Below are 113,548 nucleotides of genomic sequence, written 5' to 3' on the forward strand. Positions count from 1 at the left end.
TCACGCAGCAGCGCTGAGTCCTCCGCGATGACCACTGTCAGCGGGACGCGGTCGCCGTCCATGGAATCTCCATTCGCAGTTCGGTCGGTCCGCCGGCCGGGCTGGCCAGCAGCAGTTTGCCACCCGTCGCGGCGACACGGTCCACCATTCCCTGCAGCCCGGTGCCGCGAGCCGGGTCGGCTCCGCCGTGTCCGTTGTCCTTCACCGTGACCACCAGGGTGTCGCCGACACGGGAGCCGGTGATGTCCACGCGGTCGGCACCGCTGTGCTTGACCGCGTTGCTGAGCGCCTCACTCACCGTGAAGTACACAGTGGACTCGATGAGGGGAGAAGGACGTTCGGGCAGCACGACGTTCGTCACCACGGTGAGGGGACAGCGGGCGGCGAGTTCGTCGAGTGCGGCGCCGATGCCCCCTCGGTGAGGACCTGCGGATGAATGCCTCGGACGAGTTCGCGCAGTTCGGTGAGGGCTTGCTTGGCGTCCCGTTGCGCGTCGGCCACCAGCCTGCTCGCGGCCTCGAGATCCCGGTTGTCCTCCAACTCCACCTGGGCGAGTCCCAAGGTCATCGACAGCGCCACGAGGCGTTGCTGGGCGCCGTCGTGGAGATCCCGTTCGATGCGTTTGCGTTCCACCTCGAACGCGTCGAGCAGCCGGGCGCGTGACCGACTGAGTTCGACGAGTCGGGCGCCCAGTTGGGCGCGGGTCGACGTGGACACCGAGCGCACGAGAGCCCTGCGGGCCGCCGCGGCGGCGACCCAGAGGTAGGAGACGGGGACGAGCAACAGCACACCGGCCACGGGCAGCAGCGGCCAGAAAGGCAAGGACCGCAGGGGCGGACCGCCGACGACCAGCTGATCACCGAAGATCAGCACGAGGACCGGTGTGGAGATCAGCGTGCCGACGGTCAGCAGCAGCCCCAGGGACACGATCGCTTCCACGGGCCACACCAGGAAGACGACCAACAACAGGTACCCGAACTCGCGCCAGGTTTCCCGTTTCCGAAGCGTCGGCCACGGTCGGGACCACGTCCACGGTCGCCGCGGGCGACTTTCCAATCCCGATCGGGCGCGATCGCGTGCGGCGAACACCGGACCGAGCGTGACGAGGGCCATGAGCGGCCAGACTCCGATGACCACCGGAAGCAGGAGCACCGTCACGAAGAGCCCGAGGAGCACCACCGGCAACCAGGAGAGACCAACGGCGCTGCCGACGAGGAGGTAACGGAGGGAAGTCCAAGGCGCTCGGGAGAACAACAGTTTCCGCGGGGGGAGAGGACAGCGTTTCCCAGCCGATCTCCGCAACGCTCACCCCGTGGATGGTAGGGACGGCGACTTCCGTCGCGCCAGCGCGACCGGCGACGGTAGAGCTCGCTATACCCCGAGAACTCCTCCGGAGACGACTGTGTGGCCCCGGAAGGCGTGATTCGCTTCCTTCATAGCGGACCACGTGTTGCGGGTGCTGTCGCTGTGTCGCGCCTACGGCGAACGGGCGAACCCCGTGCGGGCGCTGACCGACGTCAGTTTCGACGTGGCCCGCGGCTCCTTCGTCGTCGTGATGGGGCCGTCGGGTTCGGGCAAGTCAACCCTGCTGCGCTGTGCTTCCGGCCTCGATCGCCCCACCTCGGGGGCCGTACTATTCGGGGACACCGACCTGACCGGGTTGTCCGAGGTGGAGCTCACCGAGTTACGACGCAGGCGTATCGGATTCGTCTTCCAGGAGTACAACCTGCTGCCCGCGCTCACGGTGGAACAGAACATCGCGTTGCCTCGCCACCTCGCCGGTGACGAGCCGCGCAAGGAAGAGCTCGACACCGTGCTGTCGTGGGTGTCCCTGCGGGAACTCCGTCATCGCAGACCCTCCGAGCTGTCGGGCGGTCAGCGGCAACGCGCGGCGATCGCTCGTGCGTTGGTGACCGAACCCGACATCGTGTTCGCCGACGAGCCGACGGGTGCGTTGGACTCCGGGTCCTCCGACGACGTGCTGCGGTTGCTGCGCTGGATGGCCGACGAACGTGAACGCGGCATCGTGATGGTGACCCACGACCCGGTGGCGGCCGCGTTCGGCGACCGCGTGCTCTTCCTCGCGGACGGGAGGTTGGTCGACGTGGTGGAGACACCCACCGCCGAACTGGCCGCCGAGCGGATGGCGCGCTTGGAGTTCCGAGAGGCCTGACATGCTCGTGCTGGCAGTGCGGACCTTGCGTGATCGTGCTTCCGCGTTCGTCGGGGCGTTCGTCGCCGCGGTCCTCGGCACGGCGATGCTGACCGCGGCGGTGGCGGTCATGACGTCGGCCGCCTCGGCTCCGGTGACGGGCGAGGCCAGGGAGGCCCTCGACGGGGTTTCCTCCGTGATCGGCTTCATGGCTGCACTTGCCGCCTTCCTCTCCGTCTTCATCGTGTCGAGTACGTTCGCCTTCGCCGTGGCCTCACGAGCGCGGGAGTTGGCTCTGCTGCGCATGGTCGGCGCCACGCCGAAGCAGGTGCGGCGGCTCGTCAGGACGGAGTCCCTGCTTGTCGGAGTGCTCGCCGCCGTTCTCGGATGTCTGCTGGGCTTACCGCTCGGTCTCGGGCTGGCCGGGTTCCTGGTGCTGGTCGGGGTCGCCCCGGTCGGGTTCACGCTCAGCTTCTCGGGGCCGACGTGGTATGTCGCGGTGCCGATCTCCTTTGTCGTCGGGGTGCTCGTCACCTGGCTCGGAGCGGGCTCGGCCGCCAAGCGGGCGAGCCTTGCGAACCCGTCCGACGCGCTTCGGGAAGCCGACGTCGACGAGCGGGTGATGACCCGCAAACGGTGGGTCCTGGGGTCGGTGTTCCTGGTGCTCGGGATCGCCGGGGTCGCCGTCCTGCCCGTTCTGGCCGGTGACGTGCAGATCCCGATCGCGGTGTTTTTGGCCCAGCCGTTCGTCGTCGCGGCGGTCCTGTTCTCGCCGCTGTTCATCGGCGGGCTCAGCTCGTGGTTCGTGCGGGACCGCTCCGCGACCGGGACGGTCGCCAGGGCCAACCTGCGGGCCGGGGCCCGCCGTACCACTTCCACGGCGGCTCCGATCACGCTCGCCGTCGGGATCTGCGGCTCGTTGCTCGGGGTGTCGCTGGTGATGGCCGCCGCGGGAGAGACGAGCCTTCGGCAGAGCTACGTCAGTGATCTCGTGGTCGAAGGCGGCGGGGCGACCGCCGACGAGATCCGGCGGGTTCCCGGCGTGGAGGAGGCGACCACGATCGGGCACACCAGGGTCAGGGCCGTGGTCGCGGATGGGGCCTGGGACCAACCGGTGGAGGCCACCGTGGTGGAACCCGAGACCATGCTGTCCGCCTTGCGGTTGGACGAGTTCGACGGCTCTCCGGATCGATTGCACGGCCCGTCGGTGGCGCTCGGTCGGAACCTGGCGTGGTCCATGGGGTGGGAACTGGGCGGCGAGTACTCCGTTCGAATGCCGGACGGCTCGGAGCAACGGGTTCGGGTCGTCGGACTCTACCGGGACAGCGCGTTGATCCAGTCGATGCTGTTGCCGAACGACTTCGTCGCGGCGGAGACCTCCTCCGTGCACGTGTCGGCGATCGAGGAGAGCGACCGGGTGTGGGCCGCGGTGGGACAGCGGTGGCCCGATGCGTCGGTGACGTCCACCGAGGAGTGGCTGGAACCGCTGGTCGGAGAGCGGAACGGCGGCATGCGGTCGGGAGTCTGGCTGCTCAGCGGGTTCGCCCTGGTCTACACCCTGCTCGCCATCGCGAACACCACGGCGATGACCTTCCGCTCCCGGAGCCGGGAGTTCACGTCGTTGCGGCTCGTTGGAGCTCGGGTCGACCAAGTGCGGGAATTGGTGCGCAGTGAGTCGATCGCCCTCGGCGCGGCGGGCGCGCTGGTGGGTGGGCTGATCGCGCTCGCCACGTCGCTCGCGGTCTGGTTCGCGTTGCGCGCGAGTGTCCCGGACACCCCGTTCGTCCTGCCGATCTTCGAGGTTCTCGTCCTGTCCGGGGCGTGTGTCGTAATGGTGATCGCGGCTTCTCGTGCGGCCATGCCTCGATCCGAGGGCGGGCGAGTGGGTCGGTCGCGGGGGTAATCGGTTTCCCGACCCCGGTGGTCGGAGGAGGATCGCCTCATGGACGCCTCGCACCACCCCGCGCCGGAGCTGCGGCCCCAGCGATCGTTGCCGACCTTGCGAACCGAACGGCTGACCTTGCGGCCCGTGGCTGTCTCCGACCTCGACGCGATGCACGCCTATCTCGGCCTGGAGGAGGTGTGCCGGTACCTGCTGCACGAGCCGCTGTCGCGGGAGGAGGTGGAGGCCAGGCTGGTCGAGTGCCGGAAGCGGTCGACGTTGGAGCAGCCGGGTGACTTCGTCCGGCTGGCGGTGGTCCGGGACGCCGACGCCGTCGTGGTAGGGGATGTCATGCTCGACATCACCTCGGTCGAGACCGCCACCGTGGAAATCGGATGGGTCTTCTCACCGGAGGTGGCCGGTCGGGGCTATGCCACCGAGGCCGCCCGTGCCCTGCTCGGGTACGCGTTCGGAACGCTGAACGCCCACCGCGCCGTCGCGCGGCTGCATCCGGACAACGCGGCGTCGGCGCGACTGTGCGAGCGGTTGGGAATGCGGCACGAGGCCTTGCACCGCGCCGACCTGTGGGTCAAGGGGCACTGGGAGGACACCAGCGTCTACGCGGTCCTGCGTCGGGAGTGGCACGCGACGACCGCGCCGCCGGCCTCCGCTCCCGGTCGACGCTGATATTTTCCCCGGCCCGGCAACGTCCCACCGGGGGAAAGCCCGGTTTCGACCGGCGAAGCTCGGGGTAGGGGGGAGGGTGTTACCTGTAACGTCGACCGGGGCGGCAATGCCGCCGTCGTCGTGAGTCCCCGTGAGGAGGACGTGAACCCGATCAGGCGTGTCGGGGTTCGCGTCGAGGGCGTGGTGCAGGGCGTGGGGTTCCGGCCGTTCGTCCACGGACTGGCCGAACGACTCGGGGTGAGTGGACACGTCTCCAACGACGCCGCCGGGGTCGTGATCGAGGCCGAGGGCCCCCGCGAGGCGGTGGCCGGATTCCTCAAGGCACTTCGGACGGACGCCCCGCCGTTGGCGGCCGTGGAAGGCGTTTCCGTCGTCGACCTGTCCCCGCGCGACGAGCCGGGTTTCCGCATCCTCGACAGCGACGCCTCGGGGCCACGCCGGACACTGATCTCCGCCGACTCCGCCACGTGCGAGGCCTGCCTGGCCGAGTTGTTCGATCCTCGCGACCGGCGCTACCGCTACCCGTTCGTCAACTGCACCGACTGCGGACCGCGGTACACCATCGTGCGTGACGTCCCCTACGACCGCCCCAACACGACGATGGCCGGTTTCCCGATGTGCGAGGCCTGCGCTCGGGAGTACCACGATCCCACCGACCGGCGGTTCCACGCGCAACCGGTGTGCTGCCCCGACTGCGGGCCACGGTTGCGGATCGTCGACGGCCGGGGAAGACCGCTGGGACAGGACCCGATAGCGCGGGCCGCCGAGTTGCTGCGGGCCGGGATGATCGTGGCGGTCAAGGGACTCGGCGGCTACCACCTCGCCGTCGACGCCGGGCATTCCCGCGCCGCGGCGGTGCTGCGAGCCCGCAAGCGGCGTGAGGACAAACCCTTCGCCGTCATGGTGCCGACCCTCGACGAGGTCCGCCGACTGTGTCATGTGGACGAGACCGCGGAACGGGTGCTGACCGGCCGGCGTCGTCCGATCGTGCTGCTCGACCGCCGCGACGACGGGGCCGTGTCCGACGCGGTGGCGCCCGGTGAGCGCAGGCTCGGCGTCATGCTGCCCTACACCCCGCTGCACCACCTCCTGACGCGGGAGTTCGGCACGCCGCTCGTACTCACCAGCGGGAACGTCTCCGACGAACCCATCACGTTCGCCGACGACGACGCGCTGAGCCGGCTGTCGGGCATCGCGGACGCCTTCCTCGTCCACGACCGTCCCATCCAGGTACGCGCCGACGACTCCGTGGTGAGCGTCTGGCGCGACAAGGTCGTTCCCGTGCGGCGTTCCCGTGGGTACGCGCCGGAGCCCGTCACGTGCGCCCACGAGTTCCCGCGCCCGGTGTTGGCCTGCGGGGCGGAGTTGAAGAACACGGTGTGTCTCGCCTCGGGACGCCGGGCGGTGCTCTCGCAGCACATCGGGGACCTGAAGAACCCCGAGACCCTGCGGACGTTCACGGAGACGATCGAGCACCTGTCCCGGCTGTTCGGCATCGAACCCGCCGTGGTGGCGCACGACCTGCACCCCGACTACGCCTCCACGCGGTACGCGGAGGACACCGACCTGGAGCTGGTCGGGGTGCAGCACCATCACGCTCACGTGGCGGCGTGCCTCGCCGAGGGCGGCACGGACGGTCCGGCGATCGGGGTGGCGTTCGACGGCACCGGTTACGGGCTCGACGGCACCGTGTGGGGCGGTGAGTTCCTCCTCGCCACCTGCGCGGGGTTCGACCGGGTCGGGCACCTCGCGACCGTGCCGATGCCCGGTGGTGAGGCGGCGGTCCGGCAGCCGTGGCGGATGGCCGCGGCGTACCTGCGCTCCGTCGCCGACGCGGACGAGCTCGCCGTGGCGCGCCGTCAGGGGTCGGACTGGGAGCGGGTGCGACGTCTGCTCGACTCGAAGGTCGCCACGCCGGTCACGTCCAGCGCGGGACGGCTGTTCGACGCCGTCGCGGCGATCCTCGGCGTGCGCGACGTCGTCACCTACGAGGGGCAGGCGGCGATCGAGCTGGAACAGCGAGCCGAAAGACATCACACCGACGGCTATCCCGCAGACGTCGTCGACGACGGCTCCGCGCTCGTCGTCGACGGGCCCGGACTCGTGCACGCCGTCGTGGACGACCTGCGTCGCGGCACCGACGCCGGGCTCGTGGCGAGCCGCTTCCACACCGGTCTGGCTCGCGCGATCGAACGCACGTGCTCCGAGATCGCCGACCGCACCGGGGTGCGCCTCGTCGCGCTCTCCGGCGGGGTGTTCGCCAACCGGCTGCTGCTCGATCGCACCGTCGACGTCCTGGAGGCGGCGGGGTTCACCGTGCTCACCCACTCCCGCGTTCCCTGCAACGACGGGGGGATCAGCTTCGGCCAGGCCGTGGTGGCGGGGGCGCGGGACCGGGCGAGGAGCTAGGCTCCGCGCCCCCGCTCCCCGCCTCACCCCGACGTCGTGAGTCCGCCCACGCTCACGAGGTGGCCGACGGCACGGCGGCCGACGGCACGGACGGCACGCCGAGTTCGGAGCGCAGCCACGAGAACCACCGATCCAGTCCCTCGCCCGACACCGCCGAGGTCACCAGGAGCTCCGCCGAGGGATTCACCCGACGCAGGTGGCGGGCGAAGTGGTTCACCTCGAACGTCAGGTACGGAACGAGGTCGGCTTTGGTCAGCACCACGAGGTCGGCTGCCCGGAACATGTGCGGATACTTGAGCGGCTTGTCCTCGCCCTCGGTGGTGGACGCGAGCACCACCCGGCGTCGCTCGCCGAGATCGAACAGCGCGGGACACACCAGGTTGCCCACGTTCTCCACCACCACGAGCGATCCGTGTGGCGGGTCCAGTTCCCGCAGCGCGCGGGACACCATGTCGGCGTCGAGGTGGCAGCCCGCCCCCGTGTTGATCTGCACGACCCGGCAGCCGACGTCCCGGAGCCGGTCGGCGTCGAGCGAACCGGCCTGATCGCCCTCCAGCGCGCCGACGAACACGTCGGAGGTGAGTTCGCGCACCGTGGTCTCCAGCAGGGTCGTCTTGCCGGAGCCCGGCGCGCTCATCAGGTTGACGGCGAAGCAGCCGCGTGAGGCGAGCCAGGCGCGGTTGTCCTCGGCGAGCTCGTCGTTTTTGGCCAGCACGTCCCGCTCGATCGCCACGGTGTCGCTCGCCCCCGTCGCCGGGGTCTCGTCACACCCGCATGTCCCGCACATCGCGTGCCACCTCCACGTCGCGAATCCGAAGTTGTTGTCCCGATCTGACGTCCACGTCCACCGACCCGCACGGGCAGGTGTCGAGGAACGACGACAGCGGCACGTCCGTGCCGCAGAGTGTGCACCGGCCCAGACCCGGTACGGTCTCGACCACCAGCTCGGCGCCCTCCACGGGAGTGCCCCGTGTGACCGCGTCGAAGCAGAAGCGCATCGCGTCCGCCTCGACCCCGGACAGGGCGCCGATCTCCAGCCGCACCGACAGCACCCGCGCGCCACCGGTGTGTTCGACGACCGCGTCCACGACGCTCTGGGCGATCGACAGCTCGTGCATGGTCAGCAGATGCGGGGCAGTGGGTCGCCGACGAGGAGGTCGGCGATGCGCGTGCCCCCGAAGGCCGTGTTGAGCAGCACCGTGCCCGCCGGGTCGGGGCCGACCTTGCCGATCACGGTGGCCTCGGCGCCCTGCGGGTGTTCCCGCAACGCCGCCACCGCCTCGTCGGCGTACGCGCCGTCGACCACCGCGACGAACCGGCCCTCGCACGCCACGTAGAGCGGGTCGATGCCCAGCAGCTCGCAGGCGCCCCGTACCTCGTCACGCACGGGTACGGCGCTTTCGTCCACCACCACGGAGACCTCGGCGGCGCGGGCGATCTCGTTCAACACCGTCGCGACCCCGCCCCGTGTCGCGTCCCGCATGGCGCGCACACCGGGAACGGTCAGCAGCCGCGCGCACAGGTCCGCCAGCGGCGCGGTGTCGGAGACGAGGTCGGCCTCGATCTCCAACTCCCCTCGGGCCAGCATCACGGTGACCCCGTGCTCCCCAACGGGGCCCGACACCAGGACGACGTCTCCGGGGCGGACGGTATGGACGCCCAGGGCGCGGTCCGGCGGCAGCAGCCCCACACCGGTGGTGTTGATGTAACAGCCGTCGCCGCTGCCCTTGCCGACCACTTTCGTGTCGCCGGTCACGAGCGTGACTCCCACGGCGTCGGCGCATTCCCGCATCGAGGCCACGATGCGCCGCAGGTCGGCGACGGGGAAGCCTTCCTCCAGGATGAACCCGCACGACAGGTAGGCCGGCTGCGCCCCGGCCACGGCCAGGTCGTTGACGGTGCCGTTGACGGCGAGATCCCCGATGTTGCCGCCGGGGAAGAACAGCGGTGACACGACGTACGAGTCGGTGGTCATGGCCAGCCGGGTGCCGCCGAGCACCAGATCGGCGGCGTCGCCGAGCGGTTCGAGCAGCGCGTTGCGGAACGCGTCGACGAAGACCGCCTCCACGAGCGTGTGCGTCGCCTTGCCACCCGCGCCGTGGGCCGCCGTGATGCGCTCCTCCCTGACACGCGGTTTGCGGCGCCGGGCGCGCTCGATGCGTTCCAGCACCTCGTCCTCGGTCCTCACGCCGTGCTCACCTCCTTGACGCGTTGCCGGGTGAACCGGCCGAAGTTGTAGTAGGCGGCGCACGCGCCCTCCGGGGAGACCATGCAGGTGCCGATGGGCGTCTCCGGCGTGCACGCGGTGCCGAATACCTTGCACTCCCAGGGCTTCAGCACGCCTTTGAGTACCTCGCCGCACTGGCACGACTTCGGGTCGGCCACGCGGACGCCCGGCAGCGAGAACCGTTGTTCCGCGTCGAAGGCCGCGTACTCCTCCCGCAACCGCAACGCGGAGTGGGAGATGAAGCCGAGTCCGCGCCACTCGAAGTAGGGGCGCAGTCGCATCGTGCGGGCGACGGCGTCGAGCGCCACGGAGTTGCCCTGCCAGGGCACCACGCGGGCGTACTGGTTCTCGACCTCGCGGCGGCCCTCCTTCAATTGCCGCAGCAGCAGGTACACCGACTGGAGGATGTCGAGCGGCTCGAATCCCGCCACCACGATCGGTTTGCCGTAGTCGCGGGGGATGAACTCGTACGGGCGACATCCGATCACGGTCGACACGTGTCCGGGACCGAGGAAACCGTCGAGCCGCAGGTCGGGGGAGTCGAGGATCGCCTTGATGCCGGGGATGATCGTGACGTGGTTGCAGAACACCGAGAAGTTCTCGATGCCCTCCCGCTCGGCCCGCAACAACGTCATGGCGGTGGACGGCGCGGTGGTCTCGAACCCGATCGCCATGAACACCACCTGCTTGTCGGGGTTTTGCTTGGCAATGCGGAGTGAGTCCAGTGGCGAGTACACCATCCGGATGTCGGTGCCCTCGGAGTTGGAGTCGAAGAACGTGCCGTTCGATCCCGGCACCCGCATCATGTCCCCGAACGAGGTCATGATGACGTCGGGAAGGCTCGCGATGTGGATGGCGTCGTCGATCCGGCCCATCGGGATCACGCACACCGGGCAGCCGGGGCCGTGCACGAGCGAGATCTGCTCCGGCAGGTAGTCGGCGATGCCGTGCTTGTAGATGGTGTGGGTGTGACCGCCGCACACCTCCATGAACTTGTACTCCCGGCCCGGCTCGCACAACTCCGCTATGCGGGCCGCCAGGGCCTTCGCCGTGTCCGAGTCGCGGTACTCGTCGACAAAGCGCATCGTCGCCGCCCTTACTCGATCATCGATTGACTCAATGCGTCCATCTCGTCGGTGTAGGCACTGCCGAGTTCCTCCAAATAGCGCAGCACCGCCGCGGCTTCCTCTTCGTCGATCTTGGACAGTGCGAAACCCACGTGGATGAGGACCCAGTCACCGGGGGAGGGAGGATCGTCCGAGAGCAGCCCGATGTTGATCGTCCTGCGTACCCCGCTGACGTGCACTCTGGCGAGGTCGGGGCGATCGGGCAGGACCTCGACGATCTCACCGGGAATGCCGAGACACATCGACACCACCCCTTTCCACCGCGTCGGCGGCCAGGCGCCGTACCAGCCGGGCCGCCTCGTCCACGGCGGCGGCCACCGGTTCGCTCAACCCCATTCCCTCCGCCACCGTGAGCGGTTCGCAGCCCACGACGTAGACACGGCCGGGAGTACCACCGAGCCTGCGCAGCAGGGCGAGCACGGCCGCCGGGTGCATGCCGTGGGCGTCGAGGACGGGGCCTTCGTCGCTGTGTTCGGAGGGCGGCAGCGAGGTGGCGGGGTCGGCGTCGAGCACGTAGACGGTCCCCGGTTCCCCGCCCCTGCGCATGGCGTCGACGAAGATGGTGGTCTCGTAGTTCCCGTCGAGCAGCTCGTAGGCCAGGTGTACGCCCCTGACGCCGTAGTCGGCGACGACGGCCTGTGGTGGCAGATCACGTGTGGACAGTCGCGAGACCACCTCGACGCCGAAACCGTCGTCGCCGTGGAAGACGTTGCCGATGCCGGCGATGAGCACCCTGCTGGTCACGGTTCCACCTCCCCGGTCCAGGGCTCGACCTCGTCGGTGGTGAAGTACCGATAGCGTCCCTGCGCGAGCTGCCATTCCTCGGCGGGATCGCCGTCGACCGTGACCGCGAGGAAGATCGTGCCGTCGACGTCCTCCACCACGCTGCGCACGGTGGCCACTCGACCGTCGACGAACATGTCCTGCGCGTCCGTGACCCGGCGGGTGCCGTTGCGCGGTCGCAGCACCACCTTGCTTCCCGTGCCGATCTCGGTGTCGCCGACGTGCACGACGCGGACGCGGCCGTGCATCGACTCCCGTGGTTGGTGGGGCAGGTTCTCGACGCGGTCGATGATGCGGCGGGCCCGTTCGTCGGTGGCCCGAGCCTCGCGCTTCTCGGCCTCGGTGAGGGTGAGCGTGCGCAGGGTCAGCATCTCGTCGATCTCGCACGCGTCGAAGAAGTCGCCGTGGCTGCTGGGGTCCACTTTCGGATGGTCGTACAGGATGATCGGCGACGACAGCATCACGTCGTCGCTGCCCACGGGACCGACGAGCACCGGCCACGTGTGCTCGTTGACGCAGCCCTTCGCGTACTCCTTCGCCTCCTCCGGCGGGTCGAGCAGGGACAGGAACCGGCCGCCCCGCAGGGTGAGGATCGTGTGGGCCGCGATGAGCGAGTGCCGCAGCGCCTCATCCCTGGTGTACCCCGAGCAGTCCACGGTGGCCGTGTTGACCACCGTCACGTGCAGTCGCACCAGTCCCGGCAGTCGCTCGGCCCGGCACCGGAGTTCGGCCGTCAACGGCTGCTTGCGCCGCACCACCCGGCCGCCGTCGACCGCCGTGATCAGTTCTCCGCCACGGACGATCACCGGCAGGCGGTGTTCGGATTCGAGCAGGTCGCGGACGGGCAGCGTCACGTCGCGTTCGCACTCCACCGCCTCGTCCCACGGCAGCAGTTCGTCCTCGCCGACGATCAGGGCGTCGACCTCCCGGTAGCCGCCGGGTGCGTCTTCCCGCTCGATCTCCACCGTGCGGCGTTGCGCCTGGAGGAACCGCAGGCACACGTGCAGTTCGGCCTCGGGGGAGATCTCGGCGAGACACTCCGTGCGGCACGAGGTGTGCTCGCCCGTGCCCATGGCCGCGTACGACGGCGGCACGAGCACCCCGAACTGCCAGCGAACGTGGTTCTTCCGCGCCGAGGCTCGGTACGGGTAGAGCACGTAACCCTCGTAGAGCACGGCGTCGGCGACGGCACGGACTCCCTCCAGCGCTGTTCCGTCGGTCATTGCGCCCCCTCCGCCGCGAGTTCGGCGAGTACGTGGTAGATCGTCGTCTGGGCTTCCTGCACGCGGTGTACCGACGACGACGGCACCCGGAAGAGGAAGTCGATCGAGTCCAGTTCGGCCATCCGACCGCCTTCGCCGCCCGTGATGCCGATCGTGAGCATCCCGATGCGGTGCGCCTCGTCGAACGCGGCGAGGAGGTTGGCCGAGTTGCCGCTGGTGGACAGCCCCACGGCCAGGTCCTCGGGACGGCCGAGCGCGGCGATCTGCCGGGAGAACACCAGGTCGAACCCCACGTCGTTGCTCAACGCGGTGACCACGGCGGCCTCCGCGGTGAGGGCGAAGGCGGGCAGTGGCGGGGTTCCCGGCGGCGGATCGAGGAACTGGGTGGCAAGGTCGGCCGCGTCGGTGGAACTGCCGCCGTTGCCGAAGGAGAACAACCGGCCGCCACGGGCGAACCGCTCGGCCATCGCCGCCCCGCACGCCGCGAGCAGTTCGCCCTGCTCGCGATGGACGCGCCGCCGCAGCTCCATGATCTCCCGCACCTTGTCCTCGGTCGAGCGGCGGACCTCGGCCAGGACGGCGTCCACGGAGCGCGCACCGCTCGCCGCGGTGTCGTCGTAGAGGAACGGGTACAGCGAACTCATCGCGTCGGTCATCGGGGCACCCCGATCGCTTCCTTGGCGTGTACGAGCAGTTCCGCACCCGGACGCAGGCACGCGGGATCGACCAGCGCCACGCTGATCTCCTCGTGGCCGGACCCCGTGTCCACCAGGGCCAGGTCGTCGTCGAGCAGCCGCACCACACGGACGACGACGGCGGTGTCGGAGCAGGTCACGCACACCTCGTCGGTGCAGGTGAGACGGTCGTCCGCGGGCGTGGTCACGACACGGCCTCCGGGGTCAGCACGCCGGGGTGTTCGAGGAACACGTGCACCAGCTCCCACAGGACGTGGTAGATGGTCACGTGCGCCTCCTTGACGATCCGGGGATCGTCGGAGTCGGCTCGGAGCACGTGGTCGACGGCCGCGCTACGCGCCACGGCCCCGCCGTCGCCACCCACGAGCGCGACGGTGAGCAGGCCGAGTTCGTGGGCTTGTTCGAAACCGCGGACCACGTTGGCGCACTCGCCGTCCACCGACAGCCCGAGCGCGATGTCACCCTCGCGGGCCAGGTGCCGCAGTTGGTGGGCGAACACCTCCTTAAATCCCACCCTGGCGGCGATGCCGGTCATGGTGGCGATGTCGGCGGTCAACGCCAGCGCGGGCAGCGCCCGCTTGCCCACGATCACGGGGTGGACGAACTCCACGGAGATGTGTTGCGCGTCGGTCGAACCGCCGCCGTTGCCGAACACGATGAGCGTGCCGCCGCGGTGGAACCGCGCGGCCATCGCGTGGCAGGCGCGGGCCACGGGCTCGGCCTCGTGCAGCAACGTTTCCATTGGGCGTCGACGACGTTCCAGGGCGGCGTCGACGACGGTGTGGGGGACATGGCGGTCAGGCAATGGTCGTCCGGGCCTTCGTTTGCGATCACTGTGGACGGTCCGCGTGCGGCGAACCGGGGACGTGACCAGAAGTTACGGTCCGGGCACGAGTGGCACAAATCGATGTTCGGAACCAAGAACACGCTGTCCTACAAGGCAAAACCAGTGTTGCTACCCGGCTTCGGCTCCGTCCAAACATGTCCACTCCGGACGAGCTCGACGGCGTGCGATCTCCGCCTTCCCAGCCCACTGTGAACTCATGAGCACACAGGCCAGTGCCACCGGCGTCGACGAGGTGCACATCCTCTGGACCTCCGAGGGGATGAGCTGCGACGGCGACACCGTGTCCGTCACCGCAGCGTCCCTGCCCAGCATTGAGGACGTGGTGCTCCGGGCGGTGCCCGGCATTCCCAAGGTGCACCTGCACAACAAGGTGCTCGCCTACGAGACCGGAGACGACTTCCTCAAGCCGTTTTTCCAGGCCGCGAACGGTGAACTCGACGCGCCGTTCATCCTCGTCGTGGAGGGGTCCATCCCCAACGAGAACGTCCACGCCGAAGGCGGTTTCTGGTCGGCGATGGGAAACGACCCGGAGACCGGCCAGCCCAAGACCCTCAACCGGTGGATCGACGAACTCGCCCCGAAAGCGTGGGCAGTCGTCGCGATCGGCACCTGCGCCACCTATGGCGGGATTCACGCGATGGCGGGAAACCCGACCGGGTGCATGGGGCTCGTCGACTACCTCGGCGAGGACTTCCGGTCGGCGGGTGGACTGCCCGTGATCAACGTTCCGGGCTGCCCGGTGCAGCCGGACAACTTCATGGAGACCCTGCTGTGGGTGCTCCACCAGGCGGCGGGGCTCGCGCCCACCATCCCGCTGGACGACCAGCTTCGCCCGCAGTGGTTGTTCGGCAAGACCGTGCACGAGGGGTGCGACCGCGCGGCCTACTACGAGCAGGCCGACTTCGCCCACGACTACAACTCGCCGAAGTGCCAGGTCAAGATCGGCTGCTGGGGTCCGGTCGTGAACTGCAACGTCACCAAGCGCGGCTGGATGGACGGCGTCGGTGGCTGTCCCAACGTGGGCGGGGTGTGCATCGGCTGCACCATGCCCGGATTCCCCGACAAATTCATGCCGTTCATGGACGAACCACCGGGTGGCTCGTTGTCGTCGGCGCTGCTGCGCGTCTACGGCCCGTTCGTGCGCACTATGCGCGGCATCACCAACGCCAGCGCGAACACCGAGCCGAAGTGGCGACACCCCGGCGACAAGCTCACCACCGGTTACCGGCCCCGTTACCCCCGAGCCTGACACCACCAGGAGCGACTCACCCATGTCCCAGACGCAGCGCGAGGTCTCCGCCACAACCCAGCGGGAACTGGTCGAGGTCAACTTCGACCCGATCACGCGGATCATCGGAAACCTCGGCATCTACACGAAGGTGGACTTCACCAACAACGAGGTCGTCGAGTGTCGGAGCACCTCGTCGCTGTTCCGCGGCTACAGCGTGTTCATGAAGGGCAAGGACCCACGCGACTCGCACTTCATCACCAGCCGTATCTGCGGCATCTGCGGCGACAACCACGCCGTGTGCTCGATCTACGCCCAGAACATGGCCTACGGGGTGAAGCCGCCGCCGCTGGCGGACATGATCATCAATCTCGGCGAGGCGGCCGAGTTCATGTTCGACCACACGATCTTCCAGGACAACATGGTCTTCGTCGACTTCTGCGAACGCATGGTCGCCGAGACCAACCCGAGTCTGCTCAGACGCGCCGAGACGACCGAGGCCCCCCGCGGTGAGGTGCACGGTTACCGGACCATCGCCGACATCATGCGTGCCTTCAACCCGTTCGAGGGTGAGGTCTACAAGCGGGCCCTGGAGGTCAGCCGGATCACGCGCGAGATGTGCTGCCTCATGGAGGGCAGGCACGTCCACCCGTCCACGCTCTACCCCGGCGGGGTGGGGACGGTGGCCACCCCGCAGGTGTTCACCGACTACCTGTCGCGTCTGCTGCGCTGCCTGGACTTCGTCAAGCAGGCCGTGTCCATGAACGACGACGTCTTCGACTTCTTCTACGACGCGCTGCCGGGCTACGAGGAGGTCGGCCGCCGGCGCATCCTGCTGGGCTGTTGGGGCTGTTTCCAGGACCCGTACTCGGTGGACTACCGCTACGAGAACATGGCCAACTGGGGCCGTGACATGTACGTCACGCCCGGCATCGTGGTGGACGGGGAGCTGCTCACCAACAACCTCGTGGACATCAACCTCGGCATGCGCATCCTGCTCGGCAGCTCCTACTACGACGACTGGGTGAACGAGCAGACCTTCGTGAAGCGGGACCCGCTCGGCAACCCGGTCGATCAGCGACACCCGTGGAACCAGACCACGCTGCCCGTCCCTCAGGCCCGTGACCTGGAGAACGGCAACTACAGCTGGGTGATGAGCCCGCGCTGGTTCGATCCGGGCAGCGGCGAACACCTGGCCCTCGACACCGGTGGCGGCCCGCTGGCAAGGCTGTGGTCGACGGCGTTGAACGGTCTGGTGGACACGCCGTACGTGAAGGCGACCGGCGGGGCGGTGCGGATCGACCTCCCGGCCACCCCGCAGTCCCCGGAACTGCGGTTGGAGTGGCGGCCCCCGCGGTACGCCAACACGCTCGAACGCGACCGGGCGCGCATGTACTTCGTGGCCTACGCCGCGGGCATGGCCCTGCACTTCGTCGAGCAGGCGCTGGAGGAGGTCCGCTCGGGCAACACGAAGGTGTTCGAGAACTTCGACGTGCCCGACGAGGCCATCGGGGTCGGCTTCCACGAGGCCGTGCGCGGCGTGCTGTCGCACCACCTCGTCATCCGCGACGGCAAGATCGCCAACTACCACCCCTATCCGCCGACGCCGTGGAACGCCAGTCCCCGCGACGTCTACGGCACGCCGGGGCCGTACGAGGACGCGGTGCAGGGCACGCCGATCTTCGAGGAGAACGGCAGGGAGAACTTCAAGGGCATCGACATCATGCGCACGGTGCGCAGCTTCGACCCCTGCCTGCCGTGCGGCGTGCACATGTACCTCGGGGAGGGGCAGGTGCTCAAGAAGGTCGCCTCGCCCACGTTCGGCGCGGCGCATCCGGGGCAGTGATCGGCGATGACCGCACGTGGGATGTGGGACGTCGAGCGGGTCCGCCGGACGCTCGCGGAACTCGACGGTCGGCTCGCGGAACTGTCCGAGCGGGCCGATGCCGTGGCGCTCGACGCGGTCCGGACCCTCGTCGACGTCTACGGCGAGGCGCTGGCGCGCGTCACCGCCCTCATCGAAAAGGCCGCGCCGGAGGTGTCCGACGCGCTGGCCGACGACGAACTCGTCGGGCACCTCCTGCTGGTGCACGACCTGCATCCGCACGAGCCCGAGACCCGCATCCGGCGAGCACTCGCCGACCTGAGGCCCCGCATCGTCGCCGAGTTGACCGACTACGCCGACGACGGCGTCACGGTGGCGATCGAGGGCGTGGCTCGGAGCGGCGTCTCGGACGCCACCGAGACCGTGGAGGCCGTCGTGCGGGCCGTGGCGCCCGAGGTGACGGACGTGCGCGTGCGGCACCGGAGCGAGCCCGCGTTCGTCCCGCTCACGGCGGTGCGGGCGCGATGACCGAGCCGCTGCCCCTCGGCCGGCTCCGGGCACTGGCCCGGACGGCGGCCGTCGCCGAGAAGCCTCGCGGGGAAGGGCACCGGTGCGACCTGTGCGGCGAGGCCCTGCCCGCCGGGCACCGGCATCTGCTGGAGCTGTCCGTGCGGCGGCTGGCGTGCGCGTGCCGGGCGTGTGCGTTGCTGTTCGATCGCGGGACCACGGACACCGGCCGCTACCGCACCGTGCCGGAGTTGCGGGAACGACTCGCCGACGACCCGTTCGACGACGTCGGATGGGCGGCCCTCGGGGTGCCCGTGCGATTGGCCTTCCTCGTGCCCCACGACGACGGCGTGACGGCCCACTACCCGAGTCCACTCGGCGTGGTGGGCACGGACGTGGAGCGGGAGGCATGGGAACACCTGGTCCGCCGACGGCCCGAGCTGGCACGCCTCGTCCCGGAGGTGACGGCGTTGCTCGTGCACCGCGCCGCGGGCGAGCACTGGCTCGTCGGCATCGACGAGTGCTATCGGCTCACCGCGCGGGTACGCGGTAACTGGACCGGAATGACAGGAGGTGACGAGGTATGGCGCGAGATCGATCGCTTCTTCGCCGAATTGCGGAGCGGCGTCGCTCCGGGCTGATTCTCGGCAAGCCCGACGTGAGGGTCGACCTGCCCTCGCACACGCGTGGGGTGAAGCAGGGAAACAGCAGGGGCAACTACGCCAAGCAGCCGGGCCACCTGCCCGACGGAAGATCGACGGCCGCGAGGTCCACGGGCATCCGCCCGCGTGCCCGGAATCCCATCCTGCCCGGAATGCCGAACCTCTCGCCGCCGTGACCGACATGACCGACACGACAGGTATGACAGGCACGGCGCTGTCCGCCCCCGAGTTGTCGTGGGCGATCACCGGCGTGGACACCGCGCCGCTGGACGCCGTTCCCACCCTGCGGTTCCGACTGTGCGTCGGCTGCCGGGGAGTCGAATCGGTGCGGTCGCTGACGCTGGCGGTGTCCGTCCGCATCGTCGCGACCCTGCGCGACTACACCGCGGAGGAGCGCGCGCGGCTGCGTGGCGTGTTCGGGACCCCCGACCAGTGGGCGTCCGGTATCGGCGAGCTGGTGTGGGCGCGACCGGTGGTGCACGTGCCCGGCTTCACCGACCACACCGAGGTGGAGGTGCCCGTTCCCTGCGGCCAGGACGTGGAACTGGCGTCGGTGAGCTACCTCTCGGCGTTGTCCGGCGGTGACGTGCCGTTGCGGTTCCAGTTCAGCGGCACGGTGTTCCACAGCCGGGGTGGCCGGCTCGAAGCGGCGCGCCTGCCGTGGGACAGCGAGGTGAAGTACCGGTTGCCGGTCGAGTGCTGGCAGCGGATGCGCGAGACGTACTTCGGCTCTTATCGCTGGGTGAGGGTGGCGGAGTCGGTGTACCGGCGGTTGGACGACTACCGCGTACGCCACGCGTACCGCTCCCCGGAGGAAGCGATCGAGTCCCTGTTGAAACTGTCCGGGAGGGTGTGATGACACGTGAAGTGATGAAGAGGCGTCCCGGAGCCCGCCAGCTCGTGGTGCGGGTGCTGGCGGGAGCGTTCGGCGCCGTGGTGCTGGGCGTGCTGGCACGGGAGCTGCCCGCCCTGGTGCGCTACGCCAAGATCCGGTCGATGTAGCCCGGCCGGCGCGCGGTCTTCAGCGTTCGAGGAGTTGGCCGTTCCGTAGCTCCCAGTTCCGGTTCGTGTCGACGGCTCCCGCCAATCGCCGGTCGTGGGTCACGAGGATCAGGGTGCCGGTGTAGGCCGACAGCGCCGACTCCAGTTGCTCGATCGCCGGCAGGTCGAGGTGGTTGGTCGGCTCGTCCAGGATCAGGAAGTTCACGTCCTTGGCCTGGAGCACCGCCAAGGCCGCCCTGGTGCGTTCGCCGGGGGAGAGGCTGCTCGCCGGGCGGGGCACGTGTGCCGCGCCGAGCCCGTACTTCGCCAGCAGGGTCCGGGCCTCCTCGGGGACGAGGCCCGCCTCGGCGCAGAAGGCGTCGAGAAGCGTCTTCTCGCCGTAGAACAGGCGCCGGGCCTGGTCCACCTCGCCCACCATCACCCCGGAGCCGAGCATAGCCTCACCGCGGGTCGGCCGGGTCCGGCCGAGCAGGGTCGACAACAGGGTGGTCTTGCCCGCCCCGTTGGCCCCGCGAATCGACACTCGATCCGCCCAGCTGATCTCCAGGTTCACCGGTCCGAGGGTGAACTCGCCGCGGTCGACCACCACGTCGCGCATCCGGGCGACGACCGCTCCGGCGCGGGGAGCGTGCGCGATCTTCATGCGTAGCTCCCACTCCTTGCGCGGCTCCTTCACTTCTTCCAGACGTTCGATCTGGCGTTCGATCTGCCGGATCCTGGACGCCTGCTGCTCGCTCGACTCCGCGCGGTGCTTCTTACCGATCTTGTCGGAGTCGGACGACTTGCGGCGGGCGTTTCGGACTCCCTTCTCCATCCACTGGCGATGGGTCTGTACGCGCGCCTGGAGCGCGGACACCTTCGCGGCGTACTCCTCGTACTTCTCGCGTGCCCGCCGCCGCAGGATCGCGCGCTCTTCGAGGAAGGCCTGGTATCCCCCGCGATAGACTCGGACCTCCTGTTGTACCGGATCGAGTTCGACAACCTGGGTCACCGTCCGGGCGAGAAACTCGCGGTCGTGGCTGACCACGACGCTGCCGACCCGCAGGCCCTTGACGAACTCCTCCAGCTTTTCGAGCCCCTCCAGGTCGAGGTCGTTGGTGGGTTCGTCGAGCAGGAAGATGTCGTAACGGCTGAGCAGCAACGAGGCGAGGCCCACCCGCGCGGCTTGGCCGCCGGACAGGCTCGTCATCGGCTGCTCGGGACTGATGCCGGGTGCGGTGCTGCCGAGCACCTGGGTCGCGCGGTCGTCGAAGTCGGCGCCGCCGAGGGCGAGCCAGGTGTCGAGGGCGGCCGCGTAGCCGTCCTCCGCGCCGGATTCGCCGTTGGTCAGCGCCTCGGTCATCACGGTGAGTCGGCGTTGTGCCTCGGCCACGCCGGTGCGTCGAGCCAGGTAGTCCCGGACCAGCTCACCGGGACGACGTTCGGGTTCCTGAGGCAGGTAGCCGATGTTGGCGTCGGCCGGGTGACACCGAACCAGGCCGGACTGCGGCGCGAGGTCTCCGCAGAGGATGCGCAGCAACGTGGACTTCCCCGCTCCGTTCGCCCCGACCAATCCGACGACGTCGGTTTCGGAGACGACGAGGTCGAGCTCGGAGAACAGCACCCGATCGCCGTGAGCTGCTGAAATTTGCTTCGCGACCAGTTCGGCACCCATAGTCGCTGCATCCTAGTGGTGGGGCCGTCTCGCCTGGTGAAGTAAACGGTGCGCGGTGCGGACGTTCCACAAGTGAGGTTCGAATTCTTCGAACCGGCCTCCCCGCCACGGAGGTGGGAAGGCCGCTTTCGCCGCCGGGGGCGGATATGCCACAGAGACTGTCCACTAGGGATCGAATGAGCGTGGAAACCGCCCGTGAACTGCGATGATGTCGGAAAGCCGCGTTCGTTCTCATCGGAATGCGGCGGCGAGGTCCGTTGGTCCTTCGGGGTGACTGCGGCGCGAGGTCAAGCCCACTGAGACGAGGAGCACAGTCTATTGGTTCTCCCGTTCCGGTGCTAGCGTGTCGAAGCCTCGCGGTTTTTGCGCCGGTGGTCGAAATTGTGATCCCGGGGCCGTTGGTTTGTCGGAGAGGATTGCGATTGTCTGGTTCACATCATGCGGCGTCGTCGTCCCGCTCGGCGGTATTTCGATGATCATGCGTGTCGTCGATTGATTTCTTTGTTTCGATGCGGTCGATTCGTTGGAATTCCGGCGTGCGACATTGGCCGTCCATCGCGGGCCTGTGGGATATGTTGAGGGTAGATCATGTGGCATGATTCCGCGCGCCATGAACTGTGCTCGCTGGAGGCTGAGAGCTTCCGGATGCTGCAGGGATTTCTCGGAGCTCGGGACAAACTCGTCGACGCGGTGTCCGACATCGCGACCCGGCCGAGCATCAGTGACGAATTGTTGCGGTCGATTCGTACGCTCGCCGGTGCGCCCGACGAAATCCTGCGGGAGGACCCGGAGCGACTGAGTCGGATCAACGTTTTCTACCCGTCGAACAACCTGATCTACTCCTATGTTCTGTACGTATTGGTGCCGAGTCTCTACACGGACACCATTACGATTCGACCATCATCTCGGGTGCGACGTGAAACCGCGCGTGTGCACGAAATTCTGAGTCCGTACGCCGCCGGAGAAGTACGGCTTTGGGAATGTTCGCAGCGCGAGTTCGTCGACGACAGTGCGAGCGTCGATCTCGTCGTGTTCACGGGGACGGCTTCCAATGCCGCCTCGGTGCGCGCCGCGTTGTGCCCCGGCCCCAAGGTACTGACCTTCGCCTCCTCGCCCACACCTTTCGTGATCGGTCCCGAGGCCGATGTGGAAAGCGCCGCCCGTGCCCTCGTCGCGGCACGGCTGTTCAACGGCGGCCAGGACTGCCTGTGCCCGGACGCCGTGTTCGTCCATACCGAGGTGCGAGAGGACCTGCTCGCCTGCCTGCGGACGATGCTCGATCGCCGTCGTAGCCTCGACAGCGCGACGAGTTGGCGGATGGTCGACGGCGTGGTCTACGAGGACGCCTTGGAATCGGCCTGCTCGTTCATCGAACTCAACCGGGACGCGGTCGTCTACGGCGGCAAGTGCGACGTCGACGCACGAATGATCGAGCCGACCGTGCTGATGTTCGACTGGGAGCCGGACTTCACGCCGGTCGAGATGTTCGCCCCGGTTTTCTGCCTGGTCGAGTACGAGGACCCCGCGCAGGTCCGGACGTGGTTGAACCGGCCGGACCAGCAACGACAGGGCAGCTACGTCTCGGTGTTCGGGGAGCCGCAACTGATCGACCGTCGTATCGGCACCATTGTGGTCGTTCCCGAGGCGGCGCCACTGGATGTGGAGGACGGAAACCGACCCTTCGGCGGTTACGGCGTCGAGGCCGGAGCCGTGCAGTGCGGTGACGAAGTCCTGGGGAGACCGCTGTTGATCTCCGCCGAAGCAGCACGCGGTGGCCGACGGTGAGCCCCCGAACCGAGAACCACGTCGTGGCGGTGGTCGACCGATCGCCGTCCGGACCGAGTGACGCCTCGCGCGACCCGCTCGCCCGCACCGTCGCCGAGGTCGCCGACGAGCTCGGGCGGCGGGAAGGCGAACGAGTCGTTCTGGACGCGACCGGGGTCTGCGGCACGGCCCTGGGGGAGTTCGTCGACCGCGTGCGGTCGGGCCGGTCACTGCGGCCGCTGCACTCGCTTCGCCTGGAGCCCGCCCGCCTGCTGGCGGTGCTCGCCCAGCGGGAGGACGTCCCGGCGACGATCCTGGCGGCCGCTCGTCCGGAGCAGGTTCGCCGCGTTGCCGAGAGCTGGAGCCGTCATGGTTCGCCGGTCTCGGTGATCACGGTCAGTGGTGGTCCGGAGCGGTTCGTGGTCGACGGCGTCCGCCTGTCGCCCGGTGACGACGGGGGCGAGGCATGAAGGCGGTGTGGCGGCAGCTCGCCGGGATGTTCGCGGACGCAGGAGTGACGCACGTCTTCGGCCTTCCCGCGGACGAACCCGAACTGCTCGACGCCGCGAGGGCCGAACCGAGGCTCAGCGCCGTCGTCGTGAGGGACCAGCGTGCCGCGGCCCTGGCGGCCATCGGCCACGCCCAGGTGTCGGGTGGGCCCGCCGTCCTGGCGTTGACTCCCGGCCCCGCGTTCACCAACTCACTGACCGGGCTGCTCGAGGCGTCGAGCCTGGGTGTGCCGATGATCGTGGTCACCAGCTCGACGAACCCGGCCGAAGCCGCTCGTGGTGGGTTCCAGGTGACCCCTCAGGAGCAGCTGGTGAGCCCGCTGGTGTCCTGGTACCACAAGCTCGGCGAGCCCACCCAGGTCGGTTGGGCGGTGCGACGCGCCCTTCACCTGAGCCTCAACCAGCGACCGGGCGTCACCGTGATCGAAGTCGATCACCATCTCGCTGCCGCCGAGGACGTCGAGCGGGTGTCCCCGCCGGAGCCCCTGACGTGCGTCCCCGACGACCACACGATCCGGCGGGCGGTCGCCCTGCTGTCCCGCTCCGAGCGGCCTCTCATCCTGGCCGGTGGCGGGAGCCGGGGTGCCGGGGAGCAGATCGTCGCCTGTGCGCGACGCTGGGGAGCCATGGTGCTCACCACGGCCGCCGGTCGTGGGGTCATCGACGAGACGCACCCGGCCTCGCTGGGCAACGCCGGCCTCTACGCCTCCCGCGAGACGGCCGACGTCGTCGCGCGGGCGGACGCGCTCCTCGTCGTGGGCAGCGCCCTCGAGGAGACGGTCCGCATGGGATGGCCACGGCTCCGTTGCCTGCCGGTGGTGCAGATCGATCGCGATCCCTCGGCGTTCGGTCGAGCCGTCCGGCCCGAGGTCGCCGTGTGGGGCGACGCGGGGAAGACCCTCCGGCTATTGCTCGACCACGGTGGAGTCGGGGAACGCCCCTACTGGGCGTCGTGCGAGATCCCGCCGAGGCGGGAGTCGCTGGCCGCCACGACCCTGCGCACGATCTGGTCGACGCTCGGGCGGGACGCCGTGTTGGTGCAGGAGAACGGGCTGCACGACATGTGGAGCTTCGACCGTTCCGCGATCGCCGTGCGCCAAGGCACGCCGGTGGTCACCCCGGGTGAGCAGACCACGATGGGCTTCGGAGTCCCCGCGGCCATCGGCGCCGCGACGGCCGCGCCGGGGCGGGACCTTCTCGTGGTGTGTGGTGACTCCGCCTGTGAAATCTCGATCACCGCGCTGCCCACCCTGCTGCACGTCCACCCCAGCCCGGTCGTTGTGATGTTGTCGAACCGCGGCTGGGGTTGGCCACGCGCGGGCCGCGAGGAGAAGCAACGGGACCTCACCGTGGTGCATGATCCGCTTCCGATTCGCGACATCGCTCGGTCGCTGGGGATGACCGTCGTCACGGTCCGCGCCGAAGGCGACCTCGATGAGGTCGTCGGGACCCGCCGGGTGGAGCCTCGGAAGCCGCTGCTCGTGGTGGTGGAGGTCGACGACCACGACGTCAGCCCCGGAGTCCACAGGGAGCTGGCCGGATGACCGAGACGGGAACGGCTCGTTTCGGCCCGCTGTGGGTCGACGGCGTGCGCGTGGCGGAGACGGAACTGACCTCCCTGGCGGCCGTGATCCACCGGGGACTGCGGGGGTTGCCGTCGGGGTCGGTGGTCCAGTTGCCCGCCGAACCCCCGGTGGGTCTCGTGGCCAGGACGGTGGTCGGTGAGCTCGACCTGGTCCACGTCCTGGGCGAGGACACCCTTGCGTATGCCGGAATGGACGCCGCCGCCCTGATCGACGCCGACGGTGTGGTCCACCGTCGTGCGCCGGGGCTTCGGCCTCGGCGCCTGCCGGGCACGGCACGGCTCGCGGCGACGTCGGGAAGTACGGGACACCCGGAGGCCGTCGCGCACGGGCGGGAGGCCATCACCTTCCAGGCGTCGGCACTCCAGGAACGGCTGCGTTTCGAGGCGGGCGAAGTGATGTTGCTGCCGCTGCAGACCGCCCACGCCTACGGCGCCTCGGTCGTGGAACTGTGGTCGCGCTACGGCGTCGGCCTGATGCTGGAGCACACCAGTCCGCTTCGGACCTTCATTCCGAGACTCGTCGAACACAAACCGTCCAGTGTGGACCTAGTGCCCTCGATGCTCGCGATGTTGTTGTCGGCGGCACGACGGGACGACGCCGTCGCGGCGGGGATCGACCGGCTCCGGCTGCTCAACGTCGGCGGCGACGTCCTGCCACCGTCGTTGGTCGAGGCGGCACGCGCGGTGTGCGACCAACGTCTGCTCGACGGCTACGGCCTGACCGAGGCCGGGCCCAACGTCGCGGTCAACTGTCCCGAGTTCTACCGGGAGGGGACCGTCGGGCGACCGTTGCCCGGGGTGCGGGTCCGTATCGACGACGGCCAGATCATGGTCAGCAGCCCGAGTGTGCTGCTCGGGTACGTGCGCGACGGGAACGTCGTCCCGCAGACCGACGCGGACGGCTGGCTGGCCACCGGCGACCTCGGTTCGGTGGACGACCAGGGTTATCTGAAGGTCGTCGGACGCCGTAAGGAAGTCATCATCGTCCACGGCAGGACTTTCGCCCCGATCGCGGTGGAGGACGCTCTGCGTGCGGTGCCGGGCGTCGACGACGCCGGAGTCGTGGCCGTGCGGGAGGAACACGCGACGCGGGATCGGGTCCACGCGTTCGTGCGCGCGGAGTCGAACGGCACCGACGCCGACGAACTACGCCGTCGTTGTGTGGAGGCCCTGCCCAGTGGTCTCGGCCCGGTCCGGCTTCGGTTCGTCGACGAGTTGCCGTTGCTGCCGTCCGGGAAGTTGGATCGCAACGCGCTCCGCGAGGTGGTGCGGGCATGTACGTGACCGGACTGGCACTCGCCCCGATCGACGCCGCCGCACCGTGGACGGCGTGCCGCTCGGCGCTCGGGCAGGCCGGGCAGCAGGACCCCGCTCGGACCCAGTACGTCGTCGTCGGACACGGAGGGACCACGTCCGACGTGGAAGGAGCTGACGACGAGCTCGCGACGTTCTGTGGCGAGCTGGCGCTCACCTCGCTGCGGGAGCGGGGCGCGGACCCGGTGCTGCTGAACCACGCTTGCGCCTCCGTGCTGTTCGGCCTCGAATACGGGCAGGCCCTGATCCGGGCGAACCGGGCCGACCGCGTCGTCGTCACCGGCATGATCGGGCCGACCGGCTACGACCGGGCCGGCATGCGGGTGCTGCGGGCGTTGAGCACCGGTCGAGCACGCCCGTTCGCCCCGGACCGGGACGGCACGGCGCTCGGATCGGGACAGTACGCCGTGGTCTGTGACGGCGAGAGAACCGTCGAGGACCACGTCACGGCGGCGTTCGCGAGGATCGAGTCGATCTCCTGCCGGGTGGCCGCCGAGCCGCGTGCCGGGCTGCGGCCCGAGGCGGTGTACGACCGGATGGTCGATGCGTTGGACCGGGCCGGAGTCCGGGCCCCCGACCGCATCGAGGCCCACGCGACCGGAACGGTGGCGGGCGATGCGGCGGAGGAGGAGGCGATATCGCGGTTGCTGGCCGACCGTGGCATCCCCGCGGACACGGTGGTCGTCAGCGCGAGCAAGGCCACGACCGGACACCTGCTGCACGGCGCGGGTGCCGTGAGCTTGATCGAGGCCTGTCGCCACGCCCTCGCCTCGAACGGCACGGTCCTGGTCAACGCGTTCGGCTTCAGCGGCAACTACGCCTGCGCGGTGGTGGGCCCGCCCACCCACGGCGTCCGCCACGATCATGCTCTCGTGCCCGAACTGATTCCACACTCTGCTCCGGTAGGTGGCCATGCATAACCCCGAAGTCACGGTCGTCACGCCGACGATCGGCCGTCTCGACCGGTTGCGGGCGGCGTTGCGTTCGGTCGCCGCCCAACGCGTCGCGGTCGAACACGTCGTCGTCGGTGACGACTGCGCCGCCCGTGGCTGTCGTGACGAGGTGGCGGAGATCGTCGCGTCGTTCGACCACGCCCGCTTCCTGGACGTCACCGCGGCCGATCTGCCCGAGGGCCTTCAGCCGTACCTGCCGGCCCGGCTGGCGTTCCTCCGCAACACCGGAGTCGCGGCGGGCAGCGGAGAGTTCGTCTGCCATCTCGACGACGACAACGCCTTCGAAGTCGACCACCTGAGCAGCCTGGTCGAGCTGTTGCGAGCGAACCCGGACGTACCCGTGGCGCACAGCTGGCGCCTGCTCGTCGACGACAACGACGTTCCGTTCGTCCCGGACGGGGTCGACCCCTGGTATCCCGAGCCGGACGGCCGCCGCGACTCCTACCGGAGGTTGGCGGAGCTGGGGGTCTTCGAGCCGGGGTCGGCGGTCGTGCGCGACCGGTTGTGGGCGGGGGACGAAGTGCTCGGCCGCATCGACACCGGCGAGTTCCTCATCCGCAGGACCTACGCCGAAAAGCACGGCTTCCCCCAGCGGTTCACGCCTCGGCAACAGGAGTTGGAGATCACGGAGGACATGGCCTACGCGCTGTCGATGGCTCGCCGCGGGGTCCGGCCACTGTGCACGGAGAAGGCGACGCTGCGCTACACGATGGGTGGTTACTCCAACGCCGACTCCCTCGACAGCGCCACACCCAGGGTTGACCTGCGTAAGCAGACGGCCACCGGGGGGTCGATCCGGTGACCAACACGGACAGTCCACCGAAACGTTCGAGGTCCACGTGGGCGGTGCTGCGGGAGAACCGGCCCCTGGCCTGGCTGACGGCGTCGATCCTCTTCCACCGCCTCTCGGGGTCCATGCTGGTGGTGGCGATCCCGTTGTTCGTCATCGACCGGTACGGACTGAGTTGGGAGGCCGGGCTGACCCTGGCCGCGCGACTGATCCCCAACATCCTCTTCGGGGTGATCGTCGGCCACATCGTGGACAAGTGGGAGCCGCGCAAGGTCGCGTGGGTGACGGCGGTCATGAACGCGGTGCTGCTCGCCTCGGTGCCGCTCACCCAGTCGTTGGTCCAGTTGCAGATCCTCATGTTCACGGCCGGTGTCGTGTACATGTTCGGCCTTCCCGCGCGGATGGCGCTGCGCCCGCTCGTCATCGCCAAGGGCGACGAGACACCCGGCAACGCCCTGCTGGTGACCGCCGAGCGGTTGAGCTCCATCGTGGGGCCGCTGCTGGTGGGCGTGATCATCGCCTCGGTGGGGGTCGAGGTGTCCTTCCCGATCCAGGGCGGTCTCGCGATGCTGGCCGCCGCGTCGGTGTGGGGGCTGCCGGCCCGACCGCTTCGGGAACCGGAGCAGGCGGAGGCGGAGCAGAAGGAGAAGCCGGGACTCAAAAGCGAGCTCCGGAAGATGCTCGTCACCGGACCGGCCGTCCTGGTCCGGGCCGTGGCGGGCGACCGGATGCTGCGGGTCCTGGTCCTGACGGCCTTCACGTACGTCGGAGCGGTGGCCCTCGGTGAGGTCTTCGTCGTCGGGCTGGCGAAGGAGAACTTCGCCGGTTCCCCCGGCGCGAACGGATGGCTGGTGTCGGCGATGGGAGCCGGGGGTGTGCTCGGCGCCTTGCTCAGCGCGTGGCTGAGCCGCTTCCGTCCCGGTCCGCTGTACTTCTTCGGCAACGTGCTGGAAGCGCTGGCCTGGCTCGTGCTGCCGTTCATCGGGGTGTTGCCGCTGGCCCTGGTCTGCATGGTGGCGGCGGGATTCCTCGAGTCCGTCGCGACCGTCGTCTACTTCGCCGAAGTCCAGAAGCGCCTGCCCAACGAGCTGACGGGCCGGTTCTACGCGTCGTTCATTCCCCTCACCGACGTGTTCGGCATGCTGGGCAGCCTGTCCGGCCCGGTGCTGCTCGCCGGTGCCGGGGTGACCGGAGGCGCGCTGGTGATCGCCGCGCTGATCGCGGTGCCGGTCCTGTTGTGCGGAGTGACGCTGCTGCGGCCGGGCACGATCGAGATGCCTCTGACGGAATCCCCGGAGGAGAGCGCAGATGCCGACCGTTGACCGCGAACGCCTGCGTCGAAGCCGGAAATGGGCGGTGGCCAGACTCGCGGGCCGAGACGTCGCGGTCGACGTCGTGGGCCTGGAACGACACGTGCTGCCGGAGCGAGCGGCGGAGTTGTTGACGTTCGCCGAGTCCCCGGTCTCGGCCGAGGACCTGGTCCTTCGACACGGCGGGGACCGCGCGGAGGCCGAGAAGCTCGTCGACCTGCTCGTCGCGACCGGCCTGCTCGTCGACCGGGAGGAGACCGAGGCCGACGAGCAGATCGAGCGGCTGATCCGGGTGGCCGAGACCCCGCCGCCGGAACGAGCATCCTCCGCCTACGGCGAGATCGACCACCTGGAGGACAGCGCCGTTCCCGCCCCGTGGCGAGGTCCTTTGCGGGTGCTGTTGCTCGGTGGGTGCGTCGTTCAGTTCGCGCGGGCCGCGGTCGAACGGAGGTTCCGCCTCGGTGGCTACGACGCGACGGTGCGGACGAGCTGGCCCGGCGCGTCGGTCCACGACCTGGTCGACACGATTCGCCGCGAGGACCCCGACGTCGTCGTGGTGATGCCGTACGTCGAGACGTTGCTGCGGGGGCTGTGGGACCTGGGGTACGCGGCGACGCCGCGGACCAGGGCGACCCGCACCCGCGCCCTGGCTCGGCTGCTCGCGAACCTGTTGGCCACCACCGCCGAGGCGGCAGGGGACCGGCTGGTGCTCATGCACAACGTGTCCGGCCCCGGACTATCGGCCTTCGGGCGCTTCGAGTACCTGCACGAGTGGCACCTTCGCGACAGCGTGGGTTTCCTCAACCAGGAGTTGGACCGCGCCGCACGACGGCACGACAACGTCGTGCTCGTCGACGAGGACCGCTTCGTCCGGGAATGGGGCGCGCGGCACCTCTTCGACGACCACCTGTTCCCGTTCGCGCACCACGGAGGCACGCCGAGCCCGGACCTCGACGTACCCAACCAGACGCCGTTGCTCAGCTCGGTCCTCGCCGAGGAGTACTACGCGTCCTACGCCGCGCACACCGCTGCCGACCGCATCAAGTGCCTCGCGGTCGATCTGGACAACACCCTGTGGCCGGGTGTCCTGGCCGACATGGACTTCGACTGGTCCATGGCCGACACGACCAGCTCGTGGCTGCACCGAGGCATCCACCAGGCCCTGCGGATCGTCAAGCAGCGCGGGGTGCTGCTCGCGTCGGTGAGCAAGGGGGACGCGGACGCCACGCTCGCCGCGTGGCGGAGGCTGCCGTCTACGGACCTGCTCAGCCCGGACGACTTCGTCGCGCACTACATCGGGTGGGGGCCGAAATCGGCGTCGCTGCACCAGTTGTGCAAGGAGCTGCAGGTAGCGCCGGAAGCGGTCGCGGTTCTCGACGACTTCCACGTCGAGCGTGAGGAGATCCGACGTTTCGGCCCTCCGGTGCGGGTCGTCGACGCGCCGGTGAGCGAGTTCCGGCGGTGGTTGCTCACCGAGCCGGGACTGCAGGTGCGCACCGTGACCCCGGAGGCCGCCAACCGCACCGAGACGACGAGGGCCGCGCTCACCGTGGCGAGGATGGCGGACTCGGCCGACGGCGACTACGGCCGCCTGATCCGCGACCTGCACGTCCGGGTCGACGTCCGACCGCCACGGGAGTCGGAACTGACTCGCGTCGCCGAGCTGGTGACCCGGACGACACAGTTCACCCTCGGGGAACCGCCGCCGGGGCCCGACGAGTTCGCGGAGGCGGCGAGTCGCGACGAACTCCGTGTTCTCGAGGTCAGCGACGACCTCGCCAACTACGGAATCGTCGGGGCGTGCGTGATCGGTGACGGCGTCGTCCGCGCGCTCGCGGTCTCCTGCCGGGTTCTCGCGCTCGACGTGGGACCGGTGTTCCTGACCGCCGCGCTGCTGGGACGGCCGAACGAGACGTTCGTGGCCCACTACACCGCGACCGAGCGGAACTCACCCGCGAAGGACCTCCTGCGGCGGAGCGGTTTCCAACTCGTCGCCGAGCACGGCGCGCGGAGCGAATGGCGGCGTCGGGGGCCGGTGTCGGCCGCCGAGCTCGACGCCTGGCCACACGAGGTGTCGATCAGGGAGGTGACAGCGTGATCGATCGCTGGAGCAGGGCCGATCGCGCGGCTCACGCCGGGAAGGTTCCGGTCTCCGCGCTCCGTGCGGACGCCGAGAGGGTCGTGGCGAGTGGCGTGGACGCCCAGGAGCTGTACCGGCGCTGGGAGCAGCAGCACTGGACCGTCGGCGACCTGCGACTCGACGAGGACAGGGCGAACTGGGACCGCGTTCCGGCGGCCAGTCGTGAGGTGCTCCTCCGGCTGTTCACGTCCTTCTACGTCGGCGAGTACACCGCGGTGGACGGGCTCGCGGCGGTGATGGCCGGTGCGCCCGACGAGGACGAGTTGGTGTTCCTCGCGACGCAGAGCGCCGACGAGGCTCGGCACGTGGCGTTCATGAACCTCGTCGACCGCGAGCTCATGGACGGGACGGAAGGGCTGAAGGCGCGGCTGCCGCAGCTGTGGGAGCAGCTCACGCCGGCCTACCGCGCGTTGCAGCGGATCGAGGACGCGTTCGCCGAGGACGTGTTGCGGCGTCCGGACATCGATACCTGGCTGCGGCTCGTCTCCGTCTTCCACCTCCTGACCGAGGGCGTCATGGCCATCAACGGCCAGCAGGCGGTCCTCAGGGCGCTTCGCGCCCACACGGAGCTACCGCAGGTGGAGGCCGGATTCATCGGCATGATGCGCGACGAGTCCCGGCACATCGCCTACGGCACCCAGGCGGCCCGCCGCTGGGTGAAGCGAGGGTTCGAGGAACACGTGCTCGAAGCCATGGAGCTCGCCGTCCCGCACGTGGTGCACATCGACGACCGGCCGGGCGCTTCCAATCCGTTGGCCGCCAAGCAGCTGGCCAAGCTCGTGGACCGGCGGCTGGCCGCGGTCGGCGTGTCGCGGAAGGGACGCGAGCACATCGCCGCGGTGGCACGTCGCACCTACTCGATCGAGGGCGACGCGGCCGACGGCTCCGAGACCCAGGTGTCCGGCCACCCCGGTCGGGACGCGGAGGAGAGGGGAGGTGACGGATCGATGCAGAGCAAGGCCATCTGAACGGGCTGAAAGCCGTTCTTGCACAAGCAAGATGACGCGTGTCGTGGGTGCCCGCGCGTCGGGCACCCACGACATCGACCAAGGGGACAGTGTGAGCGAAGAACCGTTCAGTCGCCCCGCCTACGGCTTCCAGAGGCGGGTCGGGCAGCTCGGAGAGGTCGACGAGCAGGGCTATCTCGTCTCTCATCCGCAGGAGCCGTTGTGGGACATCTACACGGTGACCGCGGAGGTGGACCTCGACCAGCTCCGGACGGCGTGGCGGGCGGCCACCGCCGACATCGACACGTTGAACTTCCGGCTGCGTCGGGTGGGCGATCGCGTCCTCACGGAGCGGCTCGCGCCCGTGCCCGCCGGGTTCGACGTCCACTCGGTTCCGAAGGCCTTCGCCGACGGGGCGTTGCACCCCGATGTCGTCGCCTTGGTCGACCCGCTCGTCACCGGACGGCACTGCGCTCCCGGAGCGCCGACGGCGTGGCTGCGGGTCGTGCGGGACGGTGAGAACACCCTGCTCACCATCGTCGTGGACCACACCGTCGGTGACGGTTGGTCGTTGGCGTTGCTCGTCAGAAGGTTCGCGATGGCACATCGCCTGCTGCGTGCCGGCAAGCCGCTGGAACTACGCCCGCTGGGCGGGTTCGCGGACTTCCTCGACCGGCTTCCCGACGCCCCCACGCGCCGCCGGAACCTGGACCGCTGGCGGGAGCTGCTGGCCGACACGACACCGCCGGGGCCGCCCACCCTGTTCGAAAAGGACGGCCCGGACCCCGATCGCGCGTTCCTGTTGGACACTCATCACGTCTTCCCGGTCGAGCCTCGCGCCACCCGTGCCGCCAATGTGCTGGCGCAGCGGTACGGCACCAACCCGGCCGAAATCTGGGTGGCCGCGGCGATCCTCGCCGCGACCCGGAACTCGCGGGGACCACAGCCCTCCATCACCATGCACCACGGACGGACCCGGCGCGCCGACTTCCGGGTCTTCGGCCCCCTCACGGAGGCGCACGTGACTCCCGCGGTCCCCGCCGACCGCACGCTGGAGGATCAGTGGCGCCTCGGCAGGGAGTCGCCTCCGCTGTTCGGCGAGACGTTGCGGGAGGAAGGGCTGTTCACCCAGCGGCGCTTCGCCATCGACCACGTGCCCGTGTCCCCGCCGCTGGTGCTCGACCGGGAGGTTCGTGGCCGTTCGTTGACGGGGAAGGAACTGGAGCCTCTCAAGCCACCCAGCAAGGAACCCATCCCTTCCGCGGCGAGCGTGTGGATCACGATCTACCCGCTGGGCGTTGAGCGCGCCGAGGTCCTGGTGGAGGCAGCCTCCAGTGCCCTGCCGGAGCCGGAGTCCATCGTCGCGGCCATGCGGGACGCCCTGGTGAGCGCCGCGGGCGACGTCGACTGACGGGAACGTCCGGCACTCGATCGCGGCTTCGTCAACGGCAGTCAGCAATCAAGAAGGTGACGGTGTGATGCACCAACAATCGCAGCGCTGTGCCCTCGTGGTCGGAGGGGCCGGGTTCATCGGCAGCCACCTCGTCGACCGACTGTTGGCACGAGGCGATCGGGTCTACTGCGTCGACAACCTGCTCACCGGGCGCGTCGAGAACCTCGCGCAGTGCGAAGACCACCCCGACTTCACGTTCCTCCAGGCCGATGCCGCCGACTTCGAGATCCCGGAGCCGGTGGACGCGGTGTACTACCTGGCGTCGCCCGCGTCGCCGAGAGCGTATCGGCGTTACCCGCTGGAGACGTTGGCGGCCGGGTCGACCGGGGTTCGCCACAGCCTCGACGTCGCGCGGCGACACGGTGCGCGCTTCCTGCTCACGTCCACGTCCGAGGTGTACGGGGACCCGCAGGTCCACCCGCAGCGCGAGGACTACCACGGCAACGTCAATCCCGTCGGGCCCCGGAGCATGTACGACGAGGCGAAACGCTTCGCCGAGGCACTGGTGACCGCCTACTCGGCGACGTTCGGCCTCCAGACGCGGATCGCCCGCATCTTCAACACCTACGGACCGCGCATGGACAGCGAGGACGGCCGTGTCGTCCCGACCTTCGTCCGGCAGGCCCTCGCCGGGGAGCCGTTGACCGTGGCCGGGAAAGGCGAGCAGACCCGCTCGTTGTGCTACGTCGACGACACGGTGGCCGGTCTGCTGGCGCTGCTGGACAGCGACGAGTCCGCCCCGGTGAACATCGGCAACCCGCACGAGATCACCGTGCTCGAACTCGCCCGGACCGTGCTCTCGCTCTGCGGGCGAAAGCCCGACGACATGGTCTTCGTGCCGTTGCCGCCGGAGGACCCCCAGCGGCGGTGTCCCGACATCACGCGGGCCACCTCGGCGTTGTCCTGGCGCCCCACGGTGGGCCTGGAGCAGGGGCTGCGGTTGACGATCGCCGCCGCGCGGAACGGGTGACGGAGCTGCGGTCGAACGGGCTCCCGGTCCGGCGGCCCGCGTGAGAGCTGGGCGTGAGGTCGATTCGCCTCAGGGGAAAGGAAACACGTCGCGATGCGCATCACCGTCATTGGTCTCGGGTACTTGGGCGTGACCCATGCCGCCTGCATGGCCGAGCTGGGTTTCGAGGTGCTGGGGCTGGACTCCGACGCGGAGCGGGTCGCGATGCTGTCGGCCGGTTCGCTGCCCTTCTACGAGCCGGGGCTGAGCGAGCTCGTGTCCACCCACACCGCCACCGGGCGGCTGCGCTTCACCACGTCGTACGCCGACATCGCCGAGTTCGGCGCGGCCGCCTCGGACGGCGTCGTGCACTTCCTGTGCGTGGGAACTCCCCAGCAGGCGCACTCCGAGGACGCGGACCTGTCCTCCCTGTTCTCCGCGGTCGAGCGGCTGACCCCTCATCTCGTCGGCCGCTGCGTCGTCGTGGGCAAGTCGACGGTGCCGGTGGGCACTGCGGCCGACGTGGTCGAGCTGCTGGCCGCGCACGCCCCGGCCGGAGCCGACCCGGAACTGATCTGGAATCCCGAGTTCCTGCGGGAGGGCAACGCCGTCCGGGACACGCTCCGTCCGGACCGGATCGTCTTCGGGGTGCGGGAGAGGCCCGGCCGGGAACCCGAGAGCGAGGGCCTTCGGCTCCTCCGCCGCGTGTATGCCGAGGTGATCGCCGCGGGGGTGCCCGTGGTGGTCACCGACTACGCGACCGCGGAGCTGGTGAAGGTCAGCGCCAACGCGTTCCTGTCGACGAAGATCTCGTTTCTCAACGCGGTGGCGGAGGTCTGCGAGGTCACCGGGGCGGACGTGAAACAGCTGGCGGAGGCCCTCGCTCACGACCGACGCATCGGCGGCGGCTATCTCAGCCCCGGAATCGGTTTCGGCGGGGGCTGCCTGCCCAAGGACCTTCGGGCGTTCGCGGCGACGGCCGAGAAACTCGGGCTGGAGTCGCTGGGGTTCCTCCGGAGTATCGACGCGATCAACCTCGCCACCCGTCGTCGTGCCGTGTCCCTGACCGTGGAGGCCTGCGGTGGGGACGTGGCCGACAAGCGGATCGCTGTGTGGGGTGCCGCGTTCAAACCGGACTCGGACGACATCCGGGACTCACCGGCACTGTGGATCGCCGCGGCGCTGCACGACGTGGGCGCGACCGTGGTCGTCTATGACCCGCAAGCCATGGACAAGGCGCGCAAGGCACACCCGCAGTTGTCGTACGCCGACTCGGCCACGGACGCCGCGGTCGGTGCTCACGCGATCGTGCACCTGACGGAGTGGGACGAGTTCCGTCACGTGTCGCCCCGTGCCCTGAGCGAGGTGGTTCACGCGCGCAACATCGTGGACGGCCGCAACGTCCTCGACGCGCGCGACTGGTGTGCTCACGGCTGGACGTACCGGGCGCTGGGGCGGCCGGTCGTGTCGGCGACCTGACGGCCGGCCTTGCCCGCACGGTCGCGGGGGACCGTCAACCGGGCTTGCGGGCCACGCAGAGCACCGACTGGCCGAAGGGCACGGGCAGGTACTTCTCGATCGCCCTGGTGACCGGGACCACGAAACGGTCGTAGAGCGAGACCAGCCGTGGATTCGGAGAGGTGGTGCCGCCCTTGCGCACGGCGGCCCACCAGGCGAAGGCGCCCAGGAAGTTCACCGGTCGGGCGGTCTCCACCACGAGTCCGGCCTCCCGCGCGGTGGCGGCGACGGTCGTGGGGGTGTAGCGACGGAAGTGGCCCACCTTGCGGTCGAACTCGCCGTAGAGCTGCTGGTAGCCGGGGACGAACAGGACGATGTTGCCCTTCGGGGTCAGCGACTCCGAAAGCCGGCGCAGGGCGCTGATGTCGTCCTCGATGTGCTCCAGGACGTTGATCGCTATCAGCGTCTCCACCGGCCGGTCGAGCTTGGTGCCGCCGTCGATGTCGTACTGCTGTACCTCCACCTCGGGCCGGTCGCGGAACCGTTCCTTCAGCTTTCGCACGGCGCCGGAGTCGACGTCGGTGACGACGTAGCGGTCGAAGCCGGTGAAACCGGAGGCGAACTCGCCGAGCCCCGCACCGACCTCCAGCACGGTACGTCCACAGTGAGGTCGGATGAGCTCTCTCTGGTAGGCGAGGTAGCGCGGCTTGCCGTGGTCGGCCTCCAGGTCCCGGCCCGTGGCCGCGGTGAACGCGGACGTCGAATCGGGCGCCGCGTCACCGTCTCGTTGGGGATCGTCGTGGGGTTCGAGGTGGGACTTTTCCGTCGGCACGTGCCCTCCCGTGCTCCAGTCGAGTAGATCCGTTATCCCGCTGTGTCCCGACCGTAATGTACAAGGGTGTCGAGGTGGTGACGCCACGCGGTCACTCCCGTGGCGGAAGGCCGCGTACCGGGGAGCCGAGTGGGGAGGATACGGGAGAAAACAGGCACGCCCCCGGCCGAAACCGGGGGCGTGCCTGGAGGAGAAAGCACCGGTACGCATTCGTCGCCTCGCGGCGAAAGGCGCGACGCGGCTCCAGCCGAACGGTATTCCGCGAAGGCAATTGAGATGGGGCCCGGGGACAGTCAATGCGCACCGGCACCGGATTCAACACCGATCAGGGCGTCGGTGTTTCCGCTTGCCGGATGACGTGCCTCACAACGTCAGGCGGCCTCGTCCTCGACTCGGTCGGCCCGGCGATTCCGGTGGACGAGGGCGCGCCGTTCGTGCTCGGTCAGACCACCGAATATGCCGTGGTCCAAGCCGTTTTCCAAGGCATGGTTGAGGCATGCGTCCCGAACGGGACACCGTGCGCACACCGCCTTCGCGCGAGCGGTCTGCTGTGCGCCCGGTCCCATGTCCGAGATGGGGAAGAACAGTTCGGGATCTTCGTCGCGGCAGGCGGCACTGTGCCACCACTCACTATTCGTCATAGGCGTGCCGCCTCCTTTCTCGATCTTTTCGGGCTTTCGGGTCGGCGAGCCCGTAGAGGCAACGCGCTGTCGTCGTTCGCTTATTCCGGGCGTGACCTCCGCGGCACCGGAATTCGCGCGAGATCATGCGCGATGACGAGTTCGCCGTCGAATACCTCTGCCGCTTGGGCGCGGAACTCGGCCATATTCGAATATCGTTGTGAGAAATGTGCCAGGACCAGCGTGTGGACGCCGCTTTCTCGTGCCACCCGCGCGGCCTGCCGGGCCGTCAGGTGCCCGTACCGCTCGGCCAGGTCCGCTTCCGAGTCGAGGAACGTGGCCTCGATCACCAGCAGGTCGGCGTCCTCGGCGAGCGCGAAGGCGTTGTCGCACAGCCGGGTGTCCATCACGAACGCGAACTTCTGCCCGCTGCGCGGCACGCTCACGTCCTCGACGGTCACAGTGTTCCCACCGACGGTGAGCGAGCCCTCCCGCAGCAGGGTCCCGACGTCGGGGCCGTGGACGCCGTGACGCTGCAACAGTCGCGGCACCAGGGACCGCCCATCAGGTTCGACGAGCCGGTATCCGTACGCCTCGACGGGGTGGTCGAGACGCAGGGCCGACAGCTCGCCGAACTCGCCGTCCGCCACCACGCCGTCCCCGCCGATGGGCCGCTCCACCAGCTCGGTCGTCTCGTGGAACACGCTCGCGTGGCGCAGCCGCTCGAAGTACGCCCGCCCGGACGCCGGGTAGTGCGCGTGCACCCGCTCCACGCCGTCCAGCGACAGGCGCTGCACGACACCGGGCACCCCGAGGCAGTGATCGCCGTGGAAGTGCGTGAGGCAGATCCGGTTGATCGCGCTCACGGGCACACCGGCGAAGATCAGCTGCCGTTGCGTTCCCTCGCCGGGGTCGAACAGCAAGCCCATCGAGTCCCAGCGCAGGAGGTAACCGTTGTGGTTACGCGCGCGGGACGGCACCTGACTCCCGGTGCCCAGCACGATCAGCTCACGGTTCGACACGCGACGACGGTACGGCGTGGACGGTGGCCGCCGCATCCGATTTCCCGAGTGCTGTTCCGCACCCGACCTCGGTCAGCGGTCCTTTCGTGCCGCGGAGACCTCCCTCGCGAGGAGGGCTGCCCCGTGCCACGGCGGGCACTCGGCGTCCGGCGGACCCGGAACGCCCCGACGCCACCGTCACCGACCTCGTCGTCCGGGTGAGTCACGTCCTCGTCGAGGTCGTCGCGCCTTCTGCGGGCGGCGTCGCGCACGGGAGCATCGCCGACCGGGGCGACGGCCCCCCGGGGCGTCAGCTCCCGGACGAGCTGTGCCATGGGTCTCCTTCCCTCGTCCGCTGTCCACCTCACCCGGACGGGTACCCCGGCGACCCGCCGTTCTACCCACCTTTTTCGCGTGGGCTGGCCGACTCGGCGCGGGAGGCACATACTGCCTGACGTGTCCACAACGGACTGGGTGCTGCACGTGGACCTCGACCAGTTCATCGCGGCGGTGGAGGTCGCGCGGCATCCCGAGCTGAAAGGCAGACCCGTCGTCGTCGGAGGGGCGGGCGATCCGACCCAACGCGGGGTGGTGGCCACCGCCTCCTACGAGGCCAGGGAGTACGGCGTGCACTCCGGCATGCCGTTGCGCACGGCCGCCCGCCGCTGTCCCGACGCGGTGTTCCTCGCCTCCGACCCGCCCGCGTACGAGGAGGTCTCCGAGCGGGTGATGGCGGTGCTGCGGGAATTTCCGGTGGTGGTCGAGGTCGCGGGCTGGGACGAGGCGTTCCTCGGGGCGCGAACCGACGATCCGTGGTCGCTGGCGAGGGAGGTCCGGCGGGCGGTGGCCGACCGTACGGGATTGTCGTGCGCGGTGGGGATCGGCGACAACAAGCACACCGCCAAACTCGCCACTGGCTTCGCCAAACCGGGCGGGGTGTACTGCCTGACCAGGGAAAACTGGGGAGAGGTCATGGGGGATCGACCTCCCGACGCGCTGTGGGGCGTGGGGGCCAGGACTCGCCACAAGCTCGCCGAACTCGGCATCACCACCGTCGACGACTTGGCCGCGGCCGACCGGGGCGTGTTGGCGGCGGAATTCGGTCCCACGCTCGGGCCGTACTTCCGTGCCCTGGCTCACGGCCTGGGCGACCGGGAGGTCACGGCCACGCCGTACGTGCCGAAGTCCCGCGGGCGCGAGACGACGTTCCAGCGGGACGTCGCCGACGTGGGGGAACTTCGCGTCCAGCTCGCGCGTTTGGCCGCCAGGGTGGCGGACGACGTCGCCGCCGAGGGGCGGCTCGCCGCACGCGTCGCCGTGAAGGTCCGTTTCGCACCGTTCGTCACGCAGACACACGGTGTGACGTTGCCCGTGCCCACGAGGGACGCCGCGGTGCTGGTACGTGCCGCCGAGGAGGCGTTCGGACGCTTCACGGTGGACCGTCCCGTGAGGCTGCTCGGCGTGCGGGCGGAGTTCGTCCGGGAATGACACCGGACACACCGGCGTTGCACCACACGCGCGTCGCCGCTGTCGTTACCCTGCACTACGCTGATGCGGCACTCGAACAGTTGACCGAAACTGCTCGGCGCGTCCGTCACGATTCCGCGTATCACGACCTGGGAGAGCGACCACGTGACTGCCTCTGCTGAGAACCTCTACGGGGCCGATGACCTCACGCACCTCGAAGGTCTCGAAGCGGTGCGCAAGCGGCCCGGCATGTACATCGGGTCCACCGATAGTCGCGGGGTCAACCACCTGTTCACGGAGATCGTCGACAACTCCACCGACGAAGGTGTCGCGGGTCACGCGACGAAGATCGTGGTGACGTTGCACGCCGACGGCAGTGTGGAGGTGGCCGACGACGGTCGTGGCATCCCCACCGACGTCCACGCCAAGTCGGGACTGAGCGGTGTGGAACTCGTGCTGACCCGCCTGCACGCCGGCGGCAAGTTCGGCGGCTCCGGGTACAAGACCTCCGGTGGCCTGCACGGGGTGGGCGCCTCGGCCGTCAACGCGCTGTCGCTGCGGTTCGACGTCACGGTCCGGCGGGGCGGCAAGGTCCACGAGATGTCGTTCGCCCGAGGCGTGCCCGGCGTCTTCGACGGCCCCGGCCCGAAGGCGAAGTTCACGCCGCAGTCCGGGCTGCGCTTCGTACGGAAGATGAAGCGCGGGGAGTCCACCGGCACCACCATCCGCTACTGGCACGACGCCCGCTACTTCGAGAAGGGTGCGGCGCTGGACGTGGAGCTGGTGCGCACGAAGCTGCGCCACACCGCGTTCCTCGTGCCCGGCGTCACGTACGTGCTGCGCACCGCCACCGACTCGGCCATCAACGAGGAGACCTTCCACTACCCGAACGGCCTCGCGGACATGGTGGAGTTCCTCGCTCCTGCGGGCGACCGCGCCGTGTGCGACACCCAGGTCATCACCGGCGAGGGCACCTACAAGGAGAACGCCGCCGATGCCAACGGTGTCATGCAGTCCAACGTGGAGCGTCGGGCCGAGGTCGAGGTGGCGCTGCGCTGGGGCACCGGCTACGAGCGCACCGTCGAGTGCTTCACCAACACCATTCGCAACGTCCACGGTGGAACGCACCGCAAGGGCTTCGAGCGCGGACTGGTGCGCGCGGTGCACGACGCGATCTCCCGGACCCGCGGGCTGCTCAAGGCCAAGGAGGACCTGCCCATCCTCGACGACGTGTGCGAGGGCCTCACCGCGGTCGTGCACGTACGTATCCCGGAACCGCAGTTCACCTCCCAGACCAAGGACGAGCTGTCCACCGCGGGCATCACCAAGGTGGTGCAGGGACTCGTCGAGAAACACCTCAAGGCGTGGGCCGACAACCGTAGGACGCGGGCCGAGGTCAAGACGGTCCTGCAGAAGATCGTCGATGCCTCGCGGGTGCGGCTGACCCAGAAGCAGCAGAAGGACGCCGCTCGCCGCAAGACCGCTCTCGAAGGCGCGGCCATGCCGCCGAAGCTCGTGGACTGCCGCAGCACCGGGGTGGCCCGCAGCGAGCTGTTCCTCGTGGAGGGTGACAGCGCGCTCGGTTCGGCGCGGATGGCGCGCGTGTCGGAGTACCAGGCGTTGCTGCCGTTGCGCGGCAAGATCCTCAACGTTCAGAAAGCCAACCTCGGCGAGGCGCTCAAGAACGCCGAGATCGCCTCGATCGTGCAGGTGCTCGGCGCCGGGACCGGCCGTACGTTCGACATCTCCGCGATGCGCTACGGCCGGGTGATCCTCATGGCCGACGCCGACGTCGACGGCTCGCACATCCGGACGCTGCTGATCACGCTCTTCGCGCGGTACATGCGCCCGGTGATCTCCGAGGGCAGGCTGTACGCGGCCATGCCGCCGCTGCACAAGATCGTCACGAAGGGCCGCAACCCGGAGACCTTCTACACCTACACCGAGCGTGAGATGGAGGCGAAGGTCGCCGAGCTGGAGCAGGCGGGCAAGCAGGTCGTCAAACCGGTTCCCCGGTTCAAGGGGCTCGGCGAGATGGACGCCGACGAGCTGTGGGAGACCACGATGAACCCGGCCACGCGCTCGGTGCGGCGCATCACGTTGGACGACGCCGACGCCGCCGAGGCCGCGCTGGAACTGCTCATGGGCGAGAAGGTCGAACCCCGCCGCAAGTGGCTCATCACCTCGGCCGCGCGGGTCGACCAGGCCGCGATCGACATCTGACGAGGACAGGAAAGCGACGACTAAGTCATGGCACGGCGCAAGAACTCGACCACCCGCGTCGACCCCTCCGCCTTCGACCAAGCGGGCGCGCGGGTCTTCGACAACCCGGTGAAGACCGAGATCGAGGACTCGTACCTGGAGTACGCCTACTCGGTCATCCACTCCCGCGCGCTGCCCGACGCACGCGACGGCCTGAAGCCGGTGCACCGCCGCATCCTCTACTCGATGCACGAGAACGGGTACCGGCCGAACCACGCGTACGTGAAGTCCTCCCGCGTGGTGGGCGACGTGATGGGCCGCTACCACCCGCACGGCGACACGGCGATCTACGACGCCATGGTGCGGTTGGCGCAGGACTTCTCCATGAACGTGCCCCTGGTGGACGGGCACGGGAACTTCGGAAGCCCGGACGACGGCCCGGCCGCCTCGCGGTACACCGAGGCCCGCATGTCGCCCGAGGCGATGCTGCTCGTGGGCGAGCTCGGTGAGGAGACCGTCGACTTCCGGCCGAACTACGACGGATCGCTCGCCGAGCCGTCGGTGCTGCCCGCCGCGTTCCCGAACCTGCTCGTCAACGGCACGTCGGGCATCGCGGTCGGCATGGCCACCAACATGATCCCGCACAACCTCGGCGAGGTCGTGGCCGCGGCTCGGTGGCTCATCAACCACCCGAACGCCTCGCTGGACAAGCTCATGGAGTTCGTCCCCGGCCCCGACCTGCCCACGGGCGGGCAACTGCTCGGCCTCGACCAGGTGCGCAAGGCCTACGAGACCGGGCGCGGGGTCGTGCGGATGCGCGCGAAGGTCACCACCGGTCCCATCGAGGGCAGCCGGAGGCAGGGCATCGTCGTCACCGAACTGCCCTACGGCGTCGGACCCGAGAAGGTGATCGAACGCATCACCGACGAGGTCAACAAGACCAAGCGACTCACCGGCATCGCCGACGTCAAGGACCTCACCGACCGCGAGAACGGCACGAAGCTCGTGATCGAGTGCAAGGTGGGCGTCAACCCGCAGGCGCTGCTCGCCGACCTCTACCGGCTCACGCCGCTGGAGCAGTCGTTCGGCATCAACAACCTGGTGCTGGTCGACGGGCAGCCGCGCACGCTGGGGCTGAAGGAACTGCTGGAGGTCTTCCTCGCCCACCGATACGAGGTCGTCACGCGGCGCACACGCTACCGGCGTCGCAAGCGCGAGGAGCGCCTGCACCTCGTCGAGGGCCTGCTGATCGCCCTGCTCGACATCGACAAGGTGATCAAGCTGATCCGGGGCAGCGAGAACGCGCAGGCCGCCAAGGAGGGCCTGATGAAGCGGTTCAAGCTGTCGGAGACCCAGGCCGCCTACATCCTCGACACGCCGCTGCGCCGGCTCACCAAGTACGACAAGCTCGAACTGGAGGCCGAGCAGGAGCGACTGCGCGACGAGATCGCCGAACTGTCGGCCATCCTCGACGACGAGAAGGTGCTCAAGCGCGTCGTCTCGAAGGAACTGGCCGCGGTGGCCAAGGAATTCGGAAGGCCCCGCCGTACCTCCCTCATCGACGGTGACCTCAAGGAAGTGCTGGAGGCCTCGAAGCCCGCGGGTCCGCTGGAGGTGGCGGACGACCCGTGCCAGGTGATCCTGTCGGCCACCGGCCTTGTGGCCAGGACGGCGGCCGAGTCGGAGGAGGCCGTCGAGGGACGTCGTCGCAGCGGCCGGGCGAGGCACGACGCGATCGCCGCAATGGTGCACACCACGGCCCGAGGTCAGGTCCTGCTCGTGACCAACCGGGGTCGGGCATTCAAGACCGACGTGTTGCCGCTGCCCGTGCTGCCGGAGTCGTCCGGCACCGTGTCGCTGCGCGGCGGAATGACCGTGCGCGAACTCGTGCCCCTGGAGGGCGACGAGAGGGTGGTGGGGCTCGCGCCGCTCGGCGAGCAGGCGGAAGGCTCGCCGGGACTCGCCCTCGGTACCCGGAAGGGCGTGGTGAAGGTCTGCGCTCCCGACTGGCCGGTGCGTGCCGACGAGTTCGACGTCATCAGCCTCAAGGACGGTGACGAGGTCGTCGGTGCCACGTGGCTCACCGACGGGGCGGAGACGTTGACGTTCGTGACGTCGCAGGCGGCGCTGCTGAGGTACGACGCGTCGCTGGTGCGGCCGCAAGGACTGCGCGGTGGTGGGGTCGCCGGCATCAACCTGGGCAAGGACGCCGAGGTGGTGTTCTTCGGGGCCGTGCGCACCGACGATCCCGAGCACGGCGAGCCCCTGGTGGTGACGGCCACCGGCGAGACCGTGAAGGTCACGCCCTTCTCGCAGTACCCGGCCAAGGGCCGGGCCACCGGTGGGGTGCGCGCACACCGTTTCCTCAAGGGCGAGAACCGACTCGTGCTCGCGTGGGTCGGACCCCGACCCGTGGGCTCGTCGAAGCGGGGCGAGGCCGTCGAGCTGCCCGAGGTGGACCCGAGGCGGGACGGTTCCGGTGCCGCGCATCCCGGACCGGACGTGGTGGGTCGCCAGATCGAACGACCGTGACGAGGCCGGGCGGGTCGTTCAGGCCCGCCCGGACAGCCACGCCGGGAAGTCCGACCACGCCGCCAGCTTCCGTCGGCTCTCGAAACGACGTCGCTCGCCCGTGAGCGGGTCGTCGAATTCGAGGACCTTGGCGAGCAGCTGGAGCGGCCGGGTGAAGTCGTCGGGCGCGGTCTCGCGGACCTCGGGGTAGAAGGTGTCGCCGAGGATCGGCACGCCCAGGCTCGTCATGTGCACGCGAAGCTGGTGGGTGCGGCCGGTGGTGGGCCGCAGCCGGTACCGGCCGAGCTCGTCGGTGTGGTCGAGCAGGTCCACGTGGGTCTCGGCGTTGGGCGCGCCCGGCACCTCGCGGGCCTGCAGGACGCCGCGCTTTTTGAGGATGCGGCTGCGCACCGTGCGCGGCAGCTCCAGGTCGGGGTCGTACGGCGCGATCGCCTCGTACTCCTTGCGGACCAGGCGCTGTTGGAAGAGTTGTTGGTAGGGCGCGCGGAGTTCCCGCCGGGTCACGAACAACACCAGGCCCGCGGTGACGCGGTCGAGCCGATGCACCGGCGTGAGGTCGGTGATCCCGAGGGCGTGGCGCAGGCGTACCAACGCCGTCTGTCGCACGTGGCCGCCGCGCGGAGTGGTGGCGAGGAAGTGCGGCTTGTCGGCCACGACGATGTCGTTGTCGGAGTACACGACCTCGATCTCGAACGGCACCGGCACCTCGTCGGGCAACTCGCGGTGGAACCAGACGAGGGCGTTCGGCAGGAACTTCGCGTCGGGTGCGACGGGGCCGTCGAGAGTGACGAAGCGCCCCTGCCGGAGCATCTCGTCGATGCGTTCGGGTGCCAGGCGGTTGAGCTTGACCACGAGATAGTCGCGCACCGTCTCCCAGGGCCCGCGGGCGGGAAGCCGGATGCGGGCGGCATCGAGCCCGTCGCGTTGCGGCAAGGGGGAAGGCGGTCTGCGCCCACGTCTCATGGCCCGCACTGTATCGGGGACCACCCCGCCACCGTGTCCGCAGGTTGTGCACGCGTGTCCGCACTTGGCGTACGGGTGTTCGCATCGTGCGGCGCGAACACGCGTACCACAAGTGCGAACACCCGTACGTAGCCTGCGGACACGATGTGGGGGTTCAGCGGCGGGTCATCCAGTGGTACTGCTTGAGTACCTCGGCGGGGGTGAGTGCTCGGTCGAAGAACATGAGGCTGTCGAACCGGCAGTCACACGGATTGCGTTCCTCGGTGTTCTGTGGGTAGCTTCCTCCGATCTTGATACCGCGTGGTGCGGTGTCCGACGTCCGGTCGGGCTCCGGCGGGCCCTCCACCTCCCAGGGATCGTCGTCGCGGGTGTAGAAACCCGGCAGCGGACGTCCGTTGCGGTAGAGCGCCATCGTCCCGTCGTCGAAGTCGAACGTCGCGGTCAGGAACACCCATTCGCCGCGGGGCAGCAACGTCCGCCAGTCCTGTGCCGCGGCGAACGTCTGCGACTCCCCGCCGTCGAGGCGGCGGCCCAGGGCGACGAGCCGGAGTTCCCCGTCCACCTCGATGAGCTCCAGCAGAGCTCGGACCCCGTGGCCATCCGAGTCTCCCGACAGGACCCCGGCCAGGCCCACGGCGTTGTAGCGGTCGCCTTCCTCGGGGGTCGTGGAGTCGGGAGCCGGAAGGTCGCCGGTCACCTTCACCCAGCCCGCCACCGTGGCCTCGGTGGCGGAGCCGAAGGCACGCAGGCTCTCGACGCCGTCCACGTCGAACACCCCGGCCTTCCAGTCGTCGTTGCCCGCCTCGGTGGGGGAGACCTGCCGGGTTTCGAGGGACCGGCGACTGCCCGCGTGCGCTCCGTCGCGGACCCGCATCCCGGCGCCACCGTTGACCAGCTCCAGCGTCGTGCCCGAGCGACCGAGGTCGACCTCCTTCGCGGGGTCTCCCGGCAGCGGGTGCTCGAAGTCGTAGTGGGCCACGAGCGACGCCCGCAGCGGCGGGAACACCGCTTCCGTGCCGCCTCCGTCGCCGGGGACCGCCGACGCGAGCCCCGGCAGGACGGAGGCGGTCCCGAGCACGACGGTCAGTGCGAGCGCGCCCCTGGTCGCTCTCACGGCTTCCTCCACTGGGCGCCGGTCACCTTCCAGACCGTGCCGTTGGCCTTCGAGAGGATGTAGAGCTCGCCCTCGGAGTCGGTACCGAACCGCAGGTCCACCCGCTCGTCACCGGCCAGGTCCCGCATCGTCAGCACGTCGCCGTCGGCGTCGTAGATACGCATCGCGTAGAGCGGTGCGAGGTCGGTGCGGTCCTTCACGCCCCGGTGCATCTGGTGCGCGTTCGTGTAGAACAGCCGGCCGTCGACGCCGTCGCCGAATAGGTACTTGCCCCGCAGCAGCGGTACGTCGTCACCGCGGTAGACGAAGCCACCGATCACGGCGCGACCCACGTCGCTGCAGTAGCCCTCCGGCGCGTCGTGATCGTACGCCGCGACGGGGTAGGTGTAGCCGTAACGACGGTCGTTCGGCGGCAGCGGGTAGACCGCGCATCCCTCGGAGGCCCACTTGTAGACGAACGGCCCCTCGCGCTCGCTCCAGCCGAAGTTGTCGCCCGCGCGCACCTCGTAGATCGACTCGACCTGGTGCTCTCCGATACTGCCCAGGTACATCTTCCCGGTTCGCGAGTCCCAGCTGAAGCGGTGCGGGTCACGCAGTCCGTAGGCGTAGATCTCGCCCAACGCGTCGTCGCGCCCGACGAACGGGTTCGACTCGGGGATGCCGTACTCGCCGTTGGCGCTGTCGTCGCCCAGCGGGTCGATGCGCAGGATCTTGCCCGCCGGGACCGAGAGGTCCTGGGGGACGTCGCTGTAGACGCCCGCGCCGCCGTCACCCACGGCGAGGTAGAGCAGCCCGTAGTCGGGGTCGCCGGGCCTCGCGGTGGGGTTGAAGCCGATCTGCTGGACGGCGTGGATGAAGGTGGGGAAGGACAGGCGCAGAATCTCGCGCCGGGTGCCGCTGAACGTGTTGGCGGACGGGTCGTCGGCCGTCCACTCGGTGATGACGCTGTGCACCACGGACTCGTGCCGGTTGGGCAGGTCCGGTTCCTTGTCGGTCAACGCGTCACGGGCCTCGGTGTGGACGGTGTAGACCTTGCCGTTGTCCTCGAAGTCGGGGTGGAACGTGATGAAACCCGCCCCGCTGCCCATGCCCTGGCTCGCCCAGAAGTCCGGCGAGAACTCGGCCTTGAGGTCGAGGTACTCGTGGATCTCCCCGTCGTCGACCACGTACATGGGGCCGTTGAGGTCGGGGATGTAGAACCGGCCCGAGCCGTCGGGAAGCTCGCCGAGGTAGTTGATGCGGGCCCACCGTTGGATACGCGGGTCGGTCGGGGGAACCTCCGGTTCCGATTCCGGGAGGGTGAACAGTTTCTCGACCGTGATGCCCAGGCCCGAGACCTTCGCGTCGGGGAGGGGGTCGGCGATGGGTTCGTCGGTCTGCGCGCTCGCCTGCGGTAGCAGGAGTGCCGTGAACAGGGCGGCGGCAGAGGTGGCGGTCAGGGTACGTCGTCCGAGCTTCGGCATTCGCTCACCTCGCTGTGATGGCGGCCTGAAAGCGCTTTCACACATGCACGACTGCCCAGGGTACCGACGTGATCACACGAAGGGCAAGGTGGCGGAAAGGTCGAAACGGGTCGGGTTCGTTTGCTCGAGGGGCCGGGATCAGGTTCGGGGTGGGCGGCGTTCGGCCAGTTCGAGGACCCGCAGGGCCGTGTCGTGGTCGGTGACGAGAGTGGTCACCATGCCCGAACGCAGCACCGCGTCGACGGCCTCCGCCTTCGGCGTGGTGTAGCCGATGGCGATCACCTCCGGCACGCGCCGCAGTTCCTCGTGGCTGATGGCCAGGACGTGGTGGGAGAGCCCGGTGTCGAGTGCGTTGCCGTCGGCGTCGAACAGCAGGGCCGTCATCTCGGCGATCGCGCCCCGGCGCGCAATGGAGTCGCGTTCGGCCTCCGGCAACGCATCGTACACAGTGGACTCTCCCGCTTGCCAGGCGCCGATGCTCACCACCGCCTTGGTGAGGTCGCGGAAACGACGGAACGTCTCGACGATGCCCGGTTGCCTGCGCAGGATGTTCGTGGTGCGCCGATCGGGTAGCACGAGCGGCGCGTAGATGGGGTATGCCTCGCCGCCGGACACTCCCGCGAGCCGGGAGACGGTCTCCACGGAGCGGTCGCGTCGATCGGTTCTCGCGTGCACGCCGCAGAGTTGGACGATCGGGCAGCGGGGCAGCGCTCGGATGTGCTCGGTCATGACGTTCACCGACCGCGCCCACGAAAGCCCGATGACGTCGTCCTCGGTGGCGATGTCCGACAACAGTTGCGCGGCGAGCGCGCCGATGCGCTGGCGTAGTTCGGGACGGGACTCGGTTCTGTTCGCTCGTTCGAGTACGAGGACGTTGCGGAGTCCGTACGCCGCACGGAGTTCCTCCGACACCCCGATCTCCATGGGGGCCGGCAGGGAGAACTCGATTCGCACGAGGCCCTTCTCCAGGGCCTTGTCGAGGAGACGAGCGACCTTGAAGCGGCTTATCCCCAGGTCGTTGGCGATGTCCAGTTTCGTTTCGCCGCGAACGTAGAAGCGGTAGGCGATGGTGGCGGCCTCGATCGTGTCGAGTAAGGGCCAGGAACGGTTCCGTGCGCTCACATGAGCATTATAAAGCCGGTTTATTGGATCAGTGTTGACGAAGAGTCCGATTAAGTCGTTCAATGCCTGCACATCTGAGTCGAGAGCATACTATATCCGCTCATATGAGCGGATGGAAGGTGGCTTGTATGCGTGCCGCTGTCGTGGACCAACCCGGAACCGTCAGGGTTGGCGACGTGCCGGACCCGAAGCCCGGCCCCCGAGACGTCGTCGTGAAGGTGGGCGCGTGCGGCATCTGCGGAACCGACGTGCACATCGCCGACGGTCATTTCCCGCCGACCCCCTACCCCATCGTGCCGGGGCACGAGTTCTCGGGCGAGATCGTGGAAGTGGGACCGGAGGCGCCCGGCGGTTGGGCCGTCGGTGACCGGGTGGCCGTCGACCCGTCCCTGTTCTGCGGTTACTGCGGCCCCTGTCGGGCCGGGCACGGCAACCTCTGCGACAACTGGGCGGCCACGGGCGACACCGTGAACGGCGCGTTCGCCGAGTACGTCGCCGTTCCCGCCGACACCTGCTACCGCATGCCCGACGACATGACCTACGCGCAGGGAGCGCTGGTGGAGCCGGTGTCCTGCGCGGTGCACGGCGTCCGACGGGTCGGGGTCGAGGCCGGGGAACGCTTCCTGATCATGGGCGCGGGCACGATGGGGCTGATCATGCAGCAGCTGCTCCAGCGCGCGGGTGCCCACGTCACCGTGGTGGATCGCAACGCCGACCGCCTGCCGCGCGCGAAGTCCCTCGGCGCCGCTGCGGTCGCGGCCGATGCCGCGGAGTTGGACGGCGAGACGTTCGACGTGTCGGTGGACTGCACCGGTGCCGCTCCCGCCATCGAGGCGGCGTTCGACAAGTTGCGCCGGGGCGGGCGGCTGCTGGTGTTCGGCGTCGCGCCGGAGCAGGACCGGGTGTCGTTGTCGCCGTTCCGCATCTACAACGACGAGATCACCATCGTGGGATCGATGGCGGTCCTGCACAGCTACGGCGCGGCGCTCGACCTGGTCGCCCAAGGCGCCGTCGACAGCGACGCGCTGGTGACTCATTCGTTACCGCTGGAGCGTTTCCCCGAGGCGCTCGACCTCATGCGGAGCGGCGCGGGACTGAAGATCCAGGTCGTGCCGGGAGGGGAGTGAGCGATGCTGCGAGCACCGGGCGGACGTCGACGGAGCCGCGTGCCCCTGCTCCTGCTAGCCGTATTGCTCACCCTCACGGGGTGCGCGGGCGCGGGTGCGCTCGCGGGTGGCGAACGAACCCTCGTCATCGCCATCGTGGCCAATCCTCAGATGAACGACGCCATCACGCTCTCCGACCGTTTCGAGCGGGAACACGGTGTCGAGCTGAAATTCGTGTCGTTGCCCGAGAACCAGGCGAGGGCGAAGATCACGGCGTCGACCGCCACGCAGGGCGGCGAGTTCGACGTCGTGATGATCAGCAACTACGAGACGCCGCAGTGGGCGGCCAACGGATGGTTGACCGATCTCGGGCCGTACCTGGAGGCGAACCCGGACTACGACGCCGACGACTTCATTCCCAGCATCCGTGAGTCGCTGTCGTACGAAGGCTCGATGTACGCGGTGCCGTTCTACGGCGAGTCGTCGTTTCTCGCCTACCGCAAGGACCTCTTCGCGAAAGCCGGACTCACGATGCCGGAGCACCCGACGTGGCAGCAGATCGCCGAATTCGCCGCGGTGCTGGACGACGACGAGGCGGGCATCGCCGGGATCTGCCTGCGCGGCAAGCCCGGCTGGGGCGAGAGTCTCGCACCGCTCACCACGGTGGTGAACACGTTCGGCGGGCGGTGGTTCGACGAGGACTGGAACGCGCAACTGACGTCCCCGGAGTTCCGTGAGGCGACGAAGTTCTACGTCGACCTCGTACGCGAGTACGGGGAAGTGGGGGCGTCCAGCGCGGGGTTCTCCGAGTGCGGAACGCGGTACGCGCAGGGACAGGCGGCGATGTGGTACGACGCCACGGTCATGGCGGGCACGAACGAGGACCCCGCCAGCAGCAAGGTGGTCGGCAAGTCCGGCTACGTCGCCGCTCCGGTCGTCGAGACGGAGGCGAGCGGGTGGCTCTACACGTGGGCGCTGGCGATTCCGGCGAGCACCGACAACGCCGACCTCGCGTGGGAGTTCCTGAGCTGGATGACCGACAAGGACTACGTGCGTCTGGTCGGTGAGGAACTCGGGTGGAACCGCGTGCCACCGGGCTGCCGCCAGTCGACGTACGAGATTCCCGAGTACCGGCGGGCCGCGAGCGCCTACGCCGACGCGACGCTCGACGGCATCCGTCACGCCAATCAGGACGACACCATGACGCGCCCCGTGCCCTACGACGGCATCCAGTTCGTCGGCATCCCCGAGTTCCAGGACCTGGGCACCAGGGTGAGTCAGCAGATCTCCGCCGCTATCGCCGGACAGCAGACCGTCGACGAGGCGCTGCGGCAGTCCCAGTCCTATGCCGAGACCGTCGGCGAGTCGTACCGGGAGACCCGATGACGACGACACTGTCCGAGAAGACCACCACCTCGGCGCCGCCGCACCGGAACGCGCGGCGTCGGGGGAGCGGATGGAAACGGCGGGCGCCGCTGCTGCCCGCGCTCGTGTTCACCATCGCGGTGACGCAGGTGCCGTTCCTGCTGACCGTGATCTACTCGTTCCAGTCGTGGAACCTGGTGCGACCGGGTTCGCAGCACTTCGTGGGGTTCGACAACTACGTCGACGTGTTGACCGACAGCCAGTTCCGGGGCGCGATGCTCAACACGCTGCTGCTGACGGTGGTGTGCGTGTTCGTGTCGATGGTGCTGGGGCTCGGCCTGGCGCTGTTGCTCGACCGGGCGTTTCCGGGCAGGGCGGTGGTGCGGACACTGATCATCACGCCGTTTCTCATCCTTCCCGCGGCGGGCGCGCTGCTGTGGAAGACCACGATGTTCGACCCGACGTACGGGTTGGTGAACTTCGTGTTCGGCACGGACGTCGACTGGCTGTCGGAGTTCCCGCTGGCGTCGGTGATGGCGCAGATCGTGTGGCAGTGGACGCCGTTCATGACGCTGCTGATCCTGGCGGGCTTGCAGGCGCAGTCGAAGGAAGTGCTGGAGGCGGCGCAGATGGACGGCGCGGGGCGGTGGCGCATCTTCGCCTCGGTGACGTTGCCGCAGCTCGCCCGGTACCTGCAACTGGCGGCGCTGCTCGGCGCGATCTACATCGTCAACTCGTTCGACGCGATCTACCTCATGACCCAGGGCGGGCCCGGTACGGCGAGCACCAACCTGCCGTTCTACATCTACCAACGGGCCTTCGAGGGCTTCGACATCGGCCAGTCGTCGGCGATGGGCGTCATCGTGGTGGTGCTGACCCTGGTGATCGCCACGTTCGCCCTGCGCCTGATGTTCCGGTCGTTCGACGTGAGCGGAGGCGTGAAATGAAGTTGTCCCGCGCGTCGCTGACCGCGTTCACGTGGCTGGTGGCGGTGCTGTTCGTGTTCCCCGTGGTGTGGATGGTGATAACGGCGTTCAAGCGGGAGGCCGACGCCTACACCGACCCGCCCTCGGTGGTGTTCACCCCGACCTGGGAGCAGTTCGCGGGTGTCGTCGAGCGAGGTTTCCTGCCGTATCTGGCGAACTCGGCGTTCGTGACGGTGACCTCAACGGTGTTCGTGCTCCTGCTCGGCATCCCCGCCGCGTACGCGCTGTCGCTCGCGCCGATCAAACGCACCGAGAACGCGCTCGGGTTCTTCCTGTCCACGAAGATGCTGCCGATCGTCGCGGCGATCATCCCGCTCTACGTCATCTCGCAGAACGTGCGGCTGCTCGACCACGTGTGGGCACTCGTCATCCTCTACACCGCGATGAACCTGCCGCTGGCGGTGTGGATGATGCGGTCGTTCCTGCTGGAGGTGCCCAAGGAGATGATCGAGGCGGCGCGGATCGACGGGGCGTCGTTGCCGACCTTGCTGCGCCGCGTGGTACTGCCCGTGGTGGCGCCCGGTATCGCGGCCACGGCACTGATCTGCGTGATCTTCGCGTGGACGGAGTTCTTCTACGCGATCAACCTGACGGCGGCCCGCGCGGGCACGGTGCCGGTCTTCCTGGCGGGCTTCATCACGAGTGAGGGCCTGTACTGGGCGCAGTTGTCCGCCGCCGCGTTGCTCGCCTCCCTCCCGGTGATGATCGTCGGCTGGATCGCGCAGAAGCACCTGGTGCGGGGGCTGTCGATGGGCGCGGTGAAGTAGCCACCGAGTCCGGACCTCGGCGTGGCAGGGTTGATCGCGCCGAGGTCCGGGAATCCGGTGGGCGTCGCCGTGTCGAACGACGGGAGGTGAGCCGGCCGTGCGCGTGGTCGTCGTGGCGTTACTCGCCTTCTCGGTCGTGGGCCTTGCCGCCTGCTCCGACTCCGGCGGCCCGGACGCCCCGCCCCCCGGCCGGCCGTCCGCGACCACTCCCGAGCGGCCGGAGACCCGGTCCACGCCGGGGGCCGAGGTGACCTTGCGCGGCACCGTCACGCGCGGGGTGGAGCCGAACTGCCTGGTACTGGCGGCCGAGGGGCGAGAGTATCTACTGCTGGAGACGGGACCCGAGGTGCGGTCGGGGCTGGAGGTCACGGTACGCGGGACGGTGCGGCCCGATGTCGCCACCACCTGCATGCAGGGGACGCCGTTCGTCGTCGACGACGTCGAGCTCGTCGGAGGGGGCTCGACGTGACTCGGTGTCGCCTTCGCGAGCGAGCCACCTCCACGGGGTACGGCCGCGCCGGGCCGGTCGAGGGAGTTCCGTTGATCGTCACGTCGTTCGTACTCGACTACCGTGACGACGAGGCCGGGTCGGCGCTGTCGGTCGCCGCGTCGGGGTTCGACACCGACACGCGACGGCGCGGCCGGACCGGAGCTACTCGGTAGGAGGTCACATGACGACGGCGTGGTCGGCCTCTGACGCACGGGGCGCGATACTGGCGTGCTTCGACGGCTCCGACGGCGGTCGGCGGGCCGTGTGGTGGGCCGCGGGGGAAGCGGCGGCCGCGAAACGCCCGTTGGTGATCGTGTGGTCGCTGGAGTGGGACGCGTCGCGGGCACCTCGGGGAGCGGACGCGGGGAACGTCGAGGACGAGGAGATCGTCGAGACCGCTCGGCGGGAGCTGGGACGGGTCGCCGACGACTGCCGGTCGCTGTATCCCCGACTGACCGTGCTGACGGCCGTCCCCGAGGGGGCTCCCGAGGTCACGGTGACGCGGCTCGCGGACGAGATCGCACCGGTCATGGTGGTCGCGGGCGCGTCGGGGCGGGGAGCGTTGTCGCGGATGCTGCTGGGGTCCACGGTCGCCTACTTCGCCAGGTTCCTCTCGCCACCCCTCGTGGTGGTGCGGGGCGAGCCCGCGCCCCCGGAGGCTCCCGTGATCGTCGGTGTGGACGGTTCGGGGACGAGTGTCCGAGCCGTCGAGTTCGCGCTGGCTTTCGCCGAGCGGCACGGTGTCGGGGTACGGGCGGTGCATTCGTGGACGGAGTGGCCGCTGGACATCTACGCCACCGCGCCTCCCGCGCAAGCCGGGCTCTACCACGTCGACGACTCCGTGCAGCAGGCGGCGCGAGAGGACTTCGAGCGGGCCGCGCGCAGGTATCCGGACGTGGCGGTGGAGTGGGAGGCCGTCACCGACCGGCCCACGCACGCGCTGCTCGAACGCGGGGAAGGCGCGCGCCTCCTCGTGGTCGGCAGTCACGGCCGGGGGCCGGTGACGAGAGCGCTGCTGGGTTCGGTGAGCCACGCCGTGCTCTACCACGCGCCCTGTCCCGTGGCGGTGCTGCGCAGCAGGGCGGAGGACGACGAGTTCCTCGACGCGCACTGAACAGGTGTGAGGAGGGCGGACCATGGCTGCCGCACCGGGGCTGTACACGAAGGAGATCCGGACGTCGCTTCGCAACAACTCGGGCGCGTTCGGCTACTCGGTGATGATCACCTGCGCGCTGGCCATGTTGTCGGCGCAGCACTCGTCGCCGAATCCGTTGCAGATCATGTTGTTCGCTCTCGGCGCGGTCCTCAGCTTCCTCGTCGTGGAGGCGGTCGCCACGAACGTGTTCCGTCGTTCCCTCGGCGGGGAGGAACAGACCAAGGTGATCGCGCTGGGAAGCTCCATCGCCGTGTTGTCGGTGGGGTTGGCCCTGGGGGCGACGGCCGCGGTGGGTGCCTGGTTGCCCGCCACGGTGGCGTGGCTCGTCGGCTCCTTCGTGGCGTCCACCGTCTACCTGCTGCTCAACGCCGTGGAGATGGTCCTCGCCCGGCGCGTGGAGGAGACCCGCCGGCTGGCGTGACGGGGGCCTTCAACGTTCGGTGTCGCCGGGCTCGGGTTCGGTGTCCGGTTCGGTCTCGGGTCCGGCCCGCTCCCGCTGTTCCCGCTGTTCCCGCGCCGCGTTGTGTTCGGCCACGGCGAGGACCACGCCGCGGACCGCGGCCACCACGGGAACCGCGAACAGCGCTCCCGCTATGCCGCCTTCCGCGCCCCCGATCACCAGCGCCACGAGCACCACGGCGGGGTGCAGGTTGCTGAAGTTGCCCTGCAGGAGGGGGTGCAGCACCTGGCCTTCGAGCTGCTGTACCGCCAGCACCACGCCGAGGATGATGAGCGCGGCCACGAGCCCGTTGCTGACGAGCGTCACGGCCACCGAGAGGAAGCCCGAGACCACGGCGCCGATGTACGGGATGAACCCGCCGATGAACGTCAGTGCCGCGAGTGGCACGGCGAGCGGTACCCCCACCACCGCGAGGCCGATGCCGATGCCGAGCGCGTCGATGAGCGCCACAAGTGCCGTCACCCGCACGTACAGCACCACGCCGCGATAGGCCCGACGCCCGGCGTCGTCCACGACGGCACGGGTGCTGGGCCGCCACGGCAGCAGCGTCGCCGCCCACAGCCGTGGACCCGCGTAGAGGAACATGATGAACAGCACCAGGGCGATCACGAGGCCGACCAGGAACGCCCCCACGGTGCTGAACGCCGTGAGCGCCTGGGTGATCACCTGGCCTTGGTTGCCGCCGAGCCACTCCTGTACCCGGCCCAGTAGTTCACCGCTGCGGGGGAAGGGGCCCTGCGCCAACCAGGACTCGACGCGTTCGATGCTCTCCAGCACTCTCAAACGGAGTTCGTCGTAGGAGTCGATGATCGAGAACACCACGAAGGCGACGATCCCGCCCACGACGACGAACCCCAGGACGAGCGCGGTGAGCACGGCGAGGGAGCGGGGCCAGCGGCGTTTGGTGAGCCACCCGACGACGGGTTCCAGCATCGCCGTCAGCAGTAACGCCGTGAACAGCGGGATGAGGACGTAACTGAGGTGCTTGGTGATGTTTCGCAGGGCCCACAGCGCTGCGAACAGCACGAGGAACTGGGCGGCGATGACGGCTGCGCGACGGAGAGTGCCCGAGGTGAACCTCACGGCGGTCTCGGACATGACACCTCCAGCGACACCCCACGAACTTCGGGCCGGGTAACCGCTGTCGAAGAGATCAAAACCCGGATGGGAGCGAGTGCACGACGCCGGGTGAGGTGACTGTTTGTCATCGCCGGAACGGGGTAGCCCCGCGGTATGGGCCCGGTGACGAGCGCGTTTCGGCGAGCGTGGAGGACGCGCGGCCGTTACGAAGGGTGGACGTCCCGGCCGTTGGGTGGACATGCGGGCGGGCCGGCGCCGTATGCGGCCGTCACGACGTCGACGGCGGTGGAGCGTGCGGAAAGGATGCGGCACGTCGTGGGCGGGGTGGCGACCACCATGCTCACCGCTGTCGCGGCACCCGACCTACTCGGCTATGACGGGAGCGGGCGGCTCCCGCACGCGGCCGGCTCGAAAGCCAACGGGGACTGAGCGTCTTTTCTCGGGAGTACGTCATGTTGAGCCACCACGAACGGCGGGAGCTGGAACGGATCCAGGAGTGGTTCGAGCGCGACGACCCGCACCTTGCCAGGGCTCTCGGACAGGTCGGCGGCCCCGGTGGGTGGGCGCGCTCCCGCGCCCTGCGGTACACGATCGACGCCCTGGCACTCGGCCTCATCCTGTTGGGCGCGGTGACGCTCAACTTCGGATTGATCTTCTTCGGGGCGGTGTGCCTCGCGGCGGCGGCGTGCCTGCACGTCACCCGGTGGAACGACACCGCGCCCCGGCACCGACGGTTGGACTGACGCGGCCCGGTGCGGGGCGGGCGGGGATCAGGCGTTCCAGGTTCGACCGGTGAGCCGCTCGTACACCTCGATGTAGCGTCGCCGTGTGGCCTCCACCACCTCGGGCGGAAGTGCCGGTCCCGGCGGGGTCTTGTCCCAGCCGGTGGAGGTGGCCCAGTCGCGCACGTACTGCTTGTCGAAGGAGTACTGCGGCCTGCCGGGTTCCCACTCGTCGGCGGGCCAGAAGCGGGAGGAGTCGGAGGTCAGGACCTCGTCGGCGAGCGTGAGTCGGCCGTCGGCGTCCCAACCGAACTCCAGTTTGGTGTCGGCCACGATGATGCCGCGTTCGGCGGCGTAGCGGGCGCCTTCGCGGTAGATGCGCAACGTCAACTCACGCAGCTGTTCGGCGGTCTCGCGACCCTCCTGCGCGACGACGTCGTCGAACGTGATCGGCAGGTCGTGGCCGGAGTCGGCCTTGGTGGTGGGAGTGAAGATCGGCTCGGGAAGTTTGCTGCCCTCCACGAGACCGGGAGGCAGCGGCACCCCGCACACGCTGGAGGAGCGTCGGTACTCCGCCAGTCCCGAGCCGGTGAGATAGCCCCTGGCCACGCACTCGACCTTGATCATGTCGAGCGGGCGGCAGCGCACGGCCCGACCCGCGAACTCGGCGGGGACGTCGGTTGCCGAGATGAGGTGGTTGGGCACGAGGTCGCGGAACCGCTCGAACCACCACACCGACAGTTGTGTCAGCAGCTTGCCCTTGTCGGGGATGGGAGTGGGCAGCGGCACGTCGTACACCGACACGCGGTCGGAGGCGACGAGCAACAACTCACCTCGGTCCTCGTACAGATCGCGGACCTTGCCCGCATGCAGGTGCTTCACCCGCGTCATCGTAGTTGGCCCCGGTTCGGGCTCCTCGGGGACGTGGCCCCCGAACTGTGCGGCAGATCACGTCCTGCCATTGTGGACTGACGCGGTGTGCCGCAGTCTGACGCGCCACTGTGGACTCGTTTCGGAATTTTCCGCTCTGTTTCAGGAAAGTGTGGGTTTTCCGTGATCGTGACACAGAGCGTTCGGTTGAATACGTGAAGAGTTTCCAACCAGTAGGATTTGGCTGTCGGTTCGGGGGACTGAAACCTCGGCGCGCGTGGTGCCGATGGATCTTGAGGAGGCGTGCTCGGACGTGGCAATGCCCCAGGGAGCGCTGGACCCGGACGGGGCGGCCGGTGAGGTCGTCCCCAACATTGCTCGTATCAGGCACTTGTGGTTGGGCGGCGATCGTCACAGGCCCGACGACGGCGAGATGGCACGGCGTATCGAGTTGTGCGGTCCGCACATCCCTTACCTGGTCCGCGAACAGCGTGCGCTCGTCCGGCGCCAGGTGCGCTTTCTCGCGGAGCGGGGGATCACCCAGTTCCTCGATCTCGGTTCGGGGCTGCCCGACCAGGGCTACGTGCACCACACGGCGCGAGAGGTGAACCCCGAGTCCAGGGTGGCGTACGTGGACATCGACGGCTCGATCGCGTCCGATGCCGCGGCACTGCTCGAAGGTTCGGCGAATGCGCGGTTCGTGGTGGCGGACTGCCGTGACGTCGCCGGTGTGCTCGACCACCCCGACGTGCGCGCGGTGCTCGACCCCACCGAGCCGTTCGCGGTGCTGATGACCGAATTGCTGTTGCACATACCCGACTCCGAGAACCCGGAGGGGTTCGTGGCGTCCTGGGTGGAGGCCATGCCGTCGGGGAGTTACCTGGCCATGTCCCACTTCGGTGAGGACGACCAGGTGCTCGAAGGCTTCCAGATCTTCGAGAGCCTGAAGTTCGGGCGGTTCCCCAGAGTGAACCTCCGTTCCAGGGAGCGAGTGGCGGAGTTCTTCACCGGGCTCGAACTCGTCGAACCGGGTGTGGTGCCCGCGCCGTTGTGGCGTCCCGAACCGAACACGGAGACGGTGCGCAACCCGGCCGAGGTGCGCATGTACGCGGGGGTGGGGCGGAAGGGCTGAGCCCGGGGGCTTCACCTCACCAGAGCGATACCCACGATCGCCAGGTCCGCCACCAGCACCATCGGCATGGCGGTGACGCGGAGCCGATGGGAACTCACCGAGGCACCCGCCGCGACCCGGCGGCTCAGCGTGACGGTCGAGGCGGTGAACACCGCGTGCCCCGCCGCGCCCACGGCCGCCGCGAGCGCCCCGGCCGACCACCACAGTCCCCACACGAGGACCGCGAGACCGAGCGACAGCAGCAGACGGGCCACGTGCAACGCGCCCACGGCACCACGGCGCACACTCGTCGTTCGCTGCCCCGCCGCGGCGTCGGCGTCGCGGTCGGGAACCGACCACCACACCACGCGCCCCACGGCCAGCACGGTCAGCCCGGTGAAGACCAGAGCGGTCGGTGTCGGCACGTCGGCACGCAGTGCGGAGTGCGTGAGCAGACACGGCAACATGACGGCGCCGCAGGCGAACACCACGGCGCCCGCGAGCCCTCGCGACTTCAGGCGTACCGGTTCGACGTTGTAGAGCACGTGGGCGACGCCCGTTCCCGCGGCAGCCAGCACCACGCCGAGATGCCCGGTATGGAGGGATACCGCGAGCGCGAGGAGCAGTCCCATTGAGGCTTCGCCCGCGGCGAGCCGCAGCGCGCCCCGCCTGCCGAGCCGGTGCGCGGCGGAGGCGAGCCGCGAGCGTTCGGCGTGGCGGGAGTCGCTGTCGAGGTCGGCGGCGGTGTTGAGCACCAGGCCCGCCTCCATGAGCAAGATCGCGGCGGCGACGGCGGCCAGCGCGGGCCAGGTCAACACGTCCGCGGGCGCCGCCGCGGCGAAACACACGCCCCACAATGCCTGGCACAGCGTATTGAGCCAGAACGGGAACTCCAGCCGGTGAACGGCCGCGAGCTCTCGTGCCGTCAGTCGTGGCATGCCGTGACCTTCACGCGCAGCCGGGACGACGGCGCCATCGCGTGCCCCCGCAACTGCAGTTTCCCGGCGGAGGGGTTCACGAGGCGCCACTCGCGGCGCCGCAACACCGTCGCGGTGATCACGCGGAGTTCCAGCAGCGCGAGCTGGCTTCCGAGGCACCGCCTGCTGCCGCCTCCGAACGGCAGGTAGTGCGACGGCGAGAACTTGCGGCCGAGGAACCGCGTGGGGTCGAACCGCAGCGGGTGGGGGAACACGTCGTCCTGCCGGTGGGCGAGGTAGATGCTCGTCGTCAGGGTGGTTCCCGCGGGCAGCGTTCGGCCGAGGAGCTCGGTGGGCTCGCGCAGGCGCCGGTTCTCGGCGACCGTCACCGGGGGAGCCAACCGTAGTGCCTCGGAGATCACGGAGTTGAGCAACGGTACCGCCGAGGCCGGGGGCGCGTCGTCGGTGGTGGAGTCGAGCTCGGCGAGCACGTCCCGGCGCAACGACTCGTCACGGGCCAGCCAGTACAGGGTCCACGCCGCCGCCGATGCCGTGGTCTCGTGCCCGGCGAAGAGCAGCGACACGAGTTGATCCCGCAGCTCGGCCGAGTCGTCACCGAGTCCGGACAGCGGGCCCTCGGCGTTCAACAAAAGCGAACCCAGCGTCGGTGGTTCGTGGCCGCGTCCCTCGCGGGCCCACGCCACGAGCCGGGCGTCCAGGTCCGGTCCGGAACGGGGCAGTCCGCCTCGCAGGAAACGATGCGCCAACGTGCGGGGCCGGGAGCCGAGCGCGTCGTCGATCCAGGTGGTGAAGTCGTCGAGGATCGTGCCGGTGCGATCGTCCACGTCCCCGAGCACGAGCCGGGCGATGACCCGCAGGGCGACGTGCCGGGTCCAGTCGGCCAGCGCCACGGTCCGTCCCACCCGCAGCGAGTCCACCGCCCGGTGCACGGTCTCGGAGATCAGCGGTGTGTAGGCCGTCAGCCGGCGTCCGCGCAGCGGCGGTCCGAGCAGTTTCCGGTAGGCGGTGTGCCGGGGGCCGTCCACCCACAGCAGCGAGTGGTCGCCGAACAGCGGTTTGAGGCTGCGGCTGCCCGGATGGTCGAGTTCGGAGTCCGCGCCGAACAGCGTGCCGATGGTCTCGGGCTCCCAGACGAGCAGCTTCGGCGGATCGTCCGCCAGCCGCACGTGTCGTGCCGGATCGGTCCGGTGGGCGTCCAGAAACGGCAGTGTCCGCAGCGCCATCCGCAATTCGGTGCGATTCATACCGTTCTCGTCGATACCGTCAGGTCGTCCTCGGTCAACATCGGCGCGGTGCGGGGGTCGGTGTGTGCCGCGTAGAGGGCCGCCAGCATCTCCGTGCGGATGATGCGGGTGGGCGTGTAGACGTCCTTGTCGTGCCACAGCGGCGGGTGAGGACTGGCGTCCTCCCAGTGGTCGAGCAGGTACCGCGCCCCGCGCGCGGCGGCTCGCGCGACGGCCTCGTCGTCCTCTGCGCCCGCGACGAGGAGTGTCCGCACCGCGTACGCGGTCTCCTCGCGGGTGCCGAACCACCGGCCCCAGACGCCGCCCTCGCGTTCGGTGGCGAGGACCCAGCTCACGGCACGTCCCAGGGCGGCTCGAGCGGCCGCGCCACCGTGACGAGCGAGCGCGACCGTGCAACAGAGGGTGGCGTAGTAGGGGGACGCGTGCCACTTGTCCGTCCAGCTTCCGTCCGGGAGCTGGTTTTCGACGAGCCATCCCACCACGGTGACGAGGCTGTCGGAGCACCACTGTCGTCGGGAGTCGTCGAGGGGAGAGGTGTCGGGTGGAAGGGCGAGCAGGGTGCCCAGTGCCTGCGCGACGTGGGCGTTGGCGCTGGTGGACGGAGTGCGTTCCTCGGGGAAGCAGAAGAAGTGGTCCTCCCGGTAGAACTGCCGCAGGCAGTCCGGCGAGCGGGGGCTGCCGAGCAGGGCCAGGGCGTGCAGGCCGACCGCCGTGTCGTCGACGTCGACGGGCAGTCCCGCGCCCCCGGCCGCGCCGTCGTCGCCGAACGCGTCGTGCAGGCTTCGGAGGAGTTCGTCCGTCACCGACCGTGGAGCCGTGAGAGGCACTCCGGTTTCGAGCAGTGTGGACAGAATCCACGAGCGTTCGAACAGCGTCAGGGGCGCGGCGACGGGGACGCCGCCGTTGTCGTGCTGCACCGACAACAGATACGCCACGCCGGGGTGCTGCCCTTCCCGCAGTACGTCGTCGCCCAGCCAGGCCGCCGTGGCCGCGGGGGAGCAGCCCACGAGGCGACCGTCGACGGGCCGTACGGAGGCGGCGCCGCGCGCGGCCGGTCCGAACAGTTCCAGGGAGTGCCACAGTTTCTCGGGCAGGTCGTGGCCCTGCGCCAACGCGTCACGGATCGCGTCGAGCAGGTCGGGTCGCGTGCCGGGGGGCTCGGGCAGTGGGGTCCGCCCGAGCCGCGTGAGGTGCGCGTTGATCTCGGACAGCAGCGCAGGGACGACGAGTTCCACGGCGACGGTGTCCGGCAACGCGCCCGCCAGGGCCAGCCGACGGGACAGGGCCTCCACACCGCGGTCGGCTGCCCGGCCCACCTCCGGGTCGGCGCCCGGCCGTCCCCGTTCGGTGAGCAGTGCCTCCGTGGCGCTCAGGGTGGTGACGACGTCGTACTCACCCGGACCGCCCCAGTGGCCGTCTTCCCGTTGCGTGCGCAGCAGGAAGTCCACTCGCTCCCGGTGGTGTGGCAGCGAGGGAGCCAGGGTGACGAGTCGTCCGGTCTCGTAGACGCACGGTTCGTACTGACCGTTCGGGTCGGAGGCCATGTCGGTGAGCAGGGCTCGTACTGTCTCGGCCGTACGGTCCAGCCAGGACACACGCGGTGTCATGCGGCACTCCTCGGCAGCCACGTCGGGTCGGTCGCTTCAAGATCTAGTAGCCGATCGGCCACCGAACGTAGCACCGTTCCCCGCTCCGCGAAATGATCTTGGTACGAACGGAGCAGCCGCCCGTGCTCACCCGTCGGACGTCACGACCCGGAACTCCGCGCTCGTGCCGGTGAACTCCCGTACCGTTCCGGACAGGCTCTTGGCGTCTCCGTAATAGCGGATGCGGTAGGTGCCCTCCGGGGTGTCCGAGGGCACGTCCCAGGACACGGTCACCTCCGAAGCGGACACTCCGCGGCGTTTCCAGCGCAACGTGGTCGACCAGTCCCCGTCGTCGGCGACTCGCCGCCATTGGCCCTCGACGAGCCGTTGCACCTCCAGGTACGTGGCCCCTCGGTGCAGATCGTTGCCGGGATGCGCGCCCGCGAAGACGGCCGTGGCCCGCTCGCCGGGAAGATAGACCGACCTCGGTTGGGTCAGCACGTCACCGAACTGCTTGCCCAGCGGGGGAGTGTCGAGGACGACGCCGGGTTGCAGCGTGAGCTGTCGGTCCGACAGGTCCGGAGGCGCGGTGCCCACGGGCGGGGTCTCCCCGTCGCGCAGCGCGGTGGCCAGGTCGTGGGCGGTCTGCCGGAAGGCGTCGAGTTCCCAGCGGCCGAACAGCGTCGAGCCGCCCTCGTAGTGCTGGGCGTCGTACTCCTCGGGGGTGGTGACGTAGTGGATGTAGCCGTTGCTGTACCCCGCGACGAGCACGTCGCGTACGTCCGCCCCCACCACCTCGGCCACGGTCCGGCGCAATCGCAGGCCCGCCGTGATCGTCACCTCGCCGGGGATGGCCACCAGGTACAGCGAACCGATGCGAACGAGCTGCACCGGCACCGTCTCCGCCACCCACGGGTACAGGTCGTTCATCGCGCCGATCGGCACCGCCACCCCCTTGGGGGCCTGGCACTGCCTCAGTTCGGGCGAGACCTCGTAGAGAATCTTGTCCGACACCGCGTCGAGCACCGGGTTGTCGCCCTCGGCGAACAACGGGAACGCCGGACCGTCCTCGGTGCTGCCCGCCGCCATGGCGGCTCCGACGGCCGGGTCGCAGGTGCGGTGTTCCCGGCCGTCGGCGGTGAACTCCGGGCGCACGGTGACGTCGGAGAGGTCGACGTAGACCGTGGCGGCGTCGAGGCCGCCGTGCAGGTGGGTGCCCGGATCGTCGAGTTGGCCCGAGGCGGCCCGGTACTGCCGTAGTCCGATCTCGTGCGTGCGATGCCGGTCCTCCGGGGTGGACGGCGGGGTGAGATCGAGGTTCGGGGTCATGTCACCCGCGTTGGTCTGCGCGAACGCGGCCACGAAGTCGGGGGTGTCGTCGGAGAGGTAGTCCACCCCCTTCACCTCGCGTTCCCAGTGGTAGGCGGCGTAGCCCTTGTTGTCGGCGCTGATGAGCCGGTTGTCGCCCGACATGCTCGTGTTGTGTGTCGGGAACCAGTTGATCGCGCCCACCACGTCGTCCCCGCGCTCGATCCGCACCAGGGTGGTCTGGGGGTCGATGGCGTCGGGGAAGAACGCGCGTTCGGCGTCGGGGTTGCGGTCGAACGCCTCCTTCGACCGGTTGGCGCTCGCGTTGGTCAGTTGGGAGTGGGTGAGCCGTAGCTCCGACGGGGCGAGGTCCTCATGCGCCCGGCGCACCGACTCGACGATGCCGTCGGTGATCGCCTCGAAGGTCTTGGCGTGGTAGCCCAGCGTGGTGAGGTTGTAGAGCAGGTGGTGCGAGTACCCGCCGGGTCCCGAGTGGGTGTGGGTGGCGGTGAGGAGCACGTTCTGCTCGGTGTAGAGGTCGCCGTACTCGTCGGCGAGCCTGGCGAGTACCTCCCGGTGCACGCTGGAGAAGATCATTGGTGAGTCGAGCACGACCAGCAGCACCCGTTCGTCGGTGGCCGCGTCGACGATGACGAAGGATCGCGCGCGCAGTCGGGTGTGGAGTCCTTCGGCCTGTTGGTCCAGGCGTCCGTAACCCATCATGCCGACCTCGGCGATCTCGCCGGTCACGTCGGCGATCCCCCGCCCGACGAGGTAGCTCGTTCCGGACGCGACGCCGTGGGAGACGGCGGGTGGGGTGGTCGCCTGCTGGGCGTGTCCCGGTGTCGTCCCGGCGAGCGTGACCATGGCGAGTGCCGCCGCGACGGTGGCGGTGGTCCGCCGTCGAACCCGTTTCCGCATCGCGCCTACCTACTTCGTCGTAGATGTGAATGAGATTCACGATTGTGACGAGCGGTGGCAGGCGGCACAAGAGGCGAAACGGGGGAGGTTCACACTCCCCAGTCCGGGCGCAACGGCATGGACGACACCCCCGACGCCGACGTCTTCACACCCAGCACCTGGTGCAACTCGATGTGACGGCGCTCGAACGCCAGCCGGGACGCCGCCATGTAGAGCGCCCACACACGCGCCCGTCGGATGCCGGCCTCCCGCACGGCCTCCTCCCAGTTCGCGTCGAGGTTCGCGCACCAGGCCGCGAGGGTCCTCGCGTAGTGCTCGCGGAGGTTCTCCTCGTGTCGCACCTCGAAGCCGTTGTCCTGCATGGCCGACACGATGGTGCCCACGCCCTCCAACTCGCCGTCGGGAAAGACGTAGCGGTCGATGAACGGGCCCGTGCGATGCCGCGTCCGGGTGTCGGGGCGGGTGATGCAGTGGTTGAGCAGCCGCCCGCCCTCACGGAGCCGGGCGGCCAGGAACCGGAAGTATCCGGGCAGATTACGAGCGCCCACGTGTTCGGTGAGGCCGATGGAGGACACGGCGTCGAACCCGGTCTCGGTGACGTCGCGGTAGTCGCCGTGCCGCACCTCGGCGCGGTCCGAGAGCCCGCGTCGCCGCAGTTCCCGCTGTGCCCACGTCGCCTGCTCGCGGGACAACGTCACCCCCACGGCCCGCACCCCGTAGTGCTCGGCCGCGTGCGCCACCATGCCGCCCCAACCGCAGCCGACGTCGAGCAGGCGCATGCCCGGCCGGAGGCCGAGCTTGCGGCACACGAGGTCGAACTTGTGGAACTGCGCCTGCTCCAGGCTGGCCTCGTCGGAGGGGTAACACGCGCAGGTGTAGGCCATCGACGGACCCAACACGAGTTCGTAGAACCGGTTCGACACGTCGTAGTGCCGGGTGATCGACATGCTGTCGCGCCGCTTCGAGTGCCGCAGTCCGCGCAGCACCCTCCCGACCCGGCTCGGTGCCTCCTCCGGGGGCACGGGCACCCGGCGCAGATAGCGGGGACCGAGGTCGCGCACGAGTCCCCACACCTGGGTCGGCCGGAGCCCCTCCACCACGCTCCTCGCCGCGCGCAGCACCTCGTACAGGTCTCCCGTGACGCCGAGTTCGCCGGTCACGTACGCGCGCGCCAGACCGAGCTCGCCCGGCGCCGAGAGCAGGTAGGACAGCGCCAGGGGCGAGCGCACCTCGATGCGAAGAGGTGCGGAGGGATCACCCGCGCTGCTTCCGTCGTACGCGGTGACGGCCACGGGAGAGTCGGGGGGCAGCAGGCGGGCGATCGGTGAACACACCGTCGAGTCCGAACTCCTCGGCGCTCGCGTGGTCCTCCGTCCCTCGCCACGCGGTGGCGGGGACAACTGATGCCACGTGGTGCTGGGTGCCGCGTTGCCCATCCGACTCACACTCCTTTCCCCCGTCGTCGGGGCGGTGTCGTTCGGCGCTATTCGGATTTGACGCACTTGGCGTAGAGATCCAGCAGGCGACCTCGGGGATCGTAGCGGTGTTTGAGCCGCGCGTAGGCCGTTCCGTTGTACAGCCGCCAGAACGTCCGTTCGTCGTAGAACGCCTCCGAGTACAGCGACTTCCGGCCCCCGAGCTCGGTCACCTTCGCCTCGACCGCCCGGTTGTGCTCGCCGCGGGGCGCGTCCTTCCGCACCGGCACCGTGCCCCAGAAACCGAAGTTGACGTACAACGTGTGTGGGTCGAGTTCGTAGAGCGGCCACTGCCGGTCGGGATGCCGCTGTCGCACCGGGCAGATCCACACGGGACTGATGCGGATGTCGCGGTGCAGGAAGTCGAGGAACTCCGGCGCGGCGTCGACGGGTATCTCGACGTCCTGCACCACGGGCTCCCGGCGTGGTCTGCCCAGCAACCGGTTCACGCGATTGGACAGGTCGTACCGGCGGTCGAACGCCACGACCTTCCAGTACACGTCCGACCGCAATCGCTGCGGCCCCAGCAGCAGCCGCACCGGACGGTGTTGCACGCCCAGCGCGCGGGAGCACCAGAACCAGTCGGTGTCCCACCGCCAGAGGTAGTCCCGCGTGTGCAGGTAGTCGATGTCGCGTTCCCGGATGGACCGGTAGTAGATGTCCAGCCACGTGTAGTCGCTGAGCTTGGGGGCCTCGTCGGTGAACGTGCCCAGCGTCAGGTACAGCTCGTCCGGACCGAACACCGTGCCGTCGACGAAGTCCGCCGTGCCTTCCGCGCAGACCCTGGCCAGCTCGGCGAAGTAGGAGCGGGGATCGGTGTGCCGTAGGTGCCGCAGCCGTACGTAGGGCCGTACCGGTTCCAGCTCGATACGGGCCCGCAGCGCGTAGCCGAGAGTGCCGTACGAATTGGGGAACCCGAAGAACAGCTCGGCGTGTTCGTTGTCCGGTCGAGCGACCACCACCTCGCCGGACCCCGTGAGGATCTCCAGTTCCAGCACCGACTCGTGGGGCATGCCGTTGCGGAACGACGACGACTCGATGCCGAGACCCGTGATGGCTCCCCCGATGGTGATGGTCTTCAGTTGCGGCACCACCATCGGCATCAGTCCGTAGGGCAGGGTCGCGTCGACCAGCTGTTCGTAGGTGACCATGCCTTCCACGTCGGCCGTACGCGCCACGGGGTCGACGTGGAGGACGTGCGTCAGCTCCGAGACGTCCAACCCCGGCGTGTCACGGCGCGATCGGGAACGGAAGAGGTTCGAGGTCCGCTTGGCCAGTCGCACCGGGAGGTCGGGAGGCTGCTCGGCGAATTGGGCTCGCAGTGCCTCCACGCGTTCCGGGTGTCCGGGAACGACGGAGAGAGACCGGGACGTGCCCGGTTCCGGATACGACGCCGACCGGTTGTCCAGCACCATGCACCCATGGTCACCCGTGGAGGTGGTCATTGCCAGACGAGTGGGCGGCATTCACTCCGTGCTGTTACCGGTTGGTCCTTCCGGGTGGCCGAATCCCGTCCGTCGATTCCGCCGCAAGCCGTGAAACACGGACGGTTGTGAATCCACATAGGACTATGCGGACGAGGGCGGCGCGCGCGACGTGCCCGGCAATCACACGGATGCAGGCTGCGGAGCCGGATGGGACGGGCCGATTTCCAACGGATCGGGAACGCGAGGCGAACGTGTTTTCCGCCTCCCCACCGGGTATATCCGCAAGATCGTTCAGCGTGCGCGAGAGGAGCGAGCGATGCGCGACATCGACATCGACCCCACCCGGAACGACGCCGACCCCGGCGACGCCACCTCCGGAGCCTCCACCGTGAGTGGGCGCGTCGACGCCGCCGCGTTCGACGATGACGACGACCTGGAACCCACCATCGTCAGGGGTCTCGACTAGGAAACGGCCCACCACGGTGCCGATCCGCCGTGGTGGCGGCCCGTGGTGGGCGGTACGTCTTCGGGGCGGGGCTCAACCGCGTCGACGGCGCTCCCCGACGTCGAGGTCAGGACTCGGGTTCCTCGCCGAAGGGCGGAGTCGCGGGGTCGTCGTCGGCGGGCGGTTCCGGATCGCGCCACTCCTCGGCACGGTTCGGGCGGTTGGCCTTCAACATGCCCTGCATCTCGGCCTTCAGCTCCTCGTCCTCACGAGGGCCGTGCGTGTCGCTCTCCCGGTGCATGTGCGCCTCCCTTCGTGGTCCCGCCTACCCGGTGTCCACCCGCGTGAAACGCCGGGTTGACCCTCGCCCGCTCGGGTATCCGGGAACGGTCCGCAGCCGATCCGCAAGGAGGGAGGGGAAGACATGACCTCACCGAACCCCGACCCCGATCCGCGGACCACCCCCGGCCTCGAACCGGGAGGCGGCGTGAGCCCCGGCGACACGCCACCGGACTCGGGACAGACGTCCGGACTGTCCCACCGGGAACCACGACCGAGCCGCAAGATGTCCATCGCGTGGCTCGTCACCGTCATCGTGGTCGTCGCGCTCATCGCGGGGTTCTTCCTCACCTACCTGATCGTCTACCTGACGGGCGACTGACCCACGGTCGAACGGGAGGTTCGGGTGCCGAAACGCATTCTGATCGTCGGGGGCGGCTACGTCGGCCTCTACACCGCGCTGCGGCTGCAACGGGGACTACGGCCCGGTGAGGCCGAGGTGACGGTCGTCAACCCCGAGAACTACATGGTGTACCGGCCGCTGCTGCCCGAGGTGGCCTCCGGAACCCTCGAACCGAGACACGCGGTGGTGCCGCTGCGGGCGGTGCTGAGGAAGGCGCGGTTCGTCTCCGGTGCGTTGACCGGCCTGGATACTGTCCGCGCGACCGCCACGGTACGGCCCATGGCGGGGCCGGAGCTGGAGCTGGACTACGACGAACTCGTCCTGGCAGTGGGTGCGACGTCCAAGCTCCTGCCCGTGCCGGGGCTGGCCGAACACGGTATCGGGTTCAACTCCCTCGCCGAGGCGGCACACCTGCGCGACCACGTGCTGAGGCAACTGGAGATCGCCTCGGCGACCCCCGACCCGAAGCTCCGGCGCTCCGCGTTGACCTTCGTCTTCGTCGGCGGTGGCTACACGGGGGTGGAGGCCATCGCCGAGCTTCAGGACATGGCCGTCGACGTCCTGGAGGGGTACCCGGAGATCGACCGGTCGGAAATGCGGTGGGTGCTCGTCGAGGCGATGGACCGCATCCTCGGCACGGTCAGCGCCGACCTCGCGGAACTCGCCACGACAGAACTCACCGCCCGAGGCATCGACATCCGCACCGGAACGCTGCTGGAGTCGGCCGAGAACCGCGTGATGCAGTTGTCCGACGGGACGAAACTGCCGGCCGACACGCTCGTGTGGGTCGCCGGGACACGACCCCAGCCGATCCTCGGCGAGTTGGGGCTGCCGGTCGACGAGCGCGGCAGGCTCGTCGTCGACGACACCATGCGGGTCGACGGCCACGCCAACATCTGGTCGGCTGGCGACTGCGCGGCGGTACCCGACCCGGAGAAGGGCGGGACCTGTCCGCCCACCGCGCAACACGCGGTGCGGCAGGCGCAGCAGCTCGGCGAGAACCTGCTGTTGACGTTGCGCGGGCGCGCCGGGAAGCCGTTCCGGTACAACAGCCGGGGCGAGTTCGTCACGCTCGGCAAGAACAAGGCCGTGGGCGAGGTGCTCGGCCACAAGGTGGACGGCGTCCTGGCGTGGACTCTGCGCAGGGCCTACTACGCCACCCAGATCCCGACGTGGAACCGCACGGTGCGGGTGCTCGGCGACTGGGCCGTGGGCATGCCCTTCGGCCACGACGTCGTCAACTTCGGCTCCCGCGAGGAACCGCGTGGCGCCTTCCGCCAAGCCGCCGAGACCAAGTAACCGTGTCCGCAGCCTGTGTACGCGTGTCCGCAGGTTGTGCACGCGTGGTCGCAGCTCGTGTACGCGTGGTCGTGTCGGACTCCGCGAACGGCCTGTTCAACGGATCGACATGCCGATCCAACGTCCCGCGCCCCCCGGTTGCGGGGAGGCGAACGGGAGACCTTACGCGCGTTCCTCGACTATCACCGCGCCACGCCGGCGTGGAAGTGCGAGGGCCTGTCCGACGAACACTGCGCCGCCGCTCGATGCCGCCGTCAACGCTGTCGCTGCTCGGGCTCGTCCGGCACATGGCCGAGGTGGAACGGGCGTGGTTCCGCCGGGTGATCAACGCCGAGGACGTTCCGCTGGTGTGGTCGGCCGACGACGATTACCAGGTGGTATACGACGCGAGCACGGCGACGCGGGCGGAGGCGTTCGAGGCATGGGAGGCGGAGGTCGAGCGCTCCCGGCGCATCGAGCGCGAGGCGGCCTCGCTCGACGTCACGGGGTACGACCCGCGATCGGGTAAACAGGTGTCGCTATGACCCGTGATGTCGCACCTCATCCACGAGTACGCGCGACACAACGGGCACGCCGACTTCCTGAGGGAGGGAGTCGACGGCACCGTCGGGGTATGACGAACCGCCGTGTCCGCAGCCTGTGTACGTGTGTTCGCGTCGCACGCTGCGAACACGCGTACGCAACCTGCGGACACGCGTGCACAACCTGCGGACACGGCGGGTCACTCGGGGAGGTGGAGCTTGACGATCTGGGCGGTGGCTTCACCTCGTGGCGTGCGATAGGTGACCGTGTCGCCCTCCGACTTGCCCACGAGCGCGTGCCCCAACGGGCTGTCGGCCGTCAACGCGGACGTGTCGTCCTCGGCTTCGTCGGCGAAACCAACCACCACCATGTCCTCGGTGCTGCCGTCGTCGAAGCGCAGCGTGACACGAGTGCCGGAGGGGAGCCCGGTCTCCTGCTCGGCGGCCGGACCGCCGTACAGCAGGTTGGTGACCTCGCTGATGCGTCGGTCCAGCCGCGACACCACCTCCGCGCGTTCCAGCAGATCCGCTTGGTCGGCGCTGTCACCGAGTGGGTCCTCACCGAGCTTCGGCGCCAAGGACTCGCGCTGCTGGCGGAGCGTTTCGAGCTCACGTTCCAGCCGCGCGCGAGTGGCCGGGCTCAAGCCTGGGGTCGACGTCATTGCCCCATTGTCGGGCCAGGCCGCCCGGCTCGCCACGCGCCGAGAACTCAGACTCGGTAACCGGCCTTGCGCAGTGCCTCGGCCATCGCGCCCCCGGCGGGCGGCCGCCCGTCCCGGTGGCGTCCCTGCCTGCCTTGCCCCTGCTTGCCCTTGCCGGCACGGCCCTGACCTCGTCGACCGTCGCCCCGGCGGCTGGGCCTGCGGCCGTCCCCGGCCGCGCCGGGCTCGTCGTCGAGCCGCAGGGTGAGCGAGATGCGCTTGCGCGTCACGTCGACGTCGAGCACCTTGACCGTCACCACGTCACCGGATTTGACGACGTCGCGCGGGTCGGCGACGTAGTCGTGGGACATGGCGGACACGTGCACGAGACCGTCCTGGTGAACGCCGATGTCGACGAACGCGCCGAACGCCGCCACATTGGTCACCACGCCTTCCAACCGCATGCCCGGCTTGAGGTCGGCCAGGGTGTCGACGCCCTCGGCGAACGTCGCCGTCTTGAACTCGGGCCGCGGGTCCCGGCCGGGCTTCTCCAGCTCGGCGAGGATGTCGGTGACCGTCGGCAGGCCGAACTTCTCGTCGACGAACGTCTCCGGCTGCAGCGAGCGCAGAGTGCGGGAGTCACCGATGAGTTCGCGAATCCCCAGGCGGGTGTGGTCGAGGATGCGCCGCACCACCGGGTACGACTCGGGGTGGACGGCCGAGGCGTCCAGCGGGTCGTCGCCGTCGGGGATCCGCAGGAAGCCCGCGCACTGCTCGAACGCCTTCGGGCCGAGCCTTGGTACGTCCTTGAGCGCCGTCCGGGTGCGGAAGGGACCGTTCGCGTCGCGGTGGGCGACGATGTTCTCCGCCAGTCCGGTGCCGATGCCCGACACACGGGCCAGCAGAGGAGCCGACGCGGTGTTGAGGTCGACCCCCACCGCGTTCACACAGTCCTCCACGACGGCGTCGAGCGACCGCGACAGCTTCGACTCGGCCACGTCGTGCTGGTACTGCCCGACCCCGATGGACTTGGGGTCGATCTTCACGAGCTCGGCCAAGGGGTCCTGGAGCCTGCGGGCGATGGAGACGGCGCCGCGCAGCGACACGTCGAGGTCGGGCAGCTCCCGCGCCGCGTAGGCGGACGCCGAGTACACCGACGCGCCCGCCTCCGACACCACGATCTTGGTGATGCCGAGATCGGGGTGTCGTTTGACGAGTTCACCCGCGAGCTTGTCGGTCTCGCGCGACGCGGTGCCGTTGCCGATGGCGATCAGCTCGACGGCGTGTGCGCGCGCCAGACGTTCCAGGGTCGCCAGCGCCTCCTCCCAACGGCCCTGCGGCTGGTGCGGGTAGATCGTGTCGGTGGCGACGACCTTGCCGGTGCCGTCGACGACCGCCACCTTGACGCCGGTGCGGTAGCCGGGGTCGAGCCCCATGGTCGGCCGGGTCCCGGCCGGCGCGGCGAGCAGCAGGTCGCGCAGGTTGGCGGCGAACACGCGCACGGCCTCGTCCTCGGCCGCCTGCCGCAGTCGCATGCGCAGGTCGATACCGAGGTGCAACAGGATCTTCGTGCGCCACGCCCAGCGCACCGTGTCGAGCAGCCAGCGGTCGGCCGGGCGGCCCTCGTCGGAGATGCCGTTGCGCTCGGCGATGCGGGTCTCGTAGTGGCCGGCCTCGCCGCCGGGCTCGGTGGGTTCGGTGGTGAGGTCGAGGATCTCCTCCTTTTCCCCACGGAACAGCGCGAGGACGCGGTGGGACGGCAGCTTCGACAGCGGCTCCGCGAAGTCGAAGTAGTCGGCGAACTTGGCGCCCTCGGTCTCCTTGCCCTCCCGGACCTTCGACGTCAACCATCCTTGCGACCACATGGTCTCGCGGAGCTCACCGATGAGGTCGGCGTCCTCGGCGAACCGCTCCACGAGGATGGCGCGCGCGCCGGCGAGCGCGGCGTCGACGTCGGCGACGCCCGCGTCGGGATTCACGTACGCCTCGGCGGCGGTCTTCGGGTCTTGGGTGGGATCGGACAGCAGGCCGTCCGCCAACGGTTCGAGCCCGGCCTCGCGGGCGATCTGAGCCTTCGTGCGCCGCTTGGGCTTGTAGGGCAGGTAGATGTCCTCCAGGCGGGCCTTCTCCTCGGCAGCCATGATCCTGGCTTCGAGTTCCTCGGTGAGCTTGCCCTGCGAGCGGATGGATTCGAGGATCACCGTGCGCCGTTCCTCCAGCTCGCGCAGGTACCGCAGGCGCTCCTCAAGGGTGCGAAGCTGGGTGTCGTCGAGGCCGCCGGTCACCTCCTTGCGGTAGCGCGCGATGAACGGCACCGTCGAGCCGTCGTCCAGCAGGGCCACGGCGGCGCGGACCTGCTCGGGGCGGACGCCGAGCTCGCCGGCGATCTTGTCATGAAGGGACGTCCTGTCTGCCACGACACCGAATTGTGCCTGCCGGGCCCGGCGCTCATGATGACCCCATGGCCGAAACCGGCGTGGCGCGTCCGGCCGAGGGCAAGCCACGCAGCCACGAAGTCACCGACGGCCCCGAACGCACGGCGGCTCGGGCCATGCTGCGCGCCGTGGGCATGGGTGACGCCGACTTCGCCAAGCCCCAGGTGGGCGTCGCCTCGTCGTGGAACGAGATCACCCCGTGCAACCTGTCGTTGCGCCGCCTCGCGGAGGCGAGCAAGCAAGGGGTCCACGCGGGCGGCGGCTACCCGCTGGAGTTCGGCACGCCGTCGGTCTCCGACGGGATCAGCATGGGGCACCGCGGCATGCACTTCTCCCTCGTGTCGCGGGAGGTCATCGCCGACTCGGTGGAGACCGTGCTGGAGGCCGAGAGGCTCGACGGCGCCGTGTTGCTGGCGGGGTGCGACAAGAGCCTGCCCGGAATGCTGATGGCGGCCGCCCGTGTCGACGTGGCGGCCGTGTTCGTGTACGCGGGCTCCACGCTTCCCGGCCGCCTCGACGGCCGGGAGGTCACCATCGTCGACGCGTTCGAGGCGGTCGGTGCGTGTGCGCGCGGGTTGCTGAGCAGGGAGGAGCTCGACCGGGTGGAGCGCGCCGTGTGCCCCGGCGAGGGCGCGTGCGGCGGCATGTACACCGCCAACACGATGGCGTGTGCCGCCGAGGCCCTGGGGATGTCGCTGCCGGGCTCGGCGAGTCCACCCTCGGTGGACCGCCGCCGTGACGGCTTCGCCCGCGCGAGCGGGGAGGCGGTGGTCGAGTTGCTGCGCCGGGGGATCACCGCACGCGACGTCCTCACGCGGGAGGCGTTCTGCAACGCCATCGCGGTGGTGATGGCGTTGGGTGGGTCGACCAACGCGGTGCTGCACCTGTTGGCCCTCGCGCACGAGGCCGAGGTTCCCCTGTCGCTCGACGACTTCTCGCGGATCGGGGACCGGGTCCCGCACCTGGCGGACGTGAAACCGTTCGGGCGGCATGTCATGACCGCCGTGGACCGGGTCGGCGGGGTCCCGGCGGTGATGAAGGCGTTGCTCGACGCGGGACTGCTCCACGGCGACTGTCTCACCGTCACGGGGAGGACGGTGGCGGAGAACCTGGCGGAGGTGGCGCCACCCGAACTCGACGGCACGGTGCTTCGTCGGCTGTCCGACCCGGTGCATCCCACCGGCGGTGTCACGATCCTGCACGGCACCCTGGCCCCGGAGGGCGCCGTGGTGAAAAGCGCGGGTTTCGACCGGCCCCGGTTCGAGGGACGGGCACGGGTGTTCGACGGCGAGCAGGCGGCGATGGACGCGTTGCCGGACCTGAGGGCGGGCGACGTGGTGGTGATCCGCTACGAGGGACCACGCGGAGGGCCGGGCATGCGCGAGATGCTGGCCGTCACCGGGGCCATCAAGGGGGCGGGGCTCGGCCGCGACGTGTTGTTGCTGACCGACGGCCGGTTCTCCGGGGGCACCACGGGGCTGTGCATCGGCCACGTCACTCCGGAGGCCGCCCACGGCGGGCCGATCGCGTTCGTCCGGGACGGCGACCCCATCATCGTCGACCTGTCGAGTCGGACCCTCGATGTGCTGGTGGACGAAGCCGAACTGGCCCGGCGACGACACGGCTGGAGGCCACCGGAGATCGCCCACCGCGGGGTGCTGGGCAAGTACGCGCGGCTCGTGCGCTCGGCCTCCGAGGGCGCGGTGTGCTCGTGACGCCGGTCAGCCGCCCAACTTCTCCTCGATCCACCTGACACCGAAGTCCACGACGTCGGCCGCCTCGAACAGGTGGCTGCGCGCGGCTCCCACGAGACCGCTACGGCCGAACCCGGCCTTCACCAACTCCGCGCCGATCACGCCGAACGGGTCCTCGCCCGCCGGCACGACGGAGGAGTAGTCGAAGGCCCCGTTCTCCGAGTCGATGTCGGAGAACCGTCGCCACACCCGCTGTCCGTCCACCTCGATGGGCATCTCGTAGGAGACGAAGATCTTGTTCGGGGCGTCGGCGATGGCCTCCGCGTGGTGCAGCAGCGTCAGGGTCTCCAGCGGCGCGCCGAGCAGCAGCACCCGACCTCCGGCCGCCACCAGCCGGGCGAGCGGACTGCCCGGACCGTGCGGGTCGTCCCACGGGTGCTCGGCCGTCAGCTCCTCCGCACGCGCCCCCAATGCCGCAAAGCTCACGTCCGGATGCCTGCTGCGCACTGCGCCGGGCCGGCGACGCAGCACCTCCGGGAGGCGACCGTTGTCGTGATCGGACTCGCTGAGGTCGGGGTCGAAGGCGGGGTGTTCCGCCCGGACGCGCTCCCGCCACGGTCGGGGCCAGGTGAGGAAGTCGTACGGCGGCGCGTCGTTCCAGCCGCAGGGGACCAGCAGGGTCCCTCGGGAACCGACCACGTCCAGCAGCGCGTTGATGAGCGTGGTGGGTCCACCCGCGACGTAGCCGACGGCCGACAGGCGTGTGTGGAACATGACGGTGTCACCCTCCCGCAGCCCGAGGTCCGCGAGGTCGGCGGCGAGTCCGCTGCGCGTCACGGGACCACCGGAGCGGTGGAGCAGGGCGGATACGTCCATGGTGCGGAGTGTAGGTGCCGCGGTCGCCCCGACCGGATGAATTCGGTTCTCGGGCTCCGGACACGCGCTCGGACGGCCCGGTTCTGTCCGCCCCACCTGATAGTCAATTTCCACCACGGCACCACACAGGGGAGGAAACATGGTGAAGGCACTGGTGGCCACGTCGGCGACGCAGGGGTTCCGGGACAACGACTACCACTGGTGTGTCGAGGGGGAGTTGGTGTGGATCGCGCCGACGTGTGAGAAGGACCGTAACGATCCCGACGGCGGTTGTGGTTGCGGGCGCGGCTTCGCCGGCCTGTCGTCCCACCGCGCCACCACCACCGCGATGGTGCGCACCCTGCCCGGCATCACTCGCGAGGACTACATCATGGTGCTTCGGTCCAGTGTGGAGGAACAGGGCTACGACATCGCCGACGTGGAGGGGTTGGCCGACTCGCTGCTCGATCTGGTGGCGGACCTTCCCGACGGCGTCGTGTTGGAGCACCGGCTGGACTACGTGCAGGTCAGGCAGGGCGTTCCGTGATCCCCGCCGTCGGGGCGGCCGTCGAACATGCGGAACATCGGCGCGATGCGTCCGTGGTACCGAAAGGTGCGCGGTGGTCGCGGTGCCGCTGCCGGTGCAGTCGGGATGGACGACTCGGTGATCACCGAGGACGGCGAAGCTGCCCGCGAGGCCCTTCGGTGACACGGTGATGTCCTTCGTCGGGGTCGTGCCGACGAAGGACATCGGCTGGAAGAGCAGGAATTCCCGCATCCGGTCGTGCACCTTCACGGGGCTCCTCCCAGCCGCCCGGTGAGCCTGTGGTGGGCCCGGACGTCGGTGGCCCGAGGCGACGCCTCCGGCGCTTCCCGAGGTTGTCGTGTCGCACGTGCGTTACGGTCGGCCGGGAGGTGCCGAGCATGGTCGTGGGAATCCCCAGAATCGTCGTCGCGGCACCGGGCACGGGGCACGGCAAGACGAGCGTGGCCACCGGATTGATGGCGGCGTTGCGTGCCCGAGGGACGGCGGTGTCCGGACACAAGGTCGGCCCCGACTTCATCGACCCCGGCTATCACGCGCTGGCCACGGGCCTGCCGCCACGCAATCTCGACCCCGTCCTGCAGGGGCCGGAGCGGGTCGCGCCGTTGCTGGCGCACGGAGCCCGTTCGGCCGAGTTGGCCGTGATCGAGGGCGTCATGGGGATGTTCGACGGTGCGCTCGGTACCGGGGGTCGCGCGTCCACGGCACACGTCGCGACACTGGTGTCGGCGCCCGTGGTCCTCGTGGTGGACGCGTGGACGGCCAGCCGCAGCATCGCCGCGACGGTGCTCGGGTTCGCCCGGTACGACCCCGACGTCCGGCTCGCCGGTGTGATCCTCAACCGCGTCAACGCGCGAGCGCACGAGGACGAGATCCGCGAGGCGCTGGAGCCCACGGGCATCCCGGTGCTGGGTGTCCTGCCGTACGACGAGTCGCTGCGGGCACCGGACCGGCACCTCGGGTTGGTGCCTGCGGGGGAACGGGGCGCCGGTGCCCGAGCCCTCGTGTCCGCGTTGGCCGCGTGGGTGGAGTCCGGAGTGGACCTCGATGCCGTCGTGCGGGTGGCGCGGTCGGCGCCGTCGTTGTCGACCGTGGCGTGGGAACCGGCCGAAGACATGCCCGCCTCCCGGCGGCGCCGCGTGGTGGCGGCTGCCTCGGGGGCGGCGTTCACGTTCCGCTACACCGAGACGGTGGAGTTGCTCGACGCTGCGGGCATCGACGTGGTCGACCTCGACCCGTTGCGCGATGAGAAGCTGCCCGAAGGCTGCGCGGGCCTGTACTTCGGGGGCGGGTTCCCCGAGGTGCACGCTCGGGAGCTGGCGGACAACGCCGGGCTGCGGGCGAGCGTCGCCGACGCCGTGAGGGGTGGCATGCCGGTGGTGGCCGAGTGCGCGGGCCTGCTGTATTTGTGTCGCGAGCTCGACGGGGCTCCGATGGTCGGCGCGCTCGACGCGGTGGGACGGACCACCGGCGGGGGCGGCCTCGGCTACCGGGACGCTACCTCGCCCGGTGATTCGCTGCTGGCGGAGCGGGGACAGCGGGTGAGCGGACACGAGTTTCACCGCACGGTGGTCGAGCCGCGTCACGGGGATACTCCGGCGTGGGAGTGGGACGGCCGGGCGGAGGGCTTCGCGTCACCGAGCCTGCATGCCTCCTATCTGCACCTCCATTGGGCGGGCCACCCGGAGGTGGCGCGTCGCTTCGCGACGGCCGTGCACAACTGGCCCGCAAACGCCGTGTCCGCAGGTTAGGGACGAGTGTCCGCAGTCTGTGTGCTTGTGTCCGCAGGTTGTGTGCGGGTGTTTGCAGCCTGTGTACCTGTGTCCGCGGGTTGGGGACGGGTGTTCGCACTTCTCGTACGGAGGTTTGGAGGTCTAGGGAGCGTGTCCGCGCCGGAGGTCGCGGACACGCGTGCGGGAAGTGCGGACACGCGTGCGGGAAGTGCGGACACGCGTGCGGGAAGTGCGGACACGCGTGCGGGAAGTGCGGACACGCGTGCGGGAAGTGCGGACACGCGTGCGGGAAGTGCGGACACGCGTGCGGGAAGTGCGGGAGGTGGGGGTTAGGCGGCGGAGAGGGTCGCCAGGACCACCACCGTGGTGAGTTCGACGCAGGCGCCGAGGACGTCTCCCGTGATTCCTCCGAACCGGCGGATGGCGCGCGCGAGCAACGCCCCCGCGCAGGCCCAGCCGAGGAGAAGCGCCACGGGGCCGTGCCACCACGCGAAGCCCGGCACCGCGGCGGCGGCGAGGAGACCTGTCGCGACCAGAGTCGCAGCCGCCCGCGGCGGTACGGTGCCCGCGACCGCCGCGCCGAGCCCCTCGGGGCGGGCCGAGGGCACCGCCCGCACACAGCACAGCGGCAGCACCGCGCGGCCCGCGAGCACCGCCGTGGCCACGGCGGCCACCCCCGTCCCCGACGCCACGGCGGCCGCGAGAGCCGCCACCTGCCCGAGTAGGACGAGCACCAGGGTGACGACCCCACTCGGGCCCACGTCGCCGCGCCGCATCACCTCCAGCGCCCGCTTCCGGTCGTAGGAGGCGGCGAGACCGTCGGCGACGTCGCCCAGCCCGTCGAGGTGCAGACCACGGCTGCCGAGCGCCACCGCGCCGATCGCGGCGACGGCCGTCACCGACGTGGGCAACCCGAAGCCCGTTCCGGCGAGGACGACCAGCGCCGCCACCACCGCCAGCGGAAGCGAGGCGAGTGGAGCGAGCACCATCGCCGTCCCCGCCACCCGGCGGTCCACCACCGACGGCGCGGGGACGGGCAACACCGTCAACGTGCCCACCGACATCAACATGCCGTCCCGCAGGACGGAGCGCCGCCGACTCACGAGAGTTCGGCGAGGGTGCTCATGTCGGCGATCACCGTCCTGGCCGCACGGAGCACGGGCACGGCTTGGATCGCGCCGCTGCCCTCGCCCAGGCGCAGCCCCAGATCGAGGATCGGTTTCAGGCCGAGCGAGGCGAGCGCGAGCCGCTGCGCCGGTTCGGTCGAGGCATGCCCGGCCAGCCACCACCGCGGGGCGTCCGGGGCGAGGTCGCGGGCCACGAGCGCCGCGGCACACGAGAAGACCCCGTCGAGCTCCACCGGCGTCGATCCGCACGGCCGCCTGCACCAGGAACCCGGCGGTCGCCGCGGCGCAGGCGCTGCCGAGCGCGGTGAGCCGATCGAACGGGGCACCGACCCGGCTCCCGGCGCGGCGCAAGGCCCGGTCGACCGTCGTCACCTTGTGGGCACGTCCCGACTCGTCGATCCCGGTCCCGGTGCCCACGACCTCGTGCGCGGGTAGGCCGAGCGACGCCCCGACCAGGGCGGCGGCCACCGTGCTGTTCCCGATGCCCATGTCTCCGGGGACGAGCACGTCCGCGCCGGCGTCGATCTCCTCGTCGGCCACGGTACGGCCCACCGAGAAGGCCTTCTCGGCCTCGCCCGGCGACAGCGCGTCCTCCACGTCGATCGAACCGGAACCACGCCTCACCTTGTGGGCGACGACTTCTTCGGGCACGTCGTCGAGATCGGCGTCCACGGCGATGTCCAGCGCGCGGACCCGCGCGCCGACCTCCCGCGCGAGCACGGTGACGCCGCTAGTGCCCGCGCAGAAGACGCGCACCATCGCCGCCGTGATCTCCCTGGGATACGCCGACACGCCCGGCGCCGTCCTCGACACGCCGTGGTCACCCGCGAACACCACGACGCGCACGTCGTCCAGCGGACGTGGCGGGACCGTGCCGTGGGCGCCGCACAGCCACGCGGCGAGCTCCTCAAGCCTGCCGAGCGAGCCGACAGGTTTGACCAGCTCGTCGAGCCGCCGCCGGGCCCGGCGTTCCGCCGTCGCGTCGGGCAGCGGAACGGGAACGGGGAACGTCGCTTTCGCAACCGCCTTCACAGGCGCACCACCCGCCCGGCGACGATGAGCCGCACCGAGTCGGAGCCCGCCGCGACGGCGGTGTTGAGGGCACCCAGGACGTCTCGGAACACGCGGCCCGCGTGGGTGGCCGGGACGACGCCCGAGCCCACCTCGTTGCTGACTGCCACGGCGGGGACCTTGGTGGAGTGCCAGGCGTCGACGAAGTCCTGCAACCGCTCGTCCACCGCGCGCTGCCAGCCGTTGCGCTGTTCCCACGCGCCCACCTCGTCGAGCACCCTGGTCAGCCAGGTGCCGAGGCAGTCCACGAGCACGGGCGCGGTCGTGGTCCGGAGCACGTGGGCGATGTCCATGGTCTCGACGGTGCGCCAGTGAGCGGGTCGTCTGGCGCGGTGAGCCGCCACCCTCGCCGCCCACTCGGGGTCGTCGCCGGTGGGAGGCGCGCTTCCCGCCACGTAGACCACGTACCGGTATCGTGACATGAGCTGCTCGGCGTGGCGGGACTTGCCGGATCGGACCCCACCCAGAACGAGCGTGCGCGGCCCGCCACGGGCACGGCGGCCGTACCTGCGTAGGAGCAGGGCGCCTGCCTCCAGCCGTTCGGCCACGAACTCGGTGACCCGCCGCCTCGGATCAATCATCATGGTGGGTCATTCTTGTCCACAACGGGGCTCTCGCGCTGCGGTCGCGGGCGATACGGGGCGATCGTGTCGTTCACCTCGCTCGCCCGCGACCGTTGCTTCTCACGCGATGGGACGGTCGGTGGGGGCAATGGGCGCCGGCAGCACGTCGCGTCCGGTGAGGTAGGCGTCGACCCCGGCCGCGGCCGAACGGCCCTCCGCGATCGCCCACACGATGAGCGACTGGCCCCGGCCCATGTCACCGGCGACGAACACCTTGTCCACGCTCGTGGCGAACGACGCGTCGCGAGCGACGTTGCCTCGGGCGTCCAGCTCGACGCCGAGCTGCTCCAGCAGCCCTTCCCGCTGCGGGCCGACGAACCCCAGCGCGAGCAGCGCGAGCTGGGCGGGAAGTTCCCGCTCGGTGCCCTCCACGGGGACGAACCGGCCGTCCTCGCGCCGCACCTCCACCAGCTTCAGCGCCCGCAGCTTGCCCTCGTCGTCGGCGAGGAACTCCTGCGTGTTCACCGAGTAGAGACGCTCACCGCCCTCCTCGTGGGCCGAGGACACCCGGTAGATCATCGGGTAGGTCGGCCACGGGTGCGCCTCCGAGCGAGACAGCGGCGGCTTCGGCATGATCTCCAACTGCGTCACCGAGCGCGCGCCCTGCCGGTGAGCGGTGCCGACGCAGTCGGCGCCCGTGTCACCACCGCCGATCACCACCACGTCCTTGCCCGCCGCGTCGATGGGTGAGGACGTCAGCGCGCCGGAGGCGACGCGGTTGGCGAACGGCAGGTACTCCATCGCCTGGTGCACGCCGGGCAGCTCTCGTCCCGGTATCGGCAGGTCCCGAGCCGCCGTCGCCCCACCGGCCAGGACCACCGCGTCGTGGTTCGCGAGCAGCTCGTCGGCGGAGAGGTCCACACCGACATTCACGCCGGTGCGGAACTCCGTGCCCTCCGCCCGCATCTGTTCCAGCCGGCGGTCGAGCCGGAACTTCTCCATCTTGAACTCGGGGATGCCGTAGCGCAGCAGCCCGCCGATGGCGTCGGCCCGCTCGTACACCACGACGTCGTGACCGGCGCGGGTCAACTGCTGGGCCGCCGCCAGTCCGGACGGACCGGAGCCCACCACGGCGACTCGCTTGCCCGTCTTCGTCCTCGGCGGTTGCGGGGTGATCCACCCCTCGTCCCACGCGCGGTCGACGATCGAGATCTCGACACGCTTGATCGTCACCGGATCGTCGTTGATCCCCAGCACGCACGCCGCCTCGCACGGCGCCGGGCACAACACCCCGGTGAACTCGGGGAAGTTGTTCGTGGCGTGCAGGCGCTCGATGGCGTCCCGCCAGTCGTCACGCCACGTCAGCGTGTTCCATTCCGGGATCAGATTGCCCAGCGGGCAGCCCTGGTGACAGAACGGGATGCCACAGTCCATGCAGCGTCCGGCCTGCTTGGTGAGCTTCGAGGCCTCGAACTCCTCGTAGACCTCCCGCCAGTCGCGAATGCGGACGTCCACGGGACGGGAGCGAGGTACCTCGCGTCGGGTGGTCAGAAAGCCCTTGGGATCAGCCATTGGCCACCTCCTGTGTCCTGCGGGGCACCCGCACCCGGTCGGCGGCCATGGCCGGGTAAAGGTAACCATTCTCAGCCATTGGCCACCTCCATGATCGCGACGTTGACGTCCCGCCCTTCGCGTTCCGCTTCGGCGCGCGCACGCAGGACCCGCTTGTAGTCCTTCGGCATCACCTTCGTGAACCGTTCCAAAGCGGACTCCCAGTCGGTGAGCAGCGCGTGCGCCACCGTCGAGTCCGTCTCCACGTAGTGACGCTCGATCGCGTCACGCAGGAACTCCTCGTCCTCGTCGTCCAGCGGGTCGAGGTCCACCATGTCGGGATTCACGCGGCTCGGACGCAGGTCGAGCACGTAGGCGACGCCGCCCGACATGCCCGCCGCGAAGTTGCGGCCCGTGCTGCCGAGCACCACGACGTGCCCGCCCGTCATGTACTCGCAGCCGTGGTCGCCGACGCCCTCGACGACGGCCAGCGCGCCGGAGTTGCGCACGCAGAACCGCTCGCCCACCCGGCCTCGCAGGAAGAGCTCACCGCTGGTGGCGCCGTAGGCGATCACATTGCCCGCGATGATGTTGTCCTCGGCGATGAACTGGGCGTCGCGCGGCGGCCGCACGACGATCCGTCCACCGGACAGCCCCTTGCCCACATAGTCGTTGGCGTCGCCGAACAGCCGCAGCGTGATGCCCTTCGGCACGAAGGCGCCGAACGACTGGCCCGCGGTGCCCGTGAACGTGACGTGGATGGTGTCGTCCGGCAGTCCCGCGCCGCCCCAGCGCTTGGTGACCTCCGAGCCGAGCATCGTGCCCACCGAGCGGTTGACGTTGCGCACCGGGAGTTCGAGCGTCACCTTGCCGCCCGTGAGTAGAGCGCCCTCGGCCAACTGGATGAGCGTGTTGTCCAGCGCCTTGTCCAGCCCGTGGTCCTGGGCCACCACCTGATGCCGTGCCGCGCCCGGTTCGAGCTCGGGCACGTGGAAGATCGGGGAGAGGTCCAGACCGGAGGCCTTCCAGTGATCCACGGCCTTGCGCGTGTCCAGCAACTCGGCGTGGCCCACGGCCTCGGCGATCGAGCGGAAGCCCAGCTTCGCGAGGTACTCCCGCACCTCCTGGGCGATGAACTCGAAGAAGTTCACCAGGTATTCCGCCTTGCCGCTGAACTTGGCCCGAAGCTGCGGGTTCTGGGTCGCCACACCCACCGGACAGGTGTCGAGGTGACAGACACGCATCATGACGCAGCCCGACACCACCAGCGGGGCCGTGGCGAAGCCGAACTCCTCCGCGCCGAGCAGCGCGGCGATCACGACGTCGCGGCCCGTCTTGAGCTGTCCGTCGGCCTGCACCACGATGCGGTCGCGCAGCCGGTTGGCCAACAGCGTCTGCTGGGTCTCGGCCAGGCCGAGCTCCCAGGGACCACCCGCGTGCTTGATCGAGGACAGGGGCGAGGCGCCGGTGCCACCGTCGTGCCCGGAGATCAGCACGACGTCGGCGTGGGCCTTCGACACCCCGGCCGCGACCGTGCCGACACCCACCTCCGACACGAGCTTGACGTGGATGCGCGCGGCGGGGTTGGCGTTTTTGAGGTCGTGGATGAGCTGGGCCAGGTCCTCGATCGAGTAGATGTCGTGGTGCGGCGGCGGGGAGATCAGCCCCACGCCCGGCGTCGAGTGCCGGGTCTTCGCGATCCACGGGTACACCTTGCCGCCCGGAAGCTGACCACCCTCACCGGGCTTGGCTCCCTGCGCCATCTTGATCTGGATGTCGTCGGCGTTCACCAGGTACTCGCTGGTGACGCCGAACCGGCCGCTAGCCACCTGCTTGACGGCACTGCGCCGCTCGGGGTCGTAGAGGCGCTCCGGGTCCTCGCCGCCTTCACCGGTGTTGGACTTGCCGCCGAGCCGGTTCATGGCGATGGCCAGCGTCTCGTGCATCTCCTGTGAGATCGAGCCGTAGGAGATGGCGCCGGTCGCGAACCGCTTGACGATCTCGGAGACCGGTTCGACCTCCTCGATCGGCACCGGCGGGCGCACGCCCTCCCGGAACTCGAACAGCCCGCGCAGGGTCATCAGGTTGCGCGACTGGTCGTCGACGGCGCGCGTGTACTCCTTGAAGATCTCGTATTTGCCCGTGCGGGTGGAGTGCTGGAGCTTGAACACCGTGTGCGGGTTGAACAGGTGCGGCTCGCCCTCGCGTCGCCACTGGTAGTCGCCGCCGACGTCCAGCCTCCGATGCGCGGGGCGCACCCCGTCCGCGGGGAAGGTACGGCGATGCCGTTCGGTCACCTCGCGGGCGAGCAGGTCGAAGCCCACGCCGCCGAGCCGCGAGGTGGTGCCCGTGAAGCAGGAGTCGACGACCTCGGAGCCCAGGCCGATCGCCTCGAAGATCTGCGCGCCCGTGTACGAGGCGACGGTGGAGACGCCCATTTTGGACATCGTCTTGCGCACGCCCTTGCCGAGCGCGGTGACGAGGTTGCGAGTGGCCTGCTCCGGCGTGATGTCGCCCAGCCTGCCCCGCGAGGCCAGCTCCTCCACCGAGGCTATCGCCAGGTACGGGTTGACGGCCGAGGCGCCGTAGCCGAGGAGCAGCGCGATGTGGTGCACCTCCCGCGCGTCGCCCGACTCGACCACGAGGCTCACCTGCGTGCGGCTCTTCTGACGCACCAGGTGGTGGTGCACCGCGCCCGTGAGCAGCAGCGACGGGATCGGCGCGTGGTCGGCGTCCACGCCGCGGTCGGACAGCACGAGCAGTCGCGCGCCGTCGGCGATGGCCTCGCTCACCTCGGCGCGAATCTCGTCGAGCCTGCGTACCAGCGCCTCACCGCCACCGGCGGCCGGGAAGGTGCCCCGCACCGTGTAGGCGGTGAACTCGGGCAGGTCGCCGTCGTCGTTGGCGTGCACCAGCTTGGCGAGTTCGGCGTTGTCCAGCACCGGGAACGGGAGCACGATCTTGCGACAGTGTCGCGGCCCGGCCTCCAGCAGGTTGGACTCCGCGCCGAGCTGCGTACGCAGCGAGGTCACCAACTCCTCGCGGATGGCGTCCAACGGCGGGTTCGTCACCTGCGCGAACAGCTGGGTGAAGTAGTCGTAGAGCTGCCGGGGCCTGCTGGTCAGCGGGGCGAGCGGAGCGTCGTTGCCCATCGAACCGATCGGCTCCGCACCGGTGCGGGCCATTGGTTCGAGCAGGACGTTGAGTTCCTCCGTGGTGTAGCCGAACACCTGCTGGTCGCGGACCAACGGGGTGGACGACGCGGTCTCGCGCTCGCGTTCGGGGAGCTCCTCCAACCGCAGCAGGCCGGATTCGAGCCATTCCGCGTACGGGTGTTCGGCGGCGAGTTCCGCCTTGATCTCGTCGTCGTCGACGATGCGCCCTTGGGCGGTGTCCACCAGGAACATGCGACCCGGTTCGAGCCGGCCCTTGCGGACGACGGAGGACTGGTCCACCTCCAGCACGCCCACCTCGCTGGCGAACACCACGAGGCCACCCTCGGTCACCCAGTAGCGGGCGGGGCGCAGGCCGTTGCGGTCGAGGACCGCGCCGATCTGCGTGCCATCGGTGAACGCCACCAGTGCGGGGCCGTCCCACGGCTCCATCAACGCCGAGTGGTACTCGTAGAAGGCCCGGCGCGCGGGGTCCATCTCCCGGTGGTTCTCCCAGGCCTCCGGGATCATCATCAGCACGGCGTGCGGCAGCGACCGGCCGCCGAGATGCAGCAGTTCCAGCACCTCGTCGAACGACGCCGAGTCGCTCGCGCCGCGGGTGATCACCGGGAACAGGCGGGAGAGGTCGCCGGAGAACAGCTCGGACGACAACTGGGACTCGCGCGCGTCCATCCAGTTGCGGTTGCCGCGCAGCGTGTTGATCTCGCCGTTGTGGGCGATGTAGCGGTAGGGGTGCGCCAGCGGCCACGCCGGGAACGTGTTGGTGGAGAACCGCGAGTGCACCAGGCCGATGGCGCTGACGACGCGCTCGTCGGTGAGGTCGAGGAAGAACTTCTCGACCTGGGGCTCCGTGAGCATTCCCTTGTAGACGATCGTGCGGGAGGACAGGCTCGGGAAGTAGATGCCTTCCCGCTCGGCGCGCTTGCGGACGCAGAACGCCGCGCGCTCCAGGGCCAGCCCCGTCACCTCCTCGTCCAGCGGGGCGAGGAAGACCTGCTCGAAGTGGGGCATGGTGGTCGCGGCGGTGGCGCCCACGTGGCGGGTGTCCACGGGCAGCTCGCGCCAGCCCAGCACCCGCATGCCCTCCTCGGCGGCGATGCGTTCGATCGTGGTGGCGGCCCTGCCGCGTTGCTCCTCGTCGTGAGGCAGGAACGCGGTACCCGCGGCGTAACCGCCGGGGTCGGGGAGGTCGAAGTCGGTGACCTCGCGGAAGAAGGCGTCGGGAAGCTGGATGAGGATGCCCGCGCCGTCACCCGTGTCGGGCTCGGCGCCACGGGCGCCACGGTGCTCCAGATTGCGTAGTGCCGTCAGGGCGTTCGCGACGATGTCATGAGTCGCGCGGCCCGTGAGATCGGCGACGAAGGCCACGCCACAGGCGTCGTGTTCGTACTGCTCGTCGTACAGACCCGCGGAGGGTTCACGCGGTGCTGGGCGGCTCACGGCTGGCGGCCCTCCTCGTACTCGGCGCAGCCGGGCTGAAGAACACCGATGCCGTGTGATCTGCGGCACTGGTCGACTAACGATTCAGCCCGAGGCTGCGATGGCCAATTCAGGAAAGGTCGATGTCGTCACTTGCGCTTCGTTGCGAAAGTTCACGGACACATCGGGACCACACGGCGCTGTGCGGCGGCAGAGCATTGCGCGGTTGCGGGATCCACCACGGTGTCGTCGGTGGAACCGGCGCACGAATGGTTCTCCGGGATCGCCGGGTCATATGACAGTAATGTGAACCGGCGGTTAGCCAAATAGTCGAGATGTGTTACATAAACAACATCACGAGGGGATTGACGATCGTGCCCTCGTTGTGCTTTCCCGCGCGCGTAGCGCTCTGACCAGCGAAAATCCGAAAGCGGGTAGGGTCTGTGGCATGGTTGAGACCGGTTCGGACCCAAGTGATTTCCTCGGCATCGACGCCGAACTGACGGCGGACGAACGAGACATCCGCGATACGGTGCGGCGGTTCGCGAAGGCGGAACTGAGCCCCCATGTCGCGGATTGGTATGAAAATGCGACGCTTCCGGTACGAGATCTAGCGAAAAGTTTCGGCCGATTGGGCGTACTCGGAATGCACCTTACGGGCTACGGGTGCGCGGGTTCGTCCGCCGTCGCGTACGGCATCGCCTGCCGCGAGTTGGAGGCCGTCGACTCGGGGTTGCGCAGCTTCGTCTCCGTGCAGGGGTCGCTGGCCATGTACGCCATCCACCGCTACGGCAGTGAGGAGCAGAAGCAGCGGTGGTTGCCCGCGCTGGCGTCGGGGGAGGCGATCGGGTGCTTCGGGCTCACCGAGCCGGACGCGGGCAGCGATCCGGCGTCCATGCGCACGCGCGCCCGCCGCGACGGTTCCGACTGGGTGCTGGACGGCACCAAGATGTGGATCACCAACGGAACGGTGGCCGACGTCGCCGTGGTGTGGGCGCGGACCGACGAGGGCGTCCGGGGTTTCGTGGTGCCCACCGACACGCCGGGTTTTTCAGCCCACGAGATCACCCGCAAGCTCTCGCTGCGGGCCTCGGTGACGGCGGAGCTGGTGCTCGACGGCGTGCGGCTGCCCTCCGACGCTGCGCTCCCCGGCGTGACGGGACTGCGCGGGCCGCTGTCGTGCCTCAACGAGGCGCGGTTCGGCATCGTGTTCGGGGTCGTGGGCGCCGCTCGTACCTGCTACGAGACGGCGCTGGAGTACACCACCACGCGCACCCAGTTCGGGCAGCCGCTGGCGGCCTACCAGCTCACCCAGCGCAAACTGGCCGACCTCGTGGTGGAGGTGAACCGGGCGGGGCTGGTGGCGTTGCGACTCGGCAGGTTGAAGGACGCCGGCACGCTGCACCACAGCCAGGTGAGTTTCGGCAAGCTCGCCAACGTGCGCGCGGCACTCGACGTGGCGCGCACCGCGCGGTCGATGCTGGGCGCCAACGGCATCTCGCTGGAGTACCCGGTGATGCGGCACGCGGCGAACCTCGAAACGGTGCTGACCTACGAGGGCACCGAGGAGATGCACGCCCTGTCGGTGGGACAGGCGGTGACGGGAATCCCGGCCTTCCGAATCAACCCCTAACCGCTGAACACCGTGTCCGCAGCCTGTGCACACGTGTCCGCACTTCGCGTACGCGTGTCCGCGGGCTGCGCACGGGTGTCCGCACTTCCCGTACGGCGTCAGGCCGTCGGGAGGCGAGGTTCGACGAGGTAAGCGACCTCCCGAGCCACGTCGCAAGCGGCGTTGACGTCGTCCATGGCGGTGATGCCGATGTCAACGCGTGAGTGGTCGTCTACGGCGACTGCCAGAGTGCAGGACCCGTACCGAGGGTCGGGAGCTTCTGCGGCCGATCTGCCGTTGACCTCGCCGGAATTGATGCCACCTCCGACGTCCGTCAGGGTGTCGACGCTTTGACTGTCGCGGACACCCACGCTGATGACGAGGCCGGACTTGGCTGTCGCGTCGTCCTGTCGCTGCCAGCTGCAGAGGCGCGCCCCAGCCGCTTCCCTATAGCGGCCCTCATGGAATGAGCCGTATCGGGCCATGTCCGCGTCCGGTATGAGGAGCTCACAGGGCTCGAGCGTCGCACTGAGACCTGACTTTGTCGGGGCGGTGGAGGGGGACTGGCTTTGTGGTGTCGGCTCAGTGCTCGGGTCCGACTGTGCGATCCCTTCGGTGCCGTCTCCGCACGCTGTGGTCAGGACCAGGAGCGCGAGTGCGGGCAACAGGGCGAATCGAGTCATGGTGTCCCTTGTGCGGTCGATCAGATCGATCGGCTGGTCTTGTTGAGTGCGTCGACGGTGTCTGCTTCGGTTTCCTCGTATTGATTCGAAGCGCGTTGGAGCGCCTCGATGCTCATCTCGAGTATGGTTTCGAGCTGCTTCAGTACGGCGCGGGCGGACTGGGGCCCGTTGGCTCCTTCGTACATGTGTCGGGCGACAAGTTGACCGTACGGGTGACTGCCCAGTGCGGGTTGTTGGTCGAAAGCCGCGAGCGTGGGTTCCATGGCACGGATCTCGTCGACGAACTTCGCCAACGTGTTGATCAGTTCGTCGGCGCTTTCCTTGGTGACCGTGAAGCCGCCGTTCTTCGCGGATTCGACCAGGCTACTGGCGGCTAACTTGGCGGTGGCCATGTTGGCCAGGTTGGTGATGGCTTTGAACGCCGTGTCGGCGACGTTTCCGGAGCCCCCACGGGCACCCGGGTCGTACGCCGCTCCTTGCTCACTGAATTCCTGTGCCAAGACCGAGCCCCCCCAGTCGGCTGTCGTCGCGAAACCGTTCGGCCTCGGAGTGTAACGAGAACGGGCGAGGGGTGAGGGGAGCTGGCGACGTGACGAACAGATAAGTCGGGCGCCCTGCCCCAGGGGCGGGCGCCCGTTGCGTCAGCGACCGGCGAGGGCGGGAGCGTTCTCCAGCGCCCGCTTGCCGGCTTCGGTGAGTACGGCGGGGACCCGCTGTCCGGGTTCGCCCACGTGGGCGGGACGGATCAGCCCGGCTCGGACGAGCCGGTGCGCCATGGCCTGGTCGGCACAGGCGAGTCCGTCGATGAAGAGGTTCGTTCCACAACCGGTAGCGATTTCGGCAGCGCCCTGAGCCACGGCTTGCAGGGTCGCGCGTTCGCGATGGTTCAAATCTCTGTCATAACCGTCCTGAGGCACCTTCTGCCCCCTTGCGTCCACGACCGGGGTCCTTTACCGGTCCCTAGGTTTTGATTCAACCCCGAGACACCCACTTGTCGCAAAGTTGTGAGGGGAATCTCATGCTTTGGTAGGAGCCGGTGAGGGGGGGCCAGGTACCGTGTCGGGGGTGTGTCAACCCTCGGTCAGGGCACGATCGAGCACCTGAGCCAGGTGGAGGGCCCGGCGTCCGGTGAGGTCGGCGATCTGGGTCCGGCAACTGAACCCGTCGGCGAGCACGAGGTCGTCGGCACTCGTGGCCTCGATCTCGGGCACCAGCACCCGGTTCGCCGCCGCCACCGACACCTCGTAGTGGCCGCGCTCCACCCCGAAGTTGCCCGCGAGGCCGCAGCACCCGGAGTCGAGGGTGCGGTTGTCCACCCCAGCTCTGCGCAGGACCCGCTCGTCGGCCTCGTTCCCGAGCACCGCGTGCTGGTGGCAGTGCTGCTGGGTCACCGCGCGCACGTCGAGGGAGCCGAACTCCACGTCCGGCGCGTGTTCGTCGAGGAATTCCGCGAGCGTCGACACGGGCACGGGCGGGGTGTCCAGCAGGTCGTGGACGTCGTGGCGCAGCACCGCCAGGCAGCTCGGTTCGAGTCCCACGATCGGGGTGCCCGCCCGGATGTCCTCGTTCAAAACGTCCAGCGCCTGGCGCAGGACGCGGCGCGCGATGCCGAGCTGCCCCGTGGAGATCCACGTCAGGCCGCAGCACACCGAGGAGCGGGGCAGCACCACGTCGAACCCGGCGTGTTCCAGCACGCGCGTGGCCGCCACTCCGATCTCGGGGGCGAAGTGGTTGGTGAACGTGTCGGGCCAGAGCACGACCCGCGGGCGGTCGCCGCCGGGTCGGCGAGGCTTGCGGCGCCATGCTTTCCGTAGCGTCGTGCGGGCGAACGCGGGCAGCTCGCGTTCGGCGGCGATGCCGCCGAGCCGCTTCACCACGGTGGCGACCACGCGCGACCGCAACGCGGTGTTGACCACGCCGGGGGCCAGCGCCGCCAGCCGTGCCCACAGCGGCAGGAAACCCAGCGAGTAATGGCTCGCGGGCCGCAGCTTGCCCGCGTAGTGGTGGTGCAGAAACTCCGCCTTGTACGACGCCATGTCCACGTTCACGGGGCAGTCGGAAAGACACCCCTTGCACGCCAGGCACAAATCGAGCGCGTCGCGGACCTCCTTCGAGTCCCACCCGTCGGTGATCGTCTCGCCGCGCATCATCTCGAACAGCAACCGGGCCCGGCCGCGCGTCGAGTGTTCCTCGCGGCGGGTCACCATGTAACTCGGGCACATGACGCCGGTGCTCGTGTCGACGCACTTGCCCACCCCGACGCAGCGCCGGGTGGCGGTGGCCAGGCTGCCGCCGTCGTGGGGATAGCGCAGGGTGAGCGGGAGCTGTTTCACCGGCCCGGCGAACCGCAGGTCGGCGTCGAGGGGGCGGGGCCGGACGAGGTTGCCGGGGTTCAGGACGTTCTCCGGGTCCCAGACGGCCTTGAACGCCTCGAACAAGCGTAGGAGGTCGGGCGAGTACATCCGGGGTAGCAACTCCGCCCTGGCCTGCCCGTCGCCGTGCTCGCCCGACAGCGATCCGCCGTGCGCCACCACGAGGTCGGCGGCCTCGGTGAGGAACCTGCGGAAGGTCGCCACCCCGTGTTCGGTGAGTAGGTCGAAGTCGATGCGCACGTGCACGCAGCCCTCGCCGAAGTGCCCGTACGGGATGCCCCGCAGCCCGTGGGACGCGAGCAGGGCACGGAACGACCGCAGGTAGGAGCCGAGCCGCTCCGGCGGCACGGCCGCGTCCTCCCAGCCGGGCCACGCCTCCGAGCCGTCGGCCATGCGGGTGGCGATGCCCGCGGCGGACTCGCGGATGGACCACAGTTGCCGCTGTCGTGCCACCTCGGCGGTCACCGAGGTGACGGCGGAGGTCTCGCGTGCCAACGCGGCCGCGAGTTCCTCGGCCTTGTGCCGGGCCTGCTCGGGGTCGTCCCCGCCGACCTCGACGAACAGCCAGCCGCGTCCGGCGGGGAGTTCGTCGAGCGCGGCGGGCCTGCGGCCGTGCGCGAGGAGGGCCTCCACCAGGTCGGCGCCCATGCCCTCCACCGTGAGCGGGCGGTGGGCAAGCACCAGGGGAGCGGCGTCGGCCGCGGCGATGTCGTCGACGAAGCCCGCCACCACCAGCGCTCGCGACCGTGGGGAGGGGACGAGCCGCACGGTGGCCTCCGTGATCAGCACGCAGGTGCCCTCGGTGCCCACGAGTGCTCTCGCGATGTCGAACCCGTTCTCCGGCAGGAGGTTGTCGAGTGCGTAGCCGGACACCCGCCTCGGCAGGGCGGGGAACCCGGTGCGCAGTACGGCGAGGTTGCGGTGGGCGAGGTCGCGCAACGCCTCCCGGATCTCCCTCGCCCGGTCGGCGGGCTCGCCCACGACGCGGTCGCCGGGACCGACGGACAGCCGGGCCCCGTCCCCGGTCACCACCTCCAGCGAGACGACGTTGTCGGAGGTGCGGCCCCAGGCCACCGAGTGCGGGCCGCACGCGTCGTTGCCGAGCATCCCGCCGAGCGTGCAGCGACTGTGTGTGGAGGGGTCCGGTCCGAACGTCAGCCCGTGCTCCGCGGCGGCGGCGCGCAGCGTGTCGAGCACGACACCGGGCTCCACACGCGCGACGCGGCGCTCGGGGTCGATCTCCAGGACACGGTTGAGGTGGCGGCTGTAGTCGAGCACCACGCCCCGGCCGAGCGCCTGCCCGCCGATGCCGGTGCCCGCTCCGCGGGCCGTCACCGGCACCCCGTGTTCGCGGGCCACCCTCAGGGTGGCCGCCACGTCGTCGGCGTGGCGGGGGAACACGACGGCCAGCGGCACGTGCCGGTAGTTCGACGCGTCCATGCTGAACATCGCCCGTGCGGAGGGGCTGTCGTCCACCTCGCCCGAGACCGCGCGGGCCAGGTCCTCGGCGAGTGTGGTCCGGACGGTCACCAGTTCTCCAGGGAGTCCGTGAGGATGCCTTCGAGGTCGGTCTCGCTCACCGCGCGGGGTGCCACGGTGAGCAGGCGTTGCTGTTTCATCGCTCCCTCCACGAGCGCGGGGATGTCCGAACTCGTGTACCCCACGCCGCCGAGGCCGTTGGGAATGCCGATGTCACGCATGAGCGAGATCAGGGCCCTGGGCAGTCGTTCCCGAGGATCGGGGTGTTCGGGCCCCGAGGGGTCGAGGATGCGCGCGGCGTGCAGGTGCCGCTCCGGGTCGGTGGGGAAGGTGAATCGGAAGGCGGCCGGGGCGGTGAGGGACACCGACTCGCCGTGAGGCACCAGGGGCTCGTCCTGCGGGTAGTCGGCGGGCCGGTACTCGCGGACGCGGCCCGCGATCGGGTACGCGCAGGCATGGGGGATGTGCACGCCCGCGTTGCCGAATCCCATGCCCGCGAACGTGGCGGCCAGCATCATGTCCGTGCGCGCGTCGAGGTCGCCGCCGTTCAACACCGCCCTGCGGAACGACCGCGCCAGCAGGTGCAGGGCCTTCTCGGTCCAGGTGTCGGAGATCGGGTTCGCGCCGTTGTAGGCCACACGGGTCTGTGGCGTGTGCCGGGGGAAGGAGTGGAACGGTCGCGCGGTGTAGGACTCCAGGGCGTGACATAGCACGTCCATGCCGCTGGCGGCGGTGACCCTCGGTGGCATGGACAGGGTCAGCAGCGGGTCGACGACGGCCAGGCTCGGCCGCAGGGACGGGTGACTGATGCCGGACTTCACCTTGAGGTCGAGGAAGTCCATGATGCACACCGGCGTGGTCTCCGAGCCGGTGCCGGCCGTCGTGGGCACGGCGACGAGCGGTTTGAGCGGGCCGGGCGGGGCCTTGGCGGCGCCGATCGGTTTGTTCACGTAGTCGAACAGGTCGGCGGGGTGGGTCGTGAGCAGGTTGACGGCCTTGGCGGTGTCGATGGCCGAGCCACCCCCGACGCCGACGAAGCCGTCCCACGTCGACTGCCGGGCGAACTCGACGGCCTCCAGCACGCTCGCGTCGGTGGGCTCGACATGGACGCCGTCGTAGACCTCGACGGTGAGGCCACCCGAGCGGGCCGCCTCGGCGACGCGCTGGGGAACTCCGGTGGCCGCGACACCGGGGTCGGTGAGGATCAGGACCCGTTCGGCGCCTTGGCGCGCCAGGTCGTGGCCGATCTCGTCGACGGCGCCCGCGCCGAACTTCAGTGGGGTGGCGCCCCACGTGAACACGGTCTCGTGCAGGTAGTTGGCCATGGTCCCTCCCCGGTGAGCGACTGGGCCTCCGAGAGTGGCATGTGGCATGCTACTCGTCAAGAGTCCTGGTCAGCGAGGTGCCGAAGGGGTGTTCGCTCAGTCGACCAACCGTGTCCAGTCGTACGACACCTGGACGGACTCGCCGGTGGCGGCCGACTCCTGCGCGATGATGAGCCGGGCCGTGGTGAGCAGGTGCCGCCGCATGGCCTCGGCCGCCTCGGCGGGCTTGCCCTCCTCGACGCCCGCCGCAATCTCCTCGTGCTCGGCCAGGATGTCGCCCAGCCCTCGACTGCGGTCCACAGTGGAAGTCCCGCGCAGGAACATCATGTCGCGCAACGATTCGACGTAGCGGGCGAGCCGCAGGTTGCCCGACGCGACGTTGAGGGCCTCGTGGAACTTGCGGTCGGCGACCATGAACGTGGGCTCGTCCCCCTCGTCGGCCGCCCGGCGCATGGTGTCGAGATGGGTGGTGAGCCGGGCCATCAGCTCGGGCGTGCGCCGGCTCGTGGCGCGGAACGTGGCCGGCACCTCCAGCATGAGCCGGATCGCGAAGACCTCCTCCAGGTCGTGCAGCGAGGTCTGCAACACGCGGATACCGCGGTTGCGTTCGAACCGCACCATGCCGCGCTCGGCGAGTTGGATCAACGCTTCCCGCACCGGGGTGCGCGACACCCCGAGCCGGGCGGCCAGATCGTGCACCGAGTACAGCGCTCCCGGAACGAGTTCCCCACTGACGATCGCTCCCCGAAGCTCGTCGAGGATGGTCTTGGCGAGGTTCCGGTCGGTGTCGATCTGCCGCATTCGCCCATACTCCCATGCCCGAGCGGGTTCGCGGGCCGAATCGAGCCGGGACGTCACCGGCCCAGGGCCGGCTTCCGGGGACGCCCCTCGGCGAGGACTCCGTGTTCGGTGACCACGGCCGTCAGCAGCTCCACCGGCGTGACGTCGAAGGCGGGGTTGAACACGGGTGTGCCCTCGGGCGCCACCGCGACCCCCGCGACGTGAGTGATCTCCTCACCCGCGCGCTCCTCCACGACGATCCCGGAGCCGTCGGGCAGCTTTCGGTCCACAGTAGATTCGGTGGCGACGACGACGAACGGCAGGTCGTGCCGAGCGGCGGCCACCGCGAGCCCGTAGGTGCCGATCTTGTTGGCCGTGTCGCCGTTGGCGGCCACGCGGTCCGCCCCCACGACCACGCAGTCCACCATGCCCCGTGCCATGGCCGAGGCCGCCGCCGAGTCGGGGAGCACGCGGTAGGGGATGCCCGCATCCGCCAGTTCCCACGCCGTCAGACGCGAACCCTGCAACAGCGGCCGGGTCTCGTCGGCGAGCACGACGTCGATGCGGCCCTCGGCGTGGAGATGCCTGATGGTGCCGAGTGCGGTGCCCCACGCGACCGTGGCCAACCGCCCGGTGTTGCAGTGGGTCAGCACGCGCAGCGGACGATCGGGACACCGGCTCAGCAGCAGGTCGGCCGCGTGCCGCGAGGCCGCGCGGTTGACGCGTTCGTCCTCGTCGAGCATCGCCAGCGCCTCGGCCAGGACGGCGTCGGGGCCGTGCTCGACGAAGGCGAGCGCGCGTTCCACGCCGTGGCGCAGGTTCACCGCCGTGGGCCGGGCCCGCGCCAGACGATCGGCTTCGGCGCGTACGGTCGCGAGGGCCTCGGGCGAGGCCGTGCCGTGCTTCCGGGCCGCCAGCGCCACGCCGAGAGCTCCCGCCGCCCCGAGGGCCGGCGCGCCCCGCACCGCGAGCCGTCGGATCGCGTCGATCAGCTCGTCGACCGTGTCCAACCGGAGCGTGCGGAACGCTCCGGGCAGCGCGGTCTGGTCGATGATCACCACGGCGTCGGTGTCCCAGTCGATCGTCCTCGTCACGCGCGACATTCTGCGTCACTTTCGACTGGAAGTCGACCTAACTGGAGGTTGCAGGCTGCGACCATGACACATACCGAACAGCGGCGCCGTGGGGTGCTCTGGACACCGGAGCACCGGCTGACCACGGCGGGGTTGTTGTTGGTCGTCACCCTGCTCGCGTTCGAGAGCATGGGCGTGGCCACAGCGACCCCCACCATGATCTCCGACCTGCACGGCGAAGCCCTGTACTCCTGGCCGTTCATCTCCTTCCTCGTCGCGAGCGTCGCCTCCACGGTGCTGGCCGGAAGGTTGTGCGACCGTCGCGGTCCCAAGCTCGTGCTGCTCGTCGCCCCGTGGATCTTCCTCGCCGGGCTGGTGGTGGCGGGAACCGCCTCGGTCATCGGAGCGCTGCTTTTGGGCAGGGCACTGCAGGGGTTCGGTTCCGGAGCGCTCATGGTGGCGACGTCGTTGCTCATCGCGCTCACCTACGACGACCGGGAACGTCCGGTGATCTACGCCGCCAACTCCGCGGCGTGGGTGCTGCCCGCCATCGTGGGGCCGTCGATCGCCGGGCTGGTGACCGAGACCGTGGGATGGCGTTGGGTGTTCCTCGGACTGATCCCGCCGATGCTGTTGGGGATCGGCCTGCTCGTCCCCGTGGTCCGCAAGTTGCCCGCGCACGTTCCCGACCCGTCGGCGCGTAGGGCGGGAGTCCCGTCGGCGGTGGCCGTCGCGCTCGCCGTGGCGGCGCTGACCTGGGCCGCCCAGCACCCGACTCCGGTCGCTGTCGGCTACGGTGCGGTCGCCCTGGTCGTGCTCGCGGTGTCGCTGCGCAAACTGCTGCCCCACGGCACCCTTCGCGCGAAGCCCGGTCTGCCGACCGTGGTGGCCACCCGTGCCCTGCTCGGTGCGGCGTTCGCCGGGATGGAGGCGTACCTGCCCCTGACCATGTCGCGGGTCCACGGTTACAACGCCGCGCTCGCCGGACTCCCCCTGACGGTGGGCGCGCTGAGTTGGTCGGCGGCCTCGGCCGTGCAGGGCAGGCATCCCGAGTGGGGCAAGGCGGCCCTGCTGCGAGCCGGCTTCGGCTTCCTGGGGGTCGGGCTCGCGCTGTTCGCGTTCGTGGCGTGGGGCGGGGCTCCGGCGTGGGTCGCGTTCGTGGCGTCGCTGTTCTGCGGTGCGGGGATGGGGATCGGCTATCCCTCGATCTCGGTGCTGTTGCTGCGGCTGTCCCCGGTGGCGGAACGGGGCTTCAACACGTCCGCCATGCAGCTCGGTGACTGGATCAGCACGGCGCTCGCCATCGGTGTGGGCGGGGTGCTGCTCGGAGTCCTGGGCAGCGCCGAGGATCCGTCGGCGGGCGTCACCGTGCTCGCCGTGACACTCGCCGGAGTCGCGGCGTTGGGGGCCGTGATCACCGCACGGGGACTGAAGAAGGAGGCCTCCGAACCGAACCCGTGAGCGGTGCGGTCGGTGCGGTCATCGTGACTTTCCGGACGCGACTACCCTGGAAAGCGATGACTTACCTCGATCACGCGGCCACCACCCCGATGGTGCCGGAGGCCCTCGCAGCCATGACCGACGCGTTGTCCACGCTGGGCAACGCCTCGTCGCTGCATTCGTCGGGTCGCAGGGCCCGCCGGGTGGTCGAGGAGGCCAGGGAGGCCATCGCCGAGGCCATGAGTGCGCGCCCGTCGGAAGTGATTTTCACGGCGGGCGGTACCGAGAGCGACAACCTCGCCGTCAAGGGCATCTTCTGGGCCCGAAGGCGGGCCGATCCGCGTCGCCGCCGGGTGCTCGCGAGTTCCGTCGAGCACCACGCCGTGCTCGACGCCGTGCAGTGGCTCGCCGACCACGAGGGCGCCGATGTCACGTGGCTGGAGGTCGACCAACATGGTCGGCTGCGGCCCGAGGTGCTGCGCGCGGCCGTCGAGGAGAACCCCGACGACGTGGCGCTGGCCACGGTGATGTGGGCGAACAACGAGGTCGGCACCGTGAACCCCGTGCCGGACCTGGTGGAGGTGTGCGCCGAGTACGGGATTCCGCTGCACACCGACGCGGTGCAGGCGGTGGGGTCCGTGGAGGTGGACTTCGCCGCCAGCGGCGCCGCGGCCCTCACCCTCACCGGTCACAAACTCGGCGGCCCGTACGGCGTCGGGGCACTGTTGCTACGCCGGGACGTGGCGTGCACCCCGTTGTTGCACGGCGGCGGTCAGGAACGCGAGGTGCGGTCGGGAACCCTGGACGTTCCGGGCATCCACGCGCTGGCCACCGCCGTGAGCCTCGCCGTGGAACGCAGGTCCGAGCACGCCGCGCAGTTGGCGAAGCTCCGTGACGCCCTCGTCGCCGCCGTGCGCGCCGAGGTCCCCGACGTGGTGTTGAACGGCCCTCCGCAGGACGCTTCCGACCGGTTGCCGGGCATCGTGCACCTGACGTTCCCCGGCTGCGCCGGGGACAGCCTGCTGATGCTGCTCGACGCGAAGGGCATCGAGTGCTCCACCGGCTCGGCCTGCACGGCGGGGGTGGCCGAACCGAGTCACGTGCTGCTGGCGATGGGGGCCGACGCCGCGTCCGCCCGCAGTTCGCTGCGGTTCTCGCTCGGACACTCCTCGACCCAGGCCGATGTCGACGCGCTCGCGGCCGAGATCGGCGGTGTGGTGGCCAGGGCACGGCAGGCGGGACTGTCCGGCATGCGCAAGACGCGAAGCGATCAGGAGGTGTAGGCGGTGCGGGTACTGGCCGCGATGAGCGGGGGAGTGGATTCGGCGGTCGCCGCCGCGAGGGCCGTCGACGCGGGCCACGACGTGGTCGGCGTGCACCTGGCGCTGTCGGCCAAACCCGGCACCCTGCGCACGGGAGCGCGTGGCTGCTGCACCATCGAGGACGCCCACGACGCCCGGCGTGCCGCCGACATCCTCGGTATTCCGTTCTACGTCTGGGACTTCGCCGAGCGGTTCACCGAGGAGGTCGTCGAGACCTTCGTCGGTGAGTACGCCGCCGGACGCACGCCCAACCCCTGCGTAACGTGCAACGAGAAGATCAAGTTCGAGGCGCTGCTGGAGAAGGCGGTGGCGCTGGGGTTCGACGCCGTGTGCACCGGCCACTACGCCCGGCTGTCCGTCGTGGACGGTGTCCCGGAGCTGCGCCGCAGTGCCGACGCGGGCAAGGACCAGTCCTACGTCCTCGCGTCACTCACCCCGGACCAACTTCGCCACGCGATGTTCCCGCTCGGTGATTCGGTGAAGTCCGACGTGCGGGCGGAGGCCGCCGAGCGCGGGTTGCCCGTGGCCACCAAGCCCGACAGCCACGACATCTGCTTCATCCCCGACGGCGATACGAAGGCGTTCCTGGAGAAGCGGATCGGCCAGCGTCCCGGTGATCTCGTCGACGCCGAGACGGGCGCCGTGCTGGGCCGTCACACCGGGGTGCACGGCTTCACGATCGGGCAGCGCAAGGGCCTCGGCATCGACGCGCCCGCGCCCGACGGCAAGCCCCGGTACGTCCTGGCGCTGGAACCCGTCTCCGGCACCGTGAAGGTCGGCTCGGCCCGTGGGCTCGTGGTGAACCGCATCGAGGCCGACCGCCCGATCTGGCCGAGCGACACGCCGTTGGACGGCCCCACCGAGTGCGTGGCCCAGGTCCGGGCCCACGGCAGCACCGCGCCCGCGGTGGCCGAGGTGGTGGACGGCCGGGTGATCGTGCAGCTGCGGGAGCCGCTGCGCGGGGTCGCGCCGGGCCAGGTGGTGGTGCTGTACCGACCGGACGCCGACGCCGGCGATCTGGTGCTGGGCAGCGCGAAGATCGCCGCCACGGCGTAAGCGGTCGCCGATCCGGCGGCGGTCCGACCGACCGGGACACCGACGCCACCGTCCGTTCCGGACCGTCATCCCTCCCGGAACCGCCGGAATAGAAGGACGGCATGGGCGGTTCGGCGCGGTGGTGTCCGTGTGGTCGGGTGAGGATTCCGCCCCCTGTTTCTCGTCGCTGACTGCGTTTTCTCGTGCTGTCCCGACGGGTCCTCGGCAACTCGTCGTCGGTTTCTCGTGCTCGCCGTTCCCGCGGGCGTCGAAATTTCCACTCCTGGTGAGTAGGTATCAAGAACTGTACATATCACGATGTGTGAATGTGATCGTGGACTAAGGTCGCGGTCGAGGTGGACTGTCCGCGATGTGGCGTGGTCCCGAGGAATTTTTTGATCATTTCCAGGGTTGTCTCGAATGGCGAGACAGGGCTAGGCTTGCCGGGTTCGTCGTCGGAGCGCCGAGACCGCGGGGCGAGCGGCCTCGGCGCCGCATCAACTCTCCGGTGACGTCAGGGTTGCCGCGCGGTGGCGAGACGGCCTTCCGACGCGCGGGCGGTGTCGACGCTCCGATGTGGTGCGATCGGAAGTGAGGTGTACATCACTGAGGGTCCTTGCTCGGTTGCGTTCGGTATTGACCGGTTTCGGCCATGACGGCGACTCATCGCGTATCCTGCGACCTTGATCACCAGGGAAAATAGGCCAATTGTTACAGTATTTCGACGAAGTGTCGAAGCTCTTGACTTTGGACAGAGGTGACTCTCTGTAGTCAAATTAGCGGGAGTTCCTGAACTTTCGGGTGATTCATCACCTATGTAGACGTATCTCCTCGTGGCTGAGTATGGGACACTGTGGATGTTTGTCCACGTTAATGACTCAGAAATCCGTAGGGGTTAGACGGGGATCATGGACACTGAGACGGACTTCGAAGCCCATATAGACGGTTATTTCACGACCAGGCGGCACGACCGTCTTCGTGAGGAAGTCCGAAGTTTCGCGGAAACCGAAGTGGCTCCCCGAGTGGCCGAGATGGAGGCCTCGCGCTCAATCCAGTACGAACTGTCGCGTCTGATCGCCAGGCAGAAGTGGATTGGCGTGACGATCGGACCCGAGTACGGTGGCCTGGGGTTGGGTCACCTCGCGAAGACCATCATCATCGAGGAGCTGGCCAGGGTCAGTGGCGCCATGGGAGCCATGGTCCAGGCCTCTCAGCTGGGTGTGGCGAAGATTCTGCACTACGGCAACGAAGAGCAGAAGCGGCGCTGGCTTCCCGCGGTGGCCGAGGGGGACTGTCTCCCGACGATCGCGACGACCGAGGTCGAGTCCGGCGGTCATGTGCTCGGGATGTCCACAACGGCCGAGCGGGTCGGCGACGATTACATCGTCAACGGTCGCAAGGTGTTCGTCGGAAACAGTCATATCGGAGATTTGCACGGGGTCATCGTGCGTACCGGGAGTGGCTCGAAAGGCCTGTCCGGTTTCCTGATCGAGGCCGATCGTCCCGGAGTTTCCCTCGGTGAGTACACGCCCACGATGGGATTGCACGGGTTCAGCTTCGGCGAGATTATTTTCGACAATTGTCGAGTACCCGCGGAAAATCTGCTCGGCTCCGAAGGGGACGGATTGGCGATCGCCTATTCGTCGAGCGTTCTGTACGGTAGGACGAATCTGGCCGCCGTCGCTCTGGGAATTCACCGCGCGATTGTCGAGGAAACGGTCGAGTACGCCGCCAACCGCTACCGCTACGGAAAACCGCTTTCCGAGCTTCCCACGGTGAAGCAGAAACTCGGACAAATGCAGTCCCAGTTGATGACGGCGCGGCTGGCCGTGTACCACGCGTCGCATCTGTTGGACCTGGGTATGTCCTGCGACGCGGAGCTCATCAACGCCAAGCTCGTGAACGTGGAACTCGCGCTGGACTCCGCACGGACCGCGATGGAGGTGCACGCCGCGTGCGGGCTGTCCACCGACAGGCCGCTGGAACGCTACGTCCGCGACGCCTACCACATCTTCGCGCCCGCGGGCACGTCGGACATCCAGCGGCTCCGGCTGGCGGAGACGGCGCTGGGCGCGGGGAAGGGACAATGGTCGCAGCGGCTGGCCCCCCAGTTGAGGGCGGCCAGCGTTTCGCTGCGGGAGAGCGTCAGCTGCGTCGGTTGATCACTTCCATGAGCTCGGAAGCCATCGACTTGATGGTTTCCAGGCCGGGACGACCCCACGGGCGCGGCTCTGTGTCGACGACGCAGACCGTGCCCAGGGTGACACCGGTGCGGTCGATCAGCGGGGCTCCCATGTAGGAGCGGATACCGATCTTGTCGACCACGGGGTTGCCCGCGAAGCGCGGATAGGAGCAGACGTCGTCCAGCACCAGCGCCTTACGGCGGGTGATGACGTGCGGGCAGTAGCCGTGGTCCTTCGGCATGCTCCGGCTCACCGGGGCGTGGGTGGAGGCCGGGGCGCTCTCCAGGACTTCCCTGGAGGCGTTGCTGTACGGGGTGTACAGGCCGGCGAAGTACTGCTCGTCCTCCTGGAAGAAGTTCACCATCGCGTACGGGGCGCCCGTGATGTTCGCGAGTTTGGCGCTGAACTCGTCGAACTCCGCGTCGGGACGGTCCCCGAACCCGAGTTCCCGGAGACGCTCCGCGCGCTGTGCCGCCTCGGGGTCCAGCGGGGCAGTCAGGATGCGTGATTCGATGGCGTCGTAAGTCATAGCTGGCTCCGTATCGGCTGGGTGTGCGTTCCGTTCTCTGAGGTACGTGCGATGGAGAGCAGGTACTGGACCAAAGTGATCAGTACGCTCTTCGCCGACTGCGTGTCCCGCGCGTCGCACCGGACGAGGGGGATGTCCGGCTTCAACGCGAGGGCAGTCCGTACTTCCTCCGAGGTGTAGCGATAGGCCCCCTCGAACTCGTTGATCGCGACCACGAAGTTGATGCCACGCCGCTCGAAGAACTCGACGGCGGCGAAGCAGTCCTGCAAGCGGCGGGTGTCGGCGAGGACGACCGCCCCGAGGGCTCCCCTGGACAGCTCGTCCCACATGAACCAGAACCGGTGCTGGCCGGGAGTCCCGAAGAGATAGAGCACGAGGTTCTGTGCCGGGAAGGTGAGGCGACCGAAGTCCAAGGCCACCGTGGTCGTGGCCTTGGACTCCACGCCCGTCAGGTCGTCCGTGCCGACACTGGCCACCGTGAGCTGTTCTTCCGTGACGAGCGGTTCAATCTCACTCACGGCCCCGACGAACGTCGTCTTGCCTACGCCGAAACCCCCCGCCACGAGAATCTTGAATTGGATCGGGAAATCTAGCCCGTCAGAGCCGTTGAAGACCATCAAGCAGTGCCTCTAGTAGTGCTGGGTCGGTGGAGTCGGCTTGGGAGGGGGCCCTGGTAGCCGCGGCTCCCAACTGGATCAGGTCGGACAACAGGACCTTGGCGACCATGACCGGCTGCTTCAGTACGGCCGCGACCTCGGCGACCGAGATGGGCGACTGGCACAGCCGAAGGACCTGTGCGTGGTCGTGTCCCAAGCGCTCGGGCGCCACCTTGCCCGTCGTCCTCACCAGTGACATGAGTTCGAGCACGGTGCTGGGGTGGGTGCGTCCGTTGGTCACGGTGTACGGACGCACCCACATTTCGGAATCGGAGGGCGAATGCTCGTCCGGAGCGTTCATTCTCACCGGTTTCCGTTGTAGGGAGCGGTGGTCCCACGGCGGGATGGCGTGGCCAGGTGAGAGGGAACCTGCGTGCACAGCTTGCCCATCTCGTAGCTGAGAATCCCGGCGTCGACGTCACGGCTGGCCAGTACCGCCAGGATCGTGCCGGCGCTGGCGGCCGTGGTTACCAGGATGCCCCGGCCGAGTTCCGCGTTGACCTGGCGAACACCGTCACCACCCCCGAATCTGGCGCCCACCTGCTGTGCTAGCGAGCAAAGGCCACTGGCGAGCGCGGCGAGCGTGTCCGCGCCATCGGTGTCCAAGCCGTGCCAGTACTTGGCTATCCCGTCGGTCGACAGCAGAAGTGCGCTCTGGGTGTTCGGGACCGTCTCGACTAGTCGCCGGAGAAGCCAGGTCAGGTCATCGGCCATTCGGTACGTCTCCTCAAGAAGTGTCGTTGTCGTGCTGGAACGAGTGCTACTGCTGCGGCCAGCCAGGTCCTTCTTGTTCCTCGCGCCTGTCTTGTTCTTCCCGCCCGCGGCGGAAACCTTGTTGGAAGGAAGCCATCAGAGTGGGGTTGTGTCCCGGAATCGGTTTGGTCGGTGAGAGTGCCTTGTGCAGTTCGGGTGGCAGGTGAGACTCGCCCCGACGTTGCGGAAGGGGCGGACGGCTCTGGTCGGTGAGGGGATGAGACTCCGCCGGACGTGCCTCGTCGGTTCCGGTCTTGGGTTCCGGCGAGGGGGACGACGGTTCCGAGTGGAACGTCGCGCCGGGCTTCCGCACCGGCAGCGAGGGCACGTGCTCGTCGGACTTGCTCGCCTGGCGCTGCGGGGCCGAGTCCCGCTCAAGGGACGGCACGTAAAGTTCGGCGCCGTTGTTGTGCGGCTCGGGAAGCGGCAGGGAGTGGGAAGCGGCCGCCACGGAGTTCGAGGCCTGTGACGAAGGGGCTGCCTTCTCGGTGCCGGGGCACGGCTGGGAGGGAGCTTCCCGGCGTGCGGGCGCGGCCTCCCGGCGCGGTGTCTGCGGGGGAATCGGCTCGCCGAGCAGGCGGGGCGGCAGGACGACCACGGCGTCGATACCGCCGAAGATGTTGGTCTGCAACCGCACCCGAATACCGTGGCGCAGGGAGAGCTCCCGGACAACGGCCAGACCGATGCGGCCGTCCTGGAGCAGCTCGTCGATGTTGACCTGCTCGGTGCCGTCGAGCAGTCCGTTGATCCGTTGCAGGTCCTCGGCCGGCATTCCCAGCCCGCGGTCCTGGATCTCCAGGGCGAGGCCCGCCGTGACCTTCTGGGCGCGAAGCACCACCTTGCCGGCATCCGGCGAGGAGAAGTTCGTGGCGTTCTCCAGAAGCTCCGCCAGCAGGTGGATCACCTCGGCCACGACGTGGCCGCGCAGCGTGACGCCCTCGATCGGCACGATGCTGACCTGCTGGTAGTGCTCCACCTCCGCCACGGCCGAACGCAGGACGGCGTACACGCTGACGGGGTTGGCCGAGCGACGCTGGGGCGATTCCCCGCCGAGCACGGCGAGGTTCTCCGCCTGCCGGCGAACGCGGGTGGCGAGGTGGTCCACCTCGTACAGGCCCTTGAGGAGATCGGGGTCCTCGATCTCCCGCTCCAGCTCGTCGATCTTCTGGATCTCCCGGTTGGAGAGGGACTGCAGGCGGCGAGCGAGCTTGCCGAACACCTCTCGCCGGTGTTCGGAGCTGCTGTCGCCGAACACGGTCGGGAACGTCTCGGTCGACTCGTTCCGGTGCGGCTGGCTCGCCTGGGCGGTTTCGGCGGGACCGCCGTTGACCGTCGACGGAGCGGCGGTGCCGGGCTGGGTCCCGACGGCGGGCTGGGTCGTGACGGTGGGGTGGTCGGACGTCTGGCCGGTGGCCGCGTGGGGGGAGAGGGGTGCGGCGCCGGGCGCGGCGGTCGGCTGTTCTGAGGGAAGCTCGACGGGAGGCTGACCGTAGGGCCTGAGAACACCGACGGAACCGACGACGCCGTGGACCACACGGGCGGCGACGAGCAGCACCAACACGCATCCCACGGCGACGCCCACGGTGGCGGCTACCCCGAAGGACTGGTCCACGAGCACCGCCGACAAACCCGCGACCCCGAGCAGCACCACGACGGCCACGGAGACCAGGCAGACCCGAAGCAGTCGAGAGCGCAGTTCGTCGACGACGTCCATGTTGTCGGCGCCATGACCCCGGTGCCGGGGATCCGAATGCCGGACAGCCGTGTCCGACAGGGTTGTTGCGGACATCAGATCCTTTCTACGCACGGAGATCGGCCGTAGCAGTTGCCGACAATTTCATCCCACGGCGAATCCGCTACCGCATATGTTGGTTCACATCCTCGGGTTCGGTATCTCCACCTGCGCCGGTACCGAGAACCTTGGAGCGAGTACTTGATCTTGGCGCGGGTGATCGTACCCCAACAGTGTGTGAAGTCATATCGCATGCGGGTATCGCGTGCCAACCCCCGTAAACGACTTCTCATCGGAGGCCGCTCACGCGTCGAGCGATCCGTTCTCGCTGGTCAGCGGGGGCGGCTCGGGGCTTCGCGGTGGACTCGGGGCGCGGACGGGCGGGGGCCACCGCTCGTCGGTGGCGTCGTGCGAGGACCCCGCCCGCCTCCGCCGATCGGGGAAGATCCCGCAGCGGTCGGAAGAATGTGACGGTTGCCCCAATATTCGAAGCCTCAAAGTGCGCGGCACGGCCGACGCGGCAGCGCACGTCGGTCAATGTGGAAGGGCCGATCCGAGGCCGAGTGTCGGGACGGGAATGGTCAGTCGTCGCCGCTTTCGAGCATCAGTCGTTCCAGCTCCCGCCGAAGCAGGCCCATCCGGGCGTCCGCGAGCAACGGGATCTCCCGCCTGCGCCGCCGGACGGCGGTGAGGTCGATGTCGATCACCGTCAACGATTCCTCCCACGTGGGCGCCGTCGCGACGACCGAGCCCCATGGGTCGAGCACGCGCGAGCCGCCCCAGAACCGCACGCCCGCCTCGTCGCCGACGCGGTTTACGAACACCACCCAGCACTGCTGCATGCGAGCCGTGAACGTGAGCAGGTCGTGCCAGTACTCGGCGGGGTCGAACGAGCCGCCCGTCAGCTTCGCCGCGCTGTTGGCGGGGACGATGAGCAGCTCCGCGCCGTCCTGCGCCGCCAGCCACGGCAGCATCGGCTGCCAGGCGTCGTTGCAGATCAACGTCGCGAACCGGCCGTGTGCCGTGTCGTACGCGCGCAGGTGCTGACCGGGATTGGCGTGCTTGCGCTCCTCCCAGATCAGGTAGTTCGGCAGGTAGAGCTTGCGGTGGTTGTGTACGAGCGTGCCGCCGGAGAGGTACAACGCCGAGTTGTGCCTGCGGATGCGGCCGTCCTCCAGCAGACCGATCACCACGTCGGGGCCGTGCTTCGACAGCGTGGCCAGTCGTGGGTCGTCGGGCCACAGCGAGATGTCGTCCGCCAGTTGCCCCAACGCGTAGCCGGTGAGAGACAACTCCGGAAACACGACCAGGTCGGCGTTTTGAGCCGCGGCGTCCTTGATGATGCGTTCGGCATCGGCGAGGTTTCCCTCCACGTCGCCGAGCCGGCAGTCGGTTTGCGCCAGTGCCACCCTCATGCGTCTCACCTCCCCTTCGACGAAGCAGCGCGGACACTTGAGACGGTACGTCACGACGAGGTGTTCCGGTGCCGGTGATTCGTGTGGTGAACCCCGCTGCCCCGGAGGTGGCCGTGCGTGCGGACGGCGGCACAATCGGTGGGGTGAGCAGTGGTGAGACACAGCGCGTCTGGTCGCCGGGAGCGGCGACCGGGATCGGGTCGATGCCGGGCACCGACATGAGCGAGGCCGCCACCGTCGTGTTCGGCGAGCTGTCCGAGCTGCCCCACCTGCCCGAGCTGCCCGCCCGCGGGGTCGGCGCCGACCTGATCGGCCGTGCGGCCGCGCTGCTCGTGGACCTGGCGGTGGAGGTCGTGCCGTCCGGTTACCGGGTCACGGCGAAGCCGGGACGGGACCACCGGAGAGCGGTCGACCTGCTGCACTGGGATCTCGACGCGATCACCGAGGTCGCCGAGCGGGCTCGCCCCTCGGTCGTGAAGACGCAGGTCGCCGGGCCGTGGACCCTGGCCGCCGGGGTGGAGCTGGCGCGGGGACACCGGATACTCACCGACCACGGGGCGTTGCGGGACTTCACGGAATCACTGGTGGAGGGGCTTTCCGCGCACGTCTGTGAGCTGGCCGATCGCACCGGGGCTCGCGTGGTGGTGCAGTTCGACGAGCCCACCCTCCCGGACGTGCTCGCCGGGGCCCTGCCCACGCCGTCCGGTTACGGCACGGTGGCCGCCGTTCCGGAACCGCGGGCCCGTGAACTGCTCGACACCGTGATCGGAGCCGCTCGCGCCGCCACGGGGGGTCCGGTGATGGTGCACTGTTGCGGTCGCCGTCCTCCCGTGGGGCTGCTGCACGCCGCCGGGGCCGACGCGATCTCGCTCGACGCCACCCTGCTCGACGACGCTTCCAGCGCGTTCCTCGACGAGATCGGCGAGGCCTGGGACGACGGGACCACTTTTCTGCTGGGGTTGGTGCCGAGCGTGGCTCCCGCGACCCGGCCGGAGTTGAAAGAACTGGCACGCCCGGCATTTGATCTGGTCGACCGGCTGGGCTTCGCGCGTACGACGCTTGCCGAACGTGCTGTGCCCACTCCCACCTGCGGGCTCGCCGGCGCCTCGAACGAATGGGTGCGGCGGGCCCTGTCGCTGGCCGGAGATTTGGGCAAAGCGTTCGTCGAGCCCGTCGAGGGCTGGTAGTAGTCGGACATGCGATTGTTCCGCCGACGGCCCCGAGTGACCCGTGGTAGTGGCGAGGCCGGAACCGATCCCGAGCTCGGACCCGCGCCCGACCCGCGCACCCCGTGGCCGAAGAGCCCCGTGCCGACCGACCCGGAAGCGGCCGCGGTCGAGTTCTGGCGGTACTGGCAGGACGTGTTGCCCGACCTGAGCGCCGCGCTGGGCGAGGGCAACCTGAGAGCGGCCGAGTCGTTGCTGTGCGACGCCGTGGCACGGGTGCATCCGGAGCTGGAATTCTCCATCGACCGCGGACGGCGGGCCATCTACGCGCTCGTGGTCAGCGGCCGGGAGGACCCGAAACTGCGCCCCTACACCGACGCCTGGAAGGCCGCGGCGCCGCCCGACGACGCGATTTGGGAGTACCACGACTCCGTGCCCCCGGTGCCCGACCCCGCCGGGGTGGCGGTCAACCTGGGAGGGCACCGCCTCGAACTGGCGGACGTGCGGGTCGTGGCCCAGGTCGACGAGGCCGAGGGGGTGGTCGACGTGGCCGTGCATCACCCGGCTTTCGCCGAGCTGGAGGAGTCCGAGCGCACCGCGATGACGTTCCTGCCGCTGGAGGCCACGCTCGGCGAGCGCCTCGCGGGTGAACGCCTGCGCCGGGTGGAGACCGCGGTCGCGCGCCCGCAGAGCACCATCAGCCTCGGTGAACTTCGCGACCTCGTCCTCGGCCTGACCGGAAGTGTCGGTGAGCCTGACTAGGCTTTCCGGGTGTGAGCACTGAGGACCTGGCGCAGAGCGAGGAGCTGGTGGAGTCGGGAGCGGTCGCCGAGAGCGACCGGGAGGCCGCGCTCCACGCCGACGTCGAGGACATCAAGGACGTGCCCGCCGAGGTGCGGGAGCGGCACGCGGCACTGGCGGAGGAGATTCGCGGCCACCAGTTCCGGTACTACGTGCTGGACGCGCCCACGATCTCCGACGCCGAGTTCGACCGGATGCTGCGCGAGCTGGAGGAGCTCGAAGCGCGGCACCCCGCGCTCTCCTCACCCGATTCGCCCACCCAGCAGGTCGGTGGCACGTTCTCCACGGAGTTCAACGCCTACGACCACCTCGAACGCATGCTGAGCCTCGACAACGCGTTCGACCTCGACGAACTCAGGGCGTGGCTCGACAGGGTCGAGCGCGAGATCGGCGGCAGCACCGAGTACCTCTGCGAGCTCAAGGTGGACGGGCTCGCCGTCAACCTGCTGTACGAGAACGGCAAGCTCACCAGGGCCCTCACCCGAGGCGACGGCCGGACGGGGGAGGACGTCACGCTCAACGTCCGCACGCTGCAGGAGGTGCCCGAGCGGCTGCGCCCCAGCGACGAGTTCCCGATCCCGGAGCTGGTGGAGGTGCGCGGTGAGGTGTACTTCCGCGTCGAGGAGTTCGCCGAGCTCAACGCCAAGCTCGTGGAGATGGGGAAGCCGCCGTTCGCCAACCCGCGCAACGCCGCGGCCGGGTCGCTGCGGCAGAAGAATCCGAAGGTCACGCGCAGCAGGCCGCTGCGGCTCACCTGCCACGGTCTCGGCAAGCGGGTCGGGTTCGAGCCCGAACGCCAGTCGCAGGCCTACGACGCGCTCGCGGCGTGGGGGCTGCCCGTGTCGCCGTACAGCAAGGTGATCGATTCGCCGGAGGGGCTCGTCGAGCACATCCGGTACTGGGGGGAGCACCGGCACGACGCGACCTACGAGATCGACGGCGTGGTCGTCAAGGTCGACGACGTGTCGCTCCAGCGGCGGCTCGGCGCGACCTCGCGGGCGCCCCGGTGGGCCATCGCGTACAAGTATCCGCCGGAGGAGGCCCACACCACGCTGCTCGACATCCGCGTCAACGTCGGCCGTACCGGTCGGGTCACGCCGTACGCCGTCATGGAGCCGGTGAAGGTCGCCGGGTCCACGGTGTCGATGGCCACGTTGCACAACGCCGAGGAGGTCAAGCGCAAGGGGGTCCTCATCGGCGACCGTGTGGTGATCCGTAAGGCGGGCGACGTGATCCCCGAGGTGCTCGGCCCCATGGTCGACGCGCGCACCGGGGACGAACGCGAGTTCGTCATGCCCACCGAGTGCCCCGAGTGCGGCAGTCGGCTGCGGTACGAGAAGGAGGGCGACGTCGACATCCGTTGTCCCAACGCGCGGTCGTGTCCCGCGCAGTTGCGGGAACGGTTGTTCCACCTCGCCGGTCGGGGCGCGTTCGACATCGAGGTGCTCGGCTACGAGGCCGCGGGCGCGTTGTTGCGGGCCGGGGTGATCAAGGACGAGGGCGACGTCTTCGACCTCGACGAGGAGAAGCTGTCGCGGGTCGAGCTGTTCGTCACCAAGGCGGGCACCTTGTCCGCCAACGGCAGGAGACTGCTCGACAACCTCGACGCGGCCAAGGACCGTCCGCTGTGGAAGGTCCTGGTGGCATTGTCCATTCGACACGTCGGCCCCACCGCGGCCCAGGCGCTCGCGCGGGAGTTCGGGTCGGTGGACGCCATCGACGCGGCCGACGAGGAACGTCTCGCCGAGGTGGACGGCGTCGGCCCCACCATCGCGCGGGCCGTGCGGGAATGGTTCGCTGTCGACTGGCATCGCGAGATCGTGGAGAAGTGGCGCCGCGCGGGGGTGCGCATGGAGGCCGAACGCGACGCCTCCGTGCCCCGGAACCTCGAAGGTCTGTCCATCGTGGTCACCGGATCGCTGTCCGGGTTCTCGCGAGACGAGGCCAAGGAAGCCATCATGGAGCGCGGTGGCAAGGCCGCGGGCTCGGTGTCGAAGAAGACCGCGTTCGTCGTGGTGGGCGACGCGCCGGGGTCGAAGTACGACAAGGCGATCCAGCTCAAGGTGCCGGTTTTGGACGAGGACGGTTTCCGGGTCCTGCTGGAGCGTGGCCCGGAGGCCGCCGCCGAGGTGGCGGAGGTCGTCGAGGCGACGGAGTGACGTGGTCGTCCGGGCCCGCGACCGCGGGCCCCGCCCTTTGCCGTTCGCGTCCCAACGGTTCCCGAGGAGGCGAGTAGGCCCGTGAGCGACATCATCGTGCGTTCGGCTCGTCCGGAGGAGTTCTCCGCCGTGGGGGAGTTGACCGTCGAGGCGTACCGCGTCAGCGGCTATCTCGATCACGACGAGGGCCCGGCGTACGCGAGGTCGTTACGAGACGCGGCCCGCCGCGCGGAGCACGGCCACCTGCTCGTGGCCGTCAACGGCGGTGACGAGTTGCTGGGGACGGCCACGGTGATCGAGCCGGGGTCCCCGCTCGCGGAGCTGTGCGGGGAGACGGAGGCGGAGCTGCGCATGGTCGCGGTCTCCCCGCGAGCACGGCGCCGCGGGGTGGGGGAGACGTTGACACGGGCGGCCCTGGAGCTGGCGGCCGAGCGCGGCGCGAAGCGCATGGTGCTGAGCAGTGCCCGGATGATGACCGCGGCGCACCGGTTGTACGAGCGCCTCGGCTTCGACCGCGTTCCCTCGCGCGACTGGTACACCGACGGCGGGTTGCACCTGCTGGCGTTCACCAAGGACCTCTGAGACCGCCCGCGCTCGGGGTCAGCCACGGGTGTCGCGACGGAGCAGGACGAGCACGACGAGTCCGATGGTCGTCACGCCGAGCGCCGCCAGCGCCGTCCCGCCGACCCCCAGGAGGTCGACCACCCGGTCGAGGGCGCGGCGGGTTCGGGACTCCGGGTTCGCCAGGACCACGGCGGCGAAGCCCACGGCGAGGAGGGTGACCGCCGTCAGGACCCAACGGCCGCGGCGGCCGTCCAGCCCCGTCCGGTGCACGATGACCTTGCCCGCACGCAGGATGCGGCGTACCCG

102 protein-coding genes and 2 pseudogenes (2 of these 104 running past the window's edge) are annotated in these 113,548 nt (G+C 69.5%); 52 read left to right on the forward strand and 52 right to left on the reverse strand.

Annotated features, from left to right (window positions below):
- The 3 genes in view from SACGLDRAFT_RS04010 to SACGLDRAFT_RS04015 are tightly spaced (each overlapping or abutting the next) and all read right to left on the reverse strand, a layout consistent with a single transcriptional unit that may run on beyond the window.
- Positions 1-62 carry the 5' end (the start) of a response regulator gene (locus SACGLDRAFT_RS04010; RefSeq protein ID WP_005461957.1) on the reverse strand. Its footprint begins 616 nt before the window's first position, so the window shows 62 of its 678 coding nt (coding positions 1-62); its start codon is at positions 60-62; its stop codon lies off the left edge, out of view.
- Positions 38-361, reverse strand: a complete 324-nt coding sequence (locus SACGLDRAFT_RS21470; protein ID WP_157608755.1) for a sensor histidine kinase — start codon at positions 359-361, stop codon at positions 38-40. Before SACGLDRAFT_RS21470 ends, SACGLDRAFT_RS04010 begins: the two co-directional genes overlap by 25 nt.
- On the reverse strand, positions 358-1,302 hold the full coding sequence (locus tag SACGLDRAFT_RS04015; protein WP_085978101.1) for a sensor histidine kinase: 945 nt from the start codon (positions 1,300-1,302) through the stop codon (positions 358-360). The genes SACGLDRAFT_RS21470 and SACGLDRAFT_RS04015 overlap by 4 nt, the downstream gene beginning before the upstream one ends.
- Positions 1,303-1,456: 154 nt before the next feature.
- Here SACGLDRAFT_RS04015 and SACGLDRAFT_RS04020 point away from each other — a divergent pair, with 154 nt between their 5' ends.
- The 4 genes from SACGLDRAFT_RS04020 (at position 1,457) to hypF (ending at position 7,130) form a co-directional block, all read left to right on the forward strand.
- Positions 1,457-2,173, forward strand: coding sequence for an ABC transporter ATP-binding protein (locus SACGLDRAFT_RS04020; protein WP_005461959.1), 717 nt, complete (start codon positions 1,457-1,459; stop codon positions 2,171-2,173).
- A 1-nt stretch (position 2,174) separates the two neighbouring features.
- Positions 2,175-4,055, forward strand: coding sequence for an FtsX-like permease family protein (locus SACGLDRAFT_RS04025; protein ID WP_005461961.1), 1,881 nt, complete (start codon positions 2,175-2,177; stop codon positions 4,053-4,055).
- 39 nt (positions 4,056-4,094) lie between these two features.
- The gene (locus SACGLDRAFT_RS04030) at positions 4,095-4,721 is read left to right on the forward strand and encodes a GNAT family N-acetyltransferase (protein ID WP_005461963.1); all 627 of its coding nucleotides are present in this window, start codon (positions 4,095-4,097) and stop codon (positions 4,719-4,721) included.
- Positions 4,722-4,862: 141 nt separating this feature from the next.
- Positions 4,863-7,130: a carbamoyltransferase HypF gene (gene hypF, locus SACGLDRAFT_RS04035; RefSeq protein WP_005461964.1), complete on the forward strand. Its 2,268-nt coding sequence runs from the start codon at positions 4,863-4,865 to the stop codon at positions 7,128-7,130.
- 52 nt (positions 7,131-7,182) lie between these two features.
- On the opposite strand, the gene hypB is transcribed toward hypF, so the two are convergent.
- From hypB to SACGLDRAFT_RS04085, 10 genes are read right to left on the reverse strand one after another with little or no spacing between them, the layout of a single operon-like run.
- Complete coding sequence (gene hypB / locus SACGLDRAFT_RS04040; RefSeq protein WP_005461965.1) at positions 7,183-7,917, reverse strand: hydrogenase nickel incorporation protein HypB; 735 nt, start codon at positions 7,915-7,917, stop codon at positions 7,183-7,185.
- On the reverse strand, positions 7,895-8,248 hold the full coding sequence (locus SACGLDRAFT_RS04045; RefSeq protein ID WP_005461966.1) for a hydrogenase maturation nickel metallochaperone HypA/HybF: 354 nt from the start codon (positions 8,246-8,248) through the stop codon (positions 7,895-7,897). Before SACGLDRAFT_RS04045 ends, hypB begins: the two co-directional genes overlap by 23 nt.
- Before the next feature lie 2 nt (positions 8,249-8,250).
- On the reverse strand, positions 8,251-9,318 hold the full coding sequence (gene hypE, locus SACGLDRAFT_RS04050; protein WP_005461967.1) for a hydrogenase expression/formation protein HypE: 1,068 nt from the start codon (positions 9,316-9,318) through the stop codon (positions 8,251-8,253).
- The gene (gene hypD, locus SACGLDRAFT_RS04055; RefSeq protein WP_005461968.1) at positions 9,315-10,442 is read right to left on the reverse strand and encodes a hydrogenase formation protein HypD; all 1,128 of its coding nucleotides are present in this window, start codon (positions 10,440-10,442) and stop codon (positions 9,315-9,317) included. Before hypD ends, hypE begins: the two co-directional genes overlap by 4 nt.
- Positions 10,443-10,453: 11 nt before the next feature.
- The gene (locus SACGLDRAFT_RS04060; RefSeq protein WP_005461970.1) at positions 10,454-10,726 is read right to left on the reverse strand and encodes a HypC/HybG/HupF family hydrogenase formation chaperone; all 273 of its coding nucleotides are present in this window, start codon (positions 10,724-10,726) and stop codon (positions 10,454-10,456) included.
- Complete coding sequence (locus SACGLDRAFT_RS04065; RefSeq protein WP_005461972.1) at positions 10,704-11,228, reverse strand: hydrogenase maturation protease; 525 nt, start codon at positions 11,226-11,228, stop codon at positions 10,704-10,706. Before SACGLDRAFT_RS04065 ends, SACGLDRAFT_RS04060 begins: the two co-directional genes overlap by 23 nt.
- Positions 11,225-12,490, reverse strand: coding sequence for a hypothetical protein (locus tag SACGLDRAFT_RS04070; protein ID WP_005461974.1), 1,266 nt, complete (start codon positions 12,488-12,490; stop codon positions 11,225-11,227). The genes SACGLDRAFT_RS04065 and SACGLDRAFT_RS04070 overlap by 4 nt, the downstream gene beginning before the upstream one ends.
- Positions 12,487-13,146 (reverse strand): D-sedoheptulose-7-phosphate isomerase, encoded by a 660-nt coding sequence (locus SACGLDRAFT_RS04075; protein WP_005461977.1) that lies wholly within the window; start codon positions 13,144-13,146, stop codon positions 12,487-12,489. Before SACGLDRAFT_RS04075 ends, SACGLDRAFT_RS04070 begins: the two co-directional genes overlap by 4 nt.
- Positions 13,143-13,373 carry a hydrogenase assembly protein HupF gene (locus tag SACGLDRAFT_RS04080; RefSeq protein WP_005461978.1) on the reverse strand — a complete coding sequence of 77 codons (231 nt, stop codon included), beginning with the start codon at positions 13,371-13,373 and terminating at the stop codon, positions 13,143-13,145. Before SACGLDRAFT_RS04080 ends, SACGLDRAFT_RS04075 begins: the two co-directional genes overlap by 4 nt.
- Positions 13,370-13,927 carry a D-sedoheptulose-7-phosphate isomerase gene (locus tag SACGLDRAFT_RS04085; RefSeq protein ID WP_085978102.1) on the reverse strand — a complete coding sequence of 186 codons (558 nt, stop codon included), beginning with the start codon at positions 13,925-13,927 and terminating at the stop codon, positions 13,370-13,372. The genes SACGLDRAFT_RS04080 and SACGLDRAFT_RS04085 overlap by 4 nt, the downstream gene beginning before the upstream one ends.
- Positions 13,928-14,228: 301 nt before the next feature.
- On the opposite strand from SACGLDRAFT_RS04085, the gene SACGLDRAFT_RS04090 reads away from it, so the two are divergent.
- Genes SACGLDRAFT_RS04090 through SACGLDRAFT_RS22455 form a run of 7 tightly spaced genes read left to right on the forward strand, consistent with a single transcriptional unit; the run spans position 14,229 to position 19,256 of the window.
- Complete coding sequence (locus SACGLDRAFT_RS04090; protein WP_005461982.1) at positions 14,229-15,281, forward strand: NADH-quinone oxidoreductase subunit B family protein; 1,053 nt, start codon at positions 14,229-14,231, stop codon at positions 15,279-15,281.
- Positions 15,282-15,303: 22 nt separating this feature from the next.
- Positions 15,304-17,106: a nickel-dependent hydrogenase large subunit gene (locus tag SACGLDRAFT_RS04095; RefSeq protein ID WP_005461984.1), complete on the forward strand. Its 1,803-nt coding sequence runs from the start codon at positions 15,304-15,306 to the stop codon at positions 17,104-17,106.
- Between the two features lie 6 nt (positions 17,107-17,112).
- A complete protein-coding gene (locus SACGLDRAFT_RS04100; protein WP_040918517.1) occupies positions 17,113-17,613 on the forward strand; it encodes a hypothetical protein in 501 nt (166 codons plus the stop codon).
- Positions 17,610-18,233 carry a DUF5947 family protein gene (locus SACGLDRAFT_RS04105; protein ID WP_005461988.1) on the forward strand — a complete coding sequence of 208 codons (624 nt, stop codon included), beginning with the start codon at positions 17,610-17,612 and terminating at the stop codon, positions 18,231-18,233. The genes SACGLDRAFT_RS04100 and SACGLDRAFT_RS04105 overlap by 4 nt, the downstream gene beginning before the upstream one ends.
- Positions 18,234-18,250: 17 nt before the next feature.
- Positions 18,251-18,430, forward strand: a complete 180-nt coding sequence (locus SACGLDRAFT_RS21760; RefSeq protein ID WP_232284069.1) for a hypothetical protein — start codon at positions 18,251-18,253, stop codon at positions 18,428-18,430.
- A 5-nt stretch (positions 18,431-18,435) separates the two neighbouring features.
- The gene (locus SACGLDRAFT_RS04110) at positions 18,436-19,110 is read left to right on the forward strand and encodes a DUF6084 family protein (protein ID WP_005461992.1); all 675 of its coding nucleotides are present in this window, start codon (positions 18,436-18,438) and stop codon (positions 19,108-19,110) included.
- Positions 19,110-19,256 (forward strand): hypothetical protein, encoded by a 147-nt coding sequence (locus SACGLDRAFT_RS22455; RefSeq protein WP_005461996.1) that lies wholly within the window; start codon positions 19,110-19,112, stop codon positions 19,254-19,256. Before SACGLDRAFT_RS04110 ends, SACGLDRAFT_RS22455 begins: the two co-directional genes overlap by 1 nt.
- 19 nt (positions 19,257-19,275) lie before the next feature.
- Here SACGLDRAFT_RS22455 and SACGLDRAFT_RS04115 read toward each other — a convergent pair whose 3' ends face one another.
- The gene (locus tag SACGLDRAFT_RS04115) at positions 19,276-20,910 is read right to left on the reverse strand and encodes an ABC-F family ATP-binding cassette domain-containing protein (RefSeq protein WP_005461999.1); all 1,635 of its coding nucleotides are present in this window, start codon (positions 20,908-20,910) and stop codon (positions 19,276-19,278) included.
- Positions 20,911-21,498: 588 nt separating this feature from the next.
- Between SACGLDRAFT_RS04115 and SACGLDRAFT_RS04120 the strand changes: the two genes are divergently transcribed.
- The 12 genes from SACGLDRAFT_RS04120 to SACGLDRAFT_RS04175 all read left to right on the forward strand — a co-directional run bounded on the left by SACGLDRAFT_RS04120 (position 21,499) and on the right by SACGLDRAFT_RS04175 (position 36,103).
- Entirely contained in the window at positions 21,499-22,695 is a 1,197-nt protein-coding gene (locus SACGLDRAFT_RS04120) for an aldehyde dehydrogenase family protein (protein ID WP_005462000.1), read from the forward strand.
- Positions 22,692-23,144, forward strand: coding sequence for a hypothetical protein (locus SACGLDRAFT_RS04125; protein WP_005462001.1), 453 nt, complete (start codon positions 22,692-22,694; stop codon positions 23,142-23,144). The genes SACGLDRAFT_RS04120 and SACGLDRAFT_RS04125 overlap by 4 nt, the downstream gene beginning before the upstream one ends.
- On the forward strand, positions 23,141-24,727 hold the full coding sequence (locus SACGLDRAFT_RS04130; RefSeq protein ID WP_005462002.1) for a thiamine pyrophosphate-binding protein: 1,587 nt from the start codon (positions 23,141-23,143) through the stop codon (positions 24,725-24,727). Before SACGLDRAFT_RS04125 ends, SACGLDRAFT_RS04130 begins: the two co-directional genes overlap by 4 nt.
- A complete protein-coding gene (locus SACGLDRAFT_RS04135; protein WP_005462003.1) occupies positions 24,724-26,052 on the forward strand; it encodes a class I adenylate-forming enzyme family protein in 1,329 nt (442 codons plus the stop codon). Before SACGLDRAFT_RS04130 ends, SACGLDRAFT_RS04135 begins: the two co-directional genes overlap by 4 nt.
- Positions 26,043-27,002 carry a beta-ketoacyl-[acyl-carrier-protein] synthase family protein gene (locus SACGLDRAFT_RS04140; RefSeq protein ID WP_005462004.1) on the forward strand — a complete coding sequence of 320 codons (960 nt, stop codon included), beginning with the start codon at positions 26,043-26,045 and terminating at the stop codon, positions 27,000-27,002. Before SACGLDRAFT_RS04135 ends, SACGLDRAFT_RS04140 begins: the two co-directional genes overlap by 10 nt.
- Entirely contained in the window at positions 26,995-27,837 is an 843-nt protein-coding gene (locus SACGLDRAFT_RS04145) for a glycosyltransferase family A protein (RefSeq protein WP_005462005.1), read from the forward strand. Before SACGLDRAFT_RS04140 ends, SACGLDRAFT_RS04145 begins: the two co-directional genes overlap by 8 nt.
- Positions 27,834-29,147 (forward strand): MFS transporter, encoded by a 1,314-nt coding sequence (locus tag SACGLDRAFT_RS04150; protein WP_040918523.1) that lies wholly within the window; start codon positions 27,834-27,836, stop codon positions 29,145-29,147. The genes SACGLDRAFT_RS04145 and SACGLDRAFT_RS04150 overlap by 4 nt, the downstream gene beginning before the upstream one ends.
- A complete protein-coding gene (locus SACGLDRAFT_RS04155; RefSeq protein WP_005462009.1) occupies positions 29,134-31,233 on the forward strand; it encodes an HAD-IIIC family phosphatase in 2,100 nt (699 codons plus the stop codon). The genes SACGLDRAFT_RS04150 and SACGLDRAFT_RS04155 overlap by 14 nt, the downstream gene beginning before the upstream one ends.
- On the forward strand, positions 31,230-32,243 hold the full coding sequence (locus SACGLDRAFT_RS04160; protein ID WP_005462011.1) for a ribonucleotide-diphosphate reductase subunit beta: 1,014 nt from the start codon (positions 31,230-31,232) through the stop codon (positions 32,241-32,243). The genes SACGLDRAFT_RS04155 and SACGLDRAFT_RS04160 overlap by 4 nt, the downstream gene beginning before the upstream one ends.
- 91 nt (positions 32,244-32,334) lie before the next feature.
- Positions 32,335-33,633 carry a hypothetical protein gene (locus tag SACGLDRAFT_RS04165; RefSeq protein WP_157608759.1) on the forward strand — a complete coding sequence of 433 codons (1,299 nt, stop codon included), beginning with the start codon at positions 32,335-32,337 and terminating at the stop codon, positions 33,631-33,633.
- A 67-nt stretch (positions 33,634-33,700) separates the two neighbouring features.
- Positions 33,701-34,645: an NAD-dependent epimerase/dehydratase family protein gene (locus SACGLDRAFT_RS04170; RefSeq protein ID WP_005462014.1), complete on the forward strand. Its 945-nt coding sequence runs from the start codon at positions 33,701-33,703 to the stop codon at positions 34,643-34,645.
- A 93-nt stretch (positions 34,646-34,738) separates the two neighbouring features.
- Positions 34,739-36,103, forward strand: coding sequence for a UDP-glucose dehydrogenase family protein (locus SACGLDRAFT_RS04175; protein WP_005462016.1), 1,365 nt, complete (start codon positions 34,739-34,741; stop codon positions 36,101-36,103).
- 34 nt (positions 36,104-36,137) lie between these two features.
- On the opposite strand, the gene SACGLDRAFT_RS04180 is transcribed toward SACGLDRAFT_RS04175, so the two are convergent.
- The 3 genes from SACGLDRAFT_RS04180 to SACGLDRAFT_RS04190 all read right to left on the reverse strand — a co-directional run bounded on the left by SACGLDRAFT_RS04180 (position 36,138) and on the right by SACGLDRAFT_RS04190 (position 38,556).
- Positions 36,138-36,914 (reverse strand): class I SAM-dependent methyltransferase, encoded by a 777-nt coding sequence (locus SACGLDRAFT_RS04180; RefSeq protein ID WP_005462018.1) that lies wholly within the window; start codon positions 36,912-36,914, stop codon positions 36,138-36,140.
- 371 nt (positions 36,915-37,285) lie between these two features.
- Positions 37,286-37,555: a WhiB family transcriptional regulator gene (locus SACGLDRAFT_RS04185; protein WP_005462019.1), complete on the reverse strand. Its 270-nt coding sequence runs from the start codon at positions 37,553-37,555 to the stop codon at positions 37,286-37,288.
- Between the two features lie 80 nt (positions 37,556-37,635).
- Positions 37,636-38,556: a ribonuclease Z gene (locus SACGLDRAFT_RS04190; protein WP_040919577.1), complete on the reverse strand. Its 921-nt coding sequence runs from the start codon at positions 38,554-38,556 to the stop codon at positions 37,636-37,638.
- 435 nt (positions 38,557-38,991) lie between these two features.
- On the opposite strand from SACGLDRAFT_RS04190, the gene SACGLDRAFT_RS04195 reads away from it, so the two are divergent.
- The 3 genes from SACGLDRAFT_RS04195 (at position 38,992) to SACGLDRAFT_RS04205 (ending at position 44,736) form a co-directional block, all read left to right on the forward strand.
- Positions 38,992-40,023, forward strand: a complete 1,032-nt coding sequence (locus SACGLDRAFT_RS04195; RefSeq protein ID WP_005462023.1) for a DNA polymerase IV — start codon at positions 38,992-38,994, stop codon at positions 40,021-40,023.
- 144 nt (positions 40,024-40,167) lie between these two features.
- Entirely contained in the window at positions 40,168-42,225 is a 2,058-nt protein-coding gene (locus SACGLDRAFT_RS04200) for a DNA gyrase/topoisomerase IV subunit B (protein ID WP_005462025.1), read from the forward strand.
- 27 nt (positions 42,226-42,252) lie between these two features.
- Positions 42,253-44,736, forward strand: coding sequence for a DNA gyrase/topoisomerase IV subunit A (locus SACGLDRAFT_RS04205; protein WP_005462027.1), 2,484 nt, complete (start codon positions 42,253-42,255; stop codon positions 44,734-44,736).
- A gap of 18 nt (positions 44,737-44,754) precedes the next feature.
- Here the strand turns inward: SACGLDRAFT_RS04205 and SACGLDRAFT_RS04210 are convergent, their stop codons facing one another.
- The 4 genes from SACGLDRAFT_RS04210 to SACGLDRAFT_RS04225 all read right to left on the reverse strand — a co-directional run bounded on the left by SACGLDRAFT_RS04210 (position 44,755) and on the right by SACGLDRAFT_RS04225 (position 49,398).
- On the reverse strand, positions 44,755-45,699 hold the full coding sequence (locus SACGLDRAFT_RS04210) for an RluA family pseudouridine synthase (RefSeq protein ID WP_040918531.1): 945 nt from the start codon (positions 45,697-45,699) through the stop codon (positions 44,755-44,757).
- Positions 45,700-45,853: 154 nt separating this feature from the next.
- Complete coding sequence (locus SACGLDRAFT_RS04215) at positions 45,854-46,813, reverse strand: LamG-like jellyroll fold domain-containing protein (protein WP_005462030.1); 960 nt, start codon at positions 46,811-46,813, stop codon at positions 45,854-45,856.
- Positions 46,810-48,276 (reverse strand): PQQ-dependent sugar dehydrogenase, encoded by a 1,467-nt coding sequence (locus tag SACGLDRAFT_RS04220; RefSeq protein WP_005462032.1) that lies wholly within the window; start codon positions 48,274-48,276, stop codon positions 46,810-46,812. The genes SACGLDRAFT_RS04215 and SACGLDRAFT_RS04220 overlap by 4 nt, the downstream gene beginning before the upstream one ends.
- Before the next feature lie 138 nt (positions 48,277-48,414).
- Complete coding sequence (locus tag SACGLDRAFT_RS04225) at positions 48,415-49,398, reverse strand: sugar-binding transcriptional regulator (RefSeq protein WP_040918533.1); 984 nt, start codon at positions 49,396-49,398, stop codon at positions 48,415-48,417.
- Between the two features lie 128 nt (positions 49,399-49,526).
- On the opposite strand from SACGLDRAFT_RS04225, the gene SACGLDRAFT_RS04230 reads away from it, so the two are divergent.
- The 8 genes from SACGLDRAFT_RS04230 (at position 49,527) to SACGLDRAFT_RS04265 (ending at position 55,689) form a co-directional block, all read left to right on the forward strand.
- The gene (locus SACGLDRAFT_RS04230; RefSeq protein ID WP_005462037.1) at positions 49,527-50,525 is read left to right on the forward strand and encodes a zinc-dependent alcohol dehydrogenase family protein; all 999 of its coding nucleotides are present in this window, start codon (positions 49,527-49,529) and stop codon (positions 50,523-50,525) included.
- Between the two features lie 3 nt (positions 50,526-50,528).
- A complete protein-coding gene (locus tag SACGLDRAFT_RS04235) occupies positions 50,529-51,890 on the forward strand; it encodes an ABC transporter substrate-binding protein (RefSeq protein WP_005462039.1) in 1,362 nt (453 codons plus the stop codon).
- Positions 51,887-52,816, forward strand: coding sequence for a carbohydrate ABC transporter permease (locus SACGLDRAFT_RS04240; RefSeq protein WP_005462041.1), 930 nt, complete (start codon positions 51,887-51,889; stop codon positions 52,814-52,816). Before SACGLDRAFT_RS04235 ends, SACGLDRAFT_RS04240 begins: the two co-directional genes overlap by 4 nt.
- Positions 52,813-53,622: a carbohydrate ABC transporter permease gene (locus SACGLDRAFT_RS04245; protein WP_005462043.1), complete on the forward strand. Its 810-nt coding sequence runs from the start codon at positions 52,813-52,815 to the stop codon at positions 53,620-53,622. Before SACGLDRAFT_RS04240 ends, SACGLDRAFT_RS04245 begins: the two co-directional genes overlap by 4 nt.
- Before the next feature lie 97 nt (positions 53,623-53,719).
- Entirely contained in the window at positions 53,720-54,091 is a 372-nt protein-coding gene (locus SACGLDRAFT_RS04250) for a hypothetical protein (protein ID WP_005462045.1), read from the forward strand.
- A gap of 71 nt (positions 54,092-54,162) precedes the next feature.
- Positions 54,163-54,285 carry a hypothetical protein gene (locus SACGLDRAFT_RS22900; RefSeq protein WP_269728527.1) on the forward strand — a complete coding sequence of 41 codons (123 nt, stop codon included), beginning with the start codon at positions 54,163-54,165 and terminating at the stop codon, positions 54,283-54,285.
- A gap of 8 nt (positions 54,286-54,293) precedes the next feature.
- Positions 54,294-55,226 (forward strand): universal stress protein, encoded by a 933-nt coding sequence (locus SACGLDRAFT_RS04260; protein ID WP_005462053.1) that lies wholly within the window; start codon positions 54,294-54,296, stop codon positions 55,224-55,226.
- 22 nt (positions 55,227-55,248) lie between these two features.
- Positions 55,249-55,689 (forward strand): hypothetical protein, encoded by a 441-nt coding sequence (locus tag SACGLDRAFT_RS04265; RefSeq protein ID WP_005462060.1) that lies wholly within the window; start codon positions 55,249-55,251, stop codon positions 55,687-55,689.
- A gap of 9 nt (positions 55,690-55,698) precedes the next feature.
- Here the strand turns inward: SACGLDRAFT_RS04265 and SACGLDRAFT_RS04270 are convergent, their stop codons facing one another.
- Entirely contained in the window at positions 55,699-56,826 is a 1,128-nt protein-coding gene (locus SACGLDRAFT_RS04270) for an AI-2E family transporter (protein WP_005462062.1), read from the reverse strand.
- A 434-nt stretch (positions 56,827-57,260) separates the two neighbouring features.
- On the opposite strand from SACGLDRAFT_RS04270, the gene SACGLDRAFT_RS04275 reads away from it, so the two are divergent.
- Complete coding sequence (locus tag SACGLDRAFT_RS04275; RefSeq protein ID WP_005462064.1) at positions 57,261-57,551, forward strand: DUF3040 domain-containing protein; 291 nt, start codon at positions 57,261-57,263, stop codon at positions 57,549-57,551.
- Positions 57,552-57,578: 27 nt separating this feature from the next.
- Here the strand turns inward: SACGLDRAFT_RS04275 and SACGLDRAFT_RS04280 are convergent, their stop codons facing one another.
- Entirely contained in the window at positions 57,579-58,421 is an 843-nt protein-coding gene (locus SACGLDRAFT_RS04280) for a phosphoribosylaminoimidazolesuccinocarboxamide synthase (protein ID WP_005462066.1), read from the reverse strand.
- Between the two features lie 298 nt (positions 58,422-58,719).
- Between SACGLDRAFT_RS04280 and SACGLDRAFT_RS04285 the strand changes: the two genes are divergently transcribed.
- Positions 58,720-59,532, forward strand: coding sequence for an SAM-dependent methyltransferase (locus tag SACGLDRAFT_RS04285; RefSeq protein WP_005462071.1), 813 nt, complete (start codon positions 58,720-58,722; stop codon positions 59,530-59,532).
- An 11-nt stretch (positions 59,533-59,543) separates the two neighbouring features.
- On the opposite strand, the gene SACGLDRAFT_RS04290 is transcribed toward SACGLDRAFT_RS04285, so the two are convergent.
- From SACGLDRAFT_RS04290 to SACGLDRAFT_RS04315, 6 genes are all read right to left on the reverse strand, one after another.
- Positions 59,544-60,449: a UbiA family prenyltransferase gene (locus SACGLDRAFT_RS04290; RefSeq protein WP_005462072.1), complete on the reverse strand. Its 906-nt coding sequence runs from the start codon at positions 60,447-60,449 to the stop codon at positions 59,544-59,546.
- The gene (locus SACGLDRAFT_RS04295; protein ID WP_005462075.1) at positions 60,437-61,693 is read right to left on the reverse strand and encodes a cytochrome P450; all 1,257 of its coding nucleotides are present in this window, start codon (positions 61,691-61,693) and stop codon (positions 60,437-60,439) included. Before SACGLDRAFT_RS04295 ends, SACGLDRAFT_RS04290 begins: the two co-directional genes overlap by 13 nt.
- On the reverse strand, positions 61,690-63,300 hold the full coding sequence (locus tag SACGLDRAFT_RS04300; protein ID WP_005462076.1) for a prenyltransferase/squalene oxidase repeat-containing protein: 1,611 nt from the start codon (positions 63,298-63,300) through the stop codon (positions 61,690-61,692). Before SACGLDRAFT_RS04300 ends, SACGLDRAFT_RS04295 begins: the two co-directional genes overlap by 4 nt.
- Before the next feature lie 126 nt (positions 63,301-63,426).
- Complete coding sequence (locus tag SACGLDRAFT_RS04305; RefSeq protein WP_005462078.1) at positions 63,427-65,508, reverse strand: neutral/alkaline ceramidase; 2,082 nt, start codon at positions 65,506-65,508, stop codon at positions 63,427-63,429.
- A gap of 89 nt (positions 65,509-65,597) precedes the next feature.
- Entirely contained in the window at positions 65,598-66,944 is a 1,347-nt protein-coding gene (locus tag SACGLDRAFT_RS04310; protein ID WP_005462083.1) for an SAM-dependent methyltransferase, read from the reverse strand.
- A gap of 47 nt (positions 66,945-66,991) precedes the next feature.
- Positions 66,992-68,398, reverse strand: coding sequence for an FAD-binding protein (locus tag SACGLDRAFT_RS04315; RefSeq protein ID WP_005462085.1), 1,407 nt, complete (start codon positions 68,396-68,398; stop codon positions 66,992-66,994).
- Positions 68,399-68,726: 328 nt separating this feature from the next.
- On the opposite strand from SACGLDRAFT_RS04315, the gene SACGLDRAFT_RS22460 reads away from it, so the two are divergent.
- Positions 68,727-68,876: a hypothetical protein gene (locus SACGLDRAFT_RS22460; protein ID WP_005462093.1), complete on the forward strand. Its 150-nt coding sequence runs from the start codon at positions 68,727-68,729 to the stop codon at positions 68,874-68,876.
- A 106-nt stretch (positions 68,877-68,982) separates the two neighbouring features.
- Here SACGLDRAFT_RS22460 and SACGLDRAFT_RS22465 read toward each other — a convergent pair whose 3' ends face one another.
- Complete coding sequence (locus SACGLDRAFT_RS22465; protein WP_005462095.1) at positions 68,983-69,156, reverse strand: hypothetical protein; 174 nt, start codon at positions 69,154-69,156, stop codon at positions 68,983-68,985.
- A 123-nt stretch (positions 69,157-69,279) separates the two neighbouring features.
- Here SACGLDRAFT_RS22465 and SACGLDRAFT_RS04320 point away from each other — a divergent pair, with 123 nt between their 5' ends.
- The 3 genes and pseudogenes from SACGLDRAFT_RS04320 to SACGLDRAFT_RS04330 all read left to right on the forward strand — a co-directional run bounded on the left by SACGLDRAFT_RS04320 (position 69,280) and on the right by SACGLDRAFT_RS04330 (position 71,453).
- A complete protein-coding gene (locus SACGLDRAFT_RS04320) occupies positions 69,280-69,516 on the forward strand; it encodes a DUF6480 family protein (protein ID WP_005462097.1) in 237 nt (78 codons plus the stop codon).
- Between the two features lie 24 nt (positions 69,517-69,540).
- A complete protein-coding gene (locus tag SACGLDRAFT_RS04325) occupies positions 69,541-70,836 on the forward strand; it encodes an NAD(P)/FAD-dependent oxidoreductase (RefSeq protein WP_005462099.1) in 1,296 nt (431 codons plus the stop codon).
- Between the two features lie 109 nt (positions 70,837-70,945).
- Positions 70,946-71,453: pseudogene (locus SACGLDRAFT_RS04330) on the forward strand (DinB family protein).
- 104 nt (positions 71,454-71,557) lie between these two features.
- On the opposite strand, the gene SACGLDRAFT_RS04335 reads toward SACGLDRAFT_RS04330, so the two are convergent.
- On the reverse strand, positions 71,558-72,019 hold the full coding sequence (locus SACGLDRAFT_RS04335) for a GreA/GreB family elongation factor (RefSeq protein ID WP_040918539.1): 462 nt from the start codon (positions 72,017-72,019) through the stop codon (positions 71,558-71,560).
- Between the two features lie 47 nt (positions 72,020-72,066).
- On the reverse strand, positions 72,067-74,415 hold the full coding sequence (locus SACGLDRAFT_RS04340; protein WP_005462105.1) for a Tex family protein: 2,349 nt from the start codon (positions 74,413-74,415) through the stop codon (positions 72,067-72,069).
- Between the two features lie 44 nt (positions 74,416-74,459).
- On the opposite strand from SACGLDRAFT_RS04340, the gene ilvD reads away from it, so the two are divergent.
- Positions 74,460-76,148 carry a dihydroxy-acid dehydratase gene (ilvD, locus tag SACGLDRAFT_RS04345; protein WP_005462106.1) on the forward strand — a complete coding sequence of 563 codons (1,689 nt, stop codon included), beginning with the start codon at positions 74,460-74,462 and terminating at the stop codon, positions 76,146-76,148.
- Positions 76,149-76,154: 6 nt separating this feature from the next.
- Here ilvD and aac(3) read toward each other — a convergent pair whose 3' ends face one another.
- Positions 76,155-77,003, reverse strand: a complete 849-nt coding sequence (gene aac(3) / locus SACGLDRAFT_RS04350; protein WP_005462107.1) for an aminoglycoside 3-N-acetyltransferase — start codon at positions 77,001-77,003, stop codon at positions 76,155-76,157.
- Positions 77,004-77,142: 139 nt separating this feature from the next.
- On the opposite strand from aac(3), the gene SACGLDRAFT_RS04355 reads away from it, so the two are divergent.
- Together SACGLDRAFT_RS04355 and SACGLDRAFT_RS04360 are read left to right on the forward strand one after the other, a co-directional pair.
- Positions 77,143-77,529 carry a DUF7715 family protein gene (locus SACGLDRAFT_RS04355; protein WP_005462108.1) on the forward strand — a complete coding sequence of 129 codons (387 nt, stop codon included), beginning with the start codon at positions 77,143-77,145 and terminating at the stop codon, positions 77,527-77,529.
- Positions 77,530-77,906: 377 nt separating this feature from the next.
- A complete protein-coding gene (locus tag SACGLDRAFT_RS04360; RefSeq protein ID WP_005462109.1) occupies positions 77,907-79,277 on the forward strand; it encodes a cobyrinate a,c-diamide synthase in 1,371 nt (456 codons plus the stop codon).
- Between the two features lie 311 nt (positions 79,278-79,588).
- Here the strand turns inward: SACGLDRAFT_RS04360 and SACGLDRAFT_RS04365 are convergent, their stop codons facing one another.
- The 5 genes and pseudogenes from SACGLDRAFT_RS04365 to gltB all read right to left on the reverse strand — a co-directional run bounded on the left by SACGLDRAFT_RS04365 (position 79,589) and on the right by gltB (position 88,184).
- Positions 79,589-80,329, reverse strand: a complete 741-nt coding sequence (locus SACGLDRAFT_RS04365) for an adenosylcobinamide-GDP ribazoletransferase (RefSeq protein WP_040919579.1) — start codon at positions 80,327-80,329, stop codon at positions 79,589-79,591.
- A 29-nt stretch (positions 80,330-80,358) separates the two neighbouring features.
- A pseudogene (gene cobT / locus SACGLDRAFT_RS04370) lies at positions 80,359-81,418 on the reverse strand (nicotinate-nucleotide--dimethylbenzimidazole phosphoribosyltransferase).
- Positions 81,415-82,041, reverse strand: coding sequence for a bifunctional adenosylcobinamide kinase/adenosylcobinamide-phosphate guanylyltransferase (locus SACGLDRAFT_RS04375; RefSeq protein WP_005462118.1), 627 nt, complete (start codon positions 82,039-82,041; stop codon positions 81,415-81,417). Before SACGLDRAFT_RS04375 ends, cobT begins: the two are co-directional and overlap by 4 nt.
- A 99-nt stretch (positions 82,042-82,140) precedes the next feature.
- Positions 82,141-83,592: a glutamate synthase subunit beta gene (locus SACGLDRAFT_RS04380; protein ID WP_005462120.1), complete on the reverse strand. Its 1,452-nt coding sequence runs from the start codon at positions 83,590-83,592 to the stop codon at positions 82,141-82,143.
- A gap of 71 nt (positions 83,593-83,663) precedes the next feature.
- Positions 83,664-88,184, reverse strand: a complete 4,521-nt coding sequence (gene gltB / locus SACGLDRAFT_RS04385) for a glutamate synthase large subunit (protein ID WP_005462122.1) — start codon at positions 88,182-88,184, stop codon at positions 83,664-83,666.
- 427 nt (positions 88,185-88,611) lie between these two features.
- Between gltB and SACGLDRAFT_RS04390 the strand changes: the two genes are divergently transcribed.
- Positions 88,612-89,796, forward strand: coding sequence for an acyl-CoA dehydrogenase family protein (locus SACGLDRAFT_RS04390; protein ID WP_005462124.1), 1,185 nt, complete (start codon positions 88,612-88,614; stop codon positions 89,794-89,796).
- A 98-nt stretch (positions 89,797-89,894) separates the two neighbouring features.
- On the opposite strand, the gene SACGLDRAFT_RS21770 is transcribed toward SACGLDRAFT_RS04390, so the two are convergent.
- The 7 genes from SACGLDRAFT_RS21770 to mtnA all read right to left on the reverse strand — a co-directional run bounded on the left by SACGLDRAFT_RS21770 (position 89,895) and on the right by mtnA (position 97,517).
- Positions 89,895-90,458 carry a DUF3558 domain-containing protein gene (locus SACGLDRAFT_RS21770; protein WP_005462125.1) on the reverse strand — a complete coding sequence of 188 codons (564 nt, stop codon included), beginning with the start codon at positions 90,456-90,458 and terminating at the stop codon, positions 89,895-89,897.
- A 20-nt stretch (positions 90,459-90,478) separates the two neighbouring features.
- A complete protein-coding gene (locus SACGLDRAFT_RS04400) occupies positions 90,479-90,958 on the reverse strand; it encodes a hypothetical protein (protein ID WP_005462126.1) in 480 nt (159 codons plus the stop codon).
- A gap of 141 nt (positions 90,959-91,099) precedes the next feature.
- Positions 91,100-91,375 carry a hypothetical protein gene (locus tag SACGLDRAFT_RS04405; protein WP_040918544.1) on the reverse strand — a complete coding sequence of 92 codons (276 nt, stop codon included), beginning with the start codon at positions 91,373-91,375 and terminating at the stop codon, positions 91,100-91,102.
- Between the two features lie 153 nt (positions 91,376-91,528).
- Positions 91,529-94,360 carry an FAD-binding and (Fe-S)-binding domain-containing protein gene (locus tag SACGLDRAFT_RS04410; protein WP_005462128.1) on the reverse strand — a complete coding sequence of 944 codons (2,832 nt, stop codon included), beginning with the start codon at positions 94,358-94,360 and terminating at the stop codon, positions 91,529-91,531.
- Complete coding sequence (locus SACGLDRAFT_RS04415; protein WP_005462130.1) at positions 94,357-95,634, reverse strand: hydroxyacid-oxoacid transhydrogenase; 1,278 nt, start codon at positions 95,632-95,634, stop codon at positions 94,357-94,359. Before SACGLDRAFT_RS04415 ends, SACGLDRAFT_RS04410 begins: the two co-directional genes overlap by 4 nt.
- Positions 95,635-95,730: 96 nt before the next feature.
- Positions 95,731-96,435, reverse strand: a complete 705-nt coding sequence (locus SACGLDRAFT_RS04420; RefSeq protein WP_005462132.1) for a GntR family transcriptional regulator — start codon at positions 96,433-96,435, stop codon at positions 95,731-95,733.
- A gap of 53 nt (positions 96,436-96,488) precedes the next feature.
- Positions 96,489-97,517 carry an S-methyl-5-thioribose-1-phosphate isomerase gene (gene mtnA, locus SACGLDRAFT_RS04425; RefSeq protein ID WP_005462133.1) on the reverse strand — a complete coding sequence of 343 codons (1,029 nt, stop codon included), beginning with the start codon at positions 97,515-97,517 and terminating at the stop codon, positions 96,489-96,491.
- Positions 97,518-97,571: 54 nt separating this feature from the next.
- Between mtnA and SACGLDRAFT_RS04430 the strand changes: the two genes are divergently transcribed.
- The 4 genes from SACGLDRAFT_RS04430 to SACGLDRAFT_RS04445 all read left to right on the forward strand — a co-directional run bounded on the left by SACGLDRAFT_RS04430 (position 97,572) and on the right by SACGLDRAFT_RS04445 (position 103,446).
- Entirely contained in the window at positions 97,572-98,948 is a 1,377-nt protein-coding gene (locus tag SACGLDRAFT_RS04430) for an MFS transporter (protein WP_005462134.1), read from the forward strand.
- A 56-nt stretch (positions 98,949-99,004) separates the two neighbouring features.
- Positions 99,005-100,210: a cysteine desulfurase family protein gene (locus SACGLDRAFT_RS04435; RefSeq protein WP_005462135.1), complete on the forward strand. Its 1,206-nt coding sequence runs from the start codon at positions 99,005-99,007 to the stop codon at positions 100,208-100,210.
- A 3-nt stretch (positions 100,211-100,213) separates the two neighbouring features.
- Positions 100,214-101,305 (forward strand): tRNA 2-thiouridine(34) synthase MnmA, encoded by a 1,092-nt coding sequence (mnmA, locus tag SACGLDRAFT_RS04440; protein WP_005462136.1) that lies wholly within the window; start codon positions 100,214-100,216, stop codon positions 101,303-101,305.
- An 887-nt stretch (positions 101,306-102,192) separates the two neighbouring features.
- Entirely contained in the window at positions 102,193-103,446 is a 1,254-nt protein-coding gene (locus tag SACGLDRAFT_RS04445) for an acyl-CoA dehydrogenase family protein (RefSeq protein ID WP_005462139.1), read from the forward strand.
- Here the strand turns inward: SACGLDRAFT_RS04445 and SACGLDRAFT_RS04450 are convergent.
- The 6 genes from SACGLDRAFT_RS04450 to SACGLDRAFT_RS04475 form a co-directional block, all read right to left on the reverse strand.
- Positions 103,430-103,996 (reverse strand): GAF domain-containing protein, encoded by a 567-nt coding sequence (locus SACGLDRAFT_RS04450; protein WP_005462140.1) that lies wholly within the window; start codon positions 103,994-103,996, stop codon positions 103,430-103,432. The two genes, SACGLDRAFT_RS04445 and SACGLDRAFT_RS04450, sit on opposite strands and share 17 nt — an antisense overlap.
- Positions 103,993-104,613, reverse strand: coding sequence for a GTP-binding protein (locus SACGLDRAFT_RS04455; protein ID WP_005462141.1), 621 nt, complete (start codon positions 104,611-104,613; stop codon positions 103,993-103,995). Before SACGLDRAFT_RS04455 ends, SACGLDRAFT_RS04450 begins: the two co-directional genes overlap by 4 nt.
- Positions 104,594-104,914: a DUF742 domain-containing protein gene (locus SACGLDRAFT_RS04460; RefSeq protein ID WP_232284070.1), complete on the reverse strand. Its 321-nt coding sequence runs from the start codon at positions 104,912-104,914 to the stop codon at positions 104,594-104,596. Before SACGLDRAFT_RS04460 ends, SACGLDRAFT_RS04455 begins: the two co-directional genes overlap by 20 nt.
- Positions 104,915-104,955: 41 nt before the next feature.
- Positions 104,956-105,366 (reverse strand): roadblock/LC7 domain-containing protein, encoded by a 411-nt coding sequence (locus SACGLDRAFT_RS04465; RefSeq protein ID WP_005462145.1) that lies wholly within the window; start codon positions 105,364-105,366, stop codon positions 104,956-104,958.
- A 46-nt stretch (positions 105,367-105,412) separates the two neighbouring features.
- A complete protein-coding gene (locus SACGLDRAFT_RS04470) occupies positions 105,413-107,194 on the reverse strand; it encodes a sensor histidine kinase (protein ID WP_005462146.1) in 1,782 nt (593 codons plus the stop codon).
- A gap of 524 nt (positions 107,195-107,718) precedes the next feature.
- Positions 107,719-108,552, reverse strand: coding sequence for a nitrilase-related carbon-nitrogen hydrolase (locus tag SACGLDRAFT_RS04475; RefSeq protein ID WP_005462148.1), 834 nt, complete (start codon positions 108,550-108,552; stop codon positions 107,719-107,721).
- 143 nt (positions 108,553-108,695) lie between these two features.
- Here SACGLDRAFT_RS04475 and SACGLDRAFT_RS04480 point away from each other — a divergent pair, with 143 nt between their 5' ends.
- From SACGLDRAFT_RS04480 to SACGLDRAFT_RS04495, 4 genes are all read left to right on the forward strand, one after another.
- Entirely contained in the window at positions 108,696-109,739 is a 1,044-nt protein-coding gene (locus SACGLDRAFT_RS04480; RefSeq protein WP_040919585.1) for a methionine synthase, read from the forward strand.
- A gap of 9 nt (positions 109,740-109,748) precedes the next feature.
- The gene (locus SACGLDRAFT_RS04485; RefSeq protein ID WP_005462151.1) at positions 109,749-110,480 is read left to right on the forward strand and encodes a hypothetical protein; all 732 of its coding nucleotides are present in this window, start codon (positions 109,749-109,751) and stop codon (positions 110,478-110,480) included.
- An 11-nt stretch (positions 110,481-110,491) separates the two neighbouring features.
- Positions 110,492-112,678, forward strand: coding sequence for an NAD-dependent DNA ligase LigA (gene ligA, locus SACGLDRAFT_RS04490; protein ID WP_005462152.1), 2,187 nt, complete (start codon positions 110,492-110,494; stop codon positions 112,676-112,678).
- Positions 112,679-112,759: 81 nt separating this feature from the next.
- Positions 112,760-113,260 carry a GNAT family N-acetyltransferase gene (locus SACGLDRAFT_RS04495; RefSeq protein WP_005462154.1) on the forward strand — a complete coding sequence of 167 codons (501 nt, stop codon included), beginning with the start codon at positions 112,760-112,762 and terminating at the stop codon, positions 113,258-113,260.
- Positions 113,261-113,278: 18 nt separating this feature from the next.
- On the opposite strand, the gene SACGLDRAFT_RS04500 is transcribed toward SACGLDRAFT_RS04495, so the two are convergent.
- Positions 113,279-113,548: the 3' end of a hypothetical protein gene (locus SACGLDRAFT_RS04500; protein ID WP_005462160.1), read on the reverse strand. Its footprint extends 342 nt past the window's final position; only the last 270 of its 612 coding nucleotides appear in the window; its start codon lies beyond the right edge, outside the window — the gene reads right to left on this strand; it ends in the stop codon at positions 113,279-113,281.

The sequence above is a fragment of the Saccharomonospora glauca K62 genome, from assembly GCF_000243395.2.
Classification (GTDB): Bacteria; Actinomycetota; Actinomycetes; order Mycobacteriales; family Pseudonocardiaceae; genus Saccharomonospora; species Saccharomonospora glauca.

Coding starts and splice junctions, on each gene's coding strand:
- SACGLDRAFT_RS04045 (WP_005461966.1), bottom strand. CDS start 8,248: ATGCACGAGCTGTCGATCGCCCAGAGCGTCGTGGACGCGGTCGTCGAA.
- SACGLDRAFT_RS04280 (WP_005462066.1), bottom strand. CDS start 58,421: ATGACGCGGGTGAAGCACCTGCATGCGGGCAAGGTCCGCGATCTGTAC.
- SACGLDRAFT_RS04120 (WP_005462000.1), top strand. CDS start 21,499: ATGTGGCATGATTCCGCGCGCCATGAACTGTGCTCGCTGGAGGCTGAG.
- SACGLDRAFT_RS04085 (WP_085978102.1), bottom strand. CDS start 13,927: ATGGAAACGTTGCTGCACGAGGCCGAGCCCGTGGCCCGCGCCTGCCAC.
- SACGLDRAFT_RS04475 (WP_005462148.1), bottom strand. CDS start 108,552: ATGAGGGTGGCACTGGCGCAAACCGACTGCCGGCTCGGCGACGTGGAG.
- SACGLDRAFT_RS04360 (WP_005462109.1), top strand. CDS start 77,907: ATGGTCGTGGGAATCCCCAGAATCGTCGTCGCGGCACCGGGCACGGGG.
- SACGLDRAFT_RS04285 (WP_005462071.1), top strand. CDS start 58,720: ATGCCCCAGGGAGCGCTGGACCCGGACGGGGCGGCCGGTGAGGTCGTC.
- SACGLDRAFT_RS04060 (WP_005461970.1), bottom strand. CDS start 10,726: ATGTGTCTCGGCATTCCCGGTGAGATCGTCGAGGTCCTGCCCGATCGC.
- SACGLDRAFT_RS22460 (WP_005462093.1), top strand. CDS start 68,727: ATGCGCGACATCGACATCGACCCCACCCGGAACGACGCCGACCCCGGC.
- SACGLDRAFT_RS04320 (WP_005462097.1), top strand. CDS start 69,280: ATGACCTCACCGAACCCCGACCCCGATCCGCGGACCACCCCCGGCCTC.
- SACGLDRAFT_RS04305 (WP_005462078.1), bottom strand. CDS start 65,508: ATGCGGAAACGGGTTCGACGGCGGACCACCGCCACCGTCGCGGCGGCA.
- SACGLDRAFT_RS04230 (WP_005462037.1), top strand. CDS start 49,527: ATGCGTGCCGCTGTCGTGGACCAACCCGGAACCGTCAGGGTTGGCGAC.
- SACGLDRAFT_RS04485 (WP_005462151.1), top strand. CDS start 109,749: ATGCGATTGTTCCGCCGACGGCCCCGAGTGACCCGTGGTAGTGGCGAG.
- SACGLDRAFT_RS04240 (WP_005462041.1), top strand. CDS start 51,887: ATGACGACGACACTGTCCGAGAAGACCACCACCTCGGCGCCGCCGCAC.
- SACGLDRAFT_RS04220 (WP_005462032.1), bottom strand. CDS start 48,276: ATGCCGAAGCTCGGACGACGTACCCTGACCGCCACCTCTGCCGCCGCC.
- SACGLDRAFT_RS04135 (WP_005462003.1), top strand. CDS start 24,724: ATGACCGAGACGGGAACGGCTCGTTTCGGCCCGCTGTGGGTCGACGGC.
- SACGLDRAFT_RS04435 (WP_005462135.1), top strand. CDS start 99,005: ATGACTTACCTCGATCACGCGGCCACCACCCCGATGGTGCCGGAGGCC.
- SACGLDRAFT_RS04455 (WP_005462141.1), bottom strand. CDS start 104,613: ATGGTCTTCAACGGCTCTGACGGGCTAGATTTCCCGATCCAATTCAAG.
- SACGLDRAFT_RS04295 (WP_005462075.1), bottom strand. CDS start 61,693: ATGAATCGCACCGAATTGCGGATGGCGCTGCGGACACTGCCGTTTCTG.
- SACGLDRAFT_RS04450 (WP_005462140.1), bottom strand. CDS start 103,996: ATGACTTACGACGCCATCGAATCACGCATCCTGACTGCCCCGCTGGAC.
- SACGLDRAFT_RS04445 (WP_005462139.1), top strand. CDS start 102,193: ATGGACACTGAGACGGACTTCGAAGCCCATATAGACGGTTATTTCACG.
- SACGLDRAFT_RS04100 (WP_040918517.1), top strand. CDS start 17,113: ATGACCGCACGTGGGATGTGGGACGTCGAGCGGGTCCGCCGGACGCTC.
- SACGLDRAFT_RS04275 (WP_005462064.1), top strand. CDS start 57,261: ATGTTGAGCCACCACGAACGGCGGGAGCTGGAACGGATCCAGGAGTGG.
- SACGLDRAFT_RS04420 (WP_005462132.1), bottom strand. CDS start 96,435: ATGCGGCAGATCGACACCGACCGGAACCTCGCCAAGACCATCCTCGAC.
- SACGLDRAFT_RS04140 (WP_005462004.1), top strand. CDS start 26,043: ATGTACGTGACCGGACTGGCACTCGCCCCGATCGACGCCGCCGCACCG.
- SACGLDRAFT_RS04025 (WP_005461961.1), top strand. CDS start 2,175: ATGCTCGTGCTGGCAGTGCGGACCTTGCGTGATCGTGCTTCCGCGTTC.
- SACGLDRAFT_RS04310 (WP_005462083.1), bottom strand. CDS start 66,944: ATGGGCAACGCGGCACCCAGCACCACGTGGCATCAGTTGTCCCCGCCA.
- SACGLDRAFT_RS04170 (WP_005462014.1), top strand. CDS start 33,701: ATGCACCAACAATCGCAGCGCTGTGCCCTCGTGGTCGGAGGGGCCGGG.
- SACGLDRAFT_RS04270 (WP_005462062.1), bottom strand. CDS start 56,826: ATGTCCGAGACCGCCGTGAGGTTCACCTCGGGCACTCTCCGTCGCGCA.
- SACGLDRAFT_RS21770 (WP_005462125.1), bottom strand. CDS start 90,458: ATGACTCGATTCGCCCTGTTGCCCGCACTCGCGCTCCTGGTCCTGACC.
- SACGLDRAFT_RS04265 (WP_005462060.1), top strand. CDS start 55,249: ATGGCTGCCGCACCGGGGCTGTACACGAAGGAGATCCGGACGTCGCTT.
- SACGLDRAFT_RS22465 (WP_005462095.1), bottom strand. CDS start 69,156: ATGCACCGGGAGAGCGACACGCACGGCCCTCGTGAGGACGAGGAGCTG.
- hypB (WP_005461965.1), bottom strand. CDS start 7,917: ATGTGCGGGACATGCGGGTGTGACGAGACCCCGGCGACGGGGGCGAGC.
- SACGLDRAFT_RS04175 (WP_005462016.1), top strand. CDS start 34,739: ATGCGCATCACCGTCATTGGTCTCGGGTACTTGGGCGTGACCCATGCC.
- SACGLDRAFT_RS04375 (WP_005462118.1), bottom strand. CDS start 82,041: ATGATGATTGATCCGAGGCGGCGGGTCACCGAGTTCGTGGCCGAACGG.
- hypD (WP_005461968.1), bottom strand. CDS start 10,442: ATGCGCTTTGTCGACGAGTACCGCGACTCGGACACGGCGAAGGCCCTG.
- SACGLDRAFT_RS04355 (WP_005462108.1), top strand. CDS start 77,143: ATGGTGAAGGCACTGGTGGCCACGTCGGCGACGCAGGGGTTCCGGGAC.
- SACGLDRAFT_RS04245 (WP_005462043.1), top strand. CDS start 52,813: ATGAAGTTGTCCCGCGCGTCGCTGACCGCGTTCACGTGGCTGGTGGCG.
- SACGLDRAFT_RS04210 (WP_040918531.1), bottom strand. CDS start 45,699: ATGAGACGTGGGCGCAGACCGCCTTCCCCCTTGCCGCAACGCGACGGG.
- SACGLDRAFT_RS04105 (WP_005461988.1), top strand. CDS start 17,610: ATGACCGAGCCGCTGCCCCTCGGCCGGCTCCGGGCACTGGCCCGGACG.
- SACGLDRAFT_RS04095 (WP_005461984.1), top strand. CDS start 15,304: ATGTCCCAGACGCAGCGCGAGGTCTCCGCCACAACCCAGCGGGAACTG.
- SACGLDRAFT_RS04075 (WP_005461977.1), bottom strand. CDS start 13,146: ATGACCGACGCGATGAGTTCGCTGTACCCGTTCCTCTACGACGACACC.
- SACGLDRAFT_RS04430 (WP_005462134.1), top strand. CDS start 97,572: ATGACACATACCGAACAGCGGCGCCGTGGGGTGCTCTGGACACCGGAG.
- SACGLDRAFT_RS04130 (WP_005462002.1), top strand. CDS start 23,141: ATGAAGGCGGTGTGGCGGCAGCTCGCCGGGATGTTCGCGGACGCAGGA.
- SACGLDRAFT_RS22455 (WP_005461996.1), top strand. CDS start 19,110: ATGACACGTGAAGTGATGAAGAGGCGTCCCGGAGCCCGCCAGCTCGTG.
- SACGLDRAFT_RS04030 (WP_005461963.1), top strand. CDS start 4,095: ATGGACGCCTCGCACCACCCCGCGCCGGAGCTGCGGCCCCAGCGATCG.
- SACGLDRAFT_RS04155 (WP_005462009.1), top strand. CDS start 29,134: ATGCCGACCGTTGACCGCGAACGCCTGCGTCGAAGCCGGAAATGGGCG.
- SACGLDRAFT_RS04415 (WP_005462130.1), bottom strand. CDS start 95,634: ATGGCCAACTACCTGCACGAGACCGTGTTCACGTGGGGCGCCACCCCA.
- SACGLDRAFT_RS04300 (WP_005462076.1), bottom strand. CDS start 63,300: ATGACACCGCGTGTGTCCTGGCTGGACCGTACGGCCGAGACAGTACGA.
- SACGLDRAFT_RS04070 (WP_005461974.1), bottom strand. CDS start 12,490: ATGACCGACGGAACAGCGCTGGAGGGAGTCCGTGCCGTCGCCGACGCC.
- SACGLDRAFT_RS04365 (WP_040919579.1), bottom strand. CDS start 80,329: ATGTTGATGTCGGTGGGCACGTTGACGGTGTTGCCCGTCCCCGCGCCG.
- SACGLDRAFT_RS04470 (WP_005462146.1), bottom strand. CDS start 107,194: ATGTCCGCAACAACCCTGTCGGACACGGCTGTCCGGCATTCGGATCCC.
- SACGLDRAFT_RS04260 (WP_005462053.1), top strand. CDS start 54,294: ATGACGACGGCGTGGTCGGCCTCTGACGCACGGGGCGCGATACTGGCG.
- SACGLDRAFT_RS04390 (WP_005462124.1), top strand. CDS start 88,612: ATGGTTGAGACCGGTTCGGACCCAAGTGATTTCCTCGGCATCGACGCC.
- SACGLDRAFT_RS04465 (WP_005462145.1), bottom strand. CDS start 105,366: ATGGCCGATGACCTGACCTGGCTTCTCCGGCGACTAGTCGAGACGGTC.
- SACGLDRAFT_RS04090 (WP_005461982.1), top strand. CDS start 14,229: ATGAGCACACAGGCCAGTGCCACCGGCGTCGACGAGGTGCACATCCTC.
- SACGLDRAFT_RS04205 (WP_005462027.1), top strand. CDS start 42,253: ATGGCACGGCGCAAGAACTCGACCACCCGCGTCGACCCCTCCGCCTTC.
- SACGLDRAFT_RS04110 (WP_005461992.1), top strand. CDS start 18,436: ATGACCGACACGACAGGTATGACAGGCACGGCGCTGTCCGCCCCCGAG.
- ilvD (WP_005462106.1), top strand. CDS start 74,460: ATGGCCGAAACCGGCGTGGCGCGTCCGGCCGAGGGCAAGCCACGCAGC.
- SACGLDRAFT_RS04185 (WP_005462019.1), bottom strand. CDS start 37,555: ATGACGAATAGTGAGTGGTGGCACAGTGCCGCCTGCCGCGACGAAGAT.
- SACGLDRAFT_RS04315 (WP_005462085.1), bottom strand. CDS start 68,398: ATGGTGCTGGACAACCGGTCGGCGTCGTATCCGGAACCGGGCACGTCC.
- mtnA (WP_005462133.1), bottom strand. CDS start 97,517: ATGTCGCGCGTGACGAGGACGATCGACTGGGACACCGACGCCGTGGTG.
- SACGLDRAFT_RS04335 (WP_040918539.1), bottom strand. CDS start 72,019: ATGACGTCGACCCCAGGCTTGAGCCCGGCCACTCGCGCGCGGCTGGAA.
- SACGLDRAFT_RS04115 (WP_005461999.1), bottom strand. CDS start 20,910: ATGGGTGCCGAACTGGTCGCGAAGCAAATTTCAGCAGCTCACGGCGAT.
- SACGLDRAFT_RS04145 (WP_005462005.1), top strand. CDS start 26,995: ATGCATAACCCCGAAGTCACGGTCGTCACGCCGACGATCGGCCGTCTC.
- SACGLDRAFT_RS04460 (WP_232284070.1), bottom strand. CDS start 104,914: ATGTGGGTGCGTCCGTACACCGTGACCAACGGACGCACCCACCCCAGC.
- SACGLDRAFT_RS04235 (WP_005462039.1), top strand. CDS start 50,529: ATGCTGCGAGCACCGGGCGGACGTCGACGGAGCCGCGTGCCCCTGCTC.
- SACGLDRAFT_RS04290 (WP_005462072.1), bottom strand. CDS start 60,449: ATGCCACGACTGACGGCACGAGAGCTCGCGGCCGTTCACCGGCTGGAG.
- SACGLDRAFT_RS04380 (WP_005462120.1), bottom strand. CDS start 83,592: ATGGCTGATCCCAAGGGCTTTCTGACCACCCGACGCGAGGTACCTCGC.